The 115,343-nt window shown below is 44.7% G+C and carries 111 protein-coding genes (2 of these 111 cut by a window edge); 43 read left to right on the top strand and 68 right to left on the bottom strand.

The window, feature by feature from the left end; all coding sequences use genetic code 11:
- From IJ23_RS07920 to IJ23_RS07865, 12 genes are all read right to left on the bottom strand, one after another.
- Positions 1 to 73: the beginning of a NeuD/PglB/VioB family sugar acetyltransferase gene (locus tag IJ23_RS07920; RefSeq protein WP_033905966.1), read on the bottom strand. Its footprint begins 557 nt before the window's first position; only the first 73 of its 630 coding nucleotides appear in the window; its start codon is at positions 71 to 73; its stop codon lies off the left edge, out of view.
- A 3-nt stretch (positions 74 to 76) separates the two neighbouring features.
- Positions 77 to 952, bottom strand: a complete 876-nt coding sequence (locus tag IJ23_RS07915) for a formyltransferase family protein (protein WP_033905965.1) — start codon at positions 950 to 952, stop codon at positions 77 to 79.
- Entirely contained in the window at positions 945 to 1,685 is a 741-nt protein-coding gene (locus IJ23_RS07910) for an SDR family NAD(P)-dependent oxidoreductase (protein WP_033905964.1), read from the bottom strand. Before IJ23_RS07910 ends, IJ23_RS07915 begins: the two co-directional genes overlap by 8 nt.
- A 5-nt stretch (positions 1,686 to 1,690) precedes the next feature.
- Positions 1,691 to 1,906 carry a phosphopantetheine-binding protein gene (locus tag IJ23_RS07905; protein ID WP_021453150.1) on the bottom strand — a complete coding sequence of 72 codons (216 nt, stop codon included), beginning with the start codon at positions 1,904 to 1,906 and terminating at the stop codon, positions 1,691 to 1,693.
- Complete coding sequence (locus tag IJ23_RS07900; RefSeq protein ID WP_033905963.1) at positions 1,907 to 2,974, bottom strand: ketoacyl-ACP synthase III; 1,068 nt, start codon at positions 2,972 to 2,974, stop codon at positions 1,907 to 1,909. It abuts the gene before it with no gap.
- A gap of 3 nt (positions 2,975 to 2,977) precedes the next feature.
- Positions 2,978 to 3,172: a phosphopantetheine-binding protein gene (locus tag IJ23_RS07895; RefSeq protein WP_161782023.1), complete on the bottom strand. Its 195-nt coding sequence runs from the start codon at positions 3,170 to 3,172 to the stop codon at positions 2,978 to 2,980.
- Positions 3,173 to 3,209: 37 nt separating this feature from the next.
- A complete protein-coding gene (locus tag IJ23_RS07890) occupies positions 3,210 to 4,706 on the bottom strand; it encodes an amino acid adenylation domain-containing protein (protein WP_161781342.1) in 1,497 nt (498 codons plus the stop codon).
- Between the two features lie 63 nt (positions 4,707 to 4,769).
- On the bottom strand, positions 4,770 to 5,858 hold the full coding sequence (locus tag IJ23_RS07885) for a DegT/DnrJ/EryC1/StrS family aminotransferase (RefSeq protein WP_198556785.1): 1,089 nt from the start codon (positions 5,856 to 5,858) through the stop codon (positions 4,770 to 4,772).
- A gap of 30 nt (positions 5,859 to 5,888) precedes the next feature.
- Positions 5,889 to 6,761: a glucose-1-phosphate thymidylyltransferase RfbA gene (rfbA, locus tag IJ23_RS07880; RefSeq protein WP_033905960.1), complete on the bottom strand. Its 873-nt coding sequence runs from the start codon at positions 6,759 to 6,761 to the stop codon at positions 5,889 to 5,891.
- A complete protein-coding gene (rfbB, locus tag IJ23_RS07875; protein WP_033905959.1) occupies positions 6,761 to 7,825 on the bottom strand; it encodes a dTDP-glucose 4,6-dehydratase in 1,065 nt (354 codons plus the stop codon). The genes rfbA and rfbB overlap by 1 nt, the downstream gene beginning before the upstream one ends.
- Positions 7,826 to 7,969: 144 nt before the next feature.
- Positions 7,970 to 8,680 (bottom strand): 3-deoxy-D-manno-octulosonic acid kinase, encoded by a 711-nt coding sequence (locus IJ23_RS07870; protein ID WP_033905958.1) that lies wholly within the window; start codon positions 8,678 to 8,680, stop codon positions 7,970 to 7,972.
- Positions 8,681 to 8,691: 11 nt separating this feature from the next.
- A complete protein-coding gene (locus tag IJ23_RS07865) occupies positions 8,692 to 9,099 on the bottom strand; it encodes a diacylglycerol kinase (protein ID WP_005379424.1) in 408 nt (135 codons plus the stop codon).
- A gap of 107 nt (positions 9,100 to 9,206) precedes the next feature.
- Here IJ23_RS07865 and IJ23_RS07860 point away from each other — a divergent pair, with 107 nt between their 5' ends.
- Genes IJ23_RS07860 through IJ23_RS07850 form a run of 3 tightly spaced genes read left to right on the top strand, consistent with a single transcriptional unit; the run spans position 9,207 to position 11,850 of the window.
- Positions 9,207 to 10,262: a glycosyltransferase family 9 protein gene (locus tag IJ23_RS07860; protein ID WP_033905957.1), complete on the top strand. Its 1,056-nt coding sequence runs from the start codon at positions 9,207 to 9,209 to the stop codon at positions 10,260 to 10,262.
- Positions 10,263 to 10,297: 35 nt separating this feature from the next.
- Positions 10,298 to 11,065 carry a glycosyltransferase family 2 protein gene (locus IJ23_RS07855; protein WP_033906121.1) on the top strand — a complete coding sequence of 256 codons (768 nt, stop codon included), beginning with the start codon at positions 10,298 to 10,300 and terminating at the stop codon, positions 11,063 to 11,065.
- Positions 11,062 to 11,850, top strand: a complete 789-nt coding sequence (locus tag IJ23_RS07850; RefSeq protein ID WP_033905955.1) for a glycosyltransferase family 2 protein — start codon at positions 11,062 to 11,064, stop codon at positions 11,848 to 11,850. The genes IJ23_RS07855 and IJ23_RS07850 overlap by 4 nt, the downstream gene beginning before the upstream one ends.
- Before the next feature lie 31 nt (positions 11,851 to 11,881).
- Here IJ23_RS07850 and IJ23_RS07845 read toward each other — a convergent pair whose 3' ends face one another.
- The 8 genes from IJ23_RS07845 to IJ23_RS07810 all read right to left on the bottom strand — a co-directional run bounded on the left by IJ23_RS07845 (position 11,882) and on the right by IJ23_RS07810 (position 18,223).
- Positions 11,882 to 12,817: a glycosyl transferase family 90 gene (locus IJ23_RS07845; protein WP_033905954.1), complete on the bottom strand. Its 936-nt coding sequence runs from the start codon at positions 12,815 to 12,817 to the stop codon at positions 11,882 to 11,884.
- Positions 12,804 to 13,286 carry a pantetheine-phosphate adenylyltransferase gene (gene coaD / locus IJ23_RS07840; RefSeq protein WP_017820709.1) on the bottom strand — a complete coding sequence of 161 codons (483 nt, stop codon included), beginning with the start codon at positions 13,284 to 13,286 and terminating at the stop codon, positions 12,804 to 12,806. Before coaD ends, IJ23_RS07845 begins: the two co-directional genes overlap by 14 nt.
- A gap of 86 nt (positions 13,287 to 13,372) precedes the next feature.
- Positions 13,373 to 14,182 (bottom strand): bifunctional DNA-formamidopyrimidine glycosylase/DNA-(apurinic or apyrimidinic site) lyase, encoded by an 810-nt coding sequence (gene mutM / locus IJ23_RS07835; protein ID WP_033905952.1) that lies wholly within the window; start codon positions 14,180 to 14,182, stop codon positions 13,373 to 13,375.
- 102 nt (positions 14,183 to 14,284) lie between these two features.
- Positions 14,285 to 14,761 carry a hypothetical protein gene (locus IJ23_RS07830; protein WP_033906120.1) on the bottom strand — a complete coding sequence of 159 codons (477 nt, stop codon included), beginning with the start codon at positions 14,759 to 14,761 and terminating at the stop codon, positions 14,285 to 14,287.
- 276 nt (positions 14,762 to 15,037) lie between these two features.
- Entirely contained in the window at positions 15,038 to 15,208 is a 171-nt protein-coding gene (gene rpmG, locus IJ23_RS07825; RefSeq protein ID WP_004410866.1) for a 50S ribosomal protein L33, read from the bottom strand.
- A gap of 13 nt (positions 15,209 to 15,221) precedes the next feature.
- Positions 15,222 to 15,458: a 50S ribosomal protein L28 gene (gene rpmB, locus IJ23_RS07820; RefSeq protein WP_005384783.1), complete on the bottom strand. Its 237-nt coding sequence runs from the start codon at positions 15,456 to 15,458 to the stop codon at positions 15,222 to 15,224.
- 302 nt (positions 15,459 to 15,760) lie between these two features.
- A complete protein-coding gene (radC, locus tag IJ23_RS07815) occupies positions 15,761 to 16,435 on the bottom strand; it encodes a RadC family protein (protein WP_017820707.1) in 675 nt (224 codons plus the stop codon).
- A 114-nt stretch (positions 16,436 to 16,549) separates the two neighbouring features.
- Positions 16,550 to 18,223 (bottom strand): methyl-accepting chemotaxis protein, encoded by a 1,674-nt coding sequence (locus tag IJ23_RS07810; RefSeq protein WP_033905951.1) that lies wholly within the window; start codon positions 18,221 to 18,223, stop codon positions 16,550 to 16,552.
- Between the two features lie 193 nt (positions 18,224 to 18,416).
- Between IJ23_RS07810 and coaBC the strand changes: the two genes are divergently transcribed.
- The 3 genes from coaBC to IJ23_RS07795 all read left to right on the top strand — a co-directional run bounded on the left by coaBC (position 18,417) and on the right by IJ23_RS07795 (position 21,335).
- Positions 18,417 to 19,616: a bifunctional phosphopantothenoylcysteine decarboxylase/phosphopantothenate--cysteine ligase CoaBC gene (gene coaBC, locus IJ23_RS07805; protein WP_033905950.1), complete on the top strand. Its 1,200-nt coding sequence runs from the start codon at positions 18,417 to 18,419 to the stop codon at positions 19,614 to 19,616.
- A gap of 171 nt (positions 19,617 to 19,787) precedes the next feature.
- Positions 19,788 to 20,378, top strand: a complete 591-nt coding sequence (gene slmA / locus IJ23_RS07800) for a nucleoid occlusion factor SlmA (protein ID WP_005379386.1) — start codon at positions 19,788 to 19,790, stop codon at positions 20,376 to 20,378.
- 6 nt (positions 20,379 to 20,384) lie between these two features.
- Positions 20,385 to 21,335, top strand: a complete 951-nt coding sequence (locus tag IJ23_RS07795; RefSeq protein WP_033905948.1) for a Kdo(2)-lipid IV(A) acyltransferase — start codon at positions 20,385 to 20,387, stop codon at positions 21,333 to 21,335.
- Positions 21,336 to 21,419: 84 nt separating this feature from the next.
- Here the strand turns inward: IJ23_RS07795 and pyrE are convergent, their stop codons facing one another.
- Together pyrE and rph are read right to left on the bottom strand one after the other, a co-directional pair.
- Positions 21,420 to 22,061, bottom strand: coding sequence for an orotate phosphoribosyltransferase (gene pyrE / locus IJ23_RS07790; RefSeq protein ID WP_033905947.1), 642 nt, complete (start codon positions 22,059 to 22,061; stop codon positions 21,420 to 21,422).
- 104 nt (positions 22,062 to 22,165) lie between these two features.
- A complete protein-coding gene (gene rph / locus IJ23_RS07785) occupies positions 22,166 to 22,882 on the bottom strand; it encodes a ribonuclease PH (protein WP_031780917.1) in 717 nt (238 codons plus the stop codon).
- 184 nt (positions 22,883 to 23,066) lie between these two features.
- On the opposite strand from rph, the gene IJ23_RS07780 reads away from it, so the two are divergent.
- The 3 genes from IJ23_RS07780 (at position 23,067) to IJ23_RS25400 (ending at position 25,663) form a co-directional block, all read left to right on the top strand.
- The gene (locus tag IJ23_RS07780; protein WP_005384776.1) at positions 23,067 to 23,933 is read left to right on the top strand and encodes a YicC/YloC family endoribonuclease; all 867 of its coding nucleotides are present in this window, start codon (positions 23,067 to 23,069) and stop codon (positions 23,931 to 23,933) included.
- Between the two features lie 204 nt (positions 23,934 to 24,137).
- Entirely contained in the window at positions 24,138 to 25,367 is a 1,230-nt protein-coding gene (locus tag IJ23_RS07775; protein WP_033905945.1) for a tyrosine-type recombinase/integrase, read from the top strand.
- 158 nt (positions 25,368 to 25,525) lie between these two features.
- Complete coding sequence (locus tag IJ23_RS25400; RefSeq protein ID WP_200877249.1) at positions 25,526 to 25,663, top strand: hypothetical protein; 138 nt, start codon at positions 25,526 to 25,528, stop codon at positions 25,661 to 25,663.
- Between the two features lie 78 nt (positions 25,664 to 25,741).
- Here IJ23_RS25400 and IJ23_RS07770 read toward each other — a convergent pair whose 3' ends face one another.
- From IJ23_RS07770 to IJ23_RS07735, 8 genes are all read right to left on the bottom strand, one after another.
- Positions 25,742 to 26,896 (bottom strand): hypothetical protein, encoded by a 1,155-nt coding sequence (locus IJ23_RS07770; protein WP_033905944.1) that lies wholly within the window; start codon positions 26,894 to 26,896, stop codon positions 25,742 to 25,744.
- A 40-nt stretch (positions 26,897 to 26,936) separates the two neighbouring features.
- Entirely contained in the window at positions 26,937 to 30,770 is a 3,834-nt protein-coding gene (locus IJ23_RS07765) for a helicase-related protein (RefSeq protein ID WP_050550071.1), read from the bottom strand.
- A gap of 28 nt (positions 30,771 to 30,798) precedes the next feature.
- Entirely contained in the window at positions 30,799 to 34,005 is a 3,207-nt protein-coding gene (locus IJ23_RS07760) for a DUF1156 domain-containing protein (RefSeq protein ID WP_033905942.1), read from the bottom strand.
- 9 nt (positions 34,006 to 34,014) lie between these two features.
- The gene (locus IJ23_RS07755) at positions 34,015 to 34,602 is read right to left on the bottom strand and encodes a DUF7680 family protein (protein ID WP_033905941.1); all 588 of its coding nucleotides are present in this window, start codon (positions 34,600 to 34,602) and stop codon (positions 34,015 to 34,017) included.
- Positions 34,595 to 37,828 carry an ATP-binding protein gene (locus IJ23_RS07750; RefSeq protein ID WP_033905940.1) on the bottom strand — a complete coding sequence of 1,078 codons (3,234 nt, stop codon included), beginning with the start codon at positions 37,826 to 37,828 and terminating at the stop codon, positions 34,595 to 34,597. The genes IJ23_RS07755 and IJ23_RS07750 overlap by 8 nt, the downstream gene beginning before the upstream one ends.
- 17 nt (positions 37,829 to 37,845) lie before the next feature.
- On the bottom strand, positions 37,846 to 38,760 hold the full coding sequence (locus IJ23_RS07745; protein WP_033905939.1) for a WYL domain-containing protein: 915 nt from the start codon (positions 38,758 to 38,760) through the stop codon (positions 37,846 to 37,848).
- 313 nt (positions 38,761 to 39,073) lie between these two features.
- Positions 39,074 to 39,259 (bottom strand): AlpA family phage regulatory protein, encoded by a 186-nt coding sequence (locus IJ23_RS07740; RefSeq protein WP_033905938.1) that lies wholly within the window; start codon positions 39,257 to 39,259, stop codon positions 39,074 to 39,076.
- A gap of 162 nt (positions 39,260 to 39,421) precedes the next feature.
- Entirely contained in the window at positions 39,422 to 39,859 is a 438-nt protein-coding gene (locus IJ23_RS07735; RefSeq protein ID WP_033905937.1) for an RNase H family protein, read from the bottom strand.
- Between the two features lie 226 nt (positions 39,860 to 40,085).
- On the opposite strand from IJ23_RS07735, the gene radC (IJ23_RS07730) reads away from it, so the two are divergent.
- From radC (IJ23_RS07730) to IJ23_RS07710, 5 genes are all read left to right on the top strand, one after another.
- Positions 40,086 to 40,562: a RadC family protein gene (radC, locus tag IJ23_RS07730; RefSeq protein ID WP_033905936.1), complete on the top strand. Its 477-nt coding sequence runs from the start codon at positions 40,086 to 40,088 to the stop codon at positions 40,560 to 40,562.
- Entirely contained in the window at positions 40,559 to 40,984 is a 426-nt protein-coding gene (locus tag IJ23_RS07725; protein WP_033905935.1) for a DUF2787 family protein, read from the top strand. Before radC (IJ23_RS07730) ends, IJ23_RS07725 begins: the two co-directional genes overlap by 4 nt.
- A gap of 26 nt (positions 40,985 to 41,010) precedes the next feature.
- Positions 41,011 to 41,439 carry a DUF2787 family protein gene (locus tag IJ23_RS07720; RefSeq protein ID WP_033905934.1) on the top strand — a complete coding sequence of 143 codons (429 nt, stop codon included), beginning with the start codon at positions 41,011 to 41,013 and terminating at the stop codon, positions 41,437 to 41,439.
- A gap of 209 nt (positions 41,440 to 41,648) precedes the next feature.
- Positions 41,649 to 42,209, top strand: coding sequence for a tyrosine-type recombinase/integrase (locus IJ23_RS07715; protein WP_033905933.1), 561 nt, complete (start codon positions 41,649 to 41,651; stop codon positions 42,207 to 42,209).
- A 102-nt stretch (positions 42,210 to 42,311) separates the two neighbouring features.
- Positions 42,312 to 42,797 (top strand): lecithin retinol acyltransferase family protein, encoded by a 486-nt coding sequence (locus IJ23_RS07710; RefSeq protein ID WP_033905932.1) that lies wholly within the window; start codon positions 42,312 to 42,314, stop codon positions 42,795 to 42,797.
- 38 nt (positions 42,798 to 42,835) lie between these two features.
- Here IJ23_RS07710 and IJ23_RS07705 read toward each other — a convergent pair whose 3' ends face one another.
- Positions 42,836 to 43,489 (bottom strand): inovirus Gp2 family protein, encoded by a 654-nt coding sequence (locus tag IJ23_RS07705; RefSeq protein WP_033905931.1) that lies wholly within the window; start codon positions 43,487 to 43,489, stop codon positions 42,836 to 42,838.
- Between the two features lie 247 nt (positions 43,490 to 43,736).
- Complete coding sequence (locus IJ23_RS07700; protein WP_081886404.1) at positions 43,737 to 44,840, bottom strand: hypothetical protein; 1,104 nt, start codon at positions 44,838 to 44,840, stop codon at positions 43,737 to 43,739.
- Positions 44,841 to 44,951: 111 nt separating this feature from the next.
- Between IJ23_RS07700 and IJ23_RS07695 the strand changes: the two genes are divergently transcribed.
- Positions 44,952 to 45,539 (top strand): hypothetical protein, encoded by a 588-nt coding sequence (locus tag IJ23_RS07695; protein ID WP_033905930.1) that lies wholly within the window; start codon positions 44,952 to 44,954, stop codon positions 45,537 to 45,539.
- Positions 45,540 to 45,736: 197 nt separating this feature from the next.
- Here IJ23_RS07695 and IJ23_RS25810 read toward each other — a convergent pair whose 3' ends face one another.
- The 6 genes from IJ23_RS25810 to IJ23_RS07670 all read right to left on the bottom strand — a co-directional run bounded on the left by IJ23_RS25810 (position 45,737) and on the right by IJ23_RS07670 (position 50,872).
- Positions 45,737 to 46,015 (bottom strand): YkgJ family cysteine cluster protein, encoded by a 279-nt coding sequence (locus IJ23_RS25810; protein ID WP_080936700.1) that lies wholly within the window; start codon positions 46,013 to 46,015, stop codon positions 45,737 to 45,739.
- Positions 46,012 to 47,718: a hypothetical protein gene (locus tag IJ23_RS07690; RefSeq protein ID WP_033906117.1), complete on the bottom strand. Its 1,707-nt coding sequence runs from the start codon at positions 47,716 to 47,718 to the stop codon at positions 46,012 to 46,014. Before IJ23_RS07690 ends, IJ23_RS25810 begins: the two co-directional genes overlap by 4 nt.
- Before the next feature lie 61 nt (positions 47,719 to 47,779).
- Complete coding sequence (locus IJ23_RS07685; protein WP_033905929.1) at positions 47,780 to 48,844, bottom strand: hypothetical protein; 1,065 nt, start codon at positions 48,842 to 48,844, stop codon at positions 47,780 to 47,782.
- 2 nt (positions 48,845 to 48,846) lie between these two features.
- The gene (locus IJ23_RS07680) at positions 48,847 to 49,239 is read right to left on the bottom strand and encodes a tellurite resistance TerB family protein (RefSeq protein WP_033905926.1); all 393 of its coding nucleotides are present in this window, start codon (positions 49,237 to 49,239) and stop codon (positions 48,847 to 48,849) included.
- Positions 49,220 to 50,206, bottom strand: coding sequence for a helix-turn-helix transcriptional regulator (locus IJ23_RS07675; RefSeq protein ID WP_081886403.1), 987 nt, complete (start codon positions 50,204 to 50,206; stop codon positions 49,220 to 49,222). The genes IJ23_RS07680 and IJ23_RS07675 overlap by 20 nt, the downstream gene beginning before the upstream one ends.
- Before the next feature lie 336 nt (positions 50,207 to 50,542).
- Positions 50,543 to 50,872, bottom strand: coding sequence for a hypothetical protein (locus tag IJ23_RS07670; RefSeq protein WP_033905924.1), 330 nt, complete (start codon positions 50,870 to 50,872; stop codon positions 50,543 to 50,545).
- 409 nt (positions 50,873 to 51,281) lie between these two features.
- Here IJ23_RS07670 and IJ23_RS07665 point away from each other — a divergent pair, with 409 nt between their 5' ends.
- Entirely contained in the window at positions 51,282 to 51,971 is a 690-nt protein-coding gene (locus IJ23_RS07665; RefSeq protein WP_033905923.1) for a GGDEF domain-containing protein, read from the top strand.
- A 159-nt stretch (positions 51,972 to 52,130) separates the two neighbouring features.
- Here IJ23_RS07665 and IJ23_RS07660 read toward each other — a convergent pair whose 3' ends face one another.
- The 6 genes from IJ23_RS07660 to IJ23_RS07635 all read right to left on the bottom strand — a co-directional run bounded on the left by IJ23_RS07660 (position 52,131) and on the right by IJ23_RS07635 (position 58,402).
- Complete coding sequence (locus tag IJ23_RS07660; protein ID WP_025768316.1) at positions 52,131 to 52,556, bottom strand: phosphate-starvation-inducible protein PsiE; 426 nt, start codon at positions 52,554 to 52,556, stop codon at positions 52,131 to 52,133.
- Between the two features lie 168 nt (positions 52,557 to 52,724).
- Complete coding sequence (locus IJ23_RS07655) at positions 52,725 to 53,564, bottom strand: ABC transporter ATP-binding protein (protein WP_005379372.1); 840 nt, start codon at positions 53,562 to 53,564, stop codon at positions 52,725 to 52,727.
- Between the two features lie 35 nt (positions 53,565 to 53,599).
- A complete protein-coding gene (locus IJ23_RS07650; RefSeq protein ID WP_005379371.1) occupies positions 53,600 to 54,457 on the bottom strand; it encodes an ABC transporter ATP-binding protein in 858 nt (285 codons plus the stop codon).
- 9 nt (positions 54,458 to 54,466) lie between these two features.
- A complete protein-coding gene (locus IJ23_RS07645; protein WP_005384774.1) occupies positions 54,467 to 56,293 on the bottom strand; it encodes an extracellular solute-binding protein in 1,827 nt (608 codons plus the stop codon).
- A 38-nt stretch (positions 56,294 to 56,331) separates the two neighbouring features.
- Positions 56,332 to 57,375 (bottom strand): ABC transporter permease, encoded by a 1,044-nt coding sequence (locus IJ23_RS07640; protein ID WP_005379369.1) that lies wholly within the window; start codon positions 57,373 to 57,375, stop codon positions 56,332 to 56,334.
- Between the two features lies 1 nt (position 57,376).
- Positions 57,377 to 58,402, bottom strand: a complete 1,026-nt coding sequence (locus IJ23_RS07635; protein WP_005379368.1) for an ABC transporter permease subunit — start codon at positions 58,400 to 58,402, stop codon at positions 57,377 to 57,379.
- 820 nt (positions 58,403 to 59,222) lie between these two features.
- Here IJ23_RS07635 and IJ23_RS07630 point away from each other — a divergent pair.
- The 13 genes from IJ23_RS07630 to IJ23_RS07570 all read left to right on the top strand — a co-directional run bounded on the left by IJ23_RS07630 (position 59,223) and on the right by IJ23_RS07570 (position 75,236).
- Positions 59,223 to 61,823: a TonB-dependent receptor plug domain-containing protein gene (locus IJ23_RS07630; protein ID WP_033905922.1), complete on the top strand. Its 2,601-nt coding sequence runs from the start codon at positions 59,223 to 59,225 to the stop codon at positions 61,821 to 61,823.
- Positions 61,824 to 61,888: 65 nt separating this feature from the next.
- The gene (locus IJ23_RS07625) at positions 61,889 to 62,653 is read left to right on the top strand and encodes a DUF3450 domain-containing protein (protein WP_005379365.1); all 765 of its coding nucleotides are present in this window, start codon (positions 61,889 to 61,891) and stop codon (positions 62,651 to 62,653) included.
- Positions 62,654 to 62,656: 3 nt separating this feature from the next.
- Positions 62,657 to 64,018, top strand: coding sequence for a MotA/TolQ/ExbB proton channel family protein (locus IJ23_RS07620; protein ID WP_017634999.1), 1,362 nt, complete (start codon positions 62,657 to 62,659; stop codon positions 64,016 to 64,018).
- Between the two features lie 9 nt (positions 64,019 to 64,027).
- Positions 64,028 to 64,555 (top strand): MotA/TolQ/ExbB proton channel family protein, encoded by a 528-nt coding sequence (locus tag IJ23_RS07615; RefSeq protein ID WP_033905920.1) that lies wholly within the window; start codon positions 64,028 to 64,030, stop codon positions 64,553 to 64,555.
- Positions 64,556 to 64,580: 25 nt separating this feature from the next.
- Complete coding sequence (locus IJ23_RS07610; protein WP_005379359.1) at positions 64,581 to 64,988, top strand: ExbD/TolR family protein; 408 nt, start codon at positions 64,581 to 64,583, stop codon at positions 64,986 to 64,988.
- A gap of 4 nt (positions 64,989 to 64,992) precedes the next feature.
- On the top strand, positions 64,993 to 65,625 hold the full coding sequence (locus IJ23_RS07605) for an energy transducer TonB (protein ID WP_005379353.1): 633 nt from the start codon (positions 64,993 to 64,995) through the stop codon (positions 65,623 to 65,625).
- A 9-nt stretch (positions 65,626 to 65,634) separates the two neighbouring features.
- Positions 65,635 to 66,858, top strand: a complete 1,224-nt coding sequence (locus IJ23_RS07600; RefSeq protein WP_005379348.1) for a tetratricopeptide repeat protein — start codon at positions 65,635 to 65,637, stop codon at positions 66,856 to 66,858.
- Between the two features lie 448 nt (positions 66,859 to 67,306).
- Complete coding sequence (gene gmk, locus IJ23_RS07595; protein ID WP_005379347.1) at positions 67,307 to 67,930, top strand: guanylate kinase; 624 nt, start codon at positions 67,307 to 67,309, stop codon at positions 67,928 to 67,930.
- Between the two features lie 181 nt (positions 67,931 to 68,111).
- A complete protein-coding gene (gene rpoZ / locus IJ23_RS07590; protein WP_005379346.1) occupies positions 68,112 to 68,384 on the top strand; it encodes a DNA-directed RNA polymerase subunit omega in 273 nt (90 codons plus the stop codon).
- A gap of 39 nt (positions 68,385 to 68,423) precedes the next feature.
- The gene (gene spoT / locus IJ23_RS07585; protein ID WP_005379340.1) at positions 68,424 to 70,544 is read left to right on the top strand and encodes a bifunctional GTP diphosphokinase/guanosine-3',5'-bis pyrophosphate 3'-pyrophosphohydrolase; all 2,121 of its coding nucleotides are present in this window, start codon (positions 68,424 to 68,426) and stop codon (positions 70,542 to 70,544) included.
- 52 nt (positions 70,545 to 70,596) lie between these two features.
- Positions 70,597 to 71,280, top strand: a complete 684-nt coding sequence (gene trmH, locus IJ23_RS07580; protein WP_017635001.1) for a tRNA (guanosine(18)-2'-O)-methyltransferase TrmH — start codon at positions 70,597 to 70,599, stop codon at positions 71,278 to 71,280.
- Positions 71,281 to 71,533: 253 nt separating this feature from the next.
- Positions 71,534 to 73,615, top strand: coding sequence for an ATP-dependent DNA helicase RecG (gene recG / locus IJ23_RS07575; RefSeq protein ID WP_033905919.1), 2,082 nt, complete (start codon positions 71,534 to 71,536; stop codon positions 73,613 to 73,615).
- Between the two features lie 232 nt (positions 73,616 to 73,847).
- A complete protein-coding gene (locus IJ23_RS07570) occupies positions 73,848 to 75,236 on the top strand; it encodes a uracil-xanthine permease family protein (protein WP_033905917.1) in 1,389 nt (462 codons plus the stop codon).
- Between the two features lie 72 nt (positions 75,237 to 75,308).
- Here the strand turns inward: IJ23_RS07570 and envZ are convergent, their stop codons facing one another.
- The 5 genes from envZ to IJ23_RS07545 all read right to left on the bottom strand — a co-directional run bounded on the left by envZ (position 75,309) and on the right by IJ23_RS07545 (position 80,543).
- Positions 75,309 to 76,601, bottom strand: coding sequence for a two-component system sensor histidine kinase EnvZ (envZ, locus tag IJ23_RS07565; protein ID WP_017820700.1), 1,293 nt, complete (start codon positions 76,599 to 76,601; stop codon positions 75,309 to 75,311).
- 102 nt (positions 76,602 to 76,703) lie between these two features.
- Positions 76,704 to 77,423 carry an osmolarity response regulator transcription factor OmpR gene (gene ompR, locus IJ23_RS07560; protein ID WP_005379333.1) on the bottom strand — a complete coding sequence of 240 codons (720 nt, stop codon included), beginning with the start codon at positions 77,421 to 77,423 and terminating at the stop codon, positions 76,704 to 76,706.
- A gap of 129 nt (positions 77,424 to 77,552) precedes the next feature.
- Positions 77,553 to 77,948 (bottom strand): DUF1090 domain-containing protein, encoded by a 396-nt coding sequence (locus tag IJ23_RS07555; protein ID WP_017635004.1) that lies wholly within the window; start codon positions 77,946 to 77,948, stop codon positions 77,553 to 77,555.
- A gap of 105 nt (positions 77,949 to 78,053) precedes the next feature.
- Entirely contained in the window at positions 78,054 to 78,545 is a 492-nt protein-coding gene (gene greB / locus IJ23_RS07550; protein WP_033905916.1) for a transcription elongation factor GreB, read from the bottom strand.
- A gap of 117 nt (positions 78,546 to 78,662) precedes the next feature.
- Complete coding sequence (locus IJ23_RS07545; protein WP_086013892.1) at positions 78,663 to 80,543, bottom strand: ATP-dependent zinc protease family protein; 1,881 nt, start codon at positions 80,541 to 80,543, stop codon at positions 78,663 to 78,665.
- A gap of 229 nt (positions 80,544 to 80,772) precedes the next feature.
- On the opposite strand from IJ23_RS07545, the gene IJ23_RS07540 reads away from it, so the two are divergent.
- Positions 80,773 to 83,094 (top strand): Tex family protein, encoded by a 2,322-nt coding sequence (locus IJ23_RS07540; RefSeq protein ID WP_005379317.1) that lies wholly within the window; start codon positions 80,773 to 80,775, stop codon positions 83,092 to 83,094.
- 104 nt (positions 83,095 to 83,198) lie between these two features.
- Here the strand turns inward: IJ23_RS07540 and IJ23_RS07535 are convergent, their stop codons facing one another.
- Both IJ23_RS07535 and bioH read right to left on the bottom strand, forming a co-directional pair.
- The gene (locus IJ23_RS07535) at positions 83,199 to 83,663 is read right to left on the bottom strand and encodes a hypothetical protein (RefSeq protein ID WP_005379316.1); all 465 of its coding nucleotides are present in this window, start codon (positions 83,661 to 83,663) and stop codon (positions 83,199 to 83,201) included.
- Between the two features lie 124 nt (positions 83,664 to 83,787).
- Positions 83,788 to 84,555 carry a pimeloyl-ACP methyl ester esterase BioH gene (gene bioH / locus IJ23_RS07530; RefSeq protein ID WP_005384724.1) on the bottom strand — a complete coding sequence of 256 codons (768 nt, stop codon included), beginning with the start codon at positions 84,553 to 84,555 and terminating at the stop codon, positions 83,788 to 83,790.
- A gap of 84 nt (positions 84,556 to 84,639) precedes the next feature.
- Here bioH and IJ23_RS07525 point away from each other — a divergent pair, with 84 nt between their 5' ends.
- From IJ23_RS07525 to cysQ, 4 genes are all read left to right on the top strand, one after another.
- Positions 84,640 to 85,365 (top strand): amidophosphoribosyltransferase, encoded by a 726-nt coding sequence (locus tag IJ23_RS07525; protein WP_033905914.1) that lies wholly within the window; start codon positions 84,640 to 84,642, stop codon positions 85,363 to 85,365.
- Between the two features lie 97 nt (positions 85,366 to 85,462).
- A complete protein-coding gene (gene nfuA / locus IJ23_RS07520) occupies positions 85,463 to 86,047 on the top strand; it encodes a Fe-S biogenesis protein NfuA (RefSeq protein ID WP_005379313.1) in 585 nt (194 codons plus the stop codon).
- Positions 86,048 to 86,223: 176 nt separating this feature from the next.
- Positions 86,224 to 86,793: an ADP compounds hydrolase NudE gene (gene nudE / locus IJ23_RS07515; protein WP_005379309.1), complete on the top strand. Its 570-nt coding sequence runs from the start codon at positions 86,224 to 86,226 to the stop codon at positions 86,791 to 86,793.
- A 44-nt stretch (positions 86,794 to 86,837) separates the two neighbouring features.
- Positions 86,838 to 87,665, top strand: coding sequence for a 3'(2'),5'-bisphosphate nucleotidase CysQ (gene cysQ, locus IJ23_RS07510; protein ID WP_005379308.1), 828 nt, complete (start codon positions 86,838 to 86,840; stop codon positions 87,663 to 87,665).
- 312 nt (positions 87,666 to 87,977) lie between these two features.
- Here the strand turns inward: cysQ and IJ23_RS07505 are convergent, their stop codons facing one another.
- From IJ23_RS07505 to gspC, 12 genes are read right to left on the bottom strand one after another with little or no spacing between them, the layout of a single operon-like run.
- Positions 87,978 to 88,739 carry a type II secretion system protein N gene (locus IJ23_RS07505; RefSeq protein ID WP_033905913.1) on the bottom strand — a complete coding sequence of 254 codons (762 nt, stop codon included), beginning with the start codon at positions 88,737 to 88,739 and terminating at the stop codon, positions 87,978 to 87,980.
- A 1-nt stretch (position 88,740) separates the two neighbouring features.
- On the bottom strand, positions 88,741 to 89,232 hold the full coding sequence (locus IJ23_RS07500; RefSeq protein WP_005383002.1) for a type II secretion system protein M: 492 nt from the start codon (positions 89,230 to 89,232) through the stop codon (positions 88,741 to 88,743).
- Between the two features lie 7 nt (positions 89,233 to 89,239).
- Complete coding sequence (gspL, locus tag IJ23_RS07495) at positions 89,240 to 90,442, bottom strand: type II secretion system protein GspL (protein ID WP_033905912.1); 1,203 nt, start codon at positions 90,440 to 90,442, stop codon at positions 89,240 to 89,242.
- Complete coding sequence (gspK, locus tag IJ23_RS07490) at positions 90,411 to 91,421, bottom strand: type II secretion system minor pseudopilin GspK (RefSeq protein WP_005379302.1); 1,011 nt, start codon at positions 91,419 to 91,421, stop codon at positions 90,411 to 90,413. The genes gspL and gspK overlap by 32 nt, the downstream gene beginning before the upstream one ends.
- Positions 91,414 to 92,091: a type II secretion system minor pseudopilin GspJ gene (gene gspJ, locus IJ23_RS07485; protein WP_005382998.1), complete on the bottom strand. Its 678-nt coding sequence runs from the start codon at positions 92,089 to 92,091 to the stop codon at positions 91,414 to 91,416. Before gspJ ends, gspK begins: the two co-directional genes overlap by 8 nt.
- The gene (gspI, locus tag IJ23_RS07480; protein WP_017635009.1) at positions 92,078 to 92,467 is read right to left on the bottom strand and encodes a type II secretion system minor pseudopilin GspI; all 390 of its coding nucleotides are present in this window, start codon (positions 92,465 to 92,467) and stop codon (positions 92,078 to 92,080) included. Before gspI ends, gspJ begins: the two co-directional genes overlap by 14 nt.
- Complete coding sequence (locus tag IJ23_RS07475; protein ID WP_017635010.1) at positions 92,454 to 93,053, bottom strand: prepilin-type N-terminal cleavage/methylation domain-containing protein; 600 nt, start codon at positions 93,051 to 93,053, stop codon at positions 92,454 to 92,456. The genes gspI and IJ23_RS07475 overlap by 14 nt, the downstream gene beginning before the upstream one ends.
- A 29-nt stretch (positions 93,054 to 93,082) precedes the next feature.
- On the bottom strand, positions 93,083 to 93,526 hold the full coding sequence (gene gspG / locus IJ23_RS07470; RefSeq protein WP_005379298.1) for a type II secretion system major pseudopilin GspG: 444 nt from the start codon (positions 93,524 to 93,526) through the stop codon (positions 93,083 to 93,085).
- 59 nt (positions 93,527 to 93,585) lie between these two features.
- On the bottom strand, positions 93,586 to 94,803 hold the full coding sequence (gspF, locus tag IJ23_RS07465) for a type II secretion system inner membrane protein GspF (protein ID WP_033905910.1): 1,218 nt from the start codon (positions 94,801 to 94,803) through the stop codon (positions 93,586 to 93,588).
- The gene (gene gspE, locus IJ23_RS07460) at positions 94,803 to 96,305 is read right to left on the bottom strand and encodes a type II secretion system ATPase GspE (protein WP_033905909.1); all 1,503 of its coding nucleotides are present in this window, start codon (positions 96,303 to 96,305) and stop codon (positions 94,803 to 94,805) included. Before gspE ends, gspF begins: the two co-directional genes overlap by 1 nt.
- Positions 96,305 to 98,323 carry a type II secretion system secretin GspD gene (gene gspD / locus IJ23_RS07455; protein WP_005379295.1) on the bottom strand — a complete coding sequence of 673 codons (2,019 nt, stop codon included), beginning with the start codon at positions 98,321 to 98,323 and terminating at the stop codon, positions 96,305 to 96,307. Before gspD ends, gspE begins: the two co-directional genes overlap by 1 nt.
- 36 nt (positions 98,324 to 98,359) lie before the next feature.
- Positions 98,360 to 99,286: a type II secretion system protein GspC gene (gene gspC, locus IJ23_RS07450; RefSeq protein WP_005379294.1), complete on the bottom strand. Its 927-nt coding sequence runs from the start codon at positions 99,284 to 99,286 to the stop codon at positions 98,360 to 98,362.
- Positions 99,287 to 99,539: 253 nt separating this feature from the next.
- Between gspC and hslR the strand changes: the two genes are divergently transcribed.
- From hslR to IJ23_RS07430, 4 genes are all read left to right on the top strand, one after another.
- Complete coding sequence (gene hslR / locus IJ23_RS07445) at positions 99,540 to 99,926, top strand: ribosome-associated heat shock protein Hsp15 (protein ID WP_005379292.1); 387 nt, start codon at positions 99,540 to 99,542, stop codon at positions 99,924 to 99,926.
- Positions 99,927 to 99,957: 31 nt separating this feature from the next.
- Entirely contained in the window at positions 99,958 to 100,833 is an 876-nt protein-coding gene (hslO, locus tag IJ23_RS07440) for an Hsp33 family molecular chaperone HslO (protein WP_005379290.1), read from the top strand.
- Between the two features lie 336 nt (positions 100,834 to 101,169).
- On the top strand, positions 101,170 to 102,798 hold the full coding sequence (gene pckA / locus IJ23_RS07435) for a phosphoenolpyruvate carboxykinase (ATP) (RefSeq protein ID WP_005379288.1): 1,629 nt from the start codon (positions 101,170 to 101,172) through the stop codon (positions 102,796 to 102,798).
- A gap of 190 nt (positions 102,799 to 102,988) precedes the next feature.
- Complete coding sequence (locus IJ23_RS07430; protein ID WP_005379285.1) at positions 102,989 to 105,106, top strand: AsmA family protein; 2,118 nt, start codon at positions 102,989 to 102,991, stop codon at positions 105,104 to 105,106.
- Here IJ23_RS07430 and IJ23_RS07425 read toward each other — a convergent pair.
- The 3 genes from IJ23_RS07425 to IJ23_RS07415 form a co-directional block, all read right to left on the bottom strand.
- A complete protein-coding gene (locus IJ23_RS07425; RefSeq protein WP_005379283.1) occupies positions 105,092 to 106,009 on the bottom strand; it encodes a bifunctional GNAT family N-acetyltransferase/hotdog fold thioesterase in 918 nt (305 codons plus the stop codon). The two genes, IJ23_RS07430 and IJ23_RS07425, sit on opposite strands and share 15 nt — an antisense overlap.
- A gap of 106 nt (positions 106,010 to 106,115) precedes the next feature.
- Positions 106,116 to 106,550: a D-aminoacyl-tRNA deacylase gene (dtd, locus tag IJ23_RS07420; protein WP_005379282.1), complete on the bottom strand. Its 435-nt coding sequence runs from the start codon at positions 106,548 to 106,550 to the stop codon at positions 106,116 to 106,118.
- On the bottom strand, positions 106,522 to 107,466 hold the full coding sequence (locus tag IJ23_RS07415) for a virulence factor BrkB family protein (protein ID WP_033905908.1): 945 nt from the start codon (positions 107,464 to 107,466) through the stop codon (positions 106,522 to 106,524). Before IJ23_RS07415 ends, dtd begins: the two co-directional genes overlap by 29 nt.
- A gap of 34 nt (positions 107,467 to 107,500) precedes the next feature.
- Between IJ23_RS07415 and IJ23_RS07410 the strand changes: the two genes are divergently transcribed.
- Positions 107,501 to 108,142: a DUF2959 domain-containing protein gene (locus IJ23_RS07410; RefSeq protein WP_005382972.1), complete on the top strand. Its 642-nt coding sequence runs from the start codon at positions 107,501 to 107,503 to the stop codon at positions 108,140 to 108,142.
- A gap of 31 nt (positions 108,143 to 108,173) precedes the next feature.
- Here IJ23_RS07410 and IJ23_RS07405 read toward each other — a convergent pair whose 3' ends face one another.
- Together IJ23_RS07405 and typA are read right to left on the bottom strand one after the other, a co-directional pair.
- Positions 108,174 to 108,716, bottom strand: coding sequence for an AAA family ATPase (locus tag IJ23_RS07405; RefSeq protein ID WP_033905906.1), 543 nt, complete (start codon positions 108,714 to 108,716; stop codon positions 108,174 to 108,176).
- Between the two features lie 72 nt (positions 108,717 to 108,788).
- On the bottom strand, positions 108,789 to 110,618 hold the full coding sequence (typA, locus tag IJ23_RS07400) for a translational GTPase TypA (RefSeq protein WP_005379276.1): 1,830 nt from the start codon (positions 110,616 to 110,618) through the stop codon (positions 108,789 to 108,791).
- Between the two features lie 530 nt (positions 110,619 to 111,148).
- On the opposite strand from typA, the gene glnA reads away from it, so the two are divergent.
- From glnA to glnG, 4 genes are all read left to right on the top strand, one after another.
- Positions 111,149 to 112,558, top strand: a complete 1,410-nt coding sequence (gene glnA / locus IJ23_RS07395) for a glutamate--ammonia ligase (RefSeq protein ID WP_005379275.1) — start codon at positions 111,149 to 111,151, stop codon at positions 112,556 to 112,558.
- A gap of 195 nt (positions 112,559 to 112,753) precedes the next feature.
- Positions 112,754 to 113,335: a DUF4124 domain-containing protein gene (locus tag IJ23_RS07390; protein WP_033905904.1), complete on the top strand. Its 582-nt coding sequence runs from the start codon at positions 112,754 to 112,756 to the stop codon at positions 113,333 to 113,335.
- A 132-nt stretch (positions 113,336 to 113,467) separates the two neighbouring features.
- Positions 113,468 to 114,514: a nitrogen regulation protein NR(II) gene (gene glnL, locus IJ23_RS07385; protein ID WP_017821940.1), complete on the top strand. Its 1,047-nt coding sequence runs from the start codon at positions 113,468 to 113,470 to the stop codon at positions 114,512 to 114,514.
- 57 nt (positions 114,515 to 114,571) lie between these two features.
- A protein-coding gene (gene glnG / locus IJ23_RS07380) for a nitrogen regulation protein NR(I) (RefSeq protein WP_033905903.1) crosses the window boundary here: on the top strand, positions 114,572 to 115,343 show its 5' portion. 632 nt of this gene lie beyond the right edge of the window; the window shows 772 of its 1,404 coding nt (coding positions 1-772); the start codon lies at positions 114,572 to 114,574; its stop codon lies beyond the right edge, outside the window.

Here is a 115,343-nt window from a genome sequence, read left to right as displayed (position 1 = left end):
TTACATCTTGTATCCAGCTGTACACTTCCGCAGCTAGACCACTAGCTCCAAATATAATAATTGGATTAGACATTATTTACCCCTGCTCAATCTCGATTTTTTCAACGTGTATTTTTAACAAGCCAAACTCATCATTTATCACGATGCTATTTTCGCTACTATTTACAGATTTATCGCTTGGTTCATCAATAAACTGATAAGCACGTACAGAGTATCTATCACCATCATTATCAATTAGAGCCTTAGGAAAAACTTTAAATGGTCCATAATCTAATGCTCTCAATATGCGATAGTTCTCAAGCGTTGATTGTTTTATATCTAGCCAGCCATTTCCGGGAATATCTTTGGACAGGTACAGATAGTCGTATCTCAATGGCTGTTTAGTCAAGCAAGGAGTACTGCCTGTTTGCAACAATTCATCAATTACGTTTGAAAAGGCTTCTAATCCGGCATGCATACATTTATGAGCGACCTGATATGCTTTGTCATGCTTATCAACTAATACGTCGGAAAAAGCAATAGCCTCACCAGTGTCTACACCTTCATCAACATAATGCCAAGTGACACCGGTTTTTTCTAATTGATGAAAAATAGCCCAACTAGGTGCGTTTCTTCCTCGTAAATTTGGTAAAAGTGCATTATGAAAATTGATAATAGTTACATTCTTTAAAGTCAGTAACTTCCCTTTAAAAAGGTAGTTATTATTCGCACTGATGATTAATGTATTACCAGACAGCCACCTGAGTAACGAAGACTCGATATCTTCTTTCGTATGCTTAAATTGATATGCGACGTCGTGTTTTTGAGCAAATGACTCAAGAGTAGAAAAAGGTTGCATCTCTGTCTGTAACAATTTCAGCGTCACATCATATTGAAGAAGCTTGGAAGCAACGTCTTGAGCTATCTTACCAAAACCGATCACGATTACGGTTTCAAACTTTAATTTAGACACTGCGCCCTCCATCAATCACAAGATCTAAACCAGTCACCCAGCGAGACGCTCTGCTACTCAAAAAATAACAGGCCTCTGCAACATCTTCAGGTTTGCCTAAACCTAAAGGATATAGGTTATGTAACTTTTCAAGTGCTGCTTCGCCCAAATCAACCGCTACATCTTTTGTGTGCTTGGTCTCAACCCATCCAGGCGAAACGGTATTTACTCTGATTTTACGCGGAGCTAATTCTCTAGCCATTGATTTACTTGCAGAAATCAAAGCCCCTTTTGCTGCAGAATAAGCAACTAATCCTGGCTCACCAACGAAATGGGCAATGCTAGAAATCAGTGTAATACTTCTATCCTGAGACTTATCTGAATATAAAGCGTTCGAAAAAAGCTGGCAAAGGATCAAGTGACTATTTACGTTCGTTTGCATAGTCAAAAGAAGCTCTTCATCCGATACTAACTTCAACGGCAAGATTTTATGGTAGCCCGCAGCACAGATAAGATCTGTAACTTTACCTTGCTCAGTAACGATCTTTTTCAGCAGCGGTTTTAATGATGAAGGAGACTTCAAATCCCAAACATAAGCGGCTGAGGAATCTTTTCCTAAAGATTCCTCAGCGGTTTTAAGGCTCTCTTCATTACGTCCAAGAAGGATCACAAAGTTTCCCTTTTGAACATGTTTGTGAGCAATACTCAAGCCAATGTCTGAAGTCGCTCCTGTGATAAGAACTTTTCTTTTCATCGAAATTACTGAGGAAGTAGCTCGAGCAATTGACCCACAGTTTTTCGTTCGATTAAATCACCGTGTCCAATTTCTACTTGATATTCATCTGCGAATAAAGTGATAAGAGATAATTGGGCTAAAGAGTCCCACTCTTCCGTTTCTTGATATTCAAAATCAGGAGTTAGCTCTTCTACTTCCAACTCTAGGATCTCAGCTAGTTCTTCCAAAAAAACAGTCATTTATACATCCAACTTAATTAGTTTACATAGTGTAAGTTCATTGACATCAATCAAGGTCGCCCCCCAACTCAGACCTATACCAAAGCCTGATAATAGTGCTTTTTTACCCTCAAAGCCCGAATTCTTCATCCAAGATGATAAAATCGACATTGGGACAGTTGCGGACGAAGAGTTACCATAAATAGTCACTACCTCTGAAGGTAACTGCTCTTCCGTTACCTTCAGTGCTGAACGGAAACGATCCAAGATAAACTTATTTGCTTGATGAAAGAAAAAGTAGTCAATCTCTTCTGGTTTTGTGTTCGTTTCAATAAACTCTTTAATAAAATTGATTACCGTTGTTTGAGTAAACGTAAAAACATCTCTACCTTGCATGACCAAATGCTCAGAACAACGCCAATTTCCTTCTTCGTCCTCAGCAAGAGCGGCAGTATCAGAGGTACAAGGGTTTACCATACCACCTGATGGGATCATTAAAGCTTTTGCTCCTTTACCATCATGTTTGATCTCAAGAGGGGCCTTCACATTTTCCGCTCTTCTTTCTATTAAAGTGATAGTAACTGCATCCCCAATAAGAGGGTATGAGTTACGATCTTTTAAAGAAACCTTACGGCTTAAAACATCACCAGCAATTAGCAACACTTTTTGCGCATCACTATTACGAACTAGGCTCGAAGCTTCAAACAAACCTCGAATATAGCCATTGCAACCATCGTTGATGTCCATGCAATAACAATCGGTTTTAAAGTCAAAAGCGCCATGTACTATCGAAGCCGTTGACGGAATTGGGTAATCAGGAGTTTGAGTTACCACCAAAATTCCATCCACATCCTGATAGTCGCACCCAAGAGTGGTTGACAGGTCCTCAAGCAAAGGAAAAATCATATCAGTGAGCGCCGTTTCTTTTGAAACAACATGATGTTGATTGTATCCCATTAGCTTCTTCAGCTTTTTAGAACTCTGCTCTGTGTGTGAGTAGTTTTTTATCTCATCATCAAAGTAAGAAATATGCTTTGGAACGGCTGCGACTATCCCTTTCAGCGAGATATTGCCAATATCACTTTTCATAAATTAACCTTGAATCGTTTTAAGATACTCACCAATAACATGCGGCGAAACAAAATTCTCAGGAACCAAACCTTCACCAGGAATTGAAATAGCTAGCTGAGCTTCGATCTCACTTACTAGGACTAACAAATCAAAAGAGTCCAACAGACCTGATTCAAAAAGTTCAGTATCTTTAGCAAACTCATGTTCTGGTTTCATTGTGGTTAAGATTGCTATAATTTTTTCACACATACTACTATTTAACCTTTACAAATTCTTGTAGCGCTTTCTCTGAAAAAGCTTTTCTATTTAACTTACCATTTGGCGTAAAAAGCATTTCTTGTACAAAGCCAATCTTGCTTGGAATCATGTACTTTGGTAAACGTTTCGTCAGTGCAACTTTAAGCTCAACTTCACTCATCGAACTACTGCATTGAACAAAAGAATAAAGCACTTTATCTTCTGATAAATAACCAACAACACACTGTTCGACAGCATCTAGCTCCATGATCTGAGACTCAATTTCACCAAGTTCTATACGATAGCCATTGTGCTTAATCTGGAAGTCTTTTCTACCAATATAATAAATTAAACCATCAACAAGTCTAACCAAGTCTCCGGTACGATAGATCATATCAATGTATTTATCTTGAAGTGGGTTTTGACAAAATACCTCTTCTGTTTTTTCTGAGTTAGCCCAATACCCAAGCGCTAAGCTAGAGCCTCGAACGCACAATTCACCTTCATCATTACGCTGGTCGTTTTCATCTAGGATTAGAATTCCTGAGTTATGACAAGGGACCCCTATAGGTAAGCTATCCCCATCCCAGTCTGACGGCACATCATAGTAGGTGCAATCAACGGTAATTTCTGTTGGTCCGTACAAGTTAGAGTAATGAGCATTAGGATGCTTATCTAACCAGTACTTAATCGTCTTCGCTGGCATTACTTCCCCAGCAAACAATACATTCTTCAAGCATGGCAATTGAAACTGATCAAGTAACTTAAGGTTCGCAATATTTACAAGCAATGAAGGAACCCAGAAGATCGTTGTTATTGCTTTTTCTTTCAGGTATTCAAGTGTTTTCTGAGGAAAAATAAACACGCTTTCAGGAATAACATGCAATTCTGCCGCATTAGACAACGCCAAATAGATGTCTAAAGTCGAATTATCAAAGAATAGTGGTGCTTGACTACCAATAATATCAGCCTTGCTCACTTGATAGGTTGAATTAGCCCAATCTATATAATCAATAACACTAGAATGGCAAATAGTGACACCTTTTGGTGTGCCTGTAGAGCCTGAAGTAAAAATTATATAACATGGATCTTTATCAATAACGGTTTGATTAAACTTTTCGATATCAACCCAAATATCTTGCATAGGTAGCTTAGATGTTGGTATTTCATCGATATTAATAGTTGAAATTGGACTATCTAATTCTAATGAATTTAATAAATTTCGAGACGTTTCATCATAAAGAACAAGACAATCTTGAAGGTTAGATAAGATCTTTAATAGTCGTTCTTTAGGTGAGTTAATGTCTACGGGACAGTAAATCCCTCCAGCCATTGTCGCAGAAAAGATCATGGAGAGTGCATTTACAGATTTTTTCGCAAACACAACAATCGGCTTGTTTAAACTTCCCTGCTGTCTTAGTTGCAATGAGATAGCATATGACTTTGCTGTACTTTCTGCATAAGTCAAAGAGTGGTTCGAATCCGAAACACAAATATTTTCTGGATGTTTCATCGACGATGCTTGTAGATATTTCAGGATGCTGTTTCTCATCTTATACTCTCTTTTTGCAACCAATCATGATTTTTTAAGTATTTGTTTTATCTTGTTTACCATTGATTCACACAAATCAAAATATATAGGCAAGCATAAGATCCTTTTACTAGTCGAGCGACTAACTTCACATGGAGTTCCTTCATGACCATAACTATCGACAAGATCTAAACTTGGATAAAAGTACCTTCTTGGAAAGATGTTATTCGCTTCCAAATTAGCCTTAGCTCTAAGTAATGACTGCTCCGAATCAAACACAATTGGTACATACGCACCATTAGGTTTTGAGCTATCCAACCAATTTTGCATTTGGAAAACACCAGAAAGGTGGGTTTGATAACTTTGCCATAAGCCTCTTCGCTTGGTCATGATACTTTCTATATCATCTAGAACGCAGTGACCCATAGCGGCTTCAAACTCATTCATCTTGGCATTGGTTCCAACACCTTCTATTGAATCCGGTCCTGTTATTCCAAAGTTAATCATAGAGCGTACTTTAGCTGCTAGCTCATCACATTGTGTAATCACAGCTCCACCCTCTATCGTGTGGAATAACTTTGTGGCATGGAAACTTAATGTACTTATATCACCGTACGTTAATACACTTTTTTTATTTAGGTCCACACCAAAAGCATGAGCGGCATCATAGATAACTTTTAGGCCGTGCTTGTTTGCTATAGCTTGAATCTCATTGACTTTACATGGGTTACCAAACACGTGCACCGGTACTATTGCAGACGTTTTTTCTGTAATAAGATCTTCAATTAAATCAGGATTGATATTAAAGGTATCACTTTCAATATCACAAAAAACAGGGGTTAAATTTTCCCAATTAAGCGTGCTTGTGGTCGCAGCGAAAGAGAAAGGTGTTGTGACCACCTCTCCAGCTAGATTAAGTGCTTTGTAAGCAACTTGAAGTGCCAATGAGCCATTTGCAACCAATATAACATGCTTAACACCAAGATACTCAGCTAGTCGAGATTCTAAATCCTTAACGAGAGGACCACTATTGGTCAACCAACCGCTCTCGTACACACGATCAACATATTGTTTATACTTATCTTTTGACGGTAGATATGGTTTTGTTACAGGAACAATTTCATTGCTCATCATTTAATATCTCATTGCAACTAACGAGTAGTGCTATTTTTGTTCGGTGACTAACTCGGAAAGGTAACGTCCGTAATCATTTTTTTGCATCGGTTTTGCAATGGATAGTATCTGGTCTCTTGTTAACCACCCATTGCGCCACGCTATCTCTTCTAAACAGGCAACTTTAAGACCTTGAACATTTTCAATGGTTTGAACAAACGAAGAGGCTTCATGCAGGCTTTCATGTGTTCCAGTATCTAACCAAGCAAAGCCGCGCCCTAGTAATTGAACATTCAGGTCACCTTGCTCAAGGTACATTTGGTTTAGCGTCGAAATCTCTAACTCACCACGAGATGAAGGTTTGACTTTTTTTGCCAATTCAACGACTCGGTTATCATAAAAATACAGCCCAGTGACAGCATAATTGGATTTAGGCTTTACTGGTTTTTCTTCAATCGAAATCGCCTGCATGTTGGCATCAAATTCTACAACGCCAAATCGCTCTGGATCTTTAACCTGATAACCGAATACCGTCGCACCACAGCTCTTCATCGCAGCTTGCTGAAGAATAGGAGTGAACCCTTGCCCATAAAAGATGTTGTCACCCAGCACCAAACATACTGAGTCATCGCCAATGAAGTCTTCACCAATGATGAAGGCCTGAGCTAAGCCATCTGGGCTTGGCTGAATCGCGTATTGCAACTCAATGCCAAACTCTGAGCCATCACCCAATAGGCGCTGAAAACCCTCTTGGTCTTCTGGCGTGGTGATGATCAAGATTTCACGAATGCCAGCAAGCATGAGTACCGACAACGGGTAGTAAATCATTGGTTTGTCATAAACCGGCAGTAACTGCTTAGAGACACCGCGTGTAATAGGGTAAAGGCGAGTGCCCGAGCCACCAGCTAAAATAATGCCTTTCATTATTCGCCCGCTCCTAATCGCTCTAAACTGTATGAACCATCAAGCACGCGTTGCCACCATTGCGGATTATTGAGGTACCATTCCACGGTTTTGCGAATACCGCTTTCAAACGTTTCTTCTGGCGTCCAGCCAAGCTCTTGAGCAATCTTGGTGGCATCAATTGCGTAACGCACATCATGACCTGGGCGATCTTTCACATACGTGATCAAAGATTCATAAGACTCAACACCTGCAGGTTTGTTTGGTCGCAGCTCTTCAAGCAAAGCACAAATGGTTTTCACCACTTCGATGTTGGCTTTTTCGTTATGGCCACCAATGTTGTAGGTTTCACCGACTTCACCTTCGTTGACCACTTTGTACAGCACGCGAGCATGGTCTTCCACAAACAGCCAATCTCGGATCTGCATACCATCACCATACACAGGCAACGGCTTGCCATCGAGGGCATTTAAAATCATCAGAGGGATCAACTTCTCTGGGAAGTGGTACGGGCCATAGTTGTTGGAGCAATTGGTGACAAGTGTCGGTAAGCCATAAGTACGTTGCCAAGCGCGAACCAGGTGATCGCTCGAAGCTTTAGATGCAGAATATGGGCTGCTCGGCGCGTATGAAGTGGTTTCGGTGAACAAATCATCCGTTCCCTCTAAATCACCATACACTTCATCCGTAGAAATATGATGAAAACGGAATGCCGATTGGCGCGCTTCATCTAAGCCCGACCAATATTGACGAGCCGCTTCAAGCAAATGGTAAGTGCCCATCACGTTGGTCTCAATAAAAGCAGCAGGACCATCAATAGAGCGATCGACATGAGACTCGGCGGCCAAATGCATAACCCTATCGGGTTGATGCTCTGAAAACACGCGATCTAGTTCAGCTCGGTCACAGATATCTACTTGCTCAAAGTAGTAACGTTCACTCTCTGAGACATCAACCAGTGATTCTAGATTCCCTGCGTAGGTCAGTTTATCTAAATTGATGACGGTATCTTGGGTGTCACGAATGATATGTCGGACAACAGCTGACCCAATAAAGCCTGCTCCACCGGTTACTAATATTTTCATTACAAATGTTACCTACGTTAATTTTTGTGCCATCAGATACACATGAATACTTTATGATTATTGTAGTTTATAGACTCACTCGAGCATCGTTAGACTCAAGAAGGCTTACTTAGAGCAATCAACATAAAATGATAAAAAACTCAATTAAGATTGAGAAGCATAACCGTCCTGAAAATGTTCAAAATCGGATTCTTGCCAAATAATCTGTCGCTTTAAACGCTCTTTATTAAATGAACGCAGAAGTCTATTTAGATTTTGATGCTTCCAGTCACCAGAAGTTTCAAAACGACACTTATCAAAATCGATAATCCATACCTTATCTTTGTCGTCGATCAAGATATTGTGGATATTCAAATCAGTATGGTTAACGCCAACCTGATGCATCTTGGCAATTTCTTGCCCTATTTTCTGATACATTTCTACCGATAAAGACTGTTCTTGCAAGATACTAACCAGATCTCTGGCGTTTGGGATTCGCTCACTTAATAAATCAGCTTGATAGAAGAGTCCTGACTTTACGGCTCTTGCTGCAATAGGACGAGGAACGTGCACCCCAGCCTCAATTAGCGCCAACAAAAGCTGAAACTCTTGCGCACAACGGGTGTTATCCCAGCCAGAGAACCAATAATGATCGTTAACTAACTTCCCAAACAAACCGCCACGACGGTAATGACGTAGTGCCGCTTGCATGTTCTCTAGTTGGATAAACCATGTCGTGCCTCGCCCCGTCGCACTGCCAACCACCTTGTCGGAGGACTGCCAGTATTCCTCATCAAATATCGGTTGGCTAGGGTCTGTAATGATCTCGTCATCAAACCAGATCACTTGGTTGTTGTTTTTATACTGTTGAATCATACGCTCACCCTCTAGCCTAAATACCGGCTGGCTAATATATACAACCAAGTAAATGCAGCAAACGCCAAAGCAACCATAACGGCAGCAGAGCCTATATCTTTAGCTCGACCACTGAGTTCATGCCGTTCAATACCGATACGATCCACTACCGCCTCAATCGCTGAGTTTACAAGCTCTACAATCAAGACTAATACCACGACCCCGATCATTAAGATACGCTCAACCATGCCGACATCCACGAGCCAAGCCAAAATCACGGCGATACTCAACAGAGCCAACTCTTGTCGAATGGCAGCTTCATACTTAAAAGCCGCTTTTAATCCTTGGATCGAATAACCCGTCGCTTTAACGATGCGCTTTAGCCCGGTGTTACCCGGCTTGCCAGATTCTTGCGATTGATGTGGTGTTGTCTTTGACATTGCAGAACACTTATCGGTACTTAGCTATATTCGAGCCGTGTATTTTACATTTATTGGGGATGTCTGCATAATTTACCTGCCTCTATTCATCGAATCAGACAATAATTATGTTCACTTCTGCCCCATCGTCACTATGCGTCTTGCGTTTGTCCGCTATCGGAGACGTTTGCAATACTATCGCCAGCATTCAAGCTATTCAGAAACACTGGCCTTCGACCCAGATTACTTGGATAACGGGTAAACTTGAAGCCCAGTTATTAGCCGCCATCGATGGTGTAGAAGTGATTGTTTTTGATAAAAAAGCGGGACTTGATGGCTACAAATCACTTTGGCGACAGCTGAAAGGCAGAGAGTTTGATGCGCTATTGCATATGCAGTACGCGATTCGAGCGAGTGTCGCAACGTTGGGCATTAAAGCAAAATACAAACTTGGTTTCTCTTCTGATAGAAGCCAGGACTTTCAAACACTATTTACCAATGTCAAAGTGCCTTCCCCGCAATCTCTGCATGTCGCAGATGGCTTAATGGCCTTTGCCCATCAAATTGGGGTACCAAAGGCAGAACTAGACTGGGTACTTTCTTATTCAGACCACGACCAAGCTTGGGCAGAGTCTCATATTTCTCGTAGTAAGCCTAACCTGCTGATTGTGCCTGGTGCGAGCAAAGCTTATAAAAACTGGAACGCGGAAGGTTATGTGGATGTGATTCATCACGCCAGAGCAAAAGGCTGGAACGTGATTCTGGCAGGCAGCCCGGCTCAGGTAGAATTGGATCTGGCAGAGGCCATTCAATCTCGCTTGGAAGAACCGTGTCTAAATTTAGTTGGACAAAGTTCAATTCTGCAAATGCTTGCGTTAATAGATAAGGTTGAAATGGTCATCGCCCCCGATACCGGACCAGCACACATGGCGAATGCCATGAAAACGCCAATCATCGGGCTCTATGCACACCATAATCCGATGCGAGTGGGACCTTACCGTTATCTAAAATACGTTGTCTCAGTGTATGAAGAAACGATCTTTGCGGAAACAGGTAAAAACAGTCACGAATTAAGCTGGCGAACTCGCGCTAAAGATGAAACGGCAATGAACCGCATTACCAGCACTCAAGTAATGAGCATGTTCGATCAAGTCTTAGAAGATTTGTATCCTCAATACCAGTAAACTTACTGTCTTGATTTGTTAAGAAGGAAATGACCTTGTCCAAACCAACCTTAGCCGTTGCCTTAATTGTAAAAAATGAAGAGAAGCACTTACAAGCTTGTCTAGACACAGTAAAAGATTGGGCCGATGAGATTGTCCTTCTAGACTCGGGCAGCACCGATCGCACCGAAGAAATCGCCCGACAATACACAGATAAGTTTTACACCAATCTAGATTGGCCAGGTTTCGGTAAACAACGCCAACTTGCGCAGCAATACGTTACGGCAGACTACGTTTTATGGCTTGATGCAGACGAACAAGTCACTCCAGAGCTAAAAGAAAGTATCTTACACGCGGTATCAGCCAATAAGCCGAACGTTTTATACAAACTTAATCGACTAAGCTCAGCGTTTGGTAAGTTCATCTACCATTCTGGTTGGTCTCCAGACTGGATTGTGCGCTTATATCGCACCGAATATACACAATATAATGATTCGCTCGTTCATGAAAAAGTTGATGAGAAAAACTATCAAACTGAAAAGCTGGATGGTCGACTGCATCACTACACTTACGAGCACCTTCATCATTACATCAATAAAACCACTGGTTACCTCAAGGCCTGGACGGATGAACGTGAAGGTAAAAAGAAAGCGGGTTTAACGACCGCTATCGTTCACGCTCTTGCTAGCTTTTTGAAGATGTATGTTCTCAAACGAGGCTTCCTTGATGGCAAGCATGGCTTCATTCTAGCTTGGCTAAGCATGCACTCTACTTTTGTAAAATATATCGATCTCTACTTACGTGAACAGGCAAAAAAATCATGAAAACGACTTTAATTATCACCACTTACAACTGGAAAGAAGCATTAAAAGCGGTGTTAGAAAGCGTGAAACGTCAAACCGTTTTGCCTGACGAAGTAATTGTTGCAGATGATGGTTCTCGAGAAGACACCAAAGCAATGGTTGACCAAATGCGTGAAGGTTTTCCGGTTCCACTGATTCATAGTTGGCACGAGGATAATGGCTTTCAGCTTTCAATGAGCCGCAACCGTGCGATCGCCAAAGCATCAGGTGACTACCTCATCATGATTGATGGCGACATGGTGCTGTCCCAAACGTTTATTGAATCACATAAGCAAGTCGCAAAACCAAATTGGTTTGTGCAGGGTGGACGTGTGTTAACGGATGAAAGCTGCAGCAAGGCCATCATGGAAAACGGCTTAGTGCCTTCCATTTTCAGCAAAGGCATTCGCAATCGTAAAAACTGCATAACCAACGCCTTACTATCGAAATGGTTCTCTTACGAGCGTAATAACGATAAAGCCACTCGCGGCTGCAACATGGCGTTTTGGCGACAAGATGTCATCGAGGTGAATGGCTTCAACCAAGATTTTGTTGGATGGGGACGCGAAGACAGCGAGTTTGTTCATCGCATGTTGAATGCGGGTAAGTCACGTCTTTACCTAAAATTCGCAGGTGTAGGCTACCACTTGTACCACGTAGAAAACTCTCGTGCGTCACTCGGACAAAATGACGAGATTTTAGAGAGCACCATTAAAAACAAGCTTAAACGCTGTGAGAATGGTGTTGATCAATTTCTAGAAGCTTAAGATTATAAAAAAGGGGCGTTTCGCCCCTTTTTTATTGTTGCTGAGATAAAGCGAAGTACTTATCGGCAACCATCAATGAGATCAAACGCTCTTTACGTTTATCTTTGAACTGCTCAACCCACTGGTGCGCATTTTCAATGATCGCTAATGCTTCTTGCTCATTCGCTAGGTAATAATCCATCTTTTCGGGTAAATCCGAATAGTCATCCTTCACTTCAACATAGTGGACGCCTGCCTCTAACTTACCTTCCATAAACCAAGTCTCATATTTTGGCTTTGACATAATAACCAAGGAGTTAGACGACATAGCCCACTTAAGGTTGGTGGCCACATCATTGCCTTCTATACAGAGCAAAAACTTATACTGCAGTTGCTCTTCAATACTCATAAAGCCCTTTTCCCATGGTTTCCCTTCTACCGGGCGGGTCTGGCCAATATTGCATTGCGGATGGTTGTAAAACGCATGAATCACCTTTTTACGATGCGGCTGAAAACCCACGCCGCGCCACGCTACCATGTCCTTTTTATCTTGATAGCGAACAGGATCATCAATAAATTTAAAATGACGAACTTGATTAAGTTTCAACACCACTGAATTTTGGTTGTTACCAAAAATAGGGCGGCTTTTTATAAAGCTCGGTACATTGGGGATGTGTGTAACATCGCCGTTGATGTAGTTAAACGCAAAACTGGAAGGGAAATAGCGTACAACTTGGCGAAGATCGAAAAAATACGTCCAACCTTTCGTTTTTTTGAATGTATCGATGGTCGAGTAACTTTGTTCTCGACTATCAACTGAAAACGGCGTTTCACACTTATTGTAATAGTTCACCCGCTCAATACAGCCTTGCAGCTCTGCTTCGGTCAGATTCGAAAGTAAACGCTTGGCTTGTGCTCGATATACAAAGCGAGGGATAAGTATCGAGAGAGCGTTTGAGAAATAATAAGGGAACTTACTGTCTTTCATTCAATTTTTCCCCAATCGCGATGGCTACTGGCTTGGGAACGAATTGTTCGATACTTCCGCCATGAATCGCTACTTCTCTCACGATAGTCGACGATAAAAACGCAAACTCTTCTTCAGGAGTTAAAAATACGCTCTCGATTCCTGGTAATAGCTTTCGGTACATGTTGGTCAGTCCAAACTCGTATTCAAAGTCTACCGTTGTTCGTAAACCACGAATAAGAACCTTAGCTTTCTCATTTCTCGCGAAATCCACTAATAACCCGGAGAACCCCTTTACCGTCACACCAGGTAAATGCGCTACAACGTCCTGCATCAGTGCAACGCGCTCTTCCAATGAAAACATAGTGTTCTTCGATGGGCTTGCGGCTACGCCAATCACAACCTCATCAAACATTTCGTGAGTACGTTCTATTAGATTGAGGTGACCATTAGTCACTGGATCAAAAGTGCCCGGATAAATGACTTTCATATAATTTACTAAGTTATTCGAAACTGATTGAATTATTGAGGCTCGAACGCAAGATTACAACAACTTAAGCTCGATAATAGCTCGACTTACTTCTGACACTCACTACAAAAGAAGGTATTACGTTGGCCAATCTTTAGCTCTTGAAGTCGTTCGCCGCACTCTGGGCATGGCTCTCCGGCTTTTCCGTAAACCAATAACTCTTGTGCAAAGTAACCCGGCTTTCCATTGGCTTGCGCAAAATCTTTCAGAGTAGTCCCACCTTGCGTAATGGCAACCTCAAGTGTCATTTTGATATTTTCAACAAGTAACCCCCACTCTTGAGAAGTTAGCTTACCTGCAGGCCTTGAAGGGTGAATTCGAGATTTAAACAACGACTCATTCGCGTAGATGTTCCCGACACCAACCACGACTTTGTTGTCCATGATGAACTGCTTGACGGCGACACGCTTATTTTTAGCTTTCTCCGCTACATATTCCGCATTGAACTCTTCAGTTAAAGGCTCAGGCCCCATGTTTGCTAGTAAAGCATGTGACTCACCAGGAGCACACCACAGCCATGCCCCAAAACGACGCGGATCGTTATAACGCAGTATTTTTCCACTGCTTAGTTTGAGATCCACATGATCGTGCTTTGCTGGCGGAAAGTCGGCATCTAGGACACGTAAAGACCCAGACATGCCCAAGTGAACAATGGCTGTACCTGTGTTTGTCTCGATCAGTAAGTATTTCGCACGACGGCTAATCGCACGGATCACCTGCCCTTCCAATTTTTTAAGCTCTGTAGGAATATCCCAGCGCAATTTAGGCGTTCGAAAAGTAAACGACTGGATCGTTTGTCCAACCATGTGGGGGCTAATCCCCATACGGCTCACTTCAACTTCTGGCAACTCAGGCATTAAATTCTCCAATTCACCGGCTAATAGTTCTCGCTGCTAGCATAATCGAAAAGAAAAACGATAAATAGGGAAGCTTATTAGGGGTATAGGCGCAAAAAGGCTCTACTCTGGCATAAGGTAGTTTTCATCGACGGAGATAGCGACCCATTTGTCTTGCCAGGTTTTAAATAGCCAAAAATCAGGTAAACGAAATAAAGTCACCCGCTGCGGCTCTTCGAGATCCTGATACCAAACTTCTACCGTTTCAGGTACCGCCAGGTTAGGTTTTAAATGATCGTACTGTTCTGAGGTGAGCTCGGTCCCTTCCAATGATTGCCAGCGTGATACAAGTTCACTGATCGGTGCATCAACTTTGATGTTGGATTGCCACCGTCCATCATGCAGCTCGAACTCCCAGCCACTATAGTACAAAGACTCCACCGTATAGTCGGAGCGAAGTACATTTGGGTAAGGGTCTGCTTGATCTGTTAATAGGTAAGTTTTGATCCACATCGGCGCATTTAAGATCACTATAAATGCGATAATGCCCAGAATAAGAATATTGTTCCATCGGCGGCGACGAGCCGGACTCACACGCATAACCATCTCTACTCTCTTATCGTTATGAGTAAATTACCAAAGAGTATTGAGCTTGACTAGAACAACGGTGTGCAAGTGTGTAGGGAAGTTGTAACTAAGCGGCAGAGAGCGATCAATCAAAAATTCGAGTATAGAGTCGGACCAGTAAAATAGCTTCAGCAGTACTTTACAATCCGATGACGTACTGAACACTTTATCTTCAGCACTTTTATTCAGGTAATAAAAAACCCAACTCGAAAGTTGGGTTTTTCAATTCATCAAAGAGACTGAAACCAATTATTTGATTTTTGCTTCTTTGTACATAACGTGCTGGCGAACTACTGGATCAAACTTTTTGATCTCAAATTTGCCTGGCATGTTACGCTTGTTCTTATCAGTTGTGTAGAAGTGGCCTGTACCTGCAGAAGATACTAGACGGATTTTCTCACGAACGCCTTTCTTTGCCATTGCTTATTTCCTCTTAAACGTTTTCGCCACGTGCACGCATGTCTGCAAGAACAGTATCAATACCTTTCTTGTCGATGATGCGCATACCTTTAGCAGATAGACGTAGTTTAACAAAACGTTTTTCGCTCTCTACCCAGAAACGATGAGTTTGTAGGTTCGGCAGAAAACGACGCTTAGTAGCATTTCGTGCGTGTGAACGGTTGTTACCCGTTACTGGACGCTTACCAGTTACTTGGCATACTCGTGACATGAATGTCTTCTCCAAAATCGTTTCAGCTCGATATCAACCTTGGTGGCCGAACCTCTCTATCTCTCGAAAAGAAGTTAGAGGTTAAGAACCGCTATGGAAAATCCATACAAGGCTATCAAAGGTCGCGCATTATACTAACTTGATATGCATTGCTCAAGACCCGAACAGATCCTTTTTACAGGTTTTCGTGATCTTTTTTTAGACAGCAGATTTTTTTAGCAGTCCAAGCTGAATTCAGTTAAAAATTTAGTGGCGTGGATGATAGCAGATTTTTAGCAACTAACAACCTAAAAAACGCACAGTTATATCCAGCCTCTTTCAGCAAAAGAGACACTTTCCCCATCTCCGATGACGAAATGGTCCAAAATACGAATATCCACCAATGCTAATGCGTCAATGAGACGCCTTGTAATCCTTCTGTCAGCTTGGCTCGGCTCAGCAACCCCTGAAGGATGATTGTGCGCCAAAATCAAAGCCGCCGCGTTATGATGCAGAGCACGCTTAACAACTTCTCTCGGATACACCGACGCTGCATCCAACGTTCCTTCAAATAAAATTTCATCTTTTATCACTCGGTGCTGGTTATCGAGAAAAAGAATATAAAAAGCCTCTCTTTGCCGATCCCTCAAAATAGAAGACAGATATAACTTAGTTTGGTCGGGGCTGGTTAAGGCATCACCACGCTTTAGCGTCTCCGCCAAGTAACGTTGTGTCATTTCTAGTACAGCTTGCAATTGAACATACTTGGCTTGCCCTAATCCTTTGTGACGACAAAACTCTTCTTCTGATGCTGAAAATAGTTGTCTGAGCGAACCAAAGTCTTGAATAAGGAAGTCTGCAAGCTCAATCACGTTCATTCCGCGGGTGCCTGTGCGCAAGAAGATGGCCAGTAGCTCAGCATCGGTCAAAGCTTGCGGCCCTCGTTGCAGTAGCTTCTCTCTGGGCATGGACTCATTTGGCAAAGCTTTCAGTATCATCTGATGTCTCTTTATATGGAAAGTGTCCCTATTCCACAAAACAAAAAGCGAAAGTCGAGTATGACTTTCGCTTTCTTCGTACTATCAGTGTTTTCCATGCAACTTAACAGTTCATCAGAGTTTAAAGTTGCCAACCAAGCCGTGAATTTCTGTTCCAGACTGTGATAGCTGCGTGCTGATTGACTCGGCATGCTGCAACGTCTCATTAATGTTGTTCACGATCTGTTGAATAGCCACTAAGTTTTGGTTGATGTCTTCTGCAACCGCGCTTTGTTCTTCTGCGGCAGACGCGGTTTGAATACCCATATCTCGAATTGTTCCGATAGAATGATGAACACCAGAAAGAGATTGCTGAATGAGCGCAGATTCTTCCGCCGTTTTGACACCTCGTTTTTGGCTCACCGACATCGTACTGACCGCTCTTGATACACCATTTTGTAGCTGCTTGAGCATGTCGCCAATTTCATGAGTACTATTTTGCGTACGACTGGCTAACGAGCGCACTTCATCCGCAACGACGGCAAACCCTCGACCTTGCTCACCGGCTCTAGCCGCTTCAATCGCCGCATTTAGGGCCAACAAATTCGTTTGCTCGGCTATCTCGCCAATCACATCCAGCACTTTGGTTATTTTTTCGGTCTGTAAACTCAACTCAGAAATTGCATCTGACGTGCTGTCTATCTCCGTCACGAGTTCGGTAATGCCTTCTATTGCTTGCTCGACCTCATGCTGAGCGGCGGTGACTTGACTGTTGGCATCGTCAATTGCCTGCGCGGTCGCATTAGTATTGCTGGCTACTTCTTTGGCAGTCATGCTCATTTGTGTCACCGCAGTCACGACTTTGTCCGTCTCTAAACAGTGGTCCTGCATTTGGCCGCTCGCTTGGCTGGTCTGAGTGTTCAGGCTTTGGGAAACGGTTTGTACTGTCGTCGCAGAGCGGTGGATATCCTGCATCAGTGGGTGCAGCTTATCCATAAACTCATTAAACGCCGCTGCCACTTCACCGACTTCATCCTGACTTTCGACTTTTAAACGAGCCGTTAAGTCACCGCCGCCTGCGGCAACATCTTTTAATGAAGCCGCGACATGTTGTAATGGCTGAATGCCTTTAGACACCACGATACTGGTGAGAACACTGGTAATGATCAATCCAATAGCGGAAATCAACACGGCAGATAATGTATGCTCTTTTAGCTCTTGAGTCTTTAACTCTCTGTGCATCGCAACTTGCTGGTCGATGTCATCAATATAAACGCCAGTACCTAAAACCCAGTCCCATTTCGATAGATATTCTGCATAGCCCAACTTAGGCGCTTGTGCGTCAATGGTCGGTTTGTGCCACGAGAAATAGAGGAACCCATCCCCTTTTTGAGAAGCGTCAATCAAGCCCGCAATAACTGCGACCCCATTTTCATCTTTTAAGTCGTAAAGGTTTTTACCCTCTAATGCAGGTTTGATGGCGTGCAACGTATTCACACCTTGAGAGTCGTAGGCAAAAAAGTAACCATCGCTTTCAAAGCGCATGGCTTTCAGAATTTCTTTTGCTGCCTCTTTATTACTTCCATTTACATCCGTGTCGTATAACGGTTTTATCGCCGTCACGCCCATCATCATATAGGCTTGTAACTCTTTCTTTTTCGTTTCGATGAGCTCTTGCCTGTCTCTTGCCAGCTCTGCTTCCAAACTTTTACTGCTGTTGATGTAATACACCACTGAGATCAACGTGGTGATCAACAACAGCGGAATTAGGGTTATCAGCAGCAATTTGTTTCGACTTTTCAACACCATGGTTTCCACTACCTCTTTTTCTTTTCAGACTTGCAAACTCCGCGCAACTTGTCTGTGAGGTAGGCGAGAATTTTCCCTTCCTCGGTCAGATTAATACTCTGGAGTTTGATGTGAATTATCTTCTCGTTATATATGCTCGGGCGGTCAGACTTTGAATTGTGTTAAAATCCGGTCATCAAATTGGAGATCTCACATGCAAACACTAGCAGGAAAGAAAATTCTACTCGGCATCAGTGGCGGTATTGCCGCGTATAAATGTGCGGAGCTAACCCGTCGCCTCATAGAGAGAGGAGCGCAAGTTCAAGTTGTAATGACGAAAGCCGCAAAAGAGTTCATTACCCCTTTAACCATGCAAGCCGTTTCGGGCCGTCCTGTCTCGGACAGTTTACTAGACCCAGCAGCGGAAGCCTCTATGGGCCATATTGAATTGGCCAAATGGGCAGATTTAGTGCTATTAGCGCCCGCGACCGCGGACTTAATCGCGCGCATGTCCGCAGGCATGGGGAACGATTTACTTACTACGCTCGTGCTCGCGACGGATTCCCCTGTTGCTGTTTCTCCTGCGATGAATCAACAGATGTATCGCAATATCGCAACCCAAGAGAACATCGCTACGTTAGCGCGTCGTGGTATGCACATCTGGGGCCCTGCGGCAGGAGAGCAAGCCTGTGGTGATGTAGGACCAGGTCGAATGCTGGAACCAATGCAGCTAGTACATCTATGTGAACAGTTCTTTCAACCAAAATTGCTAGAAGGTAAGTCGATACTCATTACCGCCGGACCAACTCGCGAAGCGATTGATCCAGTGCGTTACATTACAAACCATAGCTCCGGGAAAATGGGCTATGCATTGGCGAGCGCCGCAGCGCAGATGGGAGCAAAAGTCACCCTCGTGAGCGGTCCTGTCAGTTTAAATACGCCCGTAGGTGTTGAGCGCATAAATGTTTCCAGTGCACAAGAGATGCACGAAGCCGTTATGACACATGCAAACCAGCATGATGCCTTTATTAGCTGCGCTGCCGTTGCCGACTACCGCCCACAAACGATCGCGTCTCAAAAGTTGAAAAAGACAGAAGACAACGACGAAATGGTCATTAATATGGTTAAAAATACTGATATTGTTGCATCTGTGGCAGCAATGACGGAGAAGCGTCCGTTTACCGTCGGTTTTGCGGCTGAAACCAATGATGTAGAGACCTATGCTCGAGGCAAGTTAACAAAGAAAAACCTCGATATGATCTGTGCAAACGACGTTTCGGTTGCAGGGCAAGGATTTAACAGCAACGACAACGCAATTACCCTTTACTGGCCTGAAGGTGAACTTGCGCTCGCTTTAGAATCAAAAGAAGCATTGAGCTTTAAAATTCTCGAAAAAATGCATCAATTGATGTAACTAACGTTTGAAAACCCTGCCAATTTTTTACAAAAGCTGGCATAAATTTGGTACAAAAATGACAACTAAGGGTGTTAAATCTCCCATTCCACCCTTAGTGGTCTAGTTTGAGGCGAAATAGCGTCTTATAATCCCCTCCGCTCAACTTTGTATTTTGAAAGGAAGTAACTAATGGCCGGCAGTAAAAAATCCAACCGTCGTGAAGAGATCTTACAAGCATTGGCAGAAATGCTTGAATCAACAGATGGCGCTTCACGCATTACTACGGCAAAACTGGCCAAGCAAGTCGGCGTTTCAGAAGCCGCGCTGTATCGTCATTTCCCAAGTAAAGCGCGCATGTTCGAAGGGTTGATTGAGTTCATTGAAGAAGCCTTGATGACACGTATCAACCGTATTCTAGACGACGAAAAAGATACACTAGAGCGTATTCGTATGGTGATGCACCTTATTTTGGCGTTCTCTGAACGTAACCCAGGTCTGACACGCATTTTGTCGGGTCATGCTCTAATGTTTGAAAATGAACGTCTACGTGAACGCATCAATCAACTCTTTGAGCGTATAGAAACACAATTGCGCCAAATCCTGCGTGAACGTAAGATTCGTGAAGGGAAGTCTTTCCCTGTCGAAGAGCGCATCCTAGCCGCGCAAATTCTGGGACAAGTTGAGGGGAGCCTAAACCGCTTTGTGCGTAGCGACTTTAAATACCAGCCGACTGCAAACTTTGACGAGTACTGGGCGCTTTTGAGTGCACAAATAAAGTAAAAGACTATGAGTAAAGACAAATACACGCAGCCCGAGTTTTCTCTTTCACTTCTTCACCCTCGTAACTGGGGCGTATGGCTTGGTTTTGGCCTGTTGGCCATCCTCGTCAATATTCTTCCTTATCGGCTGCTGCTTTCATTAGGTCGTTCACTCGGTAAACTTGGCATGCGCTACGGTAAAAAGCGTGTCCACGTTGCTCAGCGTAACTTAGAATTGGCCTTTCCAGACAAAACACCTGAAGAGATTCAACATATTGTTGAAGAGAACTTCAAAAATACCGGTATGGCACTGATAGAAACCGGAATCACTTGGTTCTGGCCGACTTGGCGCTTTAAAAACCTGATCGTCGAGAAAGATCTCGGCGCACTGCGTGAAAAAGCCAAAGAAGGTAAAGGCGTCCTACTTTGTTGTGTCCATGCTCTTAATCTAGAGATCACTGCGCGTGCTTTCGCCGTGTTAGGCGTGGCCGGGTACGGCGCGTTTCGTCCGCATAATAATCCTGCTTATAACTTTATCCAGTATTGGGGACGGACACATAACGGCAATAAACTGATTGATCGTAAAGATGTAAAAAAGATGATTCGTGTTTTACGCAGCGGTGAGCGTCTGTTCTATTTACCGGATCACGATTACGGTCGCAAAAAATCAGTATTTGTGCCCTTCTTTGCCGTAGACGATGCGTGTACGACAACAGGCACGAGCATTCTGGCGTATACCTCAAAATGTGCGATCATCCCAGGCTCAGGGTTTCGCAATGACGAAGGAAAATACGACATCATCGCCGATAAGTGCATTGAAGCCGATTATCCACAAAAAGACGAAGTCGCCGCTGCCGCTTATATGAACAAGTATGTGGAAGAAGTCATTCTACGCGCTCCAGAACAATGGATGTGGCTCCATAAACGCTATAAAACCATGCAAGATGAGCATGTCGAGAAAGGCATTCGCTATAAGTAAGTGGTCACGGCGATAAATCCAAAAACAAAAAAGGGCAGATGAATATCCATCTGCCCTTTTTACTTTTTCAGAAAAAGTAACCAATTAAATGCCGTATTCTGCGCGGTATGCTTTGACTGCTTCTAGATGCTCTTTGTCTGTGCCTTTCTCTTCAAGGAAAGTCACAAGGTCAGTCAGGCTAACGATTGAGATGATTGCACAACCAAAGTCACGCTCCACTTCTTGGATCGCAGACAACTCACCTTTGCCTTTTTCTTGGCGGTCAATCGCAACCAACACACCAGCAAGGTCTGCGCCATTTGCTTGAATGATTTCCATCGATTCACGAATCGCAGTACCTGCTGTGATTACGTCATCTACTAGCATGATACGGCCTTTAAGCGCAGAGCCTACAAGGTTACCGCCTTCGCCGTGATCTTTCGCTTCTTTACGGTTGAAGCAGTAAGGCGTGTCGACGTCATGATGATCCGCCAGCGCGACTGCTGTTGTCGTCGCGATTGGGATACCTTTGTACGCCGGGCCAAACAGCACATCAAACTCAATGCCTGAATCAGCGAGCGCGGCTGCGTAAAAACGACCAAGACGCGCTAGGTCACGACCAGTATTGAAAAGACCAGCGTTAAAGAAGTACGGGCTTTTACGGCCAGATTTCAAAGTAAACTCACCAAACTTAAGAACTTCTTTCTCAAGTGCAAACTCAATAAATTCACGCTGGTATGCTTTCATTATTTTCTCTCTATGTCCTTGGTTTCTTGTGTCTCTTCTCGACAATCATTCATTTCTCTATTGTCGAGATAAAAAAATAGCCCCCATAATGGGAGCTATCTAAATCAATTGGCTAACGCCGCCTTCTGCGCTGCGACAATTTCCGTAATGCCGACTTTCGCCGACTCGAGCAATGCCATCAGCTGTTCGTGACTGAACGGTTCACCTTCTGCGGTGCCCTGAATTTCAATCATCTTGCCTTCTTCGGTCATTACGACGTTCATGTCTGTGTCTGCCGCTGAATCTTCAACGTATTCAAGATCACACAATACTTCATCGCCTAGCAAGCCGACAGAAACTGCCGCTACGTGGCCTTTCATTGGATTCGCTTTTAGCTTGCCGCTATCTACTAGGTGTTGGAATGCATCGGCCATTGCAACACTTGCGCCGCTGATGGATGCAGTACGCGTACCACCGTCAGCTTGGATAACGTCACAGTCAACGGTGATCATGAACTCACCCATGGCTTTTAGATCGACAACTGCACGTAGGCTTCGCGCGATAAGACGCTGAATTTCCATCGTACGGCCGCCTTGCTTTCCACTTGCCGCTTCACGACGAGTACGAGAATGTGTTGCTCGAGGTAGCATGCCGTATTCAGCTGTAACCCAGCCTTTACCTTGACCTTTTAGCCAACGTGGCACAGATTCTTCGACGGTCGCATTACACAACACTTTGGTGTTACCGAACTCAACTAACACTGACCCTTCAGCGTAAGCTGTGTAGTTACGAGTAATTTTGATAGGGCGAACTTGATCCGCCTTGCGATCGTTTGGACGCATGGGCATCTACCTTAAATATGAGGAGAAGACGATTTGGTTGGGCGAAGATTATAACGGAATCGATTCCGGATTCATAGGTTACGCATCTGGCACAACATAAACAATCCATACATGCCGCGCACCTATCGACGCAGCGTGATACACTCTTGAAGTAATTTTCAAAAAATGAAGACAGGAAAATTCGATGATTTACAGTATGACAGCGTATGCACGCAAAGAAGTAAAAGGCGATTGGGGTTCTGCGGTATGGGAAATCCGCAGCGTGAACCAGCGTTATTTAGAAACATACTTCCGCATGCCAGAACAATTTCGCGGATTAGAGCCCGTTTTACGTGAGCGCTTTCGTAAGCGCTTAGCGCGAGGCAAAGTAGAATGTAATCTGCGTTTTGAAGCAAACCCTGCCGCAAAAGGTGAGCTTAGCATCAATGAAGCGCTTGCTAGCCAGGTAATTAAAGCCGCTGAACAAGTCATGCACATGACTGGTGAACTGAGCCGAATCAATCCATTTCAAGTCATGCAATGGCCGGGGGTAATGGAAACGCCAGAGCAAGACATGGATGCGGTAAATAAAGTGCTACTAGAAGCGTTTGATGGCGCAATGGATGAATTTATTGAAGCGCGCGCTCGTGAAGGCGAGAACATGAAGGCGCTGATTGAGCAACGCCTAGAAGCGATCACATCAGAAGTTGTGAAAGTGCGCGCACGCATGCCAGAAATACTAGAGTGGCAACGTGAGCGTCTGTTCTCTAAATTTGAAGATGCGAAAGTAGAGCTAGACCCATCTCGCGTTGAGCAAGAGCTTATCCTTCTGGCACAGAAATCAGACGTAGCAGAAGAGCTAGACCGTCTTGATTCTCACGTAAAAGAAACCACAAACATTCTGAAAAAAGGTGGCGCAGTCGGTCGTCGTCTGGACTTCATGATGCAAGAGTTCAACCGTGAATCGAACACGCTAGCGTCGAAATCCATCAGCACCGACATCACCGCATCGGGCGTTGAACTGAAAGTTCTAATTGAACAGATGCGTGAGCAGATCCAAAATATCGAATAAGCTCCAAACGCTTCCATATTGTTATTTAAAATAATAAATTTCAAAAACTTAGCTAAAAACACATTCCATAGCAGTCCATAAAGAACCACCTTTAACCACCACCAACTGGTGGTTAAAGTGGTGGGTATGTTACACTATCATCAGAGCATGGTGGAGGGTAATGTCAAATTCCGCCGAATTTTATGGGTATGGAGTTGGGTTAGGATGTCTCAGTTAACAGTTAAGAAAGTGGAAGCATTGATTAAAGCTGGTGGGGATAAAACAAAGCGCTATGGTGATGGTGGCGGTTTGTATTTGGTTGTTCCTCATTCTGGCTATCCTAGTTGGATGTTACGTTTCACATCGAACAAAAAGCGCCGCGAAATGACACTCGGTAAAGTCAGTGATATCTCTTTGCGTGACGCCCGACTCCTAGCTGCTGAAAAAATGAAACAAGTCCGTGAAGGGTTTGACCCGCTCATACAACGTAAGCGCGCAGAACAAGAAAAAATTAAAACCGTTAACGACTTGTTTTCAGACTGGTATCCATCTCTAGAAAAACGTTTAAAGCACCCTAACATTCCGAAACGTGTCTTCTTAAAAGATATTGCCCCTCATATTGGCGATATTCATCTAGAACAAGTTAACGCTCGTGATATTCGTACCACTATTAATGCTATTACTGCTGCTGGAAAACCTGCAATCGCGAATGATGCCCTTAACTATTGTAAACAACTCTTCAACCATGGAATGAAGCTCGACCTCATGCAAGGCAATCCTGCTTCTGCATTTACGGTTCGGGATGCTGGCGGTGTGGAAAAGAGCAGAGATAGAGCCTTAACGACCGAAGAGCTTAAACAGTTTTTTAGTACCGCTAAAGACAACCCGATGAGCTTCACACGTGATAACTATTTAGCGTGTGCCTTACTCGTGTGTCTAGGTGTGCGTAAATCTGAACTGTGTGAAGCTAAATGGGAGGAATTTGATTTAGAAAAGGCCGTTTGGGAGTTACCTAAAGAACGCAGCAAAACCAATGTCGGCCTTAGCATCCCCTTAGCACCTCCGGTATTACAGTGGCTTGAAGAGCTGAAAATGAGAGGCTTTGGTTCCGAGTATGTTTTTCCAAGCCGCCGTTCGAGTAAAAATCCACATATGGGGGCAGATACACTAAATCGCGCTATCACAAAGTTGTTTGGCCATGAGGCTGGTAAAAAGAAACAGCCACCGAATCTTATGGGTGATATACCTCATTTTACTGTGCATGATTTGCGTCGCACATGTCGAACCTTACTTGCACAACAAGGCACCCTCGGCCATGTGGCCGAGAGATGCTTGAATCATAAGTTAAAAGGCGTTGAAGGGATCTATGACCGACATGATTATTTTGAAGAGCGGAGAGAGGCTTTAAATAAACTTGCACAGCGAGTTTCTAACATTGTAGATTGCTTCGCATAAACAAAATTTTAATCCAAATGAGGAATGCGTTTTCGATTCCTTATTCATTTACCACTATTGTAAATCGTGCGCTCTCACCCCCCTTATTTTTTCTAATCCTCGAGTAGTAATCTTCTTTTACAGCAGCAATGGTGCTGCGATTAAAAAGGAAATCTACTATGTCTGGATTCAAAAGCGGCTATGAGCCAACTCAAGATGATCTCGATAATCACTCAGATCAACTGAACCCTAACAATGATGCGTATTGGCAATCACGAGGTGAAGATGAAAGACCTGACGATTGGGAGGATCAATAATGACAGCTATCAATCCTAACTGGCCAACTAAAAACGGTACTAATAACCCATCAGGTAAGGGCCGTGGTAATAATCCATCTAAAAAGTAATCTTAACGGCGGCCGATAAACAGGCCGCTACTTTTTCTTTATCGTAATAACGAGAGTAGTTTTCTGTTGAATAAATTTCTCGTAGAAGCGCTCGGTCATCTTCACGTTTATATTTATCCATCATCCGGTCGATAGCCTGACAAATAAACCCGTAAATCAATAAAGGAAGCTGATCAGCCACATCGAAATAAGAAAAAAACTCATCCATTACGGTAAAACTAGGTTTAGTTTTTCCTTTTCGCCATTCTTTTAGCCGCTCAACTTTAGCTTCTGCTTCTGTTCTACCACTATCAGTACTTTGATGTTGTATTGGGATAAGCTGCGCTAATTTGCTATAGGGACAGCCGGTTTTTATATGTATGAGAGTGATCAGCCTACCAAAATAACACTTACCACCAGAGGCTAATATTTGAGTAAAAAGGCTATCCCCTTGTGATAGCTCATCCTGATGCAGTTGTTTAAACTTGCTAGCTACCAAATCTAATGATGCAAATAAAGACAGGTTGAAATCATGTGAGAAAAAAGCAAATGCTTTAATATCATCTTGAACAACCTTTACTTTTTTCCTATGAGCCACCTTATCCAATACCTTGATAACTATGGCTTGCTGTCTTGAATCGAGCAAAGTTTTGTTGATAACTGGCCGATAAAAATCGGTCAGGTAACATATAACTTCTTCTTGTTCCATTCCACGGTATCGCGCAATCCACTCTCTTTGAGGTTGGTATTCTGTACACCGCCTTTCGATAAATGAGACTAAAGGTTTTAAACAGTTCTTCTCTTCAGAAGAAAATTGAGCTGCGCATACGAAAGCTGTAATCGTGCCTTTCCAAAAAATATGGATATCAGAGGTCTTTGTACCATCGGGAATCAAATTATCTAATTCAAGATCTAATTGTTCTAACAACCCGTTAAAAATTGGGTCTAGGGCATCCTCCGCTTTCTGCTTAGACACCCCTTTCCCAGAAAGGTTATCAAGGCTTCGATCACTGAGTTTCACCTCTTGTCCAACCAAACGGGCAACATGTTTGACTTTACTTCGGATAGATGTGGAAAATCCAAATAGCTCGGCTACCTCATCCGGGGTTTTCAGGAAAGGATTTCCTTGAATAAGAGGCGGAATAACGATTTTTTCTTTGTTCATATTTCTAATATTCAACTTCGCCCATTATTACTGGAGCTTATCAATAAGTAATAAAAGGGGATTTTTCAATATCCTCAATGATCGAGCTTGCAGTCAATATTCTCGCCCTACCTTTACTACTATCTATTCTTCTTGCTAATGAATCTAGTGCCGTTTGAACAATAAATGCTGGGGTATCTATATAGCCATATCCTTGTCTAGGATAATGGGCATTTAAAAGGCCACTTTGTAGCTCTATTTCAAGGCTCCTTGGTAAATTACTAATCCTAACGGGCCTATCACGACGTCCGAATTGTTCATCTAACGTCCTTAAAATAACTTTTGCATTATCATCAACTTTAGAGCTTCTGAGCTTCGATGACATAAGTGATCTAATCACCTGGTTATTAAGCACTATCTGCGAATGTGCTTGTAGATTATTTGCTCTCTCCAAACTTGCTATCTTTGCCTGATATCTATTTAAATCTTTTGTAAATTGATCGATTTTAGCTTGAGAACGCTGAATTATAGATTCATCTGAACAGGCTTTGATGTCCATTTCGCCAAGTACTTGCTTCATAGAAGTTGCTAACTGCATTCGGCCGTTATGATCCATATATGCAATTGCTGCACATTCAATGTTGTCTTCTTTTCCGTGGATAACTTGGCAGACAGGCTCTTCAATTTGTTCCAACACGAAGTTAAGCAGCCGTTCGAAAACTGGTTCGCCATAGGTAGCAAAATACACGTGTGAACCATCCGGCAGGCCCGTATCAAATAGCGATCTATCAATGGTTAATACAGAGCCATCATCGATTGATTTAATGCCGTTTATAGTGAAGTAATTCCCACAATCACTCAGCTTGCAGCCAATATTTTTCAGGAACTGCGATTCAGTTAAGGTCTGCCAGATTTCCGTTAAATAAACCGGCAATGGCTGTTTCCGGTATGTTTGGCTGAGCCTTACATACACATTAAACATTTCCTCCACAGGCACTTCCATTAGCTTATTGTTCGCTTGTTGGATTTTGGCTCGGTCCATTGCAGCCTGTTCTACCTGTTTTTCGGTCATCGTCCCTTCGGCCAATTTCTGGAACTCTTCCGTAGTAACAGGGAGCATCGAGAATTGTTGTGTTCCTACCACAAGATTTGCGCTAGCCAAGCGATTCAATAAGCGCTCATAGACAAATTGTTCTGCAGAGTCAGCAAAACATAGATTGAGAACAAAAATCTCTTTGTGAGTTTGCCCAATACGGTCGATACGGCCAATACGCTGTTCAACCTTCATTGGGTTCCAGGGCAAATCATAGTTAACGAGTAGATCAGAGGTTTGTAAGTTAAGACCTTCAGCGGCAGCGTCGGTACAGAGCAAAATATCGATATGGCCTTGAACAAATCTATGTTTGATCACGTCACGCTCTACACCCACCATTTGATTCTTATTTGGGTCGTAGTAATGCCCACCTTCACCTGAATAGGTTCCTATGAGTAGTTCGGGGAATTTAGCCTGTAGTCGCTCCCGGATATCATGAAGGGTGTCGAGAAAGCGGGTAAAAATTACGGTTTGCTTAATGCGCTTGCCTTCGATACGGGGTTTGAGTGCGGTCAGTAACGCTCTAAACTTATTCGAGTCCTCATAGATATCAGCCAACTCACCTAGCAGTGAGTCGAGCATATCGCGTTCCCATCTTAGATCATCTTTGGTCCTGTTGTTGAGCAACATTTCAACAGCGTCAATGTCATCGTCACCACCGTCAATGAGTAACTCCTGAAGCTCCTCATTATCGGTAGGGTCTGTACTGTATTTCAGCTGCTCAATGAGCGTTGCTTCAACCTTTGTTTTACGTCGCGAAAGTGTCAGCTGTAATGCCTTAAGGCTGGATGCAAATCGCAGGCGCAAGAAGCTTAAATAGAAGCCTAGGGCAACTTGACCTGGCTCATTGAGCCCACTAGCCAGAAGCTGTTCTCTCAATCCTTCGCAATATTCACCGAGCAGGCCATCTACGCGAGCCTCTTTCTTGGTAAAGGTTATACGTGGTGTTGGAATAACGGTTCTATCGGCTAGGTTTGCGCTGAGCTTGCCTTTTTGTCGATAAATTTTGAGCAAATCACGTGTATGGCGCTGCATCACTCGTGACAGTGGTGCTGCCGCAAATAATAGTCTCGCTAAGGCGGCAAGCTCATGTTGCATTGGGATCGTGCCACGATTTAACCATTGCTCCAGCGAGATCTTCGACATAGGATCAATGACTACGTCGTTAAGATATCGCCAAAGTTTCGGGTCCAGGTTTTCTATTGTCGTGACGGACTTACGAATAAAGTCCCATTCTTCCTGCTTTAGCTTTTCGCCAGAGGCAACCGCATTAACAAGGCGATAGTAAGCCAGCATTAATGATGGGTCGTATTGAAATGCGCCAACGCGATTGGTGAGCCGAATCAAGTCACTCACTTCCACAGGATCAAGCTGCATCGGCGTTGCAGTTGCCAAGAGCAAGGAGTGAGTATTGCCTCGCATGTGATCAGCAATAGTCTGATATAGCTGATTAAAACGAGGAAAGCCTCTCGTTCCACGTTGAGAGTTTTGCCGACGGGCATAGTGAGCCTCATCCACCAAGGCCAGATCGAATTTATCCGCTTGATCCAGCAATCGGCGTCTTTCCTTTCTCGCCATCAAACCTGTCGATACGATCGTTAGGTTAGGGCTATATAGGCTGCCGATAGATTTTTTCTCTTCAAGAGGAAAGATCGATTCACTTTGCGGTGATGGAGATGCTGTTACCCTGTCAAATCCAAGATAAAACTTACTCGCCATTTCACGTTGCCACTGCCGTGTCAAACTGGCTGGAGCTGCGATAAGGATACGTTTTGCGCGCTTGCTCAAGTACAGTGAGCGGAATGCTAGGCCTGCCTCAATGGTTTTACCCAATCCAACCTCGTCACACATCAGGTGCGATGCTGGAAAGTTCTCGATGATTCGTCGAGCAACCACTTCTTGATGGGGCCAAGGCTCAACTGGCGCTGTATACATGCCAACATACTCACCATTAGGCATCAAAGGCGCGTATTTCAGTGCGGTAAAACGTAATGCATCCTTGCTGGAAATCTTAGGTTGTTCAAGCTCAGCAGGTTGGTTATCTATCTCTACTGGAACCGTGATGCTTTCAGAAAAACGCAGTAGCTTTTCACGCACTGCTGAAGGTAAGTCCTTAACTACAAATGCGGGATGGATATTCTTCCACATTGCATCAAATGATCGCGCTGCATCTGCAATTTTTGCTCGCTCTTTTTTTCCTTCCCAAGAGCAATCAACGTCCACATTCTCTGCATTACGTTTCAGCGCGGTTTCTGATTCATTCCAGGAACCACTGGCATAAAGAGTTTCTCCATCCTTCCCCTCTTCGAAGTCATATCCCAACGCCCACTTTTCATGCACGTAGCCATCTTCACTGGAATCTAGACTTATCGCTTCGCCAGTTTGAGCATGCTTACGCAAGGCGACTTTTATTTCTAAGTGGCCATGGGCAACCATCCAAGAAAGTAACTCCACACCGCGTTCAGCTTCTTCTGGCCATTGTTCTTTGCCGGTAAGCTCTTGATCAAGATGCGATTCAAGAATGGCGTGCTGGCCGTTGATAATGGCTTGAACATCTTTAGGTGTCATATCGACGCCAGCAATCAGGCGCATTTTGCCATCACGATTAACAAAAGAGGTCATGCCTCGACTGGCAAGGGCAAGCGACGATGAGCGGAAGAAGCCAGCTACTCGGTCATAGCGAACAATACGCTGTAACAAAGGCACATAAAATTCCCGTAGAATATCTACGGCAGGCTCTCCCGGTGCTCTTACCTGAGATGTTTTATAACTGTATTCCCAGTTAAAATCTTTCAATCCCATTCGACGCTTAGCTCCTTCCAAACCTGTCTTATTGTTGTCTTAAGCCAAACAGTAGTGCTCGGGCTTCGTTACGTGCCTCTGGCGTTTCGGCTTCCTCTCCCCAAACCTCAAGCAAGTCGAGAATGATATTGTCATTGCCTTCACGCTGTTCATCTAAATAGGCGCGTGCCACAGGCACATCACCTTCGCGGAACTTCAGCAACAATCCATGAAGTACATCCCAATCTGATTGTGGTTTAGCAACTCGACGAGCACTTCGCTCTTGTGGTTTGGACAATCGCAGCTTAGAGCCTTTCTTCACTAATGGTGCGGCGTAGCCTTTGTCCTCGGCGGCTTGACCTGCAACGGCAGTACGACCACTAATCTCGGTGTTAATACCCACCATGCGGCCTTCAATACCGTAACCTCCGGTGCGGGTTTCGAGGCTAATATTGAGCGAGCGCGACAGGTTTAATACTTCGGTAAAGGAAGCCTCGCTGTGCCCCCAGATACCGTACATGGTCAGCGCCATGGCAGTTTCAGTATCCAAGTCGTCGACTGAGATATTGCCATCCGTAATCACTTTTATCTGGTGTTCTGCAACGACTCGGCTGGCCTCGTTCATGGCGCGAATAGGTGATACCTCTTCATCGCCATCCATTACTGGCCAGTTTTCACTTAATACCTGAAGGGCACGGCCGTAACAAGCAATCATCTGGTCAACGGCGTTGAGTTTCAGTGGCCTGAATTCATCAAGGCCTGCTTCTACAGCAGAGCGAATTTTGTGTTGTACCCCGCTGCCACCTAGACCAGACCAGAAAGCGACTTGCTGATCATTTAAAGCGCGCTTACGGCAGGTAATAAAAATTGTACTTGCTGCAGAGGCCATATCTTTTTGGTGGGTCGAATAACTGCTTTCTGACTCTACAGGGAAACACGATGTAATTTCCCAGCCAGCTTCAATCAACGACCTCGTTAATGTCTCCCAAGCATCCTGAGCTTTATGGGTGAACATAAGAGTCATTACTCCATCATCTTTGACAACTCGGCGAGACTCGGCAAAGATTTCACCCATCAGCTTTTCGTATTCAGCTTTGGCGTTTTTGGCGGAGCCGTCCCGAGCTGGATTGGCAACCGCTTCCTCTTGCTTATTTGTCAATCTTGGCCATGAGATATCTGGATATAAGTCTTTAAGGGTGCGTTTTTGCCACACATAGAAGTAGTCTGACAGTTCAGCATATTGCACATTGTCATAATAGGGTGGATCCATGCACACCATGTCAACGGATTTATCTGGCACGCCCTCGATATATGCCGCGCTTCCATTAATTATTTGTAAACTTTGTCCTTCCTTTCGATTAACTTTAGAACTAGCTAGTAGCTCTGATAGCTCTCTGCAGGCTTTAGTTGCCTGATTTAGCCCCCATTGTGAACCTGAGTTAGGGCCTGAAAAAATCATTTCTCCATAGGTCCACTTAAGTGAGAAATCGTGTCTTCCAAAAGTCCCTTTTACAACGCCTCGAGTAAACTCCCAGCGAGTTTGACGACTGTTGTAATCTAGAGTCTTATCATGGGCAAATTGAAGATAAGTTATTACGGCTCTACCTTTTTGAGGGCCTAGTTCAGTTAATATTTCTTCTTTGAATTGTTGTAGGCTTTCAACCATGCAAAGGTGGGATAGTAACTGACGATCGTTGAATAACTTATGCCAGCGCTCCATGCCATATCTGATAGGCCTAAGGTCATTCCCTTTTGGAAAAGGCTCTGTTGGAATGAGTCCTAGTTCATCATAATAATCCCACTTAATTGACAGCTCTTCTGATGCTGCTGATAGCAATGAATGATCTTTTTCGCTTGGGGTCCTAAAATAACGAACAGTTTCTGTTTTTACTTGCCCTTTTTTTTCACCACTAGCATACTTTTGTATTGCTCCATTTTTATCAACTTTTGGTTGTTCTCTAAGAGCTGCAATTGCATAAACACGGTCTTTCCATTGGTTGTGAACAGATTCGCCAGTCGCTTGGTCTTTTATCTCACTTGCTTCGATGGCTTGTTTACAGTGAACACACTGGCCAATACCTCGTTTGCATGTCCCTTGCTCTGGATCTTCACCATTCGGACCTTTTCCTGATTTGGCGTTATATGTTTCAAAACTATATTTAGCCTCGCTTCCGACACCGTTACTTACAACGCGAATACCCCACTGGTTTTTGTCACTCTTGGCCAACCAAAATGTATTCAAAAGAGGTGTTTTTGCTAAACAGCTTGGACAAGTAACCTCACGACAATAGAGGAATGTAGTGATTTGCTCTTTTAAGAAGGGACGTGCCAACTCCGAGTCATTGTTTACTAATTTGAGTAATTTTTCTTTTTCAGTGTCGGGAATGTCTTGCCCATCTCCGAAAAAGTTTGCCATTTTAGAATCGACAGACTTGATGATTTTTTCTCCCCACTTTCTTATTGAAGGGACTATGTCGACGCCGTACTTTGACGGGTAATCAAGTGTTGCATGCAAAATCGTAGAAGCAACTGGGTTTAACTCATTTGCTATTACGTTATGACCCAAGCGAAGCGCTTCGAATGGTATTGAGCCACCTCCTGCAGTAGGATCAAGTACTGTTAATCCAGTTGGTTTTGGGGAGTAGTCGTTTTGATACGCTCTGTCATATCCGTACAGGTTAGGCACTCTTACCGAAACCGATTTCGCCAAGTTCATAAGCCTGTTGAACCAAGCAGGATTGGCCATTTGACGAGATACTTCGATTCGCTTCCCGAAAGGTAATGCCTCAATAGGAAAAGCTTTTGACAGCTGCTCCCAAGTTTCGATTTCCGGATAAGTCTGCTGTCCTGCATCTAAAGCATTTTTCAGAGTTTGAATTACTTCTATGTCAGAGTTGCGTCGTTGCTTTTCTTTTTCAAATCTATTCTGAACTTTTTCATCTACAACAAGATACTCTCCTGTCTCGTCATGATTAATGAGCTTTGTTATATCGCCAGTTAAAATCCACTTAACACCGTCAATATCTGCTACTTTTTGCTCAATTCCTAGCGTGCGAACAAACTCTTCCGTATCTGCTGTTTCGGGTAACAAAGATGCTTCAATTGCTGCTCTACTAGGTGTTAGTGGACGACGAGCCCACCAAACATGTAAATAGTAGATAGGTGGCATTACGTTACTTGCCCCGCGCTCTCTAGCGGTTTCGGCACCTACCTGGTGGCAAGGAAAGCCTGCCTCAATCAGTCGTCTATCGGTCATAACGTTCAATTACCTTAATTTGTTCAGCTGGCGAGTAATGCCAACATCATTATTTGTTGTGCCACATAGCATGGTGCGTAGCCCGGCGACTGCCCAGCGGTTGGCATCGGCACCATAGTGAGTGGTGCGGCCTAGCCAGTAGGCAGCTTCTTCACGGCTAAATCGATTTACTCGTCGGGCGAGCAGTTCAAGACGGTCAGGGTTGTGAAGACGAGACTGTAACTTCACAATCAATGCAATTTTTGCCCCGGCTTCTTCATCTAAAGGCAGGTTATCTCGTAGCTTGAACCCTTCCTGGCTAATAAAGCGTTGCAAGTCTAAGGGCACGCCACCATCATCAACCACTTGCTCTAAAATAGGTTTTAGTCGCGGCGAAAGTATTTTTAAGTTTTCACCGTATAAGGTGCCGCGATCACGCAGGCTACCAAGCTTTTTACCGCTTTCTGAGGTTTCTTTTTCAACGCGTTCCTTGATCACCAAAACCGTACCGGTGTGATCAGCAAGCTCAGTAAAGCGCAAGACAAAAGGCGCTGTGCGCCAGCGATTCTTTAAGGTCTTGTCGAAGAGCTCTTGTAACGTCAGTTTCTTTTTAGTCATCAGCTTGTTTTACCAAATCTAAAAATGCACAGTCTTCAGGTGCATTTTGAATGTCGATCATTGCCTGGCTGTCATCGCCTACTGTTGTTAAATCGGCAAGTACCTCAAACAATTCACTTAATGCCTTCATGTCTTTGCTGGTGGCATTGATTAAGTCAAGATTTAACTTACCACCGCCCGGTAATTGTAAATAAGCCAGGCGCAAAGTATCGGGCTCGGTTGTTGCTCCTCGGCTGTATAGGGAGCTGATCTTATTGAGCTGTTTATGCAGCGCTATTGCAAGTCCATGGCCTTGTTTTGTGTAGCGGGTATCTTCCGGTTGTACCCAACCTTTCTCTGCTGCCGTTGCAGGCGTAACGAGCATGTCGTCTTCCTGCGCTTGGTGGAACATGGCAGAAGAGCCATAGATTAGGTTCGGGTTGTCTTCATCGCTTGGCTCACGTACTTCATAGGTATACACGCGACCGGTTTGGACGATGTTATCTACCGCTTGCAGAACAGTGCTGTTTTGCACGCTGCCATGCTTTTCTTGAACCTTTTCGATGACTTCTTTGACCTTGGTGCAAGGCTCTTCGGTCATCACTTGTTCAACCCACTGAGTCACTTGCTCTACCGCCGGTTCGGCTTCTGGGTTCCAGCCACGCTGCTTGGCGCCTTGCTCAGATACCAACTTCCAGCCTTTCTCGGACAAGTTAACGTCTAGTGGGATTCCACCGGTTTCGCGGCTGTGGAAGTGTTCCGGTTTGGTGGATTCGCTTGATTCCATGCGATACAGGCACCATTGGCCTTTCTCTACACCGCTGCGAATGATTTGTTCCAGTACGCGCTGATTATCCAAAATTGGCCAGCGACGGTTTTGATTAAACTGGTTGCTGATTTGCTCCAAAGATGGGGTTTGGCTAATGCTACCAAAAATAAGTTGGCCTAGTTGAAGCAACATGGATTGTGTCGCCGCGGCTTCAGCAGTGATCAATTCGCCTTCTTCTGTTAATACGCGACGAATTTCTTCGTCAACGGACATGCCGCCTTCACCACCAGCTTGCTTGATACTCTTTTGAGCTACTTGACCAGAGGCTCCAGGAAATAAAATAGTGTCATAAGCCTGCGCAATCGAAGTTTGTAGTGCCATTTCTCGCTCTTTAAGCTTGGCTGTAAAGCCACTCTCTTGAAGTTTGCTAGCTGACATACCATAGTCTTCTGGCTTGTTTTGTAATCGACGCATGGCAATAACAGTACGAGCAACATCGTTTAAGCGTTCTTTCCGGTACTGTGACTTTTTGACTCGATCCTCACTCCAGGTGTCGCCAGCGACTTGAACTGTTTCAGGGACCAGCATAAATACGTTATTTTGCTCTAAACGAGGCTGACCGTTACCTCCTGTAGTGGTCATCTCCGTTGGATCAACTTTGTGGACATCTAGACGAATAATGGCCAAAATAGGACGACCAGTTTTATCAGGCACGTGTTCAGGTGCAGACACGTCTTGTGCCACTTGAAAAGTTGGGCTGTTGTGACTGACGACTTTACGTGCCACTACCATCAGTTGTTCTTCAACATCATCTGCTTGGATACCTTGTTTAATCGTAGAAACGATACGCGCCTCTGTAGGGTCAGTATGAGCGTAGAAACGCCCATCTTTAGCACGCAGGTAATAGGCTTCGTTTGAAATAGCTTTTAGTGCAGCTTCAACCTGTGATGGTGGAATGTTAGGCATCGCTACTTCAAGTAGTGCATCCGCAAAAGTAATACCGAAAACGTTGGAAGACAATCCTTCACCTCGGCCAACAAGACTATGAAGGAATACTGCTTTCCAAGTCCATTCGTAAAGTGGTAATCCCTGAGGATGGGGATTATTTCGATCAAGGTTTTGCGCAACCGATACACCCATTTCCAAGTTACTTGAATCTGCCCCGCCCACATCAGCATTGAGAACAGTCAAGAGATCACTTGCGCCAGTGCGCCCTATAAGTTCATCTGCTAGGTCTGGGTTCGCCATATTTAAGTGGCAGGTATGCACCAGGGGAGTTGTCATGCGCTTTTGCCAGATATTTCGAATGGCCATGGCTAGCACACGCAATACACCTCGCGTACCCTGGAAGCTTTCAGCAGAAGCAAGTTTATTAGTTAAATAGGCGATAAAGCTTGGGTGGAATGGATAGTTTGCAACAATAGATTTGTTGTAATCGTCCCGAGTTGCGGTATCGGGCAATTGCGAACCACTGCGCTTATACATTTCCATGTAAGCTGCTGCTGTCGTTGCTGCTTCTGTCTCATCAATTTTCGTGAAAAGTCGACGAGCCAATACGCGAGAAATTTCAGTCGGTCGTACAGGTACGGTCGTGGTAGCATCACGTTTTACAACGCTCATGATGCTTTGGCTGGCACGCTGTGCCAGCGCGGCAGCTTCTTCTTCATCAACATCACGGCCCAGTGTTGTAGATAGAACGCCTTGCAGCATGCTAGTTTGACCTTGGAATGCATCACTTTGGCTAGCAAGTGTAAGCACTACACTGATACCACTGTGAGTACGGGCATAGCCTAGAAGTGCCATTAAAAAAGCACTAATCTGCTCACCACCACCTACATGAGCTGCTTCATAGCGCGTCGCATATTGTGCAAGCTCGTCAAGCATGATAAGAACTTTGCGACCTTCAAACATTCGCTCTAAGAAATACTGACCAGGGAAAGCTGACGAGGTCACTTCTTTAATGTTGTCATTGTAGAAACTTTCACCGCCAAGCTTAAGTGCCATTTCTCCCCAGAGAGTATATGCTAATACTTTTTCACCACTGGGTGCGATTACCGGCATTTCATCACAGGCAACGGCAACAACATCAATGCTGCCTGCAGGTTGCAAAACTTCAGCTTCAACTACATCGGCAGCGGCTGATGCAATCTCACTTCCGCGATGGCTGAGATGAGTTAGCGCGATCAAAGTATGAGTTTTACCTCCACCGAATGCTGTTTCTAATCGGTGAATAGCTGGTTTGCTGTTATCACCATTAAGGCGCCCCATCACATCACGAACTACACGTCGTAAACCTTCTGTTGGGAAAGTTGCTTCTTTGAAGAATGCTTCAGCATTCGTATAGATAGAATCGATTGCACTATTTTTACCAGAATAAGCTGACGCAACCTGACTGATGGAGGCTGTGAAAATTTCCGGATTGAATGAACCTTCAATAATATCCTTTCTTGGTTCACATGTTTTTGTAATCGACTGCATATTTATATCCATCAAACCTAGTCCTCAAATACTGAATAGCCTGGCGCGATCAAAATGTTTTCAACGCCATGTAATACTTTATTATTCTTCAACCAGAGGTGATGCTCTGATTCGTTTAACTCATTATTGTTCGAACAGTCCACATGCCATTGACGAAGCAGATAGCCAGCTGTTGCAGCTCTAATCTCCACCTTCATCACACCATCAACCATTCCATAGTCAAGTTCAATCGCCTCGCTATGCACAATACGTGGGTGAGGCACTAACTCCAGCTCTATAAATCGGTTCCACTGCCGATCCTGGGTTTCAAGTTCGAACCCTGACAGCGTTGATCTTTCAAGCACTTTTGCGGTTTTAATTCGCGTCAATACAAAGTCTCTGAATTCACCGTGGTTACGATCAAACCCACGAACATGCCAACGCAAGCCATTGTCCACCAGCGTATGAGGCACTATTTCACGTGACGTTTCTCCGCTGGATAACGAGACATAGGTAATACACATTGCTTTACCTTTGTGTATAGCCTCAGTGACCTTAGCGACTATCGACAAACTTGGCTTATTCAAGTGATAAGGCGCTTCACAAGCCAAAGTAGGTTTAACCTTACCCGTAAAACCATCCCCATATCCCTGACTGATGGTGGCCAAAGTTCTAACCACGTCATAGTCGAATAAAGGCATAAACTGTTCACCACGTTTGTGCAGCTTTAGTTGTTGGTCATACTCAATGTTGCCCGGCACAAGTTCTCTGTACAGGGTAAAATCTTTCGTTGCCTGAGTTGGGGCTATGCTAAAGCGCCCAACTAAATCAGCCCGCACTGCTTCGCCCTTGAACAACAAGGTGAAGTCGATGTGCGCGATACGATCTCTGGTTGCTTGTGGCAACGTATTAACATCGGGCTTAGCCTTAGCTTTGATGCCTTTATTTATCATTTAGATTTTATATCTCTCAATACCAGACTGAAGACACGAGACACGAGACACGAGACACGAGACACGAGACACGAATTAAACAAAAATCCCACCCAATCAACCTGTCGGCAATCTACGATTATAGCTATAAGGTGCACCATACAACCTAACTAAATTTATTAGGTCATACCTTATCACGGATTTCATTTGTGAAATACATTAAGCAACCAGTTTTTTATTTTTTTGTTATCTCGATTATTTTGAGAACCTTAAAATAAGAAGAACAAAGCTCAGTAGCTAGGTGCTTGTGGCACCTCAACTACTTTGTTAGTTATTATTCGCTCTCGATTATATCTAGCTTACTCATCATCCAATCTTCAACGTCACTTTCTAGCCAAGCCTTGCGCTTACCCATAACTGTAACGCTCTTAGGAAATTCTCCAGCGTTAATTAGGTTGTAGATACTGCTGCTGCACAATGATGTCTTTTCAATAACTTGCTGTAGTTTAAGAAATTTCATTTTAAAACCTTGTTATGTAGTTCAACTCATAACAAAGGCCGCTGCGTTATTTTTTACTTTTCCCTTCTCGCCTACTCTGAGGGTACAGCTAACAATTCCTGTACAGAGCAGCACACAAATATGAATCACTTGCTGGCAGTACCAGCAAGTGATTCATTGTCATTACAACTGACGTTTCGTCGCCAGGAGAGCGTATCTATAAGCTGCATCTTTTCCTGCTGAACAGGCAGCGACTTTTCTTACCTCAACACGCTTTTCTGCGCTTCTTTCATCCACCAGCCGCCAGAGCTCTGCATTAGCTATCGATTCTTTATTTGCTTTACGCCAATCTCGTTTCTTCCAACCTTCTAGCCACTCATTAAAGCCTTTGACGCAATAATCGCTGCTTGAATAAATAATATCGCCATCTCTCGCACGCTTTAATCCAAAAGCAAGCGCTGACAGATCTAGGTAAGCCTGGTCAGTAACATAGTCAACAGGATCCCAATCTTCATCATCAATACATCCATCAGCATCAAGTGCTATGTACGCAACACCACCAACAAGACGACCTCTTTGCTTCCTCACCATGGCCGCTTCTACATAAATTTCTATACTCATTCTCATACTCTCCAGAGACTAAAAAGCCGATACATTCTCTGAACCGGCTTGATTGTTAATAACTTGCTTTAAAGCGATTCCTACATAACAACGGCAAGTAAGTTATTTTTTACCTGTCTCTGGGCACGCTTGCTTTCTCCCCTCCAGCCCTAGCAAGCCGATTTAAAACCCTTTCAGATATATTTCATCAGTACGCATAACCAAACAGATGCCCAAAGGAGCCCTTATGCGTACCCAAAATACTCAACATGACTATCCCTTTAAGACTTCAGAACTCAATGAGCTGCTAGAGCGCGCAGCCGAAGCTCTAGCTACGAAATACAAACGTGAAGGCACGTTCACCAACCCAACCAATGTCAAAGAGTACTTAAAACTCAAATTAGGAGTTCATGACCGAGAAGTGTTTGCTGTGATGTTTCTTGATAATCAACATCAATTGATCAGTTTCGAAGAGCTGTTCTTTGGCACGATTGACGCCGCTTCGATTTATCCCCGCGAAGTATTGAAGACAGCACTAAACCACAACGCTGCCGCGGTGATTTTTGCCCACAATCACCCTTCCGGTATTGCTGAGCCTAGCCAAGCCGACAAACGCATTACACAGCGACTTATCGACGCTCTAAAGCTCGTGGATATCCGTGTCTTAGACCACATCGTTGTTGGTGAAGATTGTGTTTCGTTTGCTGAGAAGGGATTGATATGAGTGAGTTTATTATTTCCGGGCTTAATGATGAGCTCATTACTCCAATGCATTGCTTTCTTGATGCCCTGCTATTGGACAGCACCATTCCTAATACAGTTGAACGATTGGCGTTAAACATTCGCTCTCAAGAGACTGGCCAACGATTTCAACCCATTGAAATTCAATTAGAACGCACATCCAGTGATTCGCCCTGGCAGCTTCGCTTTATCGCAACCTTTGATGTTGTCGTCACAGGTACGCCACAAAAAGAGTTATCGCTGTATTTCAACTTCGCAGGGTGTTGGTTCTATCACCCTGAAATTAAGCAGTGCAGCTTACAACGGCCAGAAGTACAAACCTTACTCGCCAGCTGGCTTAAAGCAGTCACTCGCTCGCTCATCGCACACTCTGCAATCTCAATCGACATTACCCCCATTCGCTAATCTCCATTTCCCTCAAAGAGGTCACTATGAATCAAGCTGCTAACCTGGCTATGTTCGCATGCAAGCGAGCCAAGCCTTCACACCAACTCAAAGACTTAATCAAACGCTCTATTCATGATGTTAATTACCGAGGACGGCTAACTATCCGATTTAAGGACACCAGTTACCACCCGAAAGATGGAGGGTTTCATCCTGTCTCTATCACTATCGATATTAAAGACAGCCATATTGCCATTAGTGAGATAACGGACCGCGTTTATGTGGGCGACGAATTACCGGAACTGGTTCCCGACCTGACTTTTGATTTTGCTAACAACGTCGCTTTCGCGCGCTTTAGCGGCTGGCTGGGCATGCACCTACAAGAAACCACGGAGCTGTATGAAATGTGGGAGTGTAACTTTCTAGCTTATGTAGTAATGGACGCTTACAACCAAATTCAGATTAAGTGTGGCTAACAACCAAAGCCAATCCACTTACTACCCCAGAACACTCCCCTTCCCTTACCAAACATTCAACAAAACCACCCGCATAGAGCTAAGCCGATGTCTGCTTCCCATATTGTTAAAACGGGAAGCATCAATCCCTTATTGCACAAGGGTTTCTTGATATCGTCGGCTCTGTGCTTCTCAAAACATCCTTCTACAGACAAAAAAGGAAGCAGATTATGGCTGAGGTCCAAGCAATCAAAGATGATGACACCATACGCCTGATTGGTCATTTACTGAGCATTCGTTGTAATCCACAAATGGCCGATGTGTGGCATATCGGATTAAACCTGGCACTGCGGATTTCTGATTTGCTATCGATCCGCTTTGAAGACATTCATGATGACCGACTCATTATCCGTGAAAGCAAAACCGGCAAACTGGCAAACATTCAGCTCAATACCAAAGCGCAGCAGCATATTGCTAGATTAAGGGAGCAGCACCCCGACCACATCTACTTATTTCAATCCCACCGATGCCAACAGTTGAAAAACAAACCACCGCAGCCAATCACGCGACGTGCTGTGTCCATGGCATTTCAACAAGTAGGCCAAGAGCTAAATATTGCGTTAGGTACTCACTCAATGAGAAAGACGCGAGGCTACTTTCTTTACCAATCTACAAAGGATATAGGCCGTGTCATGAAAATGCTTCGTCACACATCTGAGGGCGTCACGCTTCGCTATATCGGTATCACTCAAGATGACGTCGATAAAGACTTTGTTTCTCTTGAACTTTAAACCGGATCATTTAGTGAGGGGGCGGGACCGTCAATCCCTTATAAACATTAGGCTCACAGCCTTTTTTTAGTTTCGCAATTATTACATTTGAGAGCAAATAACATGAACCCATATCACGCAATAGGCAGCTTATCGAAAAGTTTAATCCAAAACTTATTCTGGAAAACCAATCACCCAATCAGAGGTAGCATTGTGTATTGCGATCTCGCATTTGGATATGCTGAACATTCAGGTGTCTACGTGGGAGACGGACGTATCATCCATCGTAATGGCAAAGGTCTTATCGAAGCCGTATCAATTCATCAATTCCTGACAGATACCACAGCCCTTTCCATTTACGTGAGTTGCAATGCTCAGGGCCATTCCATTGGTAGTGAGTTTACTGCTCAAATTGCAGAAGCCATGCTTGGCGTGCAAACAGACTATTCCCTGCTAAATGAAAACTGCCATCAGTTCTGTAGCTACTGTCTGAGTGGTGACATCTTCTCAAACACCTTCACATTGACTCAGCTTAAACGTGACGCTCGTGAGCACATTCAAGCGAGTCAGTGGCGCGTATGGGACTTAAGGCATCGTCACAAAGGATAAGGGGATTCTCTCCCCTTTTTTTAACCCCTTAGTCGAGGTTACCTAGTGCTACAGCCAAAGCAACGATGCCCCTCACCATAGCGCTTAGTTCTCTTCTTAGCTAGATAGCTAATACGATAAAACAGCTCCGAATATTGCTCGGCAAAGTATTCACTATTTTTTTCGATATAGTAACTATGGTTAATCGGAAAATGGACCAAACCTAAAGCCTGTTCCTCACTACACCCTAAAGCGCTTCTCCATGCACCAATAATAAGGTTTGCCAAAGAATCTCTTTGTTTATAGCGACCAATTGTGAAAAAGCGGTCTTTATTGAAAAGCAGAACAAGGTGATAATGCTCATGCATTGATGTGTCCTGCTCTCTAGCCCATGCGTATCTCACTTTGCACTGAGCTGCCCTCTTGCCCATTCTTTTCCTTCGTATCCCTTGGGCTTTAATCTTTTCACTTAATGAATCTTTGAACCGCGACATTAGCTTTGTACGACGAATGTTATAGCTCACAGCTTCATCGCGAGTAAGATCGTCAAGAAAGCCATGAGACGGTAGTCGCAAGTCGACTCGTATCGCATAGGTTCTAGGGTACTCTTCGATAGAGTAGTTCATTGTTTCGATTAACTGCTCTAAGTAACCTTCTTCATTATCTTTAAGAGTGCCTAGAATAAGTAATCCGTTGTATGTTGATTCTTTCATGAGTAAGTACCTGCTGGATGTGTTCACAGGTATCCCTACTCATATAATTTTTTACCTCATATTCCATCACCTACTTAGGGGTAGGTGTAGTAACCTTGATTAATCCTTTAAAGCGTATATTACTGTATCTGTCATTTTCTATTGACAATTACTTCTCGACTAACCTTTAGCGACAAAGCGTTGCCTAACATACTAAACGTAAAACTACTCGGAACTTATCAATAACATCAAAGCGATTTATGAACGATTAATCGTACAAAAAAACGCCTTTAATTACCCAAGCATCTTCATCCGAATCAGGCTGAAAGGCAGCAGAATCACTATCAATCACGCTGAGCTCACCTGAGTATGCATTACCTATATTTGACAGCACATAACAAGAGGTTTCTGTTCTAACGAAATAGATATCAAAGGGGCCCTTTGACTTGCTTTTTGTGACCTGCTCACGAACGATACTTAAGAAAAAATCAGATAAATGATCAATATCCCTGAGCCATATCTTATGGAGATCGTTATTTACCTCCTTCAAGTTCGTCAAAGCAATAATATCCCGACTACGAGCGTGGTAGTCTGTCGTTAATTTATCTCGAATATTTTGTGATACTAGCTCGTCAAAAAAGTGGTTCAGCCTGCCTAAAAGGTTATGTCGAATTATCTCATTCGACAAAAGATTCCATCCTCCTCGGCCTTGTGCTATTCGACTCCTTATCCGCCGATTAGGCTCACACCCAAGCATCTTCTCTGCTTTAAAACCTATTAGCTCAATCCTACTACCACCAAACACCGTTGGGTCTATGATGCAAATCGAATGACTTTTTTTGTATAGGTAAGGTGCATTACAACCAGCGACAAACTTCAAAATAAACCTATCAGCTACCAACTCGTTTATGTAACGGCGTAACCTTTGCTTCGTCATTCCGGTCACTTTAGAAAGATGAGAAAAACTAATACTTTCAATAACCCCTAACTCATCCGTTAAAGAAACCAATACAACTTTAAGTAGTCGCTTCGCCAACGCTTCAGCACGTTCATCTGTTAGGGATCCTCCAATACCTAGAATTGCTAGAATTGAAGCTAACTTCTCATTAGGGCACGCCTGAGAGCGATCAAAACCTGCTGGACAAACGACAGCATACGATGACTGCTCATTATTAAAAATTACCTTATCACACATGCATAAGCGTGCTACCGAACCACGAACTGTCGACTCTTTTATTTTTAATTTTTCCGCCAGAGATGCAATTGATAGGAACACATTTCTTTGTTCTCTAGTACACCAAATCCAATGTAAGTATACGACTTTGTCCTGCGGTTTCAGCCCTTTCCATGACTGGAGAATCATACTAATCATGATCGTCACATTTTATTTATAATACCTATTAAGTTTATAATATCATAATTTTTGACAGTATATTATTTACATGTAAAGCTACATGTAGCAAAACAAATTAAAGGAAAAATAGTGAGTAAGGAAATCGATGATTTTAAGAACTGGGTTAATTTTAAGAACAAGAAAATGACCCAATGGTTAACTGGGTATTTCATCAAAAAAGGGATACCAAAAAGTCTTCCTTCTGTAGACGAAATAATTACCAACCCTCTACAACAGAGCATCTTGAAGCAAGCTGAACACTACTTTTCTAGAATTCCAGAGCCAGCTTTAAGGAAAGAGAAACTCTCGAACATGAAGAAATCTTGGGCGCAATATTACAGAAGAAAAACAGGAGCCAAAAAAGTACATACTGTCTATGTTGATGACAAAACTCACACAACTCTCAAGAACGTTAAAAAGAAATATCGATTAGATAATTTAGGTCAAGCTGTAGGATCAATTATCGATGGAACGGCACTTAAAAGAGAGATTCGAAGGCTAGAAAGAGATAATGACTTACTGAATAAAAAGCTCGAAAGTTACGATTTGCTAAAGACGAAAAGCCGTCAGAAGGAGAGTCAATTAGAAGAAATGCGTAATAAAGTAGATTCACTTGAAGAGAGAAACTTAATGTTGACGAAAGCGCTCGAACGGTTAACCAACTCACTATCTTCCTAGTTAATAAGCTCCTAAAACTAGAATTCATGCTTCATCCTTAAGGAGTATCACTAGAGGCATCAGGAGATTGATAAACACGAGCAGCATAGACAGAAAAGCCATCAAAAACGCAAGCTATTCCTGATTATATGTGACACTGACAATTACGCTGAATTATATTATATGTATACAAGCGTCGATGTATCTTTTAGAGCACTTCAGGTCAACTTATCGGGCAAGCTCTCACATATTGATAGATTTATATCAACAAACGCTTGCCAAGTATAAGTAGAAGCATAATGCCTTCTATACTGTAGTTCTACTCGACAAATATCCGGTCTCGTGTCATATATACGACATTGTTTGTTTTCCACATTGAGATGACGGCAAATGCCGTCACCTCGGTCCAAGTTCTTGGTCTCTGCGGATAAATCAACATTCGCACAACATTTACCGCATGAATAGCAAGGGAAAGGATTTAGGGTAACTTGGTTCATAAACTCATCAACCAAGCTCGAGTACTATCTAGGTTGTTGTCTTCAAAAGGTAACTCTATCTCTCTTCGACTTACTTCTTTCGACAACATCATACTTCTTTCGTATTCACAGCTAACAGATTCTAAGTTGTCGACAAGTCCAGCTAGTTCATCAGGTGAAAGATTAAACTCAACTTTGGAAAGCTCAATCAAGTATCGATCAAGTTCAGCATTTACCGTCTGGAAGTATTCCAAGGTTCTCTTTTCTACTGACTTAAACTGATCTAGGTAATCCCATACTTTTCGCATTAATTTACTGTGATCTAAAAAGTATGTGATACCAATAGTCATTATGCCCGTAGCCACCGCGCTAACAAACGAGGCTAGTTCAATACCGAGAGGAAATGTCATCAGCGAGGCTAACTGTTGGTTAAGCATCACTCCCATTGCAACCGCAACACCAGTAGATAAAATACGTGTAACTTCTCGCACCAAAGCTCCAGGGCTAAGTCTCTGTGGATTAAAGAACAAGACTTTAGCAGCCGAAACTAGACTTGACCAAGTTTCACGGAGGAGTTTTCCAATCAACTTTTGAGTGGTGAAAAAGATGTTCATTATGGTCGAACTTAAGCTAGACAGGGCACCCGCTAAAGCCCCGTTTTTAAACTCTTCAAGAATATCTTTGAATCGAGTTTTGACCCTATCCCAAATTTTTAGTGCGGTAACCTTTAGCTTATTTAGGAACTTATCAAGTGTGAAGTTTTCTTCTTTATCTTTAAAGATCTGAGGAATTGCATCTTTTATTTCAAACCAAACTTCAGCAAAAACAAGCCCTAATGCCTGTCGAACCCCCATTGCGAAACCAGCTTTACTAGACGCCATCGCAGTACTCTTAAAAAACTTACTGCTGGTATAGTAAGTGAAATTGATCTGCTTATCGTACTGCTGTCTTGCTCTCTTATCCGCCTCACGCATTTTGTCTTCATCAAGACTCTCAAGAACAGCAACCTGCTCACTTTGCTTAGTGATTTTATCTGCTAGTTTACGTTTTTCATGCTTTTGCTGTTTAGTTTCCGAGGGCATAGAAGCTAAACGCAGTTTATCTCTTTCAATATTGTTACGCTTGTTCTCAATTGTCCTTGGTACAACGGTTCCTAAGAAATCATCCATAGAATGATCTGACTTGAGGTTGTTGATGTAATAATGTGTCGATTGAAAGTTTGAGTTCTGATTGGCAAGTTCTACGCCGTCTAGCCCTGCAAGCACTCTTCCCGCATCATTATGGACTTCATGCGATGAAATGATGTGGTCTAGTTGGCGTTTTTCATCCTGAGACATAAACTGGTTACGATATTCGTCTGGTAAATTACCATCATGTTGCAGCTTTTTGTCTTCCTTTCCCTTCGCCTTATAATTCTGATGAGAGTGGTAGCGATCTTCTCTTTTGGGTTTGTTCTTTCTATCAGTTACGATACTTCCGTCAGCATGATGTTTAACTGGTTTGTAATCCCCTTTATTCGCATATTCTGCTTGAACACTCTTTGAGACATAGATTTCAGCATCACCTTTTTGGTGCTGGCGAACATTGTGAACGGTTGCAACATCGCCACCTTTTTTGTCTTCAAAAAATAAAAAATCCAAACCGAACGTCGTTACTAGACTTTTAGTAACCGTCTTATTTAGCTCATCGACTAGCGCAAAATGTTGTGAATTGGTTTCTGACATACCATACAGCTCCATTGAAAAGGGAGAAAAACCTCCCTTTATATCTCTTCGAGAACAATACTTACTTGTGAGTATTACTCGACTTTGCAAGCGTAGCTTTTATTCCAGGCTCATTGATCACTTGCATTCCATCGCTATCAGTTTCAATTTGAACAATGTTTTCATCATTTAATACCACATTACCCTGTGCGTCTTTTTTAGGTTTAAACAGCGGTGTTGTAATGATATCAGTGAGAATAGCGGCAATTTGGTAGCCATTTTGAATTAGACGAATAACGTCATCTTCGAACTTGGAAATGTCAGCTTTGTTCGATAACAATTTCTCAAAAGCTTTTAGGCTATCAAAGTATTCTTTAAATACTGAATACAGGCGTTCTATCTCTTTGTAAATTCTATCGGCATATAGCTTAGTTTTGGCTAGTTGTTTGCGCCCCTTCTCCATCTTACCTACAGCTTCGTTAACTTCTGCTCGAGTTTTTCTTGCATCGCTTAATGCTTCCTCCGCATGAGAGGCAAAAGCCCACCCAGCAATCGCCATAATAGGAGCAGCAACAACACCACCAAGAACCATCGCACCTCCAGCCATACCAAAGCCACCAGCAGCAAGGGAACCTCCGCCAATAGCGGCCATAGTTGCGTTATATGCAGCAGCGCCAGATAGAGCGGCAATCGGTGTTCCTGTTGAAGCGGCAGCCATAGCCATAACGCCACCGTATACAGCATATGCAGCGGCAGCACCAGCAGCTCCAGCTCCAGCGACCTTACTCATGTAAGCTGTTGTAGATAACGCGAGACCATCTATCTCATCAAGCTTATGCTGAGGGAAGTCAATTTCTAGGTCCTTAGAGTTGGATTGGTTCAATTTAACTAAAAGCTTTTCTGCAATTGTTCTGAACTCTTTAAAATCGTTACCAACTTGTAGTTGAAACTCACCGAGGCTGGTTAAACTTTTATTTGTCTGTTCATTCTGTTTGTCAAAGATAGTTCTCTCTTCATCGTACTTTCTCTTTGCAGACTCAATAATATCGTTTGCTTCAGACTTATCTTGATACCCGTCGTAGCCTTTTTTAGCTCCATAACTTGCTGCTGCAACAGCAGCACCTGCTAAAATAAATGGTAATGGCATGTTTATTTCTCCAAAAATTTTTCTGCTTCGAGCACAAGAGCCATCTGGCGCTGAACCCAATCCTTTAACTCTTCAATGATTGACAAGTCCACATTTAGGCTTTCCGCTACACTTTTTATGAAATTGTCTTCACTTTCTTCAATTACCTGATCCGCGTAAGCAACACCAACTAATTCAATTAGAAACGCCATTTTCTGCGCCTTTTCTGAAAAGATCGCAGAAAGCTTTTTAATATCAAACGCTTTATCTAAATTTGCACTGTTGTTACATTGAGCAGTGATTCCCTCCAAAAGTAGAGTTTCTCGTTCATCAACGTATCCATCAGCTGCAATTAACTCCTTAGAGAAGTAATATAATGCGGCTTGTTGTTCATCATTAAGGTGCTGAATAAACATTGCTATTTCCTTTCTTTTTATAGATGTTACAGACGTCTGTTCCAAAGCTCTTAAGCCACTTATCAAGTAAGAATGAATCAATGACTGTGGCTGACACTCTATAGGCGCTTCCCAACTCTTCTATGATCTGGTCTTCCGATAGTGGTGTCTCAACAAGGTGGTATCCAGCCTGTTTATCGATATCAAACTGAACTCGACACAACTCTCCCTCGCCAAAACCAAACCTTCCGTCAGAATCGTATTTAGCCAACGAAAAGCTCTCCGGTCTCTTGAAGTTAAATGACGAAACTATCGCATCATTTATACGATGAACGGCTAAGCTTCTTTCATTGTTGAAACCGTCAAACCGGCACACTAGATAAAGTCGAACTCCTTGCTGTGCAAGGCCGAGCGGCATAACTGTAGATGTTCTAACTTGCTTATTGGCATTGTGATAGGTTACGGTCAATAAACGATCTTCATACAATGCCTTACTTATATTTTCTAAAACTTTGTTATCAATTTTTGGCGCTAGAAGAGGTTGAGACTCTCGCACTACTTTGATTTTATCTTTCCACACGCGATCTTTATGGTTTTTAGGGTCAAACTCGAGGTTATACCTAGCCTCTGTAAAGTGAGGTCTTAATGACTGCATTACATCTTTTGGTAGCAGTAACTTTAGGTGCTTCTCTGCTAACGCCAAGAGTAAAGATTCATGAGCATTAAGTGAGCTCACTCCTAGTGCGTGACTATTTCTATCAAAACTGTACCCATAAGGCTTAGAGCGAGTATCCCTATCTATGGGAAAGTGTTCACTCAACATCTCTAGATTGCGTTGTATTGTTCTTATATCTCGCGAAATGCCTATTACTTCTAATTGCTCTCGTATTTCTAGAGCCGTTATCTTTCTGTGCTTAGGGATTCGTTTAAGTATTTCAAGCACAAGAACTAATGAGTCTTGTGTACTTTTTCTTTTCGACAAAGCCAAGTTATTCCGTTGTTTAAATCTATCGTGACATTCGTTCCATAAATGAGAACATCGATACTATACATGTGAAACCAATCCATCATGTGACTTAATGCACACAAATTATATTTGATTCCAGCGACAAGTTGTGTCGCACAAATATCAACCAGAAAAAGTTCAAAAAATAACGAATTTTACTTCGGTATACTGATCTCAGAGGTAAGTTAGCGACCGTCAGCTACAAAGTCAGCACGTTATAGGAGAATGAGATCGAAACATCGGAGGAGGGGGCTAAGTTGATGTCGTTATCCCTCCCATAACCTTGTGCTCATGAGAGGGTAGCGAAAAGTAATAATATTATCGCTCTAAATTATCTATAGCTCTAATCAAGCTTTGTGCTTTTCGGTCATTTTCAAAAGCTATTTTTTCTCTAAGATTAAGCAGGGCTTTTTTTGCTGCCTGATCTTTTGCAAATAGATTACCGTCTTGCAATGCAGCAATAGCAAGAGCCCTTTTTAAAGGCGAATTTTTGTCTTGCTGATTATTTCTATCATAGTAATCTCTGACGCGCTCACTTGGTGCTCGATTTACCTTTTCCCATTGTTCTAAGGTTTGAGTTAAAGCAGCATCATTCACTGCCTTAACTGCCGATTTTCCTGCACTAACCAATGAATCGAAAAATCCCATAATGACTCCTTACCAACTGTTAATTCAACGTTGTTTATTTTGTAGTTAAACAATCTATCAATACGACTAAAACAGATAACCTTTAAAAGCCATGCTTCTGAGATCATTGCACTCATAACTGAATACTCTTAATGATCCACTATAAAAGTTACTTTTGATCACCAATAGGCTACCAATAAAGATTATTAATTTTGCTTACACTTAGATAACTTACATATATAAGTGAAATATAAATTAATAAAATCAACAATAAAACTCCACTACTAATGCTACTGTCTACGATTGAATGCGACACATCATGTCGCAGCCAAAATGTTTCCAGCAATAGATTCATTTAACCACCTACTACGACATAACTTGCCGCATAACAAAGTAACCTAATATCAATCAAGATATTGAAGGTAACGATATGTCAAAAAGTAAAGGCAACACTCATGCCCGTAGCATTTCTCTTATTGATGAACAAAACATGTCCCTCCCTAATAATGTTGGACTTAAAAACATACTAAAAAAAATTTCAGACTTAGAGATTGAAAATCAAAAACTTACAAATAGAGTTTTACTCTTAGAGAAGCGTTTAAGTGTTGATTTTTTGACTGGTTTATCTTCTCGTGCTCAAGGCATTACACACATAGAGTCTCTAATTCAAGACAATGATATTGGAACTTTCTCACTGGTATTTATCGATTTAGATCAGTTGAAGAAAATTAACGACTCTGCTGGTCACGTTGTCGGAGATAGAATGATTGAAAGACTAGGTAATATCTTGAAAAAAATGCAACTACCAAAGCAGACGATAGCTAGGTTTGGAGGAGATGAATTCATTGCCATCCTCCCAAACTACGACCACCAAAAAACCACGAGTTGGTGTAACTGCTTACAAAAAAGAACTAAGCTTCAGGAGCCAATACATATTGATGGACAGCATTTCTACCTTTCTGTTTCAGTTGGATCTTACGTGTACCATAAGGCAAGAGAGCCTGAACATTTAGATGCAAAGCAACTAATAGAGAGAGCAGACAAAGATATGTATAAAAACAAACAAAGTAAAAACGACTCACTCAAAAGTTATATCTATAAAGCACCAATCGGTGGGTAATGTGGTGGTTAAAAAATACAAAATAATGACTTAAATTAAATAAATTATTGATATAAATGAATTTTAATAAATAAATCAACATTCAGATCCAAAACATTGAATGATCTAAAAGTCATCGAGTATTGAAACAAAAAAGCCCCGCTAATACGGGGCTTTCTTTTATTCGTCTTTTTCCAAGGTACTGTTATCAACGTAGGGCCAATAATGATGTCCAATTCTGATCAGCAAAGTAGCCGCAGCCAAAATAAACGCAGCCAGAGATAACCACACAACCAAAACTGCATCCAGCTCTTTCATTCCGAGAGTGATATAGCGGGCGATCGCCATCATCGCGATGTAGATAGGATAGCGTACCGGAATTTTACCGTTCATCACGAACTGCTGCACCATGGCGAGCACTTCCAGATAGATAAACATCAAAAGAATATCTGTGAGTAAGACACGCTTCTCTACAAATACGTGCACAAACTCTTGCATCATGGCGTACAACGTCGCCAAGGTAATAGAGACTAATAACACCGCCTCCAAAATATGGAAGATTTTCAGGAAAGGTCGACTAAAGGATTTCGGTAAATTCGACGGCATGGTCCATTATCCAAACAAAGAAAATAGGCCTTGAGTTTAGCATGCAACGATCTTCAATCAATCAGAATAAACATCAGTGCGAATCGACTCCAAGTCCTGGCATTTGCTTATAAAAATGCTCCGCTTATTTGGCGGAGCGCTTTTGTGTTATAGGACCTGTGGCATCACTTACGCCACTTGCTGCTTTTTTTCAGCTACGCGCTTTTTCTTCCGATATTTAGGGTGAGTGATCGGAATCGCAGATAGGAGTTTTTTGGTGTATTCGTTTTGCGGGTTTGCATAAATTTCTTTAGCGCTGCCTGCTTCTACCACTTTACCAAAATACATCACGGCAACTTTGTCAGAGACATGTTTCACCACCGAGAGATCGTGAGAGATAAATATGATCGCCAAATTCATTTCTTGTTGCAGTTGTAGCAATAGGTTCAAGATTTGCGCCTGTACCGACACATCTAACGCAGATACCGATTCATCACAAATCAGTAGTTTAGGCTTCAATGCAATCGCGCGAGCAATACCGATACGCTGCCGTTGTCCGCCTGAAAATTCATGTGGATAACGGTTTACTGCCGTTTCTGGTAATCCCACTTTGATTAAAAGCTCTTTTACCCATTGTTTACGCTCTGTTGGCGTGCCAATTTTATGAATAACAAACGGTTCTTCCAGAATCATACCGATGGTATGACGCTGATTGAGTGACTCCATTGGGTCTTGAAAGACGATTTGCATGTCTTTACGCAGCGAGCGCATCTCTTTAACAGACAATTTAGTGATGTCTTTACCTTCAAAGAAAATCTTACCTTCCGTTGGCTCGTATAACTTTAAGATCGTGCGACCAAGGGTGCTTTTACCACAACCTGACTCACCAACTAGCCCCAGTGTTTCACCTTCAGAAACAGACAGTGAAACCCCGTCTACCGCTTTGATGGTGTAGCCTTTCTTGAACAGCCCTTTACCAGAAACAAAGTGCTGCTTAAGATTTTCAATTCTTAATACTTCTTTTGCCATAACATCCTCTTTTATGACTGGTTCACTTTGCTCAGTTAACTGGCAAACATACTGGCATCAATAGGCTTGATATCGATCATCTGCTTTGGCTCATTATCTAAGCTCGGCATCAACCCCATCAAACGCTCTGTGTATGGGTGCTGCGGGTTATCAAACAACTCAAAAATTTCTGCTTTTTCGACAATACGCCCACCATACATCACGGCAACATCATCACACACTTCTGCCACAACCCCGAGGTCGTGAGTGATGAAGATCATTGCCATGCCTGTTTCTTCCTGAAGCTCGTTCATCAGTTCAAGGATAGACGCCTGAACCGTAACATCCAACGCTGTAGTCGGTTCATCACAAATCAGAATATCCGGCTTACAGGCCAATGCCATCGCGATCATGACACGCTGGCGCATACCACCAGATAGGTTATGGGGATACTCATTCAATCGCTTCTCTGGCATTGGAATTTTTACTTTTGCCAGCATCTCAATCGAGTACGCCTCCCGCTCCTTTTTGTCGAGCTCAGGTCGATGGAGCTCAAGCACTTCACATATTTGACGACCAATGGTGTGCACTGGGTTGAGCGCCGTCATCGGGTCTTGGAAGATGATCGAAATACGATCGCCACGCATGGCGTACATCTCTTCCGCAGGCAAATCAACTAGGTTGGTGCCGCGATAATTCACTTCACCTTTAATGATGTTGCCATATGGCTTAGGTAATAGCCCCATGATCGACATTGAAGTTACGCTCTTGCCACTACCTGACTCTCCCACCAGGCCGAGTGTACGTCCAGCTCTCACATCAAAGTTCACACCATGCAGAACCTTCACTGGCCCATCATCGGTGGTAAATTCAACTTCGAGATCTTTAACACTTAGGATTACATCGTTTTCCATAACCAATCCTTACAGCTTATAAGTGTCATCTACGACAACAACAGGTTCAAAAGCTTTGCCTGATTTCATCGCTTGTTTCGTTTCTTTTTTGATATCACTATCAATCCAGTAAGTGCCATCGCCTATGATTGAACCACTGAACAGCGCCTCTGTCATGCGATTCATTGGCTTATCTGGAAACTTTAACCAGCGCCAGTGACCATAGCGGACATAAGGAACCATGTAGCCTGGGACGATAACGTGAGCATCAATGATGTCACGCTGAATCTCATGACCTAGCTGGATCTTTTTATCCATATCCATGCCAAAACGATACTCGATGATCTTTTCATCCAGTTCTGGCGTGCTGTAGTTTGTGAAAGAGTTAGTTTGCGGCTTGTTCGCATTGACTGAATGGAAGTACTCCCAATACGTTGGGATCTCAGACGTACCCATATCTAAGAAAGCCAAATCGTGCTTTTTCTCACGTACGTATTTGAACATGGATGAGCCATCAACTAACTTGAGCTCAATATCCAGCCCTGCTAGCTTGGCTTGCTCACGCAAAAAGGCAATACGAGGAGTATGAACAGGTGTTCCGTAGGTCAGCTCGAAGCTTAAGCGCTCACCTTTATCATTGACACGAATACCATCAGAACCAATTTTGTTAAAGCCTGCGGCTTCGAATGCCTCGGCCGCTTTTGCGGGATCAAACTTCGGTGCCTTAGCATCTGGTAGGGTGTATTTACCATGACCATAACCGGTCGGGTTCGGTTTACGGGAGTAGTCGCCACGCATGACATTCTCTATCATGCCATCAAAGTCAATCGCGTAAGTAATGCCCTTGCGAATGTTTAAATCATCCAGCAAAGGCATCGCGGTGTTCATCCATACACCACCAGCCCCAACTGGGAATTGGTTGTAACCCCAGAACTTTTGAATGTATCCCTTTTGGTAAGGTTCCGTATTCGATTTATCATGCCATAAGCTTGGTAAAACAAGACCAAATGCGTCCAGCTTCCCTTTCTCAAAGTGCTTCATCGCGATATCACTGTCGCGAATCACTGTGATGCGGATTTTGTCGACATTATAACGATGTTGATAATACTTATTGCTGTAACCCCACCAGTCTTCACCGACATGCTTGAAGGTAACACTTTTACCTTTTTTAATGTCATCTAGGTAGTATGCACTGGTCGTTGGTTCACTTTTAAAATTGTAGTAGCGGACAAAGTTGTCATGTATACCGTCACCATTTTCATCTTTTGAAGGGTTAGCATAAAAATGTGCGGGACGTGGGCGCAGAGCCCCCATTCGTAACAGCAATTCTTCCGGATTGAACTCTTTCGCCGCCTTAACAGCAAACGTGTGAGTGTCGTACTTGATAACATCCGCAATCGTTTTGTTGTAGTAATCGTTGTACCAAGGTTCCAAGATGTCTTTGGAACGATAAAACTTCAGCATGAACACGAAATCGTCGGCAGTCACAGGTTTGCCGTCCGACCATTTGGCTTCAGGGTTGAGTTTAAAATAGACCGTTTTGTTGTCACCTGCTAACGCCCACTCGTTAGCAAGCTCAGGTATGAACTCTAAAGTATCTGGGTGGCGGACCACCAAGCCTGGTGTTTCATCTAAGATAAAAGAACGTAGCCCTGCATTAGCATCTGGGCCAACACTACGTAACGTCTGCGGGAAACTTGACATAAAGGTGCGATAAGTCCCTCCACGTTTCGCTTCTGGCGAACCATATTGAGGCTCATCCCAGTTTGTTTGCCAGTTTAAGTCAGTCGGAAGCGTTGCTGACATTGCACCAAAACTCAGGGCGCTCAGCGTGGACGCTAAAAATAATTTCTTCATAAAACTTCCCTTTTTTATGTTTTGCTCACAATGCTCGCTTAAACATAGCGTGTGAATTTTTTCGGGTCGAAAGCCGCTCGAATGGCTTCACCAATAAAGGTCACCATTACCAGAACCAGAACAATAGAAGTCACTACTGACGCAACAATCCATGGCGAATCTAAGTTTGACTTACCTTGTTGCAGTAATTCCCCCCAACTTGGTGTTGGTGGCATCAAGCCTAAGCCTAGGTAATCGAGAGCAGTCAATGCTGTGATGTTAGCTGCAATAGTGAAAGGTGCTAGGGTTACAATCATCACCATCGTATTTGGTAAGATGTGATTAAACAAGATACGTCCAGTCGATGCCCCTAAAGCACGTGCCGCCATTACGTATTCTCGTGCCGCTTCTTTATAGGTCATGGTCCGCATGTACCATGTCATTCCCATCCAAGTGAAAAGCACGTTAATAGCGACAAAGAGAGCAAACGTCGGTTGAACGATTGAGACAAGAATCATAATGACGTACAAAAACGGGACCATTGACCAGATTTCGATAAGTCGCTGTACAAACAAGTCAAATTTACCGCCCCAAAAACCCATAGCACAACCGACTGCAGTACCGATCGCGTAGGAAATGGCCATCGTAAGCAACGCAAATCCCATCGCCGTTCTGAATCCGTAGACAAGTCGCGCCAAAATATCGCGACCTATCACATCTGTACCTAAATAATGCTTATTTTCGGCGCTAGGTGCTGTTGGCGGGAAATCACCACTAAAATCTTGTTCATATGGGTTCCATGGCACAAGCGGCAAAATAACAAAGTTGTCGCCCCCTTCGGCCTCAAACGCTTTTTGCAGTACGCGATAATCCGCTTCGCTGGATGACTCTTGGCCGAATTCGCTACCTAAACGTACGTCACTGACAACAGGAAAATAGTAGCTACCATCATACTTGACGACTAGCGCTTTACTGTTAATCAAAAGTTCGGCGAATAGAGAAAGGATCAACATAATAGAAAGAGCAACAAACGACCAATAGCCTCGTTTGATCTCTTTAAAGTGACGAATTTTCTTTTGAGTTAATGGACTAACTTTAATCATGTTACGCTCCAAACTTCACACGTGGGTCGACTAAAGCAACACAAATATCTGAAATAATGTTACCAATGAGCAGCAACAGCGCATTAATGGCGACAATACCCATAACAACAGGGTAATCACGCTCCATGATTGATTCGTAACCCAATAAGCCAATGCCATCAATATTGAAGATAACTTCAATCAGGAAGGCACCGGTCATGAAGAACAACAAAGAGTTACCAAAGTGACTCGCGATTGGAATTAAGCTGTTACGCAACGCGTGCTTACGAACTGCTTTTTTGAAAGGTAATCCTTTCGCAATTGCGGTGCGGATGTAATCTGAGGAAAGGTTTTCCATCAGGTTATTTTTCATTGTCATCGTCAGCGTGGCAAAATCACCAATGAGGTAACAGATCAAAGGCAACACCGCATGCCACATAATGTCTTTAGTGCGTTCAAAGAAGGTTTCGTAATCATCGAAGTCATCGCCGACAAAGCCTCCCATCGGAAACCATTCCAAGTGATAACTAAATAACGTGATCAGCAATACACCCACCACATAACCTGGTAGCGCGTAGCCTACGAAAATGAGTACTGAAGAAGCGGAATCAAAGACAGAACCGTGCTTGAGCGCCTTATAGTAACCAAGAGGAATCGAGATAAAATAACTAATAAAGAAGGTCATGCCGCCATAAAACAACGACACTGGCAAACGCTCTGCGATCATGTCCGAGACAGGCTCGTAGTAACGCGTCGACTCGCCAAGATCTAGCATTACCAAACGACTTAACCATTCGACGTACGCTTCCGTTACTGGTTTATCCAGGCCATAAAACGCATTCAGCTCCGCGATTTGATCGTCAGAAAGAGCCGTATTACCACCCGCAGACGTCATTGATGCGGCGCCGTCCCCCTGGGACTGCATTTGTGACAACATGCGTTCAACAGGTCCGCCAGGCACGAAACGAGTGATAGCAAAGATGAGAATAGTTATCCCGAGAAACGTTGGGATAACCAACGCCAAACGGCGTAAAAAGTACGACAGCATATACAACTTGCTCCTTGTCTACTGTCCAGTTCAAACGGAGTGAAAGAGGATATTTTCCGCCCAAAATGGTGCATATTTATCTCGTAGTAACTAAAACTGTTGAAGCACACTCCCTGCGCCTCAAGAGCTAGACTTTTCTACTACTGCAATAATTTCAGCGTCATATTTATCTTGAATCTACATCAGCTTCAAGTGTTTGAAACCAAAACATGACAAACTTCCTTCGATGTCGAAAAACAGAAATGTTTTTGTAAAAAATTATAAAAAACCACAAAAATAATTCATACAGAATATCAATCTAGGCTGTTTAGAGCCAAAACCCTACATAAAAATGCACCCTACACACATAAATAGACACATAATCCAAGGTTATATTTGACCTAAAAATACGAGTGAGCCCTTTAACAGCAATGGGTATCATATTTTGATACCACCTAATAAGTTCGAGCTAACAAAGTATGGATTCGATATAAAACTCATCTCAGAACAATTCACTGGAAAAATATCTTTTTCCAGATTCAATTACCCACTAAAAAACCATAGGCAAGATAAGTCATTAAAGTTTATAAGAAACACAAAATACGGTGTTTTATTGAAATTTAATCTCGATTCATAAACCTTATTCGGTTTTTTATTCCGCCTTTTAAATAAAGTCTGGTTATTTACATCTTTTTTACATTTAAGCATCCCCGTTTACCACTGGTTTGACTTCCTTTTTTCATCTCGGTTATACATTGGCCGAACGTTAACGAAATATTAACGTCACATTTGGCCGCTATGCGGCCAGACATAGGAAATAATAATAATCGGAGCAACAAGGATGTATAAAAACACAACCGCTTTATCTGTTGCGATAAGCCTTGCTTTGGGGACAGCAGCAGTTGCAGCCCCAGCAACAGCACTGGCAGAAGAGCAGCAAGTTGAAAAACTTCAAAAGATGAAAGTTACTGGTTCGCGTATCTCCACGACGGATATGGAAGGTCCTTCACCAGTTACTGTTATTAATAGTAAAGACATTGAGTCTAAAGGCTTTAACAGCGCGCAAGACGTATTGAACAGTTTGACCCAAAACACAGGTGGTGTAATGGCTCAAACAGACTCTTTCTCGTTTACACCAGCAGCGCAGTCAGTCAACTTACGTGGCCTTGGCGCGTCACGCACATTGATTCTTATTGATGGCCGTCGTCTTCCTCAATACCCGCTAGCACAAGATGGTACATCTAACTTCCAAGATATCGGCCAAATCCCTGTCGCCGCTATTGAGCGTGTTGAAGTAATGACCGACTCAGGTTCTGCTATCTACGGCTCCGACGCAATCGGTGGTGTCGTAAACTTCATTTTAAAGAAAGACTTTGATGGCGTTTCTGTAAAAGTACGCGCGGGTGACGCGACGGATGGTGGTTACCAAAACGGCCGTTTAGACGTTGTGGCTGGCAAAAACTTTGACGACAAACGTATTCTCTTCGTTGGCCAATTTGCGGGCAACGAAATGCTAAAGCAATCTGACCGAGATGATTGGGCTGGCGATGACGGTTCTAGCCGTTCTCAGCTAAGTGGCTACTCTAGCTACGGTGCAAACTTTGAAGGCGCCAACGGAACACTTCTAACACCAGCTGATGCTGGTTCTTCATGTAAAGAAGTCGTTGGTGATGCCGCGATTGAACGAGCGGATGGAAAGTGTGGTGTTAACCGTTCTGCATACCGAACATTAAAACCAGAAAACAAACAAGTAGACCTACTTTTACGTGGTGAAATGGACATTAACGACAATGTCACTGCCATGGCAGAAGCCCGTTTTGGCTACAAGTCTACAGAATCTGAATTCGAACCTAACCCTTACAGCGTTGAAGTTGATGCCACTCACTTCCGCGGCGAAGGCGAATACACTCGCCGTATGGTCGAATTTGGACCACGCGAAAGTAACACTGAAGCCGATTCTTTTGGCTTAACCTTAGGCTTGAACGGCCTGCTTGCTGATACGTATGATTGGGACCTATCCGCTGGTTACTCTGAGCAAAGCGTTGAAACAAGCAACCCAGCAATCTTTCTAACTCTCGACCAAGCTGTACAAAATGGTGATGTCGATCTTCTAGGGCCTATCTCACAAGACGTTGTAGACAAATACAGCGGCACTTCAAGCAAAGAAGCTTACTCAAAGCTTTACTCTGTTAACGGCTCACTGGCTGGTGATTTGGTTGAACTTCCTGCAGGTATGTCTGGCTTTGCTGTTTATGGTGAATGGAACCGTACTGACTACAATGAGACGATTGATGCTACAACAGCAGCTGGTGGTTTCTCTGGTCTAGGTGGAACGTCAGGCGGCGGTGACCGCGATCAGATTGGTCTTGGTGTTGAAGCTCTTATTCCTATCATTGAAGATTTAGAAATGACTGTCGCTGGTCGTTACGACCACTACTTCGACGACTCGGCAACTGGTGGCGCATTCACTCCTAAAGTAGCCCTAGCATACCGTCCTACTGACACCCTATTGCTACGTGGTAGCTACGGTCTAGGCTTCCGAGCTCCAGACTTGAAGCGACTATTTGGTGATCAAACTCGAGGCTTTGGTTCTGGCTTTGACCCAGAGCTTTGTGCCAACGCTGGTGGTAGCGGCCCACAAGATAAAGACAAGTACCCAGAGTGTGATACTCAATACTTCGATACGCTTAATGGCCCTAACTCTGAGCTGAAAGAAGAAACAAGTACAAACATTAACTTGGGCCTAGCGTGGGAGCCTGTGGATGATCTTGGTGTAACTGTTGACTGGTACCACATCAAGATGGAAGACGTCGTAACAGCACCAACTTACCAAGACGTAATTAACGATCCAGGTAAATACCCAGGTACTGAAGTCGTTCGTAACCCAGATGGCACCATCAAGTCGGTATCCTATGGTCCAGTGAACCAGTCGTATGAAGAGCGTTCTGGTATTGACCTAGCGATCAAATACGCATACGACACTAATGAGTTCGGCTCATTTAACACGCGTGTTGCTGTAACGAAGATCTTGATTGCTGAATATCAAGAAAACGACAGCGAGCCTGTAACGGATGAAAGAGATTTCATGCCTGAATACACCGCAACGTTAAATCTTGGCTGGGCATATGAAGATGTCGCTATCAACCTATTTGGTAAATACCGCGACCGTATGTGTTCAAGCTACGCTAACCGTTACTACTTTGATGACTGTGATTCTGCTAAAAAAGCGGGTTACAAAGCAGAAATCGCTAGTATGACAACGTGGAACCTAACGGCTTCTTACCAATTCAACGAGAGTGGTCGTGTAACTCTTGGTGCTATCAACATGTTTGACAAAGTACCGCCTGCAGATCCTCTAAGCGATACCTCTCCATTCTATGCAACTGGGTATGACGATCCAATCGGACGTCAACTATACGTCGAGGCATCATACGACTTCTAAAAAATATTTGGCGCGGGTTTTCCGCGCCCTTTTCGACTGACTAAAACACTGACAAGGATGCAACCATGAAATTCAAGGAATTTGGTCTCAGTGCCATAGCTGCAGCATTGCTTACTATCAGTAGTAGCTCTATAGCGGCCAACTCTGGTGCTGTCGTTTCCACACAAGCAAAAGCAAATCAATCTTCAGAAGCTTCGCAACAAAAAATCGACAATTATGCCGAAAGTACTGAAGGCATGTTGGCAGAATACAAAGGCTTACTACGTCAAATCGACAGCATGAAAGTCTACAACGAGCAAATTAACCGTATGGTTCAATCACAGCAAGGTGAATTGGACTCATTAAATAACCAAATTGCTCAGATCGATCAAACGGCAACAGAAGTAGTGCCACTAACACTTAAAATGATCGATGCACTCGATGAGTTTGTGACTCTCGATCTGCCTTTCCAGAAAAAAGAACGTAATAAACGTGTCCAAGAACTGCGTCGTCTCATGGATCGCGCCGACGTAACGACTTCTGAGAAATTCCGTAAAGTGATGGAAGCCTACCAAATTGAAGAAGGCTTCTCTCGCTCAATTGAATCTTACAAAGCTAGCCTAGATAGAAATGGGGAAACCGTGACTTACGATTTCCTACGTATTGGTCGCACGGCGCTTTTATTCCAATCTCCAGACGGTGGTGAGACAGGTATGTGGAACCAACAAACACGTCAATGGGAAACATTACCGGAAAGCTACCGCATAGCGGTACAGCAAGGCCTTCGTATCGCGAAGAAGCAAGCGCCACCAGCGCTAATCAAATTGCCTGTATATGCTGGGGAGGAATAAGAGATGAAAGGATTCAAAACTCTAGCCGCTGGTCTACTAGCGAGCTTATTTATGGCTTCAGGCGTACAAGCAGAAACGCCTAAAAACCTATCTGAACTACTCAAAAACGTAAAATCAGAAAGCATCGTTGAGTCAAAAGAGAACAAAGCCCGTGAAGCTGAGTTCAAGAACAACCGAGATAAGCAAGCAGCATTATTGCAACAGGCTCGTGAAGAGCTAGCTTCACAGCAAGCACTGGGCGATCAACTTAAAGCGACATTTGATGAAAACGATAAGCAGCTGACTGAACTAACAGAAACCTTACGTGTTCGCTCCGGTACTTTGGGCGAAATGTTTGGTGTGGTCCGCCAATATGCGGGCGAGTTTAAGGGCTTATTTGCAGCCTCTCAAAACGCAGTTCAGTTCCCAGAGCGTGACGCGCTACTAACGAAACTGGCTGAAAGTAAAGAACTGCCATCAACGCAAGAGCTAGAAGCATTCTGGCATACTATTCTTCAACAAGTGGTTGCCTCAGGCGAGACAGCAACAACCCAAGCAACGGTTGTTTATGGCGAAGGTAAAGAAGCGGTTCGCGATGTTACTCTTGTCGGTGAATTTAACGCGATTGCCGATGGTAAGTACGTTACTTATGTACCTCAAACAGGTAAGTTCGAAGAACTCTCTCGACAACCTCGCACCAATATTACACGTCATGTTGCAGGCTTTGAGTCAGCGTCAAACAGCTATGAGCCACTGTTTATTGACCCATCCCGTGGTGTAATTCTGTCTCTACTTGTACAAAGCCCAACCGTTCAAGAACGTATTGATCAAGGTGGCATTGTAGGTTACGTCATCCTTGGTATGGGTGCAGTTGGCGCTATCATTGCTCTAGTTTGCTTCCTACGCCTTCAAGTGATTGGCGGTAAAATGCGTAAGCAAGCGAAATCAGAAACCGTGATTCCTGGTAACCCTCTGGGTGAAGTTATCCAAGCTTACCAAGAACACAAAGGTGACAACCTTGAAGATCTGGAAGCGAAACTGGACGAAATCATCCTACGTAACGCACCGAGCATTGAACGCTTTATCAGCTCAATCAAACTGTTCGCTTCTGTAGCACCACTTCTAGGTCTACTGGGTACGGTTATGGGTATGATCGGTACGTTCCAAGCAATCACACTATTTGGTACAGGTGATCCTAAGCTAATGGCTGGCGGTATCTCTGAAGCACTTGTTACTACGATGCTTGGTCTGGTTGTCGCAATTCCTCTACTGTTCCTGTACACCATCGTACACAGTAAAGGTCGTCGTTTGGTTCAAACTCTTGAAGAACAGAGTGCAGGCTTCATCGCTCGCTATCAGGAAAAACTACATAAAGCCGAAAGCTAAGGAGGCGTTATGTGGTGGTTAGTTGGAGAACTTGAATCAATTAGGCGCTTCTTGGGAATGGGTGGCGATGTACTCGTCGCCATCTTCATCCTCAGCTTTATGCTTTGGGCAGTATTGTTAGAACGTTGGTTCTATTTTGCTGCCGTCGCTCCAAAAGCCATGAAAAAAGCCGTTGGCTCATGGCAGGGGCGAGCAGAGCACCAGAGCTGGAACGCTAAGATGATCCGACAAGAAATTGTTTCTCGTCAGGACATTGAGAATAAAAAGGGCCTGCCAATCGTGAAAGTGTTGATTGCGCTTTGTCCCTTACTGGGTTTGCTCGGCACCGTTGTTGGCATGATCCAAGTATTCGACATCTTAGCGGTAACAGGAACAGGAAGCCCTCGAGCAATGGCCTCGGGGATCTCAAAGGCAACAATCCCAACGTTAGCCGGGATGGTGGCTTCTCTATCAGGACTGTTCTTTAGTTCACGTCTTGATCATTTAGCCAAAGTCACAACGCAAAAGCTGGAAGATAAGCTAAAGCATATTGCCTGAGTAAATGGAATTAGAGGTATAGGTCATGAAAAGACGCTATAGCAGTGATAGCAGTGATGAAACCGCTATCGATATGACACCGATGCTCGACATCGTATTCATCATGTTGATCTTCTTTATCGTAACAACATCGTTCGTAAAAGAAGCTGGTCTAGAAGTAAACCGCCCGACGGCAAGCTCTGCGCAAACCGTGAAAAAAGGTAACATCATGGTCGCAGTTGGTGCGGCGGGTGATGTTTGGGTTGATAAACGCCGCATCGAAGTGGACGCGGTTCGCGCGAATATTGAACGTCTTCGTGCAGAAAGCCCTGATGGCGCAGTTGTTATCCAAGCCGACACTGAAGCAAATGCTGGCGTAGTCGTGAAGGTTATGGACCAGATCAAAATGGCAGGTGTAGAAAGCATCTCCATTGCCGCAACCAATAAGGATTAAGCTTATGCGGTATCTGGCCTCAATTGCACTGGCGCTCATTGTCTCCCTCGGGTTGTTCTGGGGGATGGACAAGCTAGTAAACAAAGAGCGCCACGAGTTAGTGTCGAATGATGACCTGCGTATGGTCGAGTTTATTCGCATTAAACCAGACGAAAAAATACAGGAGAAAAAACGCGAACTTCCAAAACCACCACCGCCTAAGCGTCCGCCGCCACCGCCAGAAATGAAAGTGACAGCGACAGTAAAACCGGTGATGGAGCAGACCCCAATGGATATGCCAAAGCTTGACCTACCCGTAAATGTTACAGGTGGTTCGGTGCTTGGACATTATAGCCAGGGTGGAGGTGCGCAACTCGCGGGTAGCGGAGGTCCAACACCTCTAGCGACATTCCAACCTCAAATGCCTAGGAAGGCTGCGAAAGCAGGAATAGAAAAAGGGGTCGTCTTATTAGAGTTTACTGTAAACGCACGTGGTGCCGTAGAGGACATCAAAGTTCTTAAAGAGCAACCACGACGCTTAGGCCTCGGTCGAGCGGCAAGAAAAACAGTCTCTAAATGGACATTTAAACCAAAATTGGTTGACGGGAAACCTGTTAGCTCGCGCCTATCGCAAGAAATAGAGTTCTCAACCAATTAAGGAGTCACGATGAAAAGTTTATGGAAAAGCAAAGTGGCTTCTTTAATTCTCTTCGCAGGAGTGGCAATGGCCGCTCCTACGATGGCAAAAGAAGCTCCTCAGTTATCAGATCGGACATTTCGAACCGTTAACAAAGTGCAAGAGTTGATCGCAACTGAAAAATATTCAGCAGCGAAAGAAAAACTAGCAAGCGCTTTAGAAAGCACAAGTTCGAAAAAATACGACCGAGCAGTTTTACTTCAGCAGACTGGCTTTTTGTATTCGCTACAAGACAATTATGTGCAAGCAGCAAAATACTTTGCCGAAGCATTACAGCTCGACGCACTTCCCGTTCCGGTTGCTCAACAAGTTCGCTACAGCTTGGCTCAGCTTTACCTAGCTGAAGAAAAGTATACGTTGTCTGTAAAAACGATGAAGGAATGGTTCAAGGTTGCAGAAACAACCAAAGAGAAGCCTCAAGCTCATGCTTATATCACGTTAGCGAGCGCTTATGTTCAGTTGGAAGATTACAAAAATGCAATCCCGCCAACCAAAAAAGCCATCGCGATGAGCAAGAGCCCAAGTGAGTCTTGGTACTTAATTCTCGTTGCATCTCACTACGAGTTAGGCCAGCTGAAAAGCGTTGCCAGTGTACTCAAAACTCTGACTTCAAAGTACCCTCAGAAAAAGCGTTACTGGATGCAACTTTCTGGTGTCTACATGGAGCTAGGTCAAGAACGCAACTCTCTAGCCACCCTAGAAATGGTTTACAAAATGGGGAAACTAGAAGGAGAGAAGGAATATTTACGCTTTGTAAACTTCTTGGCTTATCAAGGTATTCCATATAAAGCAGCCAAAACTCTTGAAAAGGAAATGGCAGCTGGAAACATTGAAAAGACGAAGGAAAACTATGACCGCCTAGCCAGTTTCTGGCAGCAAGCTAAAGAGCTAGATAAATCAATTCTCGCTTATAAAAAGTCATATAACCTCGCTCCTTCTGCTAAAACGCAAATTCAGATTGCTCGCTTAATGATACAAGACAAGCAGTATTCTGAAGCAACTCGTTTTGTAGAAAGCGCGGCATCCAGTGCCTCTAAAGAGCAAAAGGCAGAACTTGAATACATTCGCGGGATGGCCTATTTCGAGCTTAAGCAACCACAAAAGGCCTTGCAGGCGATGAAAGGCGCTGCTCAATCGCCAAAATTCAGGTCAACCGTTAGCCCTTGGATAAATTTCCTAGAGTCTCAAGGATAATTCGAAGATTAAGTGTGAGTCAGTCGCACGCCTGGGGAAGTGAAAGCTTCCCCTTTTTTCCGTTTTATCTTTATTAACCCCTATTTTTAACCAGAGTCACTCACGCAAGCCAAATCGGGACTCTAAACCTAAAATCAGCACACTAAACGGTTGTAGAAATGGTTTTAATAACAGAGTGCGCGGATGGTAAGTCCTGTACCACGCTCCTTCTTCGCTGTTTAGGAACACTCTGGCGTAAGTAACTATTTCATCTGGGACGATCACAGACAGAAAGATCAACTGGTAACAAAATAGAGATCATGATACTCTTCGCCTCCATTTTTCTGGCGGGATTATCACCAATATCCACCCCTTTGGTGGTTGATTTCTCAATGCCAGTGCTATCGTTATAAGAATGTCGAACTTTCCTTCGGCACTCAATCAATCCAATCAAAAGTGGAACAGTACAATGGGCAAAGGTACTCTCTATATCGTATCTGCACCTAGCGGCGCAGGTAAATCTAGCTTGATCTCAGCGATGTTGGAACGCAACCCAACCTACGCAATGAAAGTGTCTGTGTCTCACACCACGCGCAACATGCGACCTGGTGAAGAAAATGGTGTCCACTACCATTTTGTAGCGAAAGATGAGTTTGAAGCCCTGATCGCTAAAGGTGACTTCCTAGAATACGCAGAAGTGTTTGGTAATTATTACGGCACATCTCGTGTATGGATTGAAGAAACACTAAATAAAGGTATCGACGTTTTTCTAGATATCGACTGGCAAGGCGCACGCCAAATCCGTGAACAAATGCCAGAAGCCAAAAGCATCTTCATCCTGCCACCATCAAACGGTGAGTTAGAGCGTCGCTTGAACACTCGTGGTCAAGATAGCGATGAAGTGATCGCAAAGCGTATGGCTGAAGCCAAGTCGGAAATCTCTCATTACAACGAGTACGACTACGTGATCGTAAACGACGATTTTGATACCGCTTTGATGGATTTTAAAGCTATCTTGCGTGCTGAAAGATTGAAGGAAGAAAAGCAAGCTGCTAAATATAAAGGTATGCTTGACGCGTTGTTAGCAGAGTAACTTCAAAAAAGTCACGCTGTAAAACATAAAGAATTTCCCGTTTTTTGCCCAGTGCGAAAAACACAATAAACTACCTGAGAAAGTCCACAAACGGTGGCTTGTCTAATTGCTAGTAAATAAAGTAGTTAGGTTGTATACTTTCTCGTCATTCTAAAATTTTAGTTAACTATTTGGAGTCCTCATGGCACGCGTAACTGTTCAAGACGCTGTTGAAAAAGTTGGCAACCGTTTCGACCTAGTACTGATTGCGGCTCGCCGCGCTCGTCAAATGCAAACTGGCGGTAAAGATGCACTAGTGCCAGAAGAGAACGATAAGCCAACGGTTATCGCTCTACGCGAAATCGAAGAAGGTTTAATTACTAAAGAAGTTCTAGACGCTCGTGAACGTCAAGAACAGCAAGAGCAAGAAGCGGCAGAGCTAGCGGCAGTAAGCAGCATCGCTCACAACCGTTAATTCTGACTTTAGAATTCAACAACCTCCCGGGCCTATAATTTGTATCTATTCGATAGCCTCAAAGACGTTGCCCAAGAATACCTAACAGAGCCTCAGATTGAGGCTCTGCGTCAATCTTATGTGGTAGCGAGAGATGCCCATGAAGGGCAAACCCGCTCTAGCGGTGAACCATACATCATCCACCCTGTCGCTGTGGCTCGTATCTTGGCCGAAATGCGCCTTGATATCGAAACCCTCCAAGCTGCTTTGCTGCATGACGTCATTGAAGACTGTGATGTAACTAAAGAAGATCTCGAAGAGAAATTCGGCAACACTGTCGCAGAATTGGTTGATGGTGTATCTAAACTGGACAAACTCAAATTCCGCGATAGGAAAGAGGCTCAGGCTGAGAACTTTCGTAAGATGGTTCTGGCCATGGTGCAAGATATCCGCGTCATTCTGATCAAACTGGCTGACCGCACGCACAACATGCGTACGCTTGGCGCGCTTCGACCAGATAAAAAGCGTCGTATTGCTCGTGAAACGTTAGAAATTTACGCGCCCCTCGCTCATCGTCTTGGTATTCACAATATCAAAACCGAACTCGAAGAGTTGGGCTTTGAGGCGCTATATCCCAACCGCTACCGCGTACTGAAAGAAGTGGTTAAAGCCGCACGTGGTAATCGTAAAGAGATGATCCAACGCATTCACAGCGAAATAGAAGGCCGTCTGCAAGATTTCGGCTTGAATGCTCGAGTCGTTGGTCGTGAGAAAAACCTGTTCTCTATCTATAACAAGATGAAAACCAAAGAACAGCGCTTTCACACCATCATGGATATCTATGCGTTCCGAGTCGTTGTTGATACCGCTGATACTTGTTATCGCGTTTTAGGCCAAGTACACAGCTTGTATAAGCCACGTCCTGGTCGCATGAAAGATTACATCGCGGTACCAAAGGCGAACGGCTATCAATCGCTACACACTTCCATGGTTGGCCCACACGGCGTACCTGTTGAAGTTCAGATCCGTACTGAAGATATGGATCAAATGGCGGACAAAGGTGTCGCAGCACACTGGTCTTACAAAGACAAAGGCGACAAGTCTGGTACCACTGCGCAAGTGAAAGCTCAGCGTTGGATGCAAAGCCTGTTAGAGCTACAACAAAGCGCGGGTAACTCATTCGAATTCATTGAAAACGTAAAATCCGATCTTTTCCCAGATGAGATTTACGTCTTCACACCAAAAGGTCGTATCGTTGAATTGCCTTTAGGCGCAACGGCTGTCGACTTTGCCTATGCCGTACATACCGATGTAGGCAACTCTTGTGTTGGTGCTCGTGTTGATCGTAACCCTTACCCATTGAGTAAGGCATTGAAAAACGGTCAGACGGTGGAAATTATCAGTGCCCCTGGTGCGCGTCCGAATGCGGCATGGCTGAACTATGTCGTGACTTCTCGTGCCCGCACTAAGATTCGACAAGTACTGAAAACGATGCGTCGTGAAGAGTCGATTACTTTAGGTCGTCGTCTACTTAATCACGCACTTGGCCGTCACTCGATTGATTCAATTTATCCAGAAAATATCCAAGAAGTCTTGAATGATCTTCGCCTAGAAAGCATTGATGATTTATTGGCTGCTATTGGATTGGGTGAGTTGATGAGCATTGTGATCGCACGTCGGCTCCTTGGTGACACCGAAGAGCTCACGACAACAAGCTCAATCCCAACGGACTCGAAGAAGAAGCTTCCGATTCGTGGCGCAGAAGGCTTATTGCTGACGTTTGCAAATTGTTGTCATCCTATCCCAGATGATCACATTATTGCTCACGTATCGCCTGGTCGTGGTTTGGTTGTTCACCGAGAAACATGTCCGAATGTTCGTGGTTATCAGAAAGAGCCAGACCGTTATATGGCTGTCGCTTGGTCTGAAGACTACGATAAAGAGTTCATTGCTGAACTTAAAGTCGACATGCTTAACAACCAAGGTGCTCTTGCAGAACTTACCAACGTGATCTCGAAAACAGGATCAAACATTCATGGCCTTTCAACGGAAGAACGTGATGGTCGTCTATACACTGTGACTGTGCTGTTGACGACGAAAGATCGTGTCCACCTTGCTGGTATCATGCGTAAGATTAAGGCAATGCCTCAAGCAACCCGAGTCAGACGCAGAAAGAACTAACCTCTATCGCCACCTACTCTGTTAGGTGGCGATTTTTTATACCTCAATAAATATGAACCTAGAACGTTACAACCGTATTCACCAAGTCCTAAAAACTCGCCAAACTGATCTGACACTTTGTCTCGAAGAAGTACATAAGCCAAACAACGTCTCTGCTGTGATCCGCACCGCTGACGCGACAGGCTTACACAAAGTTCACGCAATTTGGCCAGACAAAATGCGTACGCTGAGCCATACCTCAGCTGGCGCGCGTAACTGGGTTGAAGTGGATACTCACGATTCGATTGAAACTGCGATTACCGAACTCAAAGCGCAAGGTATGCAGGTTTTGGTGACCAATCTTTCGGACACCGCCGTCGATTTTCGCGAGATCGACTACACCAGACCAACGGCAATCATTTTAGGCAGTGAAAAAGTTGGCGCTTCGGAGCAAGCCAAACAGCTTGCCGATCAAGACATTATTATCCCAATGGTGGGCATGGTGCAGTCACTAAACGTATCGGTTGCCAGTGCCGTAATTTTGTATGAAGCGCAACGTCAACGTGAAGCCGCAGGCATGTACGACCGAGAAGAAAGCGCTCTGCCTAAAGAGACAATCAACCGTATTCTCTTTGAACGTGGTCACCCAGTGCTGGCAAAGGTCGCGAAACGAAAAGGGCTCGTTTACCCACCACTCGATGAAGAAGGTCAAATCATCGCCGATGACGCGTGGTGGCAAGAGATGCAAAGCAAGTAACAGACTTTCGTCATCCTGAACGGCGGCGAAGGAGCGTGGTTCAGGATCTAATTCTCAAATATACAGATGCTGATAGTGTTAACTTCAGCGACATACTTGTTGAAAATAGAATCCTGATGTCGCTAAAGCTCCTCGGAATGATAGGTTATCAGTCAAATCATGACACTAACTAAAGCATGACTATTTTTTCCTGTACAAAAACACAGCTCCATGGTTAACATACTGCTATGTTAACCATTTTCTTGAGCCCTCTATGTCCGCCCAAATGTTATCTGGCGTCCCATTAACCTCCCTTTCTGGAGTTGGCGCGAAAGTCGCAGAAAAACTCGCCAAAGTTGGCTTACATAGCGTTCAAGATTTGCTGTTTCACCTTCCGTTACGCTACGAAGATCGTACTCGTATTTACCCTATTGCCAAACTGCATGCTGGCCTTTGGGCGGCCGTGCAAGGTAAGGTCATGGCAGTCGACACCATCTTCGGTAAGCGCAAAATGCTAACGGTAAAAATCAGCGACGGTAATGGCACTATCACGCTGCGCTTTTTCAACTTTACCGCAGCCATGAAGAACAATTTCACGCAAGGTAAGTTAGTACATGCTTACGGTGAAATTAAGCGCGGTGGCATGGGTTTGGAAATTGTTCATCCTGACTACAAGTTTTACGTCAGCGAGCAAAAGCCCGATGTAGAACAGAGCTTAACCCCTGTTTATCCCACCACCGATGGATTGCGTCAAATCACATTGCGCAACCTTACCGAACAAGCTTTAGCCCTGCTTGATAAAACCGCAGTGCAGGAATTACTTCCAGCGGGGTTGTATGACCATCAAATCACGATGTCGCAAGCACTGCACACCATTCATCGCCCACCACCAACCATTAATTTAGATGAGTTTGACGAAGGCAAACATCCTGCCCAAATCCGCTTGATCATGGAAGAATTGCTCGCACAAAACTTATCGATGCTGGCGGTGCGTAGCAAAGGTCAGAAGGATTCAGCGCTACCTCTCGGTCCTTGTAATAAACTAAAAACGCAGCTTTTAGCCCAACTGCCTTTCTCTCCTACAAACGCTCAAACCCGAGTCGTACAAGAGATTGAAGCCGATCTAGAAAAACCGCACCCAATGATGCGATTAGTGCAAGGCGATGTTGGTTCGGGGAAAACATTGGTTGCCGCCTTGGCCGCTGTTAGAGCCATTGAGCATGGCCATCAGGTGGCACTCATGGCGCCAACCGAACTATTGGCCGAGCAACACGCTATCAACTTCGCAAACTGGTTTGAGAGAATGGGCATTCAAGTCGGTTGGTTAGCGGGCAAACTCAAAGGTAAGGCAAAGGAAGCCGAGCTGGCTCGTATTGCCAGTGGTGAAGCGCAAATGGTAGTGGGTACTCACGCGCTATTCCAAGAGCACGTTGAATTTCATCACCTTGCTTTGGTCATCATTGATGAACAGCACCGCTTCGGTGTCCATCAGCGATTAGAATTGCGTGAAAAAGGTGCAAAACAAGGCGCTTATCCACATCAGCTCATCATGACAGCAACGCCGATTCCGCGAACGTTAGCCATGACTGCTTATGCTGACTTAGAAACGTCGGTGATTGACGAGTTACCGCCAGGTCGAACACCAATCCAGACTGTCGCGATTCCAGACACCAAACGCAATGATATCGTCGAACGTGTCCGAAATGCCTGCTTAAACGAAGGCAAGCAGGCATATTGGGTGTGTACCCTGATTGATGAGTCGGAAGTATTAGAAGCGCAAGCCGCGGCAGATACCGCAGAAGAGCTTCAACGTAAGCTACCGGACGTAAAAATTGGTCTAGTACACGGACGAATGAAGCCGGCAGAGAAACAAGCGGTGATGCAAGATTTCAAAGACAATAAACTGCATTTGCTGGTCGCAACGACAGTGATTGAAGTTGGTGTGGATGTGCCAAACTCTAGCTTGATGATCATAGAAAACCCTGAACGTCTTGGTTTGGCACAATTACACCAGTTAAGAGGTCGCGTGGGCCGAGGTTCCGTTGCTAGCCATTGTGTGCTGCTGTACCACTCTCCGCTGTCAAAAACCGCGCAAAAACGTCTCGGAGTACTACGTGAAAGTAACGATGGCTTCGTCATTGCGCAGAAAGACCTAGAAATTCGTGGCCCTGGAGAACTATTGGGTACAAAGCAGACAGGTCTTGCTGATTTCAAAATCGCAGACTTAGTTCGAGATCAACGCCTGATTCCCGAAGTTCAGCGTATTGCGCGTCATATTCATGACAATTACCCGACTAACGCAACAGCAATTATCGATCGCTGGTTGGGTGAGCGGGATATTTACTCCAAAGCGTAATGATTGAAAGCGAGCCAAATGGCTCGTTTTTTAATACGCCAAAAACAAAGCAAACGTTTGCTTTTTGAGTAAATCTCTCTATAATCGCGCACAAATTTTTAAGTGTGTTAGATCACACTCCACCAACCTGAGTTGACTCTGATTAACAGCAATCACAGGTAACGACGTCAACTCCACCCTGCTCTCCCATTCAGCGAGAACTAGGGAAATATTGCGACTAGCGAGACAAACAATGACAACTTCAAACCGATCTTCGGAACTGGTCTATCAACTCAACGATCGACCACCTTTGCCTCAAACCATTTTTGCCGCACTTCAGCACTTATTGGCGATGTTCGTCGCGGTTATCACTCCGTCACTGATCATCTGTCAGTCTTTGGGTGTACCTGCAGACCAAACGAACACCATCATCAGCATGTCTTTATTTGCGTCAGGCGTGTCTTCGTTTATTCAAATTCGCACCGTTGGCCCAATTGGCTCTGGTTTGCTCTCTGTTCAAGGCACCAGCTTTAACTTTTTAGGTCCTATTATTGGAGCAGGCCTATCGCTGAAAGCCGGTGGAGCAGACATCAGCACCATGATGGCTGCCATTTTTGGTACGATTTTAGTCGCATCATTTGCAGAAATTTTCCTATCTCGCGTATTGGAGCATGCCCGCCGAATCATCACTCCGCTCGTTTCAGGCATCGTCGTCACTCTTATCGGTCTCACACTGATTCAAGTCGGCTTAGTATCAATGGGCGGTGGCTACGCAGCATTAAATGAAGGAACCTTCGGCAGCTTAGACAAACTTGCTCTGGCTGGGACGGTACTTGGATTAATTGTGATTTTAAACCGCTCGAAAAACCCATACATCCGTGTGGCTTCAATCGTGATTGCGATGCTAGTGGGTTACATCATGGCGTATTTTATGGGGATGGTAGATACTTCTCAGCTAGGCGCAACTGAGATCGTAGCACTGCCCGTACCAATGCAATATGGCTTATCGTTTGACTGGTCTCTGTTCATTCCGCTGGTACTGATTTTCTTTATTACCGCACTAGAGGCCATCGGTGATATTACCGCAACATCTGAAGTGTCTGGTGAGCCAGTAAAAGGCCCAGTGTACATGGAACGCATTAAGGGCGGTGTGTTAGCAGACGGCTTAAACTCCGCAATCGCAGCCGTTTTCAACAGCTTCCCGAACTCAACGTTTAGCCAGAATAACGGCATCATCATGCTAACAGGAGTCGCGAGCCGCTACGTGGGTTACTTTATTTCTGGCATGTTAGTGATTCTTGGCTTGTTCCCAGGTGTCGCTAGCTTTGTTCAGCTGATTCCTGAGCCAGTACTTGGCGGCGCAACGATTGTCATGTTTGGTACGATTGCTGCCGCTGGTGTGCGTATTATCTCTCGTGTTGAGCTCGATCGCCGCGCAATTCTGATCATGGCCTTATCCTTCTCAATGGGACTTGGTATCGCACAAAAACCAGAGATCCTGCAATTTATGCCAGAATTTATTAAGAGTATTTTCTCAACTGGTGTTGCAGCAGGTGGCATCACAGCGATCATTTTAAATCTACTTCTGCCAGAGAAACTGGAAGACGAAGATGAACTTCCTCAGGAAGTGAAAGAGTCTTAAGATTATTGAGAATAAGAAAAGCCCAACCTAATTAGGTTGGGCTTTTTGTTTTAAAGGGTGCGGGCCATCGACTTACTTGGTAGGAAAGCTGATTTGAGCGATTAAACCGCCTTCACTGCGATTACGCATCACCACAGAGCCTGAATGTTGGCTGATTATACGCTTCACAATCGCCAACCCTAGCCCAGTGCCTTCACTACCGCGAGCGGTGTCACCACGCGTAAAGGGTTCAAATAACCTCGCGATTTGAGAATGCTCGATACCCGGTCCGTTGTCCTCTACTGAAATCCACACTAGCTGCTTATCTGCTGTCACACCAGTGCTGATTTTGACCCAGCCATTGCCATAACGTAGCGCATTCACAACTAAGTTACTGATCGCCCGCTTAATCGCAATCGCACTTCCTTTGGCTGGCGGCAAGTTAAGATTAAGATCTGTTTCAATTTCAACCTCATAACCACCTTCAGAACTGGCGACGTCACTGGCAATCGTACTGATATCAACCGCTTCAAACGATTCTTGGTTCACCGGTTTGAGATAATCCATAAACTGACTGATGATCTCATTACATTCTTCCGTATCGCTAATGATCCCCTCCGCAAGATAGCTGTCCTCAGGAGACATCATTTCTGTCGCTAGGCGAATACGCGTCAGAGGCGTTCGTAAGTCATGGCTAATCCCCGCCATTAATAAGGCTCGGTCTTCTTCTAGCTCTTGAATACCTTTCGACATTTGATTAAAGGCTCGAGTTACAGAGCGAATTTCCGATGCGCCTTTTTCTGCCAACGGTGGCGGGATTTCGCCTCGACCGACGTCTTTCGCGGCTCTCTCTAAAGCCAAAAGTGGGCGGTTTTGTAAACGAATAAACAACCAACCACCAGCAATGATCAGCAGCGCCATAATCAAACTGTTACGAAACAGCGGTGCAAAATCTTCTTCTTGCAGCTCAGATAACGGAATACGAATGATGGAGTTCGGCAACTTTTCGATGTGCATCCACAAAATGTAACTTTCATCGCCAAGCAATAAGCGTACTTCTGTAGGCGAACCCAGCTCTTGGCTCATTTCTTCAGACATCAAATCAATCGACATTGCGTGATGAAATTCAATCGCCTTATCGCTGTCAAGGCTGTGAACCGTCACCCCTAATCTTTCTAATAATTGACGCCTTAACGGTGCATCAGACTTTAAAGGTCCTTCATCATCAAGCACCAAATTGAGCTCATGGGCGAGAATTTTATTGAACTGCTGCAAACTCGGCATCAACGCGTAGTTAAAAACGGCGTAGTAAGAGAAAACTTGGCTCGCGAGAAGCAAAGAGATGAACAGCAGAATAGATTGTGTCAGTGAACTTCGGATGCGCATGGAACGTTCCTAGTGGTCCTAATCGCGAAATTTCAGCCTTCAAAGGGAAGGTAATGAAGGCTGAAGTTGCTATAGCCAAGTGCTGGCTATGGCGTGAAGAGGTTACACCTCTTTGCCGTCTGGGACGAAAACATAACCTAGGCCCCATACGGTTTGAATGTAGCGCGGCTTGCTCGGATCGTCTTCTAACATGCGACGTAAACGTGAGATTTGTACGTCAATAGAGCGTTCCATTGCAGAATATTCACGGCCACGCGCCATGTTCATCAATTTATCTCGTGACATTGGCTCACGCGCATTCATCACGAGCGCCTTTAGGACAGCAAACTCTCCAGAGGTGAGTGGCATTGCCTCGTCACCGCGGAACATCTCGCGAGTGCCTAGATTGAGTCGGAACTCCCCGAACTCCACCACTTTTTCTTCCGTGCTTGGTGCACCCGGCAACTCTACAGTTTGGCGGCGTAATACTGCCTTGATGCGAGCCAACAATTCGCGTGGGTTAAACGGTTTTGGCAAATAATCATCCGCCCCTACCTCAAGACCTACGATGCGGTCCACTTCATCACCTTTCGCGGTGAGCATTAAGATTGGCAACATATTGTTCGCGTGGCGTAGACGACGACAAATTGACAAACCGTCTTCACCTGGCAACATTAGGTCCAGCACCATTAAGTGAAAGTTTTCGCGCGTTAGTAGGCGATCCATCTGTTCGCCATTGGCGACACTTCGTACCTGAAAACCTTGCTCAGAAAGGTAACGCTCCAATAGAGCACGTAAACGAGCATCGTCATCAACCACTAAAATTTTATGATTTTCTTGCATTGAAACATCCTTTCAGAAGCGTCTATTGTCGAAAATGTATCACTGTTTTTCCTAACGTGCTCAAGCAAATTGTTACTCTTTTTATCTTAAGCGCTTTATTCTCTCTCTAGCAGGTATTTTCAGCACCTACTATTGACCATAATTCCATTCCAGTTCACGTTTGGCCTCAAGCAGCTCTTGCTGTGCCTCAGCCAGCTTGTGACGTTTTTTCTCAATTTTGTCTGCTTTACCTGAATGCTGAGCTTCGACTAATTCTTCCTCTCGCTCCTCAACTTCTTTAGTCTTTTCTTCCACTTCTGCTTGCAGCTCTTGGCGCAGCTCACCTTCCGAGCATTCATTCTGGATAGCGGAAAGTGCTTGCTCCAAGCCTTTAATGCGATGCTCATTACCTTGCGCTTTTGCATACTCAAGCTGCTGCTCTACCGCTAACTCTTTAGCGTCACAGCCTTTCACTTCATCTTGAGCAAAAACTGAAAGTGAGAATCCTATTGTTAGTGCAGCACTACACATGACTGCTTTGTTCATTTTACTTCTCCGAGAAAGGCACCATGCCTTTATACCAAATATTCTGACGTTGAGACCCAAGTCACTTCTAGTGAACTTCATGAGACTTGAATCAGTGATAAAGCCTCAGTCTTCCGAGGCCGGTTGAGTGTATTCAATTGAGTTGATGAACCACTCTTTTTCACCTTCTGGGGTGCGTACCGTGAACTCTTCATCCACTTGTTTTTTCAACATCGCTCGCGCCATAGGTGAATCGATAGAGATGTAGTCTTTCGCATCGCCATAAATCTCTTCAGGCCCGACTATACGAAACTTTTTCACTTCTCCTGCCTCATTTTCTACTTCCACCCATGCACCAAAAAAGACTTTGCCTTCTTGTTGCGGAGAATAGTCAACGATCGTGACTTCTGGCAGGAATTTACGAAGGAAGCGGACACGACGGTCGATCTGACGGAGTAAACGTTTATTGAAGGTGTAATCCGCATTTTCTGAGCGATCGCCCAGGCTCGCAGCCCAAGTGACGATCTTGGTGATTTCCGGGCGCTTTTCATTCCAAAGGTAATCATGCTCTTGTTTGAGTTTGTTGTAACCTTCTCGTGTAATCAGCTTAGTTTTCAAATTAACTCCTATCTCAACTAAAAAATGCTGCTCTTTGGCAGCATTAAGGAGATGATATACCCAAAGATCCAATGTTGTTCAGGCTTTGGGTATCAAGGTGATAAGGCGGCCAGAGTGTTACTTTTCGTAATCCGGTTTTTGCGTCACGATGTAATTCGTATCACTCGAAACAACCGCGCCATGTTTTAGGAAGTTTTTACCTAAAATCATGCTGTAATGGAAGCGACCTCGGTCCTGTAAGTTGACTCGGATCTTCTTCTCTAATTCACCAAGCTTAACATGCATTTCAACCACAGGGCGTACGTTCGCTTTCTCGCCTTTCTTCGCTTTAATACGCATGACATCAACAACAGGCTTGGTAAACGCCTGTTTCATGCCAAGATCGTTCTCATAGGTAAAGCTCACCATGTCTTTGCCGTCTTTCTTAAACTGCTTGATGTTCTTAGCATTGATTGAGCTTACATCTGCACCCGTGTCTAACTTCACAGGGAAAGACATCCCCTCAACTTCAGCTACTTCGATATGGCCAGCTTTGAAAAGTGGCCTTGCATCTAGTAGATGGTCTGCGCGAGTGTTCAGCAACACACCACCCTTGGCTATGTCATGACCAAAGACGAAAAAAGGTTGAGTGTCACCCTCATCAAGCACATCGAGCGCAAACTTCATTGATGTGTCTTTTCTACCGAGAAGAAAGTCTCCTTCGACAACAGGGCGAACCGCGCTGCCAACCTTGAGCTTTTTCAACACTGGTTTGGTGATTTTTTCTTCTTTCCCCTCATCGTTCATTAAATAAAACGTGACGGATTCATCCTTACCTTTTTCTGTTACTTCAAACCCATTTACACGCAGTAATGGCGTTTTCACAGTAAAAGTGGGGTAAGCAGGGACGGTATAACCATCAATGGTGACCTGTTCTTCTGGTGAAACGACAAGAGGTTTTGATTTGAGTGCGCTTTTGAACGTTTTTTCTACGCCACCCAGTAGATTTTCTCTGTCCGTATCAATAACAAAGTGCTGACTCGCGACGTCCCGACCTAAGCGAATTTGCGAACTGAACTTACTGCGATCACGCAGATACACCAACCAACGTTGAGTTTCATTTTCGCCGACTTTGACGGGTAAATAGACTAAAGGGCGCTCGCTTTTGGTCGTTTTCAGCATTCGTACCAAGGGTAATGTCATTGGATGACGCTTGCCATTCTCGCCCTCTAACATAAAAGAGACTTCGTTATGCTTTTTGTCTACCTTGATGTCCAGTGCATGGACGTTGGTATAACGGCTAGAAGTTGAGATGCTGATCTTATATGGCACACCTTCGACTTCAACCGTCTCTTTTTTGCCAATCATTTTTGCGCGTGGCTGTTCTTGAAGGTAATCGTAACCAGCGAAGACCCATGCGTTATCATCGAGATAGGTTTTACCAATCAAGATAGGAGAAGAGAATTGCGTACGCTTGGTCAGGTTCACTTCCGTATCAACGGTGTGACCAGCGATTGTCATCGGCATTTTTATTGTCGGGCGTAGGATGGGCTTTTTGCTTGTTCGACTGCGAATCGCGCTCACTCTTTCCAGATCATCGGTAATCTGTATTTCCTTCCCTGTATAAGGGTGAGGAACCGTAAAGCTAACCTTTACTTGATATGGCTTAAAGCTGTCGGCGTCCCACTTTGCCTTCGTACCACCTAAGTCATCGACAATCGCCCAAAGTAACTCGTTATCTTTCAAATCTTGGTAATCTGGGTGTGAGCTACTGACATGGATATTCTCCGCATGCATCGATGTCGTATCTGCACCAGTATCAATCTTGCCAATAAATGGCACCGCTTTTAGTTCCGGAATGTCACTGTAGTAGACGCTCTCCACACGCCCTAGTACCAATTTGTTATCGAGCTGATAAACGGGAGCTTGTGTGGTTCCTGAGATAGACTGCGCCCAACTAAGCGGGGCGACAAGTAAGGCACTCGTAAGCGCTAACGCCAAAGACATTTTTTTCATCATGATTATCCGTATAAGCCGAGGTACATTTAGTGATATCAACAACCGTGGAATTAGGTTAGTCGATAACTGCGGATATAAGTTCTCAATTTAATTACAGTTTTGACATAAATCTGACTGATGTCCACCAGCGCCCGGTAAATTTTTGCCTCGTTAATTTAAAACATTGCAAATTCTTCGAACGACCCCAATGTTCTATACAACCAAAACCGAATTAAAAGAGAAAACACGGATGAGCCAAGCTATCTGTCGCATGATTGCTCAAGAACTGAATGTTCGCCCAGAGCAAGTCAACGCCGCTGTCACCCTAATTGATGATGGCAACACTGTCCCTTTTATTGCACGTTACCGCAAAGAGGTGACGGGGGGCCTTGATGATACCCAGCTTCGTACTTTGGACAGCCGTCTGTCTTACCTTCGTGAAATGGATGATCGCCGTCAAACCATCCTCAAATCAATCCAAGAGCAAGGCAAACTGACGCCAGAGCTAGAACAAGAGATCGCGCAGGCAGACAGCAAAACTCGTCTTGAAGACTTATACCTACCTTACAAACCCAAGCGTCGTACGAAAGGTCAGATCGCGATTGAGGCTGGTCTTGAGCCGCTCGCAGATCAGCTTTGGAATCACCCACAAACCGAGCCAGAAAGCGAAGCAAGCAAATACCTTGATGCAGACAAAGGCATCGCAGACACCAAAGCTGCATTGGATGGCGCTCGCGCGATCATCATGGAGCGCATCGCAGAAGACGCAAACTTACTGGAAAAAATTCGCAACCACTTAAATCGCAATGCGGAACTGGTCTCACGAGTCGTTGAAGGCAAAGAGCAAGAAGGCGAGAAGTTTAAAGATTACTTCAACCACAACGAGCCCCTAAGCAAAGTGCCATCGCACCGAGCACTGGCGATGTTGCGTGGCCGTAACGAAGGCTTCCTGACATTGGCGATGAACGCTGATCCAGAACAGGAAGAAGGCGCTCGTCAGTCTTACTGCGAAACGATTATCGCCGACCATTATGGCGTAACGCTAAGCAGCGCACCTGCGGATACCTGGCGTAAGCAAGTGATCAGCTGGGCATGGCGCATCAAAGTATCGATGCACATGGAAACCGAGCTAATGGGCGCAATGAAAGAGCGCGCTGAAATCGAAGCGATTGAAGTATTCGCCACTAACCTAAAAGACTTGTTGATGGCAGCACCGGCTGGCCCTCGTGCAACACTTGGTCTCGATCCGGGTCTGCGTACAGGTTCAAAAATCGCGGTTGTCGACTCAACAGGTAAAGTGCTTGCAACCGAAACCATCTACCCTCACCCACCACAAAAACAATACGACAAGTCAGCACAAATCGTTGAGCAGTTGGTGCGTAAGTACAACGTGGATTTGATTGCGATTGGTAACGGTACGGCTTCACGTGAAACCGACAGCTTTGTCGCAGACGTCATCAAACGTGGCAACCTGAAAGTTCAGAAGATCATAGTAAGTGAAGCGGGGGCTTCGGTTTACTCAGCGTCTGAGCTTGCAGCAAAAGAGTTCCCGAATATGGACGTATCACTGCGTGGTGCAGTGTCGATTGCACGTCGTTTGCAAGATCCATTGGCTGAACTCGTGAAAATTGATCCGAAATCTATTGGTGTGGGTCAATACCAGCACGATGTAAGCCAATCTATGTTGGCAAAACGCCTAGATGCGATTGTGGAAGACTGTGTAAACGCGGTTGGTGTTGATGTGAACACTGCTTCTGCGGCGCTACTGACGCGCGTAGCAGGCTTATCAAGCACCATCGCGCAGAACATTGTCGACTTCCGCGATGAGAACGGCCGCTTCGAAGCACGTACAACCTTGAAGAAAGTACCTCGTTTAGGTCCTAAGGCGTTCGAGCAGTGTGCGGGCTTCCTGCGTATTATGGATGGTAAGAACCCACTTGATGCGTCTGCGGTTCACCCAGAAGCGTACCCAGTGGTCAAAGCGATTTCTGAGAAGAACAACAAAGATATCAAAGCACTGATTGGTGATTCAAGCTTCCTTAAAGGTCTGCATGCGGTCGATTACACCGACGATAACTTCGGCGTTCCAACCATTACAGACATCATCAAAGAGTTAGACAAGCCGGGTCGTGACCCACGTCCAGAATTCAAAACGGCGACGTTTGCAGAAGGTGTAAACTCGGTATCTGACTTGGAACCGGGCATGATTCTAGAAGGTGTGGTATCGAACGTAGCCAACTTCGGTGCCTTCGTTGATATCGGCGTTCACCAAGATGGTCTCGTACACATCTCTGCACTGACAGATCGTTATGTGTCTGACCCACGTGAAGTGGTGAAAGCGGGCGACATCGTCAAAGTGAAAGTGATGGAAGTTGACGTGCAGCGTAAACGTATTGGTCTATCGATGCGTATGAACGACGAACCGGGTCAAGACAACCGTAGCCAACGCTCATCAGCAGCGCCGCGTCGTAATGACCAACCGCAGCGTCGTCAGCCTCGCCGTGATGATTCGTCATCGAACAGCGCGATGGGCGGTGCATTTGCTGCAGCGTTTGCTAAAGCGAAAAAGTAATCTTACCTAGGCTTCACCGCTAACGAGCTTTCATAACTAAAAAGAAAACGCTCCAATCAGTCAACCTGCTTGGAGCGTTTTTGTTTGAGTAGGATATTGAGTCGTCATAATACTGCTATCACTTCTGACGGGGTATGGGGAGCGACTGCATGACCATAATGAAACTTGATCACCTTCCTGCGCTTTTCCATTAATCCTTCATTGATCGCAGCATCCAAAATGCGCTTTGGTAAGCGAAAGCGGATCGCGTAGCCTTTCCCCTGGTCTTCACTATACGATTTGAGCGCAAGCAAACTAAAAAGCCGTTCTAGTGTATCTTCCGGCTCTTCTTGATAACGCGTGTCGACTTCCGTTTCCATATCATAATCAGGATGCTCTGAAGGATCCCAAGAAGACTGACGTCGGCGCTTGTCGTCACCTTTTACTTTTCGCTCTGCATTGGTTTTGGCCAATGCGACCGTTGGCGTTACAGGCTCTCGGACTTTATTGTCGCGAGCTGCTTGTTCCGTCTGCACATTCACGGATGGGGCGATCAGTGGCACACTTACGTTGGTCGGTGACACAATCATTGCGAACCCTCCTCAGAGTCGCCCAACTCGTCAATATGGCTTAGCTTTATTGGCTAATAAAACCTCACCAGTCTTTATATCGACCACTTTTTAAACAACTTGAGGTATTTCCGCTCGTACTTGCTCAATCGTGAGCAAACTCTCGGATTTGAACACAAAATTCGTCATGTTCGGTGATAAAAGGCGCATGAGAGGACTGATTAAAAACAAACTGCTGGGTATGAGGCAACTGTTCACTTAAATCGTTAGCTACTTTAATTGGCACCAACCCATCTAAACGGCCATAAAGACGCAACATTGGAACAGAAAGAGACGTCAACGCATCGCGCAGATCCACATCAGCAAGGATGTTTAGCCCAACCAACAGCGATTCAGGGTTTGGCTGAGGGCGCGATAGTACCGCTTGCTTGAGCTGTTTAACGTCTTTACGCGCTGATGGGCTGCCCATCGCTTGCAACGCCATAAAGCGCTCAATGGTCAGTGAGAAATCTTCTAGCAACTGAGAGGTAAACGCACTCAGTACATTCGGTTGAATGCCGCGCCACGGTTTTTCTGCGGCAAATTTAGGTGAGCTGGCAACCGTAATCAACTTAGCCACGCGCTCGGGCATATTTAATGCCACATGCGTCGCCACTAAACCTCCGAGGGACCAACCAAGCCAAATCGCTTTCTCTGGCGCACCTTGCACCACCAAGTTAGCAATATGGTCTAAATCTTCAGCATGAGATTCGGCGCTATGTCCGTACCCCGGAAGGTCAACCACATGAACTCGGAAATAAGGTTGAAGAGACTCGACTGTCTGCTGCCATACCGCACCATTCATGCCCCAACCATGAAGTAACACCAAATCTGGTCCTTGACCAAATGACTGCCAGTGTAATTTCGTGCTCATGCTCTCAATCTCTCCCACTTATTTTATTCCCTACGGCTTCAGCCAAGCGTTAGGCTGAGTAAAATATCACCATGAATAAACGCTATGTTATCTCATCACTGGCAAAACATCATGCACCGCGTATTGAGCAGTCAATGCGGCCTGTGTCGGTTCCCTATTCAAACACCAAGCCACACAAATACTCTGCGCTGGTGCGAGCACTGTTTAAAATACCTAACTCCGGTAAAACGATGTCAACGCTGCGGTTTATCATTACAGAAAGAAGAAATGAGTACGGATAGTATTTGTGGTGAATGTCTTTCAAAGCCACCGCCATGGCAAAGGCTATACACGTTAGGCGATTACGACTTTCCCCTTTCACGGGAAGTACAACGCTTTAAAGATCACGGAGAGTCTTGGCATGTAAAAGCATTAACCGAGCAACTGGCACAGCGCATCACCACGCCAGCTCCAATCATTACCAGTGTGCCATTGCACTGGCAGCGTTACCTGCGCCGGGGTTTTAATCAAAGTGATGTTTTAGCCCGACACCTCGCCAAGCAATTGCAGACTAATTTTGATGCGAAGGTCTTTCGTCGAGTAAGGCTCGCCCAATCACAGCGTGGTAATACCAAAACAAGCCGTGAACAAAACTTAAAAGGCGCGTTTATTCTCAATAAGCGCCCTCACTCTTCCCATGTTGCCATCGTCGATGATGTAGTCACCACAGGCAGTACCGTCCGACAATTATGTCATTTACTACTTGAAGTTGGCGTAGAAAGCATCGATATTTACTGCATCTGCAGAACACCTGCTCCTCGTTCTCTCTAGATCGCTTCGCCATGCCTTAGCATCAAAAAGACTAGACCCATACGTCAACAAGAGTAGAATAGCAGCAGTAACCTACAAATTTACTCGGGTATTCGTCGTGTCAAATATTACTATTACAGAAACTGCGCAAACGCATTTCGCTAACCTTTTAGGTCAACAACCTGAAGGCACTAACATTCGTATTTTCGTTGTGAACCCAGGTACACAAAACGCTGAGTGTGGCGTGTCTTACTGCCCACCAGAAGCAGTAGAATCGACCGACACTGAACTCTCTTACAGCGGTTTTTCAGCTTACGTGGATGAGCTGAGCCTGCCATTCCTTGAAGACGCTGAAATCGATTTTGTTACCGATAAAATGGGCTCTCAGCTAACGCTAAAAGCACCTAACGCTAAAATGCGTAAAGTTGCGGACGACGCACCACTGGTTGAGCGCGTTGAGTACGTTATCCAAACCCAAGTCAACCCACAGCTTGCTGGCCACGGTGGTCACGTAAACTTGGTTGAGATCACTGAAGACGGTGTTGCAATTGTTGCATTTGGTGGCGGTTGTAATGGCTGTTCTATGGTTGACGTAACACTAAAAGAAGGCATCGAGAAAGAGCTGCTAAACCAGTTCATTGGTGAACTAACCGCAGTTCGTGATGCTACAGAACATGACCGTGGTGATCACTCTTACTACTAAGAGTAAACACTGTCAGAAAATGGGAGGCTTCGGTCTCCCATTTTTGTATCGATACTGAGGTGATGCTGAGATGCTTAGCTCGACTCGTAAAATCCGCTAGAAACTCAGGCGGAGTTCTCATATATTAAGAATCTTACGCATCTCGTAAACGCCAACGACACCAAGGAGCCAGCGTCATGCCGAAACGAACCCCACCAGAGATACTCTCATGCCAGACGGTTGCAAAATCCAAACTGTTTGCTGTGGAAGCGCTCGACCTTCGTTTTTCCAATGGTGAGCATCGTACTTATGAGCGTATGAAGCCAAGTGGACGAGATGCTGTAATGGTGGTTCCTGTAACAGAACAAGGCGATTTATTACTGGTGCGTGAATACGCCGCTGGAACTGAACGTTACGAGTTAGGTTTCCCAAAAGGGCTGATTGACCCAGGAGAAACACCACATCAAGCTGCGGATCGTGAGTTAAAAGAAGAAATCGGCTTTGGCTGTAATCAGTTAACCCCGTTGAAACAAGTTATCCTCGCGCCATCTTACTTTTCGAGCAAAATGACTCTATTTTTAGGACAGGCGCTTTATCCAGAGAAGCAAGAAGGCGATGAGCCTGAACCACTGGAAATTGTGCGTTGGCCACTTGCGCAAGCCGAAGAGTTATTAACTCACATGGATTTCTGTGAAGCACGAAGCATCACAGCGCTAATGTTGGCACTGAAACACTTACCAAACACCACTCACAAGCATAACCAATAACGGTCATTAGAACCGAATAACACTGTGAGTAAGGACTATCACTTATGCCAATGACAAAAGATCTATCTCACCTACTTCCTCAAGTCATCGAGATTGCCCGCAGTGCTGGGCAAATGATCCTCGAAATATATGAAAAGAAGCAATACGAGGCCTACACCAAAAGTGACGAAACTCCCGTAACAAGTGCAGATATTGCAGCTCACAAGTTCATCACTGAACGCTTGAGTGATCTGACGCCTGACATTCCCGTGTTGTCAGAAGAAGACGCAGACATAAGCTTAGAGCAACGCGCTCAGTGGGAACGTTATTGGTTAGTCGACCCTCTTGATGGTACTCAAGAATTCATCGCTCGCAGTGGTGACTTTGCCACTATTATTGCGTTGGTCGACAACAATCGACCAACCATGGGCGTCGTTTACGGCCCTGTATCTGGCGTGACTTACTACGCTTATAATGGCAAAGGCGCCTGGAAAATTCCCGACATGTCGGACAGCGTCAAAATCCATACACACAAACACGAACAGCCAGAGCAAAGCATCGCAATTGCTATTAGTCGTCGCCAAGACATCAATCGTATTACTAACCGTATGAGCAGCGCCTGGAATTACGACTTAATACCGCTCGGTTCTGCAGCATTGAAAGCATGCCTCGTCGCGGAAGGGGCGGTAGATTGCTATCTCCGACTAGGTCCAACAGGTGAGTGGGACACCGCTGCGACACAATGCATTGTTGAAGAAGCTGGCGGACGTATTCTCAGCACGCAATTAGAACCGCTGTCATATAACGAGCGGGAAACACTAGAAAACCCGAACTTTATTGTTCTTGGTGATGCGGATTTACCTTGGAATGAGATTTTACAACGCAAAGATTAAGCGCCTTATCGGTAAAATTTAGAGCACAAAGTTCTAGCAATAGAAAGGCCACGAATATCTTCGTGGCCTTTTCTTTTTGACCTTCTGTACAGCACTTGGAGCATTTGGCCTACTATGTTCCAACTGCTTGCAAAGCTGAACGAAAGAAAAAATTAATTAAAAATCAATTAAAAATCAAGGCTTTAAACTTTCACTCATTCCCAATCAAGATCGAATGTACAGCGAATAGAGGTTTTAGCTTACGATGATCCAAAAGCAAAAAGAGCTGCGCACTAGCAGCTCTTCTAAGATATTGGATTTTGTCACGATAGGTTAGAAGCGCCCTTGGTAATTAAACTCATATTGACCTTGAGCATTCGGCTTACCCAACCATTTCAGTTGCTCCCCCATGCTGGATGGGAACTCTGCACCAGGTTTGAACCACGCTTTGGTTGAGTACCGTTGATTAGGCATCAGTTCAGCGGAAAACGCCGCAGATACTTGTTTGCTGCTCTGCTCACCAGTTGCCGTCAATACACTATCCTGACAGTTTATATCGGCAATCACAGGACCGAGATCTAAGCTGCCAACGGGGCTTTGAATACCACTGGCATTCCATACTAAAGTGCCTTCACCGTTCTTACACCAAGGCACAGCATAAGTCGCATGACGAATATTCAGCTCAAGCTGCCCATCAACACCAACAGGCACAGGGAGGCGCGCTTGCTCAACAACTTTTACCGCCGGAATCGAGGCAACTAAGTTTTTGGCATAAGGGCCATCACTTAAGCTATAGCCGACAAAACCGCGCCCACGAACGTCCATTTCACTACCACGACCAAAGCGCACAGCAAACTCAGCTTTACCTGTCAGTAGACTCGACCATTGGAAATCCCAATTAACTTCTCCAAGGTTCTGGCGCTGCCAACGAATACTAGAAGCTTGACCTTGCCATACCGAACCGTTGGCTCCTTGAATGTCCAGGCCTCTCACTGTTGGTGCTTGTTGTAACACCCAAGAGACTGGTAATCCCATTAAAAGACTGACTGAAAAAAAGACGATAAAGATAACAACGTAAAGTACTGCTCGCTTCACCTTAACCTCGCTTAAACTGAAGGCGGTTTACATCGATCATGCCCGCTTGCTCTGTTCGGTCGATATCTAAAAATTCGACTTCAATACCCTGTTGCTCTTTCAAGTAACGTAACCAATCCACTAGTTGATTAAACGCGAGTGGTTTGATCCACACTTGAACGCTCTCATTACGAGGTTGTACTCGAATCAACTCAACTTTATAACGACGAGCTGAAGAAGAAACCAACTGATTCAACGGTTGACTAGAGTAGCTCACACCGCTGCTTTTTCGCAGTGCAGTGATGCCATCCGCTTTATCTTGTACCCAAGCTAGCAACTGCTTTTCACTTTGAATACGTGACTGAGCTAGCTCCGCACGTTGACTCATTGGCTGTAATAAACCCCAATAAATAATACCGATAACGGCAATAGCGCCACATCCCATGACCAAACGCTGCTCACGCTGCGAGATGCTGCTCCACCAAACCTGAGCTTGAGAAATTAAATTTTTCATCATCACCTCACAAACGCTTCAAAACAAAGCTGCCAACCACAACGTTATCGCTACGGTTCAACTGACCTTGCTCAACATTAAACTTCTCTGCCAATTTCACACGAGCCTGCTCAAAAGGTTGGAAGTCTGAACTACGAGCCTGAATACGTACTTCGCCACGTTGTCCGTCGTATTTAAAGCTAGTGATCTCCAAGTCACTGACCTGACCAAGCGTCGCGGGTAATGCCGCCAACCATGACAACATTGCCTGCTGACCACTTCCACCAGATAAGCGGCGCTCTTCATCATCCATTTGTCGTTTGAGGTAACTAACGGTAGGAATGCGTCGTTTATTTGGGAACACCTGGCGGAAAATACGCTCACTCTCCTCACGATACGCTTGAGCTTGTGCTTCGTACTTATGGACCACGAGCAACTGCTGCGCAACCATAACGACGATAAGCACCCCCGCAGCAATGGTGGCTTTTTGCCAGAGCTTCCAGTATTTACCCCAAGAAGATTTCGGCTTGAAGCTCCCAGTCAGCAAATTGACTTTGCTTTCTGTCACCCCCTTCGCCAGTAAAGCCATCGTCATTTCTTCTGGTTGCGGATCCCATATTTCAGGTAACGCAGATTCCGGGACCGAGCTAAAGCAATCGAGCTTCCAACCTTCATGATTTTGTAGATAAGAAGAGAGGTAAAGGTCTAACCAAGAAGCGTCGACAACCGCGCCCTCTGTCGCAGAGTGACGAATTAGCCATTGCTCGCCAATCATTGCAGCACTGCTGTGATCTCCACGAACCGGTAACGCAAGCACATCGGGTAAAATGCGTTTAATGGCGATACCTTGGCTTGAGAAACGTTGCAGTACAGTCTGAATCCAAGCACGTTCAACTGCGCAAATCTGCGCTTTATCCGCTTGTTTACCCAACACGCTAAAGTGCAGGCCATCAACGTCCTGAGCAACTTCGTCTTCCACTAAGTACGGTAACATCGCCTCGAATTGGCGTGTTGCACCAGGTGGTATATCCACTTGCGTCAGGACCACATCATTACTCGCCAACAGCGCCACAACTTGGCGCTGACCAGCATATGAGACCAATTCATCTAAGTGTTCCCACCCGGCGATTTCACCGCTAGCAATCACTTCCTGTTGATCTGTCGACCACACCACCCAAGGAATGGTACTTTGTTGTTCGCTACTCAGCCGAACGGTCAGAAACTCGCTCACTGATCCCTCCAAAACGACGGCGAACTACGGTCACCGTTTCTCTATTTGTACTTTGCAAAAGGCTTCGGATACGTACACGTGATTCATCCACCAACACTTGTGCATCCAATTCAAAAAAGGCGCTATCTACACCCAAATAGCCTTTGGCGTTTTTCTTTACATCTTCACTTAAGCCAGCCATTTCTGACTCTGCTAAAAATTCATCAATGCTATCCCACCCATCAAATGGGCGTTTTTCAATTAGCTGAATCGCATCACTACTGCTTAAGTTTGGTGAGAACATTGCCACCAAAATCGGAGCTTGCTCAACATCAATCGTATTCACGTTTAAACGCCAGTCATCACTTGGCAATGCACAGACCAACGGCTCCAATTTTTGGAAAATTTCACCACTCACCTGATAGACAGCCCGTAACTCGGAAGCATCTGCCATCCAACCATTTGATGCCAAATAGGAAGGTTTCATCGCTTCATATGTGCTGTCTTCAACCCCAGTAGTCGAACGGACAGAGTCATCAGCATCAATGTATTCCCAAGTAGAGTCTGCAATGATTTCTGCTTGATATGGCTCGACATCCAACTCTTCTAATAGGCGCTGCAATACATTCACTAAATATGGTCTTGTAATTTGCTGACCCGTTGGTTGCACACGACTCAATACATTTAGATTAAAGCACGCTTGCTTGTCTCTAATTCGTCCCGCCGCTTGACCATAATCTAACGGATAGACTTGCTCTTTTATCGCCCACGGTTGACTCATATTAATCGTGTCGGTGTCTTTATAACTTTGCTCGATACCCACTTTTGCTAGCGCCTCGACGCCAAGGCTGTACCAATACGCTTGCTGGTAATTGATTTGATTAGCACCTCGCTGAAACTGCAAGAACAAACGTTCTGACATACTGGCAGCAACCGTCGCCATAATCGCCAGCAACATCAACACTATAATCAAAGCAACACCGCGCTGACGGTTAACCATTATTGCTGTCTCCTGAACTTTCCTCTTTCTGACTCAATGTGCCATCAGGAGTGAGATAAGTGCGGACAATTTCTCCATAGTCTTTGAGAGTGAGAACAACAGAAACCGCTTTCGGCAGCGCTTTTTCTTCAGCCCACTCTTTTTTCCATTGCTTACCATCATAGAAACGCATATCAAATGACTCGACCTGCGTTAGCAATGGAGTAACAGTGCCTTGTTGCCCAACCGGCGTATCAGGGTAGCGCCACCATACTCGCTGCAGTGTTTCTTCTTTTAAGCGATAGCCAACCTTGGTTACTTCTCCACGAGGGAACTGCTGCTGAGGGTTGTGCCAACCTAAACGGGCAAACATCAGCCCTTTAGTATCGGAGTCCAACAGGTAATCGGACCAAAAAATTAGCCGGCTAGCAGGCTCTTCACCATTAGTACGTGTTTGACGCATCGCCATTTGACGAAAATCGTTATCCATCATCACCATGGCACGCTGAATTTCGTTTAAGCGTTGGGTTCGTTCTTGTGATAGCGCATTGCTACGCTGTACTTGCGATACCACTTGGTACGCTGCGACACTTAAACTGGCAAAGATGGCAATCGATACCAACACTTCAATAAGTGTAAAACCTTTTACCCTTTGGCGCGTGTTTGCGCGGGGATGATTATTGCGCCACATAGCTTCGTACCGTTACTACAGGGCTCGCGCTTTTCTCTACCGAGACGCTTACATCAAATGCTTTCAGCAATGGCTGCGTCGTGGCGACTGGCGTGACTTTCCAGAACCAAGTGCGTCCTGCCAGCTCTTCTGTGCCGTTTTTCGCTTTGAGTTCTCCGGTATTCAACATCACATTTGCCATCTGATTATCCACAACCATGGCTGCAAACATTTTTTCTTCTAGATAACTGATTGTATTAATATGCTGGCTCACAGAGCGAATGACACTGATGGCAGCGGTGGCGAAAATGGCCAGTGCGACCAATACTTCCAGTAAGGTCATGCCTCTCGTCCGGCGATGACTCAAATTGGGGCGAGCTTGCTTAAAATTGCGCATTCTCATCCTCTTTCACTTCTTCGCCCGGAGCTAATAACAAAATTTGTCCACTTTCTTTGCCAATGACTCGCCAACCGTCATTAAAGGCATCACCATTTTGCGGAAAAAAAGATAGGGTAAATGGCGTGACTTCGGCGCTGGAAAAGATAAACACTTGCGGTGGCTCAATTTTCTTTTCGTCCTCTTCTTCTGCGAACATGTCTTCATCAAAAAGAGAACCTGGTTTGAATAAGCGCTCATCATTATCCCAAGCACCACCGCCGAGTTCGAGTTGTAGCGTAATATCTTCTTCTAGCTTGGTTTTGCTCGGAATCTGCTTTAATTTCAGAGGCTGCCAACCTTCTGAGGTTAAACTCAGTAGAGCGTAGGTCGATTTGGCATCATCCACTCGAACGCCAAAATCTTTACCGCTCAGCACCGCTTCTTCATTGAGCAGCTGTAAACGCTGAAAAAAGCTTTGAGCATACTGTTTGGAAAGATCTTTTTGGCTAGTCGGTAACGTCGAGATCACGGCCACAGCCGTAAGAGATAGCAAAACCAGCACCAATAGAATTTCTATCAATGTAAAACCGTTATGTTTTCGCATTTGTTTCATTAGTGCTGGCTTAGGCTCAATTATTGGAAGTCTTGCATGTTCCAGTTGCCAATATCTGCAGCTGGGCCTTCTCCACCCTCTTGGCCATCTGCGCCTAGAGTGAAGATATCGATTGTACCGTTATCACCTGGGCTTAAGTATTGGTACTGGTTGCCCCAAGGGTCATTAGGAAGACGTTTGATGTAACCACCATCACGGTAGTTGCGTGGCTCTGGGTTAGATGGCTTACTAACCAATGCTTCTAGACCTTGGTCCGTTGTTGGGTAAACGCTGTTATCCAACTTGTACATATCTAAGGCATTTTCCAACGCGACAATGTCCGTAATCGCTTTTTGTTGGTCAGCCTTCTCTTTGTTACCCAATAGGTTTGGAACAACAAAACTTGCCAAAATACCTAGGATAACCACAACAACCATCACTTCTAAAAGTGTAAAACCCTGTTGTTTACTACGCTTAAACTTCATTTTTTTCTCCGAAAGTTAGATTAAAGCCATGCCGTTAGTAGACACGTCTTAATTCGAAATTATCCGCTCATCAAGTTATTCATTTCTAACATTGGCATCAAGGTCGCCATCACAATGAACAACACTAATCCAGCCATTAATGCAATCAGCGCAGGAGTAAACACACCCAGAGCAATATTGACTGTTGATTCAAAGTTTTGATCTTGGTTATCGGCTGCCCGCGTCAACATGCTCTCTAATTCACCACTTTGCTCACCACTGGCGATCATGTGTAGCATCATTGGTGGAAACAAGCGGGTTTGGTCCAACGCCTTACGCAAACTAGCGCCCTCTCGAACGTTATCCGCTGCAAGCAACACTTGCTGCTTCACATAACGATTAGACATAACATCTACCGCAACGCGCATACCCTCTAGAATTGGAATCGCACTGGAAGTACAGATCGAAAGCGTTCGTGCGAATCGTGCGGTATTCAAACCTCGAGAGATCTTACCTATTAGCGGTAAGCTCAAGATTTTTCTGTCCCAAGCTAAGCGAAAGTCTGGCTTTTGCAACGCCAGTTTGAGGCCATAGAAAAGCACCACCAGCACAACGAAAATAATCAGCCCCCAATCTTGCACAAACTCACTGGCTGCCAGTAAAAATTGCGTCGATTGAGGTAACTCTTGGCCCATCTGAATGATGGGTTCAATGATTTTAGGAACCACTGTCGCCAATAAGAACGAAACGATGACAACCGCGAATACCACCAAAACTACAGGATAAATCATGGCTTGAAGCAATTTAGATCGCATCTTTTGGCGGTTTTCGACATAGTCTGCCAAACGCTCTAATACGGTATCGAGGTGACCTGATTTTTCACCCGCCGCAACCATGGAGCGGTACAGTTCATCAAACACGTGTGGGTAATCGGCAAAACTGTCGGCAAGCGGATAACCCTCAGTTACTTTCGAGCGAACCGCAGCCAACATAGAACGAATCCTCGGCTTTTCAGCCTGCTCAGAGACCGCACGCAAACACTCTTCCAAAGGCATTCCTGATTGGACTAGCGTAGACAATTGCCGTGTGATGAGTGCCAGCTCAGATGTCGAGATGCCGCGCTTAAAGCTGACTGAACCTGAAGACTTAGCCGATTTAGCTTTCGTCTCGACCACTTCAATCGGGATCATCCCTTGCTCTTTGAGTCGCTGGCGCACTTGTCGGGCGTTGTCCCCTTCTATCGTGCCTTTTTTATGCTTGCCTTTTGCATCTAGCGCTTTGTACTCAAATGCCGCCATTAGGTTTCCTTCGTCACTCGCATCACTTCTTCAAGTGACGTAATACCACGACGTACTTTGCTTAAACCATCACTGCGAATACTTGGCGTATGGGCGCGAACGGCTCTCTCAATTTCTTGTTCACCAGACTCTCGATGAATCAACTCTTGCACTTGCTCATCAACCATAATGAGCTCGTGGATACCTGTTCGACCTCGGTAGCCTTTTTGGTTACACGCTTCACAGCCTTTTGCTCGGTGCAGTTCTAACGGTTCATGCGCTTCCATACCAAACAGTTTTTTCTGTTCCGCATCGGCTTCATACGACTCTTTACAGCTTGGACAAAGCGTTCGAACTAAGCGCTGCGCTAGCACCCCTAATAACGAAGAAGAAATAAGGAATGGCTCAATACCCATATCACGTAGACGCGTAATCGCACCCACTGCGGTGTTGGTGTGGAGAGTAGACATTACCAAGTGACCCGTTAAGGACGCTTGCACTGCAATTTGTGCGGTTTCTAAGTCACGGATCTCACCGACCATCACCACATCCGGGTCCTGACGCAGAATGGCACGCAAGCCGCGCGCAAACGTCATATCGACCTTTGGGTTCACCTGAGTTTGACCGATGCCATCAATATCAAATTCGATCGGGTCTTCAACCGTTAGAATGTTGCGCTCGTTGCTATTGATCTCTTGCAAGCCAGCATACAAGGTGGTTGATTTACCAGAACCTGTCGGGCCCGTCACCAAGATGATACCGTGAGGGCGGCCAATCAAGTGACGGAAGTTGTCATGCACTGAAGGTGTCATGCCCAAACTATGTAAATCAAGACGAGTCGCGTTTTTATCCAACAAACGCATTACCACGCGCTCACCATGTGAGGACGGCATCGTAGATACACGCACGTCCACCGCACGACCACCGATACGCAACGAAATACGGCCATCTTGAGGCACACGCTTTTCTGCGATATCTAGTTTAGCCATAACCTTCACACGAGAAACTAGCAAAGGCGCTAGCTTACGGCTTGGAGTCAGGACTTCACGCAATACGCCATCGACACGGAAACGAATCGAAAGGGTTTTCTCGAACGTCTCAATATGAATATCCGACGCACCTTCTTTGATCGCTTCGCCCAACATGGCGTTGATCAATTTGATGATTGGCGCATCGTCTTCCGATTCTAATAAGTCTTCATCGTGCGGCAGTTCTTCAGCCAAAGAGAAGAAATCATCGCTATCAGCACCAATATCTTCCATCAACTGACGCGCTTCAGACGAGTCGCGTTGATATGCTTCAGTCAGCTTTTTATCAAAGGCTTCTTTATCGATAGGTTGCGGTACGAAGCTTTTCTTTAATACACGACGGACTTCAACCAGAGCCGCAGGGTTAAGCGGCTCGACATAGTAAAGAATAGGTGGACGCTCAGGATGCTCTGTCTCCAGCACCAGTTTAAAGCGGTTGGCAAAACTGAATGGCAGACGACGCATACTTGGCGCTGTGTCTAACATATCAACCATTAGTTGTTTTCCATTTGATCAATAAACGCTTGAATCTCTGTTGGGTGCTGACGCTCCTGGCCAAAGGCAGGCATAACCGGGATCTTCTCGTCTGCCATCAACTTCAACCCTTGATCCGCTTTATAAAGCTGTTCTGCGCGAATAAAGTTGTATTTACGCTGCGTAATACCGTCAGCCGTCACACCATCGCGAATAATCGTCGGCTTGATGAACACCATCAAGTTACGTTTTTCTGTTTGCGTGCTAGTTGACTTGAACAGGTGACCCAGTACCGGAATGTCACCCAATAGCGGCACTTTAGACTCACTTTCAAGTGCGCGTTCATCGACCAAACCACCAAGAACCAACATCTGACCATCTTGGATCATGACAGAGGTGTTTAACTGTCGTTTAGCAAAGCGAACGTCAACCGCACCGTTTGCGCCTAATACGTTGGAAACTTCTTGTTCAATGTTTAACTGTACAGAGTCACCTTCGTTAATTTGTGGCACTACTTTGAGTTTGATACCGACTTCTTTACGGTCAACCGTTTGGAATGGGTTGTCGTTGTTTGAGCCAGCCGTAGAGCCCGTAATAACCGGAACCTCTTCACCCACAATAAATGATGCTTCGCCATTATCCATTACGGTAATACTCGGAGAAGATAGAATGTTTGAGTTGGAGTCAGAAGCAACAGCACTAATTAGCGCTGTCCAGTCACCCATGACAATACTCATTGCCGCACCATTTACTCCGCTAAGTGCTGACGCTAGCGTAGAGTAGTCACCTGATTCAGTAACATCATATGGCGTTCGTTCGCCATTAGAGTTGGTATAGTATTCAGTTCGGGTTTGATCTTTTGCTTCTTCTAGCCCAACCATCACCTGACCAATCGGGGCTCCTGAGTTACCGTACTGAATTACAGCACCCGTTTCTAATGAACCCCACTGAACACCTAGGTTAATACCATCACCTTCAGACATTTCGACAATTAACGCTTCAATAAGAACCTGAGCACGACGAATATCGAGTTGAGAAATGACGTCTTGTAATGCCATCATAATATCTGGTGGCGCTGTTAAAACTAACGAGTTAGTTGCAGCGTGAGCAGCAATGACGACCTCACCACGCGATGCACCTGATGTTTTCTGACCGGCTTGTTTTTCAGCTTGCAGGTTATCGGAAACACCTTTCAATACATCCACCAAATCTTCAGCTTTCGCATTTTTCAGGTACACAACTCGGTTGTTACCTTTTGTCGCCATTTCAACATCAAGTTGACGAATCAAACGTTTCAAGCGGGCTCTTACTTTTGGATCACCAGAAATTAAAATCGCGTTAGTACGTTCATCGGCCACAATTTTAGGTTCAAGGAACTCTGGCGTGCTTTTCTGATTCGCACTTTTATTCAGTGCTTCAACAATGCGTACCATTTCAGCAGCAGATGCATTACGCAGCTCTACCAATTCAATTTCTTTATCACCGGCTTGGTCAACACGCTTGATGATCTCTGCTAAGCGATTCACTACTGCCGCACGACCTGTGATCAAGATAATATTCGCTGGATCATAATGAACCACGTTACCGGCACCGGCGTTATCAATCAGCTGACGAAGTAGAGGAGACAACTCTCGAACCGACACATTACGCACCGCGACAACTCGAGTGATAACACTATCGCCTTGCGCGCTGCCATCACCTAACACAGGGATTGCTGAGGTTTTTGAGTCTTTTGCTTTGATAACCTTAAGTACCCCATTGTCCATTTCTACGACTGCGTAACCGTATACTTCAAGGACATTAAGGAAAAAGCTGTAGTATTGCTCTTCGTTAAGAACGTCATAGCTGCGGACATCGATTTTACCGCGTACTGAAGGATCAACAATGATGGTCTTTTCGAGGTTACGACCAACTATGTTGATGAATTCTTGAATATCAGTGCCTTTAAAGCTCGCACTAAATTCGTTTGCCATTGCACCTGGTACGCAGAGTAAACTTCCTGCTAGTAGCCAAGCACTTTTGCTGAACCAATGTTTCACGTATGTCTCCCTGAACTTACGCCGGTTGCCTAAGTCTTACAATTGGATATAGATATCGTACTGTTGGCCGTCTCGCTCAACAGTTAAATTTAATTCTTGCGGATCGCTCATCACTTGCATCAGTTGTACTGAAGAAGACGGGTCACTTAAATCGATCCCGTTCAGTTGAACCGCAATATCGCCAGGTTGTAGCCCTACATCATTAAATAATGCGGCATCACGACCAGGTGATACTCGATAACCAACAATGTCTCCGTCTTTTTTGACGGGTGAAATGGTGATGTATTTAAAAACGCTTTGTGGATCTTTCGCAATTTCCTCGCGGATTTGCTCTAATTTCTCTCCAACGTCAGACGTCGCTGCTTCTGCTCGCTGAGCTTGCGCCCTAGCTACCTGCGGCGATTCAGATAGCTTCTTATATTCTATACCTTCCATCATTAAGGTCTCGTCTCGACCTTGGTTATCAATGATGACGCGATCCACCAATACCGCTTTTAGTGTCGCACGTGTCCCTTCGATTTCTTCACCCAAACCGTACGTAGCTTGCTTACCTCGGTTAGCAATAACAGCAAGGCTGGTGTTGGCATCACTACTTGCAACCGCACCGACCAGCGTAAGGTTAAGGCGCGTCTTAGGGGCGTCTTTAACAATAGGCTGTTCTACAACCGCCGCTTTTTGCTCAGTGTATTTACCGAATAGGTTGGCATTCTGAAGGGCATTAAAATCTATCGCGTCGCCTTTATTGCTCGCAGCAACGCTACTCGCCGATGGACGCCATTGCGGCACTTCCGACGATTGAGGTATGGCTAACCACACAATTTTGCCAAGTATCCATCCGGTTATCGCAATAAACAGACAGGTAAGCAACAAGCTAAGTTTGGCTTGAATGGTATAATGATTGGACTTGATCTGAGCCAGTAGCGGTCTGCTTGATAATCCTGCACTTAGCTCTAAACGTTTCACTGAATGGATTCCTTTATTCTAACGTCCGTCATTTAAGCTATAACGATAGCTATCGACTTTAAATTGCTAAATTTGCAATAAAATTATTACTCAACAAAGAGCAGTGAACTATATCACAAGTTGTCTTTCATACCTTTTTCTTATGCAGTTTTTGCCAACTCCCTTGAAAAAAATACGCCTTGACTCCATCTGTAGGTGAATAATCCATCACTCATTGCCGTATTCGGGCAGTGATTAGATAGCGTAGTGTTCTATGAGTTCCCTAAATGAAGCCGTTAGGCTAGATAAATGGCTATGGGCCGCAAGATTTTACAAAACCCGCTCCATCGCACGTAACATGGTCGATGGCGGTAAAGTCCACTATAATGGCCAACGAAGCAAGCCGAGTAAAATCGTTGAAGTGGGCGCTGAAGTCAGACTTCGTCAAGGCAACGAAGAAAAAATCGTGATCATCGAACAAATCTCAGATCAACGCCGAGGCGCTCCCATCGCACAAACCTTATATCGCGAAACCAATGAGAGTATCGCGAAACGTGAGGAACACGCGACTCAACGTAAGCTTAATGCCCACAACCCAAGTCCGGAACGCCGCCCAGATAAAAAGCAGCGCCGAGACATCATTAAGTTCAAACACCAATAAAAGCCGGAATTACCAACGAGGAAAGCACTCCATGGCAAATAATGTTTTAAACCGCTACCTATTCGAAGATCTTTCAGTACGTGGCGAGTTGGTACAATTGGATGAAGCGTACCAACGTGTTATCTCCAGCAAGGAATATCCGGCAGCAATAGAGAAACTGCTGGGTGAGCTACTCGTTTCAACTACTCTTTTAACTGCCACTCTTAAGTTCGAAGGTTCGATCACCATCCAGCTACAAGGCGACGGTCCTGTGTCTCTTGCCGTTATCAACGGTGACCATAACCAACGTGTTCGTGGCGTAGCTCGCTGGGAAGGCGATGTTGCCGATGACGCAAACATTCACGATCTAATGGGTAAGGGCTACCTTGTGATCACCATCGAACCGAAAAACGGCGAGCGTTACCAAGGCGTCGTTGGACTAGAAGGTGACACTTTAGCAGAAGTGCTAGAAGGCTACTTTGCAAACTCAGAGCAGTTAAAAACGCGCCTATGGATCCGCACTGGTGAGCATGAAGGCAAAGCACACGCAGCAGGTATGTTGATTCAAGTGATCCCTGACGGCACTGGCTCTCCAGATGATTTCGAACATCTAGAGCAGCTCACTGACACAGTAAAAGATGAAGAATTGTTTGGTTTAGAAGCGAACGAGTTATTGTATCGACTATATAACCAAGACAAAGTACGTCTGTACGAGCCGCAACCTGTCGAGTTCCATTGTGGCTGTTCTCGTGAGCGTAGCGGTGCCGCAATCATCACCGTTGAGAAAGCTGAAATTTATGACATTTTGGCAGAAGTTGGATCAGTTTCTTTACATTGTGATTACTGTGGCACAACTTATACGTTCGACGAATCTGAAGTCACTGAACTGTATGCACAAGCTTCTACGGACAAGAAAACCCTGCATTAATTTACATAGCTTATCAAGCACGTAATTTACCCTACAAAAGGCCAGCTTAATGCTGGCCTTTTTGTGATCAACCCCTCGTAATAACTAGCCTCAAGCGTAATAAAACAACTGCTTAATTTTAAACAATTAATAATGATTTTGCCCTAGCGCAAAGGATTGCGTGCACGATAGACTATTCCCACCAATATGTGACGGGTTACCTAAAACCTTATTGAAATCATGGGTAAATTTTGAGCTATCTCCCTGTTTTCTCCCCGCCCCGTTGCTAGCATGGTGAGCAGATTAAAATTAAAACATTCTTACAAAATCCCTACAAAATCCTTATAAGGAGCACCTATGACCGTTATGGAACATACTAAGGCTGCAACACTTGATCTAACCAAGCACGGACTGCATAACGTAAAAGAGGTTATTCGCAACCCAAGCTACGAAATGTTGTTTGAGGAAGAAACGCGTGAAGACCTAACCGGTTATGAGCGCGGCGTGGTTACTGAACTAGGTGCGGTTGCCGTTGACACTGGCATCTTTACTGGTCGCTCACCAAAAGATAAATACATCGTCAAAGACGCTACGACAGAAGAACATATGTGGTGGACGTCTGATCAAGTGAAAAATGATAACAAGCCAATCACTCCTGAAGTGTGGGACGAGCTAAAAGAACTGGTCACAAACCAGCTTTCTAACAAACGCTTGTTTGTTGTTGACGGTTACTGTGGTGCAAACCCAGATACACGTTTGAGCATTCGTGTTATCACAGAAGTCGCATGGCAAGCGCACTTCGTTAAAAACATGTTTATTCGCCCGACAGAAGAAGAGTTAGCGACATTTGAACCAGACTTCGTAGTAATGAATGGCGCAAAATGCACTAATCCAAAATGGGAAGAGCAAGGCCTGAACTCAGAAAACTTCACCGTATTTAACCTAACCGAGCGCATGCAACTTATCGGTGGTACTTGGTACGGCGGTGAAATGAAGAAAGGTATGTTCGCCATGATGAACTACTTCCTTCCACTAAAAGACATCGCATCAATGCACTGTAGCGCTAACATGGGCAAAGATGGCGATGTAGCGGTATTCTTCGGTCTATCTGGTACGGGTAAAACGACCCTGTCGACTGATCCTAAACGTGCGCTAATTGGTGATGATGAGCACGGCTGGGATGATGACGGTGTCTTCAACTTCGAAGGTGGTTGTTACGCAAAAACCATCAAACTTTCGAAAGAAGCGGAGCCGGACATCTACAACGCAATTCGTCGTGATGCACTGCTAGAAAACGTAACAGTACGTGGCGATGGCTCTATCGACTTTGATGATGGTTCGAAAACAGAAAACACACGTGTTTCTTACCCTATCTACCATATCGATAATATCGTTAAGCCAGTATCAAAAGGCGGTCACGCGAATAAAGTGATCTTCCTATCAGCCGATGCATTTGGCGTACTGCCTCCAGTATCTAAATTGACACCTGAGCAAACTAAGTACCACTTCCTGTCTGGCTTTACCGCCAAACTAGCGGGAACAGAGCGCGGTATTACTGAGCCAACACCAACTTTCTCTGCTTGTTTCGGCGCGGCGTTCCTAACGCTTCACCCAACTAAATACGCAGAAGTACTGGTTAAACGCATGGAAGCAGCAGGCGCTGAGGCTTACCTAGTGAACACAGGTTGGAACGGCACTGGCAAACGTATCTCTATTCAAGATACACGCGGAATTATTGATGCCATTCTTGATGGTTCGATTGAAGAAGCACCAACTAAGCACATTCCAATCTTCAACCTTGAAGTACCAACGTCACTACCAGGTGTGGATCCTAGCATTCTAGACCCTCGCGACACGTACGTTGACCCACTTCAGTGGGAAAGCAAAGCGAAAGATTTAGCAGCGCGCTTTATCAATAACTTTGATAAGTACACAGACAACGCTGAAGGTAAATCCCTGGTTGCGGCTGGTCCTCAGATTGATTAAATCGAGTAACAGCGACGTCGCGTAAACGCAGTGAAAAGTTGGCATTAACTTATCACCTTTACGTAGGCCAAGTTACAAAAATTGCTTCAAGCCCCTCTTTTGAGGGGCTTTTTATTGAATACCACAGAATATTGATACAAGCTAAAGCCTATCTAGTTTTATTTCATAACACACGTAGGTTCTAGCAAAGATGAAAACAGCGCGTCGAGTTCTACTTCTGTTACTGGTTATCTTAGTTGCCATTCCAGCCGCTACGATTGCGCTGCTAACAACATCTTACGCGGACGCAACCTGGCGCTTGCTGTCAAACACCTTTTCTCTTCCCTTCCGGGCCGGAAGCGTGCGTTATGGCTTTCCCTATCACCTAACTTTACAACGCGTGAACACCAGCGGAGACGATGCGTCTTACATCGAGCAAGTCGATTTATGGATGAATCCCGATGTTTATCGCGATGGTAAATGGATCGTTGATAGTTTATTGATTGATGGTATGAGCTTGCAGTATGGCGCACCAAAGCTCCCACCTTTAGACAACGTTTTATTCCATCAAATCGCGCTCAAAAATATTGATTACGCCGACGAGCAGTTCTCTGCCAATGGCATTGACCTTCAAATTCAATCACCACAATGGAATGGTCATTTAATACCATATGGCGAAGTTCAACTTGCAGCTGACCAACTCTATTGGAATGGCGAAGCCTTTAATCAAGTCTTAGTCGATATAGACTACAAACCGCAAGACAGTACGCTTTATGGCACCTCTTTTAACTGGCGTAACAGTCAAATATCTGGGCAAGGGGAGCAGTATCCTCAAGGCTGGTCTTTAGTAAATGTGACCATCAACAAGCTGAAACTGAGTAATACGCAGCGCCAATCACTGCTTGCAAAACCTTGGCACGATCTACCATTTAGCATTAATCATATTAATAGCTTAGATTTGCTTAACGCCGATATTGAATGGGGCGACTGGCACTGGCAGAACTTGGATCTTTCTGTGGAAAACGCCACGCTGCCACTGTCTCTCTGGAAGACAAAAGCTCAAGTGTCATTGCAGGCGGATAGCGTTCGATTCCAGCAGCAAACCGCAATAGAGCCACGTTTGAGTGCCGCTATCGAGCCAGGAGTAATCCAGCTCAACGAGCTCAGCTTAGATTGGCAGCAAGGTCGAGTGCAAGTTTCTGGATTGTTCACGCCAACACAATGGAAGCTCAAAGAAGCCTCTATTCAAGGCCTCAAGTGGGCAACACAGCCAGAAGACAACCTAAATTGGTGGCACGCCGCCACCAGCGAGTTAGAGCATGTTGCAATCGAACGACTCGACATTGAGCGCAGCCAAATTATCCAGCTATCTCACGAACCTTATTGGCAACTTTCCGGTTTAAATATCGAAGGGCAACAGCTTGATATTAAACAGTCTGCTCAACGTTGGGGCCTTTGGCAAGGCGAATTGGAAGTCAGCGTTGTCAACGCCAGCTATGACCAAATACTCACATCTCACGCAGCACTTGCCATGCAAAGCAAAGATGGCTTTTGGCAATTGACTCGCCTTTTTGCGCCACTCGAGCAAGGCTACGTAGAAGGCATCGGACAAATAGATTTGAGTACCCCGAGCCAACCTTGGGCGCTCAACGTCAATGCTGATGGTATTCCCTTATCGCTCTTCCACGATTATTTTTTACCCGACACACTGGCTATTGATGGTTTTTCCGATCTCAGCCTCGATCTACAAGGGTTATCAGGTGATCGCAACATGCTGGCCTACAGCTTATCGGGTGAAGTGGAAGCCAATCTCCGAGATACCCGCTTGAAGTCCCAAGCGGATCATTCGCTCAAAGCCATTACCTTAAGTCCACTGCGTTTAAGCGCGCAACGAGGGGAAGTTGCCATAACGCCGGTCACCATCTCAGGAAAAGCCATAAGTGGTAAGGTTTGGGGAACATTTGATATGGCCAACAACCCGCTAAGTGGCATTACTTATCAATTGGAAGAGTCGTGCGGAAACATTGAAGGCGATCTACTAAGTGGCGAAACCCACCGTAATGAGTGCGTGAACGCATCAAAACTGGCCGAGCCTACTGATATTGAGACTCCACAGAAAAATGAACCTTCCATCGAGCAGCCAATCGTAATTGATAACATCAATTTGGAGACTCAAGAGGAAGAGCTTTACGAAGAAGTTATCGAAGAAGATGAAGTACCCGACACGAATTCCGCAGCAGAACAAACCCTCTCACCGACAGAGCAAGAAGGTGAAACAGATAAGCGCCCAGCAGATCAGTCGGCGCTTACCCCATCAGCAACTGAGTAACTGCGAGTAGTTCGGTATCAGCATATAGGTACCGACAAAATCCACAGCTGGCGTGTCACCACTATAAATCACTACGTGAATAACGATGCGTGCTTTGCGTCCCGACTCCAATCGGTCTAGGTCACCACTGATCCCATCCAACGAAGTACTCGCCACGGGGTTTTGTTCGACTGGTTGACGATAACGAATAGAGCTGTCGGCCAACACAATATCACCGTGCAACCCACGCTCTTTAAGCAGCAGCCACGTCATCCCCCACCCTGTCAAGGTTGCTAAGGTAAAAGCTGACCCGGCGAACATGGTGTTATGCGGATTAAGGTTAGGATTAAGCTGCGCACAGCATTCAAACTGGTAACCCGTGTACTGATTAATTTTGATCCCCATTTTGTCGCTAATTGGGATTTGTTGCTCCCAGCGCTGTTGAAGCTCAGTACACCATTCAGGGCGACGTAACACATTGGCCATCGGATCCAGTTGCTTCACCATTTGCTGATGGCGCACAGGGCCACGCTCATCGGTTAGCTCGCCTCGACGCTCAAAGCCATTTTTTTCATAAAAGGCGATGGCATCTTCACGGGCATTACACACCAAGCGTTTCGCTCCTTCTTGGCGCGCTAACGACTCTAGTGCAACCAAAACCAGCGAACCCATTCCTTTGCTACGGCGATTATTTTTAACCGCCATGTAGCGGATCTGGCCATCATTATCCGGTGTAATGTATAAACGGCCAATCGCCATAGGACGACCTCGTCCATCAACAATCATGCGGTGATGGCTCATTTCGTCGTATTCATCGCGCTCTGAGCCGATCGGCATACGCCATGGCTCACGAAGCAGTTGCCAGCGAAACTGATAATACTTGTTTATCTGATTATCGGTTTTGGGAGTAATGAGTTTGAACATATCAATCCTTTGAAAGCACAACACTAATCAGTGTCGGAAAAATTACTCCAAGCCAATTCCATGATCTTGGAGTTAAAGCTTAGACTATGGCGCCTGTGTTACCAGATTAGACCTGCAACCAAAACGTCACTGGACCGTCATTCACCAAAGACACTTTCATATCGGCAGCGAAGCGGCCACGCTGTGTGGGTAAGACTTCTTCACACAAGTCAGAAAAGTAATCATACAAGCGCTCTGCATCAACAGGATGCGCACCGCGAGAAAAGCCAGCTCGCGTGCCTTTTTTTGTATCCGCAGGCAGCGTAAATTGAGAAACCACCAGCACTTTACCTTCCACCTGTTTAACGTTTAGGTTCATCTTGCCTTCGTCATCTTCGAACACACGGTAGGTTGTAACACGCTCCATTAAACGCTTTGCTTTAGCTTCATCGTCGTCCTTCTCTACGCCCAATAAGACCAGCAGACCACGATCAATTTCTCCTACGACTTCACCATCCACACGGACGGCTGCTTCACTGACTCGTTGAATTAGCGCTATCACTACTCTCGCTTCCTTCATCTGTTAACTGAGATTCAGCGGTCGAGTGTATCATGTCTAAATCTTCACTCCAGTGCTCTCGCTCACCAAGCGCAGCCGTAACTTCCGCCCCCAATAACACGATCATCCAGCATAAATACACCCAAACAAATAAGATAGGAATCGCCGCTAACGCGCCGTAGATGAGCTGATAAGACGGAAACTGAGTGATGTAGAGTGCAAAGCCTTTTTTACTCAACTCGAACAGTATCGCGGCGACTGCTGCCCCCATGGCACCATGAGCGAGGTGTACTTTTTTATTCGGCACTAGAATATACAAGCCAAGAAAAGCAAAAAAGGACAGCAACAACGGTAGCCAACGCAGAAATAAATTAAACGCACCAGATAATGTCTCGTTCTCTAAAATTTGCAGCGAAGTCACGTACGACGTCGCCGCAATACTCGCACCGACCATGATCGGCCCTAACGTGAGTACCATCCAATACATAGAGAATGAAAAGACTAAACGGCGCTTGTCTTTAACTCGCCAAATGTAGTTTAAGTTCTTATCAATGTTGGAAATCAGCATGACTGCGGCAATGAATAAAAACCCACCGCCAACCGCGCTCATTTTGCCCGTATTCGCCACAAATTCCTGTAATGCCGTATGTACAGCTTCTCCAGAAGCCGGCACAAAATTCTCAATAATGTAGCCTTGCAGCACCTCACCAACGTTCGCAAAAACGGGAAATTTCGACAATATTGATAACAATACCGTCAGCATTGGCACAATAGACAACAAGGTAATGTAGGCAAGATAGCCCGCGTTCACATTCACACGGTCATGCGTTAATCGCTTAAGAAGGTACGTAAAAAACGCGACGCAACTTGGCAGTAGATTGATTAATCTCGCCTTGTAACTCTCTGATAACTGGTTCATAGTTCATCCCATAATTAGCGCCGAGGACATAAGAATGCCTTATTTATTAGCAATTGTACTATCAATTTTCACTTTAACAGGGTGTCAATCTGCTTATTACTCAGCAATGGAGCAGGTTGGGTATCATAAACGAGATATTATGGTCGACCGCGTCGAAGATGCCAAAGAATCTCAACAAGATGCACAAGAAGAATTCACCAGTGCACTTGAAGCCTTATCTGCGATCACCAACTTTGATGGTGGTGAGCTAGAAAATGTCTACAACAACATCAATGACAAATACGAAGATAGCGAAAAAGCGGCTCAAGACGTACGTGACCGTATTGCTGCGATTGAAGACGTATCCGGCGCACTGTTTGATGAGTGGCAAGATGAGCTAGAGCTGTACTCGAGTGCGAAACTGCGTCGTTCAAGCGAGCAAAAACTACGTGAAACCAAAGCCTCGTACAAAACCATGCTTAGCGCTATGAAGCGTGCAGAGAAAAAGATGACACCGGTACTGGATACGCTACGTGACAACACGTTGTACTTAAAACACAACCTTAACGCCAGTGCGATTGGTTCTTTGCAAGGTGAGTTCTCTAGCTTAGAGAAAGACATTCAGTTTGCGATCAAACAAATGAACGAAGCGATTGCAGAGTCCGATAAATTCCTACAAAAGCTCAATCAAAAGTAAATGATTTAGACCTCCTCCAAGTGAGGAGGTTTTAGTCGGCGACCTCACCGAGTAAACCGATGACACTTCGAACAAAGCCTACCCTCTCTGGTACAGTTCCCCATGGCACTTCTACCACTTCATAACCCAACTCAGTATAGACACTCACTAACGACTGATGAATCTCCAATGCTTCTTCAAAGCTGTGCGGACGCACTTCATCTTGTACGTAAATGGATGCTTCAGGTCGACAAGTAAACACCTGACTATGGTACCCAGCGCTTTCGGTTAAGAAAGCTTGGTCAACCTTACAGCCGCCCACTTGTAGGTATGCAATGATGTCGGGGATGGCGCGATCAACAAACGCAACATCATGACAACGCGCATCACTCTTTTGTTTGTCCATCAACCCAAGGCATAACTTGGCAAACCCAGGTAAATTCGTCCACGGCAAAATACCATTTTCTAACTGGCTTTGCTGCTCAATCAAGTCGCGAGACCCTTCAGGAAACGTGGCGTAACCACACGCGTCTAGCGCATTCAGCAATGTTGTTTTTCCCGCACCAGGCCCACCGGTGATAATAATCGGGTTCATATTCAACTCCAGAAAACAAAAAGCCCCGAGCATAACTCGAGGCTTCTTCTTAATTGAATCGCTTAACGAAAATTATTTCGCGCCACGAGAAGCACGCTTACGGTCGCTTTCCGTTAGGAACTTCTTACGGATACGGATGCTTTCAGGCGTTACTTCTACTAGCTCGTCGTCATCGATGAATTCTAGTGCTTGCTCAAGAGTCATCTTGATTGGCGGAGTAAGAACCTGTGCGTCATCGGTACCAGATGCACGAACGTTGGTTAGCTGCTTACCTTTCAGTGCGTTTACCGTTAGGTCGTTGTCACGGCTGTGAATACCGATAACCATACCTTCGTAAACTTCAACACCGTGACCGATAAATAGACGACCACGCTCTTGAAGGTTGAACAGTGCGTTAGTTAGCGCTTTACCCATCGCGTTCGCGATTAGTACACCGTTTACACGTTGACCGATGTTACCGCCTTTGTGAGGGCCGTAGTGATCAAACGTATGGTAAAGAAGACCTGAACCTGAAGTCAGTGTCATGAATTCCGTTTGAAAACCGATCAGACCACGTGATGGCATAACGAAGTCCATACGCACACGACCTTTACCGTCTGGAGACATGTCTTTCAGCTCACCTTTACGTAGGCCGATGTTCTCCATGATGCCGCCTTGATGCTCTTCCATTACGTCGATCGTTACAGTCTCGAACGGTTCCATCAACTGACCATCTTCTTCTTTGATGATTACTTCTGGACGAGATACTGCTAGCTCAAAGCCTTCACGACGCATGTTTTCGATCAGGATAGAAAGGTGAAGTTCACCACGACCTGATACGCGGAATTTATCTGGATCGTCTGTTTGCTCAACGCGTAGTGCAACGTTGTGTACCAATTCCTTCTCAAGACGCTCAAGGATGTTACGTGACGTTACGAACTTACCTTCTTTACCCGCGAATGGAGACGTGTTTACTTGGAACGTCATCGTTACTGTTGGTTCATCAACAGACAATGGTGGTAATGCTTCTACTGCGTTTTGTGCACAGATAGTGTCAGAAATTTTCAGCTCGCCAAGACCAGTGATTGCGATGATATCACCCGCGTTAGCTTGTTCCACTTCGTGACGCTCTAGGCCAAGGTAGCCCATTACTGTACCCACTTTACCGTTGCGAGTTTTACCGTCAGCACCAATAATGGTTACCTGCTGGTTTGGTTTAACGCTACCACGAGTTACGCGAGCCACGCCGATAACACCAACGTAAGAGCTGTAGTCTAGCTGAGAAACTTGCATCTGTAGTGGACCATCAAGGTCAACATTTGGCGCGTCAACAACATCAACGATAGTTTGGAATAGTGGTTCCATGTTCTCGCCAGTTTCGCCTTCTTCTAGAGAAGCCCAACCGTTAAGTGCAGATGCGTAAACTACTTTAAAGTCTAGCTGGTCATCAGTTGCACCTAAGTTGTCGAACAGGTCGAACACTTGGTCCATAACCCAATCAGGACGTGCACCAGGGCGGTCAATCTTGTTGATTACAACGATTGGTTTTAAACCGTGAGCAAACGCTTTTTGTGTTACGAAACGCGTTTGAGGCATTGGACCATCAACTGCGTCAACGATAAGTAGTACAGAGTCTACCATCGACATGATACGCTCAACTTCACCACCGAAGTCCGCGTGTCCCGGAGTATCTACGATGTTGATACGGTAATCGTTCCAGTCGATTGCTGTGTTTTTAGCAAGAATGGTAATACCGCGCTCTTTCTCGATGTCGTTCGAGTCCATGACTCGCTCTTCAGCTTCACCGCGAGACTCAAGCGTGCCTGATTGTTGTAGCAGCTTGTCAACCAACGTGGTTTTACCGTGGTCAACGTGCGCGATGATCGCGATATTTCTTAATTTATCAATCTGTGGAGTAGCCATGGATATTGATTCACTTAGATAGATGAAATGCCTCCACGCTGAGAACGGGTGCTCTCTGGCGACATTTGCTGATTAAAAAAACGGCCATAATGTACCAGATTTTAGCAAAAAGCCTAGAAATATGTGATCTACTCCCGAGCATTTCTGCGATTTTTACGCTTAATGCCCATTTTCTTCCTCAGAACGAATTGATTAAACGCAACTTTATTCTAATCGATGCATAATTCAAATTGACTCTTGCTCAAAAACTGGGCTGAATACGCAATGTACCTGTCACATTATGGTGCAACAATGATTTTTAGCACCATAATAGTGCAAGCAAAGATCATTTTGGTGCAAGCAAGTGCACCAAACTAGCATTCAAAAACACAATTGCTTGAAATTAATGGAATATTTTTTTTGGCACGGTTTTGGCTTTAGTTAAAACAGCATCGATTAATGAAAAGTCAAATTGATTAATCAATGCCAGGTTTCATGAATAATTCATAAATCGAGCTTTTACCGCTTATTAACACTGGAGGTTATCCAAGATGTCAGTAGAAAACGTTCTATCGCTGATCCAAGAAAACGAAGTTAAGTTTGTTGACCTACGCTTCACTGATACAAAAGGTAAAGAGCAGCACATTTCGATCCCTGCTCACCAAATCGACGCAGACTTCTTCGAAGAAGGTAAAATGTTCGATGGTTCATCAGTTGCTGGCTGGAAAGGTATCAACGAATCAGACATGGTAATGATGCCTGACGCATCTTCTGCTGTGCTTGACCCATTCACGGAAGACGCAACACTAAATATCCGTTGTGACATCTTAGAGCCTGCAACAATGCAAGGCTACGACCGTGACCCACGCTCTATCGCAAAACGCGCTGAAGACTTCATGCGTTCTACAGGTGTTGCAGATACTGTACTTATCGGTCCTGAACCAGAATTCTTCCTATTTGATGACGTGAAGTTCTCGACAGACATGTCAGGCTCTTTCTTCAAAATCGACGACGTAGAAGCGGCATGGAACACAGGTTCTGACTACGAAGAAGGTAACAAAGGTCACCGTCCAGGCGTTAAAGGTGGTTACTTCCCAGTAGCTCCAGTAGATTCATCTCAAGACATCCGTTCTGCTATGTGTCTAGTAATGGAAGAAATGGGTCTTGTTGTTGAAGCGCACCACCACGAAGTGGCAACGGCGGGTCAAAACGAAATCGCAACTCGTTTCAACACGCTAACAACCAAAGCTGACGAAATCCAAATCTACAAGTACGTTGTACACAACGTTGCTCACGCGTTTGGTAAAACAGCGACGTTTATGCCTAAACCACTTGTTGGCGACAACGGCAGCGGTATGCACGTTCACCAGTCTCTAGCAAAAGATGGCGTAAACCTATTTGCTGGTGACAAGTACGGCGGTCTATCTGAAATGGCGCTTTACTACATCGGTGGTATCATCAAACACGCTCGTGCAATCAACGCATTCGCTAACCCATCAACAAACTCGTACAAACGTCTTGTACCAGGCTTCGAAGCACCAGTAATGCTAGCTTACTCAGCGCGTAACCGCTCTGCTTCAATCCGTATCCCAGTGGTACCAAGCCCGAAAGCACGTCGTATCGAAGTTCGTTTCGGTGACCCAGCGGCGAACCCATACCTATGTTTCGCAGCAATGCTTATGGCTGGTCTTGACGGTATCAAGAATAAGATCCACCCAGGCGAAGCGATGGATAAAGACCTTTACGATCTTCCAGCTGAAGAAGCAGCAGAAATCCCAACTGTTGCATACTCACTAAAAGACGCACTAGCAGAGCTAGATGCTGATCGTGAGTTCTTAACAGCGGGCGGCGTATTCTCTGACGACTTCATCGATTCATACATCGACCTTAAGTCTCAGGACGTAGAGCGTGTGAACATGACAACTCACCCTGTTGAGTTCGAACTTTACTACTCTGTGTAAGGTCGACACTGTGTAAAATGTAAACACAGCAATAAAATATTAGGCTCGCCTCGCAGGCGGGCCTTTTTTGTATTCGCCAGTCAAGCTTCGACGTTTAACATAAGAGGATAATAAAAATACGCTTAGAATTTTTCCTTACAGGTCAAAGAGCTAAGCCATTGAAACGTGAAATCATCGAACAAGAGAAGGTGAGCAATGAAAGTTCAGCTTATTCCATCACTGTGTGCACTCAGCGGATTGTTAATCGCCTCTATCGCCTTCGCGCAGGTCGCGTATACGTGGGTAGATGAAAATGGCGTGGTTCACTTTAGTGATACGCCAAACAAAGGAGCAAAAGCGATCGCACTGCCAAACCTTGAAGCCAGCGCACCAGCTCCTGAGGTAGAAAGTACTGAATCGCTCGCACCTCAGACTACGCCATCTACTGCATCACAAAACAAGCCAGAGAAAACAACCGAGAAGCCTCTTCTATTACAACTCTCGATGCTGACTCCCAAGCACAACGAGACCATCCGCAGCAATCGAGGCATCATCAATATTCAATTAGAAACCAATCGCAAGCTTGGTATCGGTGAGCAATTGCAATTGTTACTCGATGGAAAACCTTATGGTGCGCCACAAAGCCATATAGTGTGGCAGTTAAACAATATTGACCGAGGCACTCACACACTTGCTGTGCACGCGAAAAGAAGCGGCAAGCTTATTGCATCTACTAGCCCTATAACGGTGCATTTACATAGAGCAAGTGTTAAGCCGACCGTAAAAGGGGCAAAATAGAATATCTGGTGAAAAAAATCACATCTCAGCGGTGCTTTTCACTTTTTCTTCTAAGATTTATTCGCCATACTTAACGTTCAATTGCACCATTATTGTGCATCGCACAATCTTAAAGCAAAACAAGGACGTAATGTGGATACCAGTCTTCCTAGTGCCATTCTCAACAATATGGTGACAGCAACGCTGATTCTTGATGATGGATTGGCCATCCGTTATGCCAATCCGGCTGCCGAATTGCTGTTTTCTCAAAGCGCCAAACGAATTATTGAACAATCACTTTCTCAATTGATTCAGCATGCGTCGCTGGATCTCGCGCTGCTCACTCAACCGTTGCAAAGTGGCCAAAGCATCACCGACAGTGACGTCACTTTCGTTGTTGATGGCCGCCCTTTAATGCTAGAGGTGACGGTTAGCCCTATCACTTGGCAAAAGCAGTTGATGCTTCTGGTCGAGATGCGCAAAATTGATCAGCAGCGCCGACTCTCTCAAGAACTGAACCAACACGCCCAACAACAAGCAGCGAAGCTGTTAGTCCGAGGGCTTGCACATGAGATTAAAAATCCGCTTGGCGGCTTACGCGGTGCGGCGCAATTGCTAGAAAAAATGCTGCCAGAGCCCTCTCTCACCGAATATACACACATCATCATTGAGCAAGCAGACCGTTTAAGGGCGCTCGTGGATCGATTACTAGGACCGCAAAAGCCAGGTAAGAAGACACAAGAGAATCTGCACCAAATTCTTGAAAAGGTTCGCCAACTGGTTGAATTAGAGTCACAACGCTCAATCATCATTGAACGAGATTATGACCCAAGCTTGCCAGAGATTTTGATGGATACAGACCAAATCGAGCAGGCAATGCTTAATATCGTCAGCAACGCCGCACAAATTCTTAGCCATCAAGAGCACGGGAAAATAACCATTCGCACCAGAACGGTGCATCAAGCCAATATTCACGGCAAACGCTGTAAACTCGCTGCTCGTGTCGAAATCACAGACAACGGCCCAGGTATTCCACCGGAACTACAAGACACGCTGTTCTATCCCATGGTCAGTGGCCGCGAGGGAGGAACTGGATTAGGGCTATCTATTTCGCAAAATTTGATCGACCAGCACAATGGAAAAATAGACGTAGAAAGCTGGCCTGGTCACACAACATTTACTATTTATCTGCCGATCTGAGTGCGCTAATGGACTTCAAGTCGCGTCAGTTTTTCGGTTTGCTGCAAGGATTACTACATGAGTAAAGGATATGTTTGGGTCGTTGATGACGACAGTTCAATTCGCTGGGTAATGGAGAAAACACTCTCCTCTGCCAACATCAAATGTGAAACCTATGCCGATGGAGAAAGCGTGTTAATGGCGCTCGAACGCGAAGTGCCGGATGTTCTAGTATCAGACATTCGCATGCCAGGTATTGATGGGTTGGAGCTACTAAAGCAAGTACAGCGCGATTACCCAGACCTTCCCGTGATTATCATGACCGCGCATTCAGATTTAGATGCGGCAGTGAATGCGTACCAAAAAGGTGCTTTTGAATATTTACCAAAACCTTTTGATATTGATGAAACTTTAACTCTGGTTGAACGAGCCATTGCACACAGCCACGAAAACAAACGCGAGCAGCTCTCTCCAGAAGACATTCCAGCAGAAACGCCTGAAATTATCGGTGAAGCACCAGCGATGCAAGAGGTGTTTCGCGCCATTGGTCGTCTTTCTCGCTCCTCTATTTCAGTCTTGATTAACGGTGAATCGGGCACGGGTAAAGAACTCGTTGCTCATGCACTGCACCGTCACAGTCCACGTGCTAACAAACCTTTCATTGCGCTCAATATGGCGGCAATTCCCAAAGACTTGATTGAATCAGAACTGTTTGGCCACGAAAAAGGCGCGTTTACGGGGGCAAACAATGTTCGTCAAGGACGATTCGAACAAGCCAATGGCGGCACTCTATTTTTAGACGAAATCGGCGACATGCCATTGGACATTCAAACTCGTTTGCTACGCGTTC

The sequence above is a fragment of the Vibrio sp. OY15 genome (assembly GCF_000742455.1).
Classification (GTDB): Bacteria; Pseudomonadota; Gammaproteobacteria; order Enterobacterales; family Vibrionaceae; genus Vibrio; species Vibrio alginolyticus.
The sequence above is the reverse complement of the archived record's forward strand: the minus strand, read 5'-3'. Positions and strand labels throughout refer to the sequence as shown.

Bases quoted from the DNA above. Each gene is read 5' to 3' on its own strand.
- IJ23_RS07910 (WP_033905964.1), bottom strand. From the start codon at position 1,685: ATGAAAAGAAAAGTTCTTATCACAGGAGCGACTTCAGACATTGGCTTG.
- IJ23_RS07905 (WP_021453150.1), bottom strand. From the start codon at position 1,906: ATGACTGTTTTTTTGGAAGAACTAGCTGAGATCCTAGAGTTGGAAGTA.
- IJ23_RS07900 (WP_033905963.1), bottom strand. From the start codon at position 2,974: ATGAAAAGTGATATTGGCAATATCTCGCTGAAAGGGATAGTCGCAGCC.
- IJ23_RS07895 (WP_161782023.1), bottom strand. From the start codon at position 3,172: ATGAAACCAGAACATGAGTTTGCTAAAGATACTGAACTTTTTGAATCA.
- IJ23_RS07890 (WP_161781342.1), bottom strand. From the start codon at position 4,706: ATGAAACATCCAGAAAATATTTGTGTTTCGGATTCGAACCACTCTTTG.
- IJ23_RS07885 (WP_198556785.1), bottom strand. From the start codon at position 5,858: ATGATGAGCAATGAAATTGTTCCTGTAACAAAACCATATCTACCGTCA.
- rfbA (WP_033905960.1), bottom strand. From the start codon at position 6,761: ATGAAAGGCATTATTTTAGCTGGTGGCTCGGGCACTCGCCTTTACCCT.
- rfbB (WP_033905959.1), bottom strand. From the start codon at position 7,825: ATGAAAATATTAGTAACCGGTGGAGCAGGCTTTATTGGGTCAGCTGTT.
- IJ23_RS07870 (WP_033905958.1), bottom strand. From the start codon at position 8,680: ATGATTCAACAGTATAAAAACAACAACCAAGTGATCTGGTTTGATGAC.
- IJ23_RS07865 (WP_005379424.1), bottom strand. From the start codon at position 9,099: ATGTCAAAGACAACACCACATCAATCGCAAGAATCTGGCAAGCCGGGT.
- IJ23_RS07860 (WP_033905957.1), top strand. From the start codon at position 9,207: ATGTTCACTTCTGCCCCATCGTCACTATGCGTCTTGCGTTTGTCCGCT.
- IJ23_RS07850 (WP_033905955.1), top strand. From the start codon at position 11,062: ATGAAAACGACTTTAATTATCACCACTTACAACTGGAAAGAAGCATTA.
- IJ23_RS07845 (WP_033905954.1), bottom strand. From the start codon at position 12,817: ATGAAAGACAGTAAGTTCCCTTATTATTTCTCAAACGCTCTCTCGATA.
- coaD (WP_017820709.1), bottom strand. From the start codon at position 13,286: ATGAAAGTCATTTATCCGGGCACTTTTGATCCAGTGACTAATGGTCAC.
- mutM (WP_033905952.1), bottom strand. From the start codon at position 14,182: ATGCCTGAGTTGCCAGAAGTTGAAGTGAGCCGTATGGGGATTAGCCCC.
- IJ23_RS07830 (WP_033906120.1), bottom strand. From the start codon at position 14,761: ATGCGTGTGAGTCCGGCTCGTCGCCGCCGATGGAACAATATTCTTATT.
- rpmG (WP_004410866.1), bottom strand. From the start codon at position 15,208: ATGGCAAAGAAAGGCGTTCGTGAGAAAATCCGTCTAGTATCTTCTGCA.
- rpmB (WP_005384783.1), bottom strand. From the start codon at position 15,458: ATGTCACGAGTATGCCAAGTAACTGGTAAGCGTCCAGTAACGGGTAAC.
- radC (WP_017820707.1), bottom strand. From the start codon at position 16,435: ATGATACTGAAAGCTTTGCCAAATGAGTCCATGCCCAGAGAGAAGCTA.
- IJ23_RS07810 (WP_033905951.1), bottom strand. From the start codon at position 18,223: ATGGTGTTGAAAAGTCGAAACAAATTGCTGCTGATAACCCTAATTCCG.
- coaBC (WP_033905950.1), top strand. From the start codon at position 18,417: ATGCAAACACTAGCAGGAAAGAAAATTCTACTCGGCATCAGTGGCGGT.
- slmA (WP_005379386.1), top strand. From the start codon at position 19,788: ATGGCCGGCAGTAAAAAATCCAACCGTCGTGAAGAGATCTTACAAGCA.
- IJ23_RS07795 (WP_033905948.1), top strand. From the start codon at position 20,385: ATGAGTAAAGACAAATACACGCAGCCCGAGTTTTCTCTTTCACTTCTT.
- pyrE (WP_033905947.1), bottom strand. From the start codon at position 22,061: ATGAAAGCATACCAGCGTGAATTTATTGAGTTTGCACTTGAGAAAGAA.
- rph (WP_031780917.1), bottom strand. From the start codon at position 22,882: ATGCGTCCAAACGATCGCAAGGCGGATCAAGTTCGCCCTATCAAAATT.
- IJ23_RS07780 (WP_005384776.1), top strand. From the start codon at position 23,067: ATGATTTACAGTATGACAGCGTATGCACGCAAAGAAGTAAAAGGCGAT.
- IJ23_RS07775 (WP_033905945.1), top strand. From the start codon at position 24,138: ATGTCTCAGTTAACAGTTAAGAAAGTGGAAGCATTGATTAAAGCTGGT.
- IJ23_RS25400 (WP_200877249.1), top strand. From the start codon at position 25,526: ATGTCTGGATTCAAAAGCGGCTATGAGCCAACTCAAGATGATCTCGAT.
- IJ23_RS07770 (WP_033905944.1), bottom strand. From the start codon at position 26,896: ATGAACAAAGAAAAAATCGTTATTCCGCCTCTTATTCAAGGAAATCCT.
- IJ23_RS07765 (WP_050550071.1), bottom strand. From the start codon at position 30,770: ATGGGATTGAAAGATTTTAACTGGGAATACAGTTATAAAACATCTCAG.
- IJ23_RS07760 (WP_033905942.1), bottom strand. From the start codon at position 34,005: ATGACCGATAGACGACTGATTGAGGCAGGCTTTCCTTGCCACCAGGTA.
- IJ23_RS07755 (WP_033905941.1), bottom strand. From the start codon at position 34,602: ATGACTAAAAAGAAACTGACGTTACAAGAGCTCTTCGACAAGACCTTA.
- IJ23_RS07750 (WP_033905940.1), bottom strand. From the start codon at position 37,828: ATGCAGTCGATTACAAAAACATGTGAACCAAGAAAGGATATTATTGAA.
- IJ23_RS07745 (WP_033905939.1), bottom strand. From the start codon at position 38,760: ATGATAAATAAAGGCATCAAAGCTAAGGCTAAGCCCGATGTTAATACG.
- IJ23_RS07740 (WP_033905938.1), bottom strand. From the start codon at position 39,259: ATGAAATTTCTTAAACTACAGCAAGTTATTGAAAAGACATCATTGTGC.
- IJ23_RS07735 (WP_033905937.1), bottom strand. From the start codon at position 39,859: ATGAGTATAGAAATTTATGTAGAAGCGGCCATGGTGAGGAAGCAAAGA.
- radC (WP_033905936.1), top strand. From the start codon at position 40,086: ATGCGTACCCAAAATACTCAACATGACTATCCCTTTAAGACTTCAGAA.
- IJ23_RS07725 (WP_033905935.1), top strand. From the start codon at position 40,559: ATGAGTGAGTTTATTATTTCCGGGCTTAATGATGAGCTCATTACTCCA.
- IJ23_RS07720 (WP_033905934.1), top strand. From the start codon at position 41,011: ATGAATCAAGCTGCTAACCTGGCTATGTTCGCATGCAAGCGAGCCAAG.
- IJ23_RS07715 (WP_033905933.1), top strand. From the start codon at position 41,649: ATGGCTGAGGTCCAAGCAATCAAAGATGATGACACCATACGCCTGATT.
- IJ23_RS07710 (WP_033905932.1), top strand. From the start codon at position 42,312: ATGAACCCATATCACGCAATAGGCAGCTTATCGAAAAGTTTAATCCAA.
- IJ23_RS07705 (WP_033905931.1), bottom strand. From the start codon at position 43,489: ATGAAAGAATCAACATACAACGGATTACTTATTCTAGGCACTCTTAAA.
- IJ23_RS07700 (WP_081886404.1), bottom strand. From the start codon at position 44,840: ATGATTAGTATGATTCTCCAGTCATGGAAAGGGCTGAAACCGCAGGAC.
- IJ23_RS25810 (WP_080936700.1), bottom strand. From the start codon at position 46,015: ATGAACCAAGTTACCCTAAATCCTTTCCCTTGCTATTCATGCGGTAAA.
- IJ23_RS07690 (WP_033906117.1), bottom strand. From the start codon at position 47,718: ATGTCAGAAACCAATTCACAACATTTTGCGCTAGTCGATGAGCTAAAT.
- IJ23_RS07685 (WP_033905929.1), bottom strand. From the start codon at position 48,844: ATGCCATTACCATTTATTTTAGCAGGTGCTGCTGTTGCAGCAGCAAGT.
- IJ23_RS07680 (WP_033905926.1), bottom strand. From the start codon at position 49,239: ATGTTTATTCAGCACCTTAATGATGAACAACAAGCCGCATTATATTAC.
- IJ23_RS07670 (WP_033905924.1), bottom strand. From the start codon at position 50,872: ATGGGATTTTTCGATTCATTGGTTAGTGCAGGAAAATCGGCAGTTAAG.
- IJ23_RS07665 (WP_033905923.1), top strand. From the start codon at position 51,282: ATGTCAAAAAGTAAAGGCAACACTCATGCCCGTAGCATTTCTCTTATT.
- IJ23_RS07660 (WP_025768316.1), bottom strand. From the start codon at position 52,556: ATGCCGTCGAATTTACCGAAATCCTTTAGTCGACCTTTCCTGAAAATC.
- IJ23_RS07655 (WP_005379372.1), bottom strand. From the start codon at position 53,564: ATGGCAAAAGAAGTATTAAGAATTGAAAATCTTAAGCAGCACTTTGTT.
- IJ23_RS07650 (WP_005379371.1), bottom strand. From the start codon at position 54,457: ATGGAAAACGATGTAATCCTAAGTGTTAAAGATCTCGAAGTTGAATTT.
- IJ23_RS07645 (WP_005384774.1), bottom strand. From the start codon at position 56,293: ATGAAGAAATTATTTTTAGCGTCCACGCTGAGCGCCCTGAGTTTTGGT.
- IJ23_RS07640 (WP_005379369.1), bottom strand. From the start codon at position 57,375: ATGATTAAAGTTAGTCCATTAACTCAAAAGAAAATTCGTCACTTTAAA.
- IJ23_RS07635 (WP_005379368.1), bottom strand. From the start codon at position 58,402: ATGCTGTCGTACTTTTTACGCCGTTTGGCGTTGGTTATCCCAACGTTT.
- IJ23_RS07630 (WP_033905922.1), top strand. From the start codon at position 59,223: ATGTATAAAAACACAACCGCTTTATCTGTTGCGATAAGCCTTGCTTTG.
- IJ23_RS07625 (WP_005379365.1), top strand. From the start codon at position 61,889: ATGAAATTCAAGGAATTTGGTCTCAGTGCCATAGCTGCAGCATTGCTT.
- IJ23_RS07620 (WP_017634999.1), top strand. From the start codon at position 62,657: ATGAAAGGATTCAAAACTCTAGCCGCTGGTCTACTAGCGAGCTTATTT.
- IJ23_RS07615 (WP_033905920.1), top strand. From the start codon at position 64,028: ATGTGGTGGTTAGTTGGAGAACTTGAATCAATTAGGCGCTTCTTGGGA.
- IJ23_RS07610 (WP_005379359.1), top strand. From the start codon at position 64,581: ATGAAAAGACGCTATAGCAGTGATAGCAGTGATGAAACCGCTATCGAT.
- IJ23_RS07605 (WP_005379353.1), top strand. From the start codon at position 64,993: ATGCGGTATCTGGCCTCAATTGCACTGGCGCTCATTGTCTCCCTCGGG.
- IJ23_RS07600 (WP_005379348.1), top strand. From the start codon at position 65,635: ATGAAAAGTTTATGGAAAAGCAAAGTGGCTTCTTTAATTCTCTTCGCA.
- gmk (WP_005379347.1), top strand. From the start codon at position 67,307: ATGGGCAAAGGTACTCTCTATATCGTATCTGCACCTAGCGGCGCAGGT.
- rpoZ (WP_005379346.1), top strand. From the start codon at position 68,112: ATGGCACGCGTAACTGTTCAAGACGCTGTTGAAAAAGTTGGCAACCGT.
- trmH (WP_017635001.1), top strand. From the start codon at position 70,597: ATGAACCTAGAACGTTACAACCGTATTCACCAAGTCCTAAAAACTCGC.
- recG (WP_033905919.1), top strand. From the start codon at position 71,534: ATGTCCGCCCAAATGTTATCTGGCGTCCCATTAACCTCCCTTTCTGGA.
- IJ23_RS07570 (WP_033905917.1), top strand. From the start codon at position 73,848: ATGACAACTTCAAACCGATCTTCGGAACTGGTCTATCAACTCAACGAT.
- envZ (WP_017820700.1), bottom strand. From the start codon at position 76,601: ATGCGCATCCGAAGTTCACTGACACAATCTATTCTGCTGTTCATCTCT.
- ompR (WP_005379333.1), bottom strand. From the start codon at position 77,423: ATGCAAGAAAATCATAAAATTTTAGTGGTTGATGACGATGCTCGTTTA.
- IJ23_RS07555 (WP_017635004.1), bottom strand. From the start codon at position 77,948: ATGAACAAAGCAGTCATGTGTAGTGCTGCACTAACAATAGGATTCTCA.
- IJ23_RS07545 (WP_086013892.1), bottom strand. From the start codon at position 80,543: ATGATGAAAAAAATGTCTTTGGCGTTAGCGCTTACGAGTGCCTTACTT.
- IJ23_RS07540 (WP_005379317.1), top strand. From the start codon at position 80,773: ATGAGCCAAGCTATCTGTCGCATGATTGCTCAAGAACTGAATGTTCGC.
- IJ23_RS07535 (WP_005379316.1), bottom strand. From the start codon at position 83,663: ATGATTGTGTCACCGACCAACGTAAGTGTGCCACTGATCGCCCCATCC.
- bioH (WP_005384724.1), bottom strand. From the start codon at position 84,555: ATGAGCACGAAATTACACTGGCAGTCATTTGGTCAAGGACCAGATTTG.
- IJ23_RS07525 (WP_033905914.1), top strand. From the start codon at position 84,640: ATGTTATCTCATCACTGGCAAAACATCATGCACCGCGTATTGAGCAGT.
- nudE (WP_005379309.1), top strand. From the start codon at position 86,224: ATGCCGAAACGAACCCCACCAGAGATACTCTCATGCCAGACGGTTGCA.
- cysQ (WP_005379308.1), top strand. From the start codon at position 86,838: ATGCCAATGACAAAAGATCTATCTCACCTACTTCCTCAAGTCATCGAG.
- IJ23_RS07500 (WP_005383002.1), bottom strand. From the start codon at position 89,232: ATGAAAAATTTAATTTCTCAAGCTCAGGTTTGGTGGAGCAGCATCTCG.
- gspK (WP_005379302.1), bottom strand. From the start codon at position 91,421: ATGGTTAACCGTCAGCGCGGTGTTGCTTTGATTATAGTGTTGATGTTG.
- gspJ (WP_005382998.1), bottom strand. From the start codon at position 92,091: ATGTGGCGCAATAATCATCCCCGCGCAAACACGCGCCAAAGGGTAAAA.
- gspI (WP_017635009.1), bottom strand. From the start codon at position 92,467: ATGCGCAATTTTAAGCAAGCTCGCCCCAATTTGAGTCATCGCCGGACG.
- IJ23_RS07475 (WP_017635010.1), bottom strand. From the start codon at position 93,053: ATGCGAAAACATAACGGTTTTACATTGATAGAAATTCTATTGGTGCTG.
- gspG (WP_005379298.1), bottom strand. From the start codon at position 93,526: ATGAAGTTTAAGCGTAGTAAACAACAGGGTTTTACACTTTTAGAAGTG.
- gspF (WP_033905910.1), bottom strand. From the start codon at position 94,803: ATGGCGGCATTTGAGTACAAAGCGCTAGATGCAAAAGGCAAGCATAAA.
- gspE (WP_033905909.1), bottom strand. From the start codon at position 96,305: ATGGTTGATATGTTAGACACAGCGCCAAGTATGCGTCGTCTGCCATTC.
- hslR (WP_005379292.1), top strand. From the start codon at position 99,540: ATGAGTTCCCTAAATGAAGCCGTTAGGCTAGATAAATGGCTATGGGCC.
- hslO (WP_005379290.1), top strand. From the start codon at position 99,958: ATGGCAAATAATGTTTTAAACCGCTACCTATTCGAAGATCTTTCAGTA.
- pckA (WP_005379288.1), top strand. From the start codon at position 101,170: ATGACCGTTATGGAACATACTAAGGCTGCAACACTTGATCTAACCAAG.
- IJ23_RS07430 (WP_005379285.1), top strand. From the start codon at position 102,989: ATGAAAACAGCGCGTCGAGTTCTACTTCTGTTACTGGTTATCTTAGTT.
- IJ23_RS07425 (WP_005379283.1), bottom strand. From the start codon at position 106,009: ATGTTCAAACTCATTACTCCCAAAACCGATAATCAGATAAACAAGTAT.
- IJ23_RS07415 (WP_033905908.1), bottom strand. From the start codon at position 107,466: ATGAACCAGTTATCAGAGAGTTACAAGGCGAGATTAATCAATCTACTG.
- IJ23_RS07410 (WP_005382972.1), top strand. From the start codon at position 107,501: ATGCCTTATTTATTAGCAATTGTACTATCAATTTTCACTTTAACAGGG.
- IJ23_RS07405 (WP_033905906.1), bottom strand. From the start codon at position 108,716: ATGAACCCGATTATTATCACCGGTGGGCCTGGTGCGGGAAAAACAACA.
- typA (WP_005379276.1), bottom strand. From the start codon at position 110,618: ATGGCTACTCCACAGATTGATAAATTAAGAAATATCGCGATCATCGCG.
- glnA (WP_005379275.1), top strand. From the start codon at position 111,149: ATGTCAGTAGAAAACGTTCTATCGCTGATCCAAGAAAACGAAGTTAAG.
- IJ23_RS07390 (WP_033905904.1), top strand. From the start codon at position 112,754: ATGAAAGTTCAGCTTATTCCATCACTGTGTGCACTCAGCGGATTGTTA.